Below are 115,343 nucleotides of genomic sequence, written 5' to 3'. Positions count from 1 at the left end.
TAATTGGCGAGTCTATCAGTGCCTCAAGCGGTATCATTGGTCAAGGAGAAATACAGCAGCGCCCCATGCTCAGAAGCGCCGAAATGTTAGAGCTTATTCCAGGCATGGCGGTTACACAACATAGTGGCTCGGGTAAGGCTAATCAATACTTTATTAGAGGCTTTAATTTAGATCATGGCACCGACTTTGCCACCAGCATTGAGGGCATGCCCATAAATATGCGAAGCCATGGACACGGGCAAGGTTATACCGATCTTAATTTTATTATTCCAGAAGCTATTTCAACTATTAATTACCAAAAAGGATCATACAGCGCTACACAAGGGGACTTTTCAAGTGCGGGGAGTGCGCAATTTAATTTAGCTAATAACTTAAAGCACAAGCAAATAGAGCTAAGCATTGGTGAAGATAACTATAAACGTGCAGTAGTGCTTAGTGCAGTTGATGTATCTAATGCCAAGTTAATAGCAGCAGCTGAGTGGCAAGGCTACGATGGCCCATGGGATGATATAAACGAAAACGTAAATAAAAAAAATGCCCTACTTCGTTATGTTGGCAAAGCTTTAAATGGAGATTTATCTATTACAGCAATGGCCTACGACAACACATGGCAATCAGCCGATCAAATTCCACAGCGCGCAGTGTCACAAAATATAACGTCACCCTTAGGGTCGGTTGATACCACCCTTGGGGGGAGTTCGAGTCGCTATAGCCTATCAAGTGTTTGGCAAGGCAAGCATATAAAAACCAGTATTTATGCCATAAATTACGATTTAACACTGTTTTCTAACTTTAGCTATTTTTTAAACGACCCTATAAATGGCGATCAGTTTAACCAACAAGATAGCCGCACTATTTATGGTGGTGCGCTAAGTTATCAATTTGACTCCCTTACTGCGGGTTTAAATATGCAGCACACTGCTGGGCTTGAGGTTCGCCATGACGATATAGACAAGGTAGGACTTTATAACACTAAAGCGCGAGAGAGACTCAATACAATAAGACAAGATGCCATAAAACAAACAAGCTATTCGAGTTATTGGCAAACAAAAATACTTTTCACACCTAAATTAGAGGCAACAGCAGGCGTGCGGTACGATTATTTTGATACCGATGTTAGCAGTATTACACGGGTAAACTCGGGTAAAGCAAACGATGACTTAGTAAGCTTTAAAGGCAGTTTAAATTATAAACTTACCGATTTGTTAGTCGCTTATGCAAACTGGGGGCAGTCGTTTCATTCAAACGATGCCCGCGGCACTACCATTAATATTGACCCTGTTAGCCAACAAAATGCCGAAAAAGTAGATTTACTGGTAAAAAGTGAAGGTGCTGAACTAGGCCTGCGTTTTGCCGATGATAAAAACGTTAATTTATCCGCCGCTTTATGGTGGCTTACACTCGACTCAGAGCTTTTATTTGTAGGTGATGCGGGTAATACAGAGCCCAGTGATGCATCAAAACGTTATGGTCTAGAGCTAAGTGCGTATTATTGGATTAATGAACGCTTTAGCCTAGACATGGAAGCCTCGTTTACTCATTCAAGATTAAATATAAACTCTGACAAAAACTATATAGAAGGCGCAGTACCTGTTGTTGCAAGTGCAGGTTTAAATTGGCATATGAGTAAAATGTGGCAATCATCATTTAGAGTACGCCACATAGGTAAACGTACGCTTTCTGACTCTGGTGATATTCGCTCTGAACCATTAACGGTAGTTAATAGTGCTATTAGCTATAAACAAACTCACTGGAAAGTCGATTTTGAATTACTAAATTTATTTGATAGTACCGATCACGATATAGATTACTACTACGCTTCGCGTTTACCGGGCGAGCCTGCACAAGGTGTAGAAGATAACCACTTTCATCCTATTGAGCCTCGCACAGCCCGCTTATCAATTAGCTTATTATTTTAACCGAACAAAATGCTGTATATATAAACAGTATACATATAAAAGCGCACCTTAATACATTTTTTAAGGTGCATTTCGCTGAGATGGCGCTGTTTTAAAACTTTTTAACATAGCGTGGGGATCTACGTTTTTACTATGTTGGCTGCTCGCCTGTGCCCACCACATCAGTTGGCTAAAAGTACGCGAATAATAATTAAACCACGATTTTTCTTCTTCACCCTCTTGCATTGAACCATCGCTATTTAGCACCTCTTGCGCCTTTGGTACATGAACCATTGCAGAGACTGGCAAACACCCAAGTTCAGATAAAAAGGTACGTAAACTAATTGCCGCACGTAATCCTCCCCATTGCCCTGCCGAATAGGTGACAATAGCGCTTGGCTTATACGAGAACAACGAGCTGCCAAAATGGTTTAGCAAATCAGCTAATGCCGGGCTCATACTATGATTGTACTCTGGGCTTACCATTATATAGCCATCGGCTTGGGTAATTTTATCTGCTAAGGCTGTTAAATGTGCTGGAGCTTGGCTTTTTGCATAGGCAAAATGAGGTTTAAATACATCCTCTGAAGGAAAGTCGAGCGCGTCTATAAGTTCAAACTCGTGCTCGCTGTAGCGCTCGTTTAAACAATTGAGGCATGACTCAGCCACTCGCTCTCCTAATCGTGCTGGGTTAGGGGGTGTGCTATCTCTAACGGTGCCTAAAAAAACTAAAAATTTCATAAAAGCCTCTTTAATTGAGTGTTGTACCCACTATACCTTAAACCAAAAACATATTAAAAATGCGAGGCTTTTATTTGTTTACACAATTTTTAGCACTCTAAACAAAAATTAATAAGGGTGGCACCCATCACTTACGCTTTAACGCTAACGCCAAGCCTACCCTCAATTAAATTGATAACTAACACCAAACCCTGCCCAAAATAAGGAGCGTAAATGTTCATCACCGCTATAGTGTGCAGCATCTTTGTTTATTGCAACGCTGTAACTGGCATAGCCAGATAGCATGACATTATTTAATAGTTGATAAGATAAATTAGCAGCAAGTTTTACGTTATTAAGGCCATTGTGGCCATCGCTTACATAACCACTATTAAAACCCGCCGCAGTTTGCAGCTCCAATCGCATTAAATCACTAAATGCATACTCTTTTGTAATTCCCATCTCTATAAAAGAGCCGCTTAGCGATAACGAGTGGTAGATACTCGCTATTGCATGTATATCCCAATCATATGCATAGCTTATATCGAGGCTAAGCTCATTATCATGGGAACTTACTCCTTCCTCGCGTGCTTTTATATGGTTGTAACCTGCATACAAAGTTAGGTGTTCTGCAAGCTCAGTTGAATAAATAGCATTTAAATTTAGCTCATCGTAGTCATTATCAGTGCCTGTTGCTAACCAGGGAATAAACGTAAAGTCATTGTAATTTATTTCGCCCGCAATAGACGCTAAGGCGCTACTAGGCAAGTTATCGCGCCCTTCTGTCACATAATGGCTTTCCCATAAAGGATGAATATGAATATTTAATTTTTCATTTTCGTGGTCAGTGTGTGCAACGCTTTTTATATTCCCGCCTACACCTACCTCAAGCTCGTGTAGCGATTCATTCGCAGCGCTTTTACTCGTACCTAAAGCCAGCGAGATAATGCAGATAAAGTGACAGAATTTTAAATTAGTTTTCATTAAAAGGTCCAAAACCAAAAAGTTGCGCATAATAGTGCTATTTAACGAAGCTCAGCAATAAAAAGATGCCTTTTTAAACAATTTATTTAAAAAATGGCTCACATCATTAAAAAACTAAGTAACTTGCTCATTTTACAATCTATAAGGTAGGATAAAAATGAGAAACCAACAACGCACATGGCTGATTTATAAATATAACTCGCGCATATTGTGCAATTAACAAGCAGGTAATCGTTTGGCTCTTTAAATCTATATATAAGTTGGTATCCTACGCGGCTTTTTGATAGTCATATTAAAATAATTACCCAGAGTTTAAGGTTAATTAGCCAAGGTGGGGCTCTCGCTGCATGGCACGTAAAGTGGCAGCAATCTAGGTTCAACGTAATAAAACGTTGTTCTAAATTTAAAAGCAAATATTAAGGTAACAGTATGCGATTTGGCCCAGGATTACTTGTAACAGCCGCATTTATTGGCCCCGGAACAATCACAACGGCAAGTGTTGCCGGTGCAAACTTTGGGTTTGCATTAATTTGGACATTACTTTTTTCGGTTATTGCCACTATTTTGTTGCAGTCTATGGCTGCTCGATTAGGAGTAGCAACAGGGCAAGATTTAGCACAAGCGTTACGTGCACACATTAAAACCCCTTATCTTAAAGCGCTTGCTAGTTTTTTAGTAATAAGTGCTATTGGTGTAGGTAGCGCTGCATATGAAGCCGGAAACCTCAGTGGTGCAAGTATGGGGTTGGTTGGTATTTTCCCAGGGGTAAGTGCACAAATATGGACGCCGTTAATTGCCGTATGTAGCGCTATTCTTTTATACAGTGGTAAGCACAAAGTGGTAGAAAATGCATTAATACTGCTGGTGATCCTTATGAGCCTGGTATTTATATCTACCCTAATTATGGCTGCGCCACCAATGGCTAAAGTCCTCGCTGGGTTTATACCTACAATGCCAAGTGGCTCAATTACAACGGTATTGGCCCTCATTGGCACAACCATTGTACCGTATAACTTATTTTTGCACTCTGGTGTTTTAGCAGCGCAAGATCATTCTAAAAGTGATAAAGATACTGTTATTAAACAAACTAACTTAGATACAGGTTTATCAATTACGCTCGGTGGGGTGATCACCCTTGCCATTTTATCAACCGCGTCTGTTGCCTTTTATGGCACCGATGCCGGTAAAATTAGTGCAGCAAATATGGCCGTGCAACTTGAGCCATTACTTGGCGAAGCAGCGCATTACTTTTTTGCTATTGGCTTATTTGCCGCAGGATTAACCAGCGCAATAACAGCCCCATTAGCAGGCGCGTATGCGGTATGTGGCATGCTTGGTTGGTCAAGCGAAATGAGTAACACCCGTTTTAAAACAGTCGCCATTACTATTTTAGCTTTTGGTGCATTTGTGGCCTCACTGGGGCTTGACCCTGTTGCGGTAATAATATTTGCACAAGCTGCAAATGGATTACTACTGCCCATTATTACCGCATATTTGGTGTGGTTAGTGAATCAAAAATCAGTCATGGGAAAATACACCAACTCAACACTTTTAAATGTAGTTATATTACCCGTGCTACTACTCATTTTTTCGTTAAGTTGTTACAAGCTATCAGGGTTAATTTTTTAAAACCAATTAACGTTTAACCATGGGCATGCCCATGGTTAAACATACAACCTGCGCTGCCTTGGCTGCTTTCAACTTGAATGGTGGCGTGTTCAATGTCAAAGTGGTCATGTAAATGGTGCTGTACTTCAATTAAAAAGTCGTTATTTAATGCGTTGTTGTCAGTTACTAAGTGAACAATAAGCGCAGACTCTGTGGTACTTAGTGGCCACACACGTAGCCCATGCACTCCTGTTACATGCTCAATACTTAAAAAATACTGCTTTAGTTTTTCTATACTAATATTTTTGGGTACGGCGTCTGTGGCGTAATTAAGCGAGTCTTTAAATAATCCCCACGTGCCAATAAACACAATCACGACAATACTCAAACTTACAACAGGGTCTACCCACTGCCAGTTTTTAAATAAAATAACAATGCCGGCAATTACCACACCTAAAGACACCGCTGCATCGGCCGCCATATGTAAAAAGGCACCTCTAATATTTAAATCGTGCTTTTGCCCTTGCACAAACAACAACGCAGTTAAGGTGTTAATTACCACACCAATAAGCGAAACCACTATAACCGTCATGCCTGTAACCGGCTGAGGGTTTTCAAAACGCTCTATGGCATGCCAAGCTATGCTAGCAAGGGCAGCCATAAGTAAAACAGAGCTCATTAAAGACGCTAACACCGTTGATTTTTTATAGCCAAAGGTGCGCTTGTCGGTAGCTGCTTTACTTGCCAAAACATTTGCCCCCCACGCAAGTAATAAACTAACCACGTCGCTTAGGTTATGTCCTGCATCGGCTAAAAGCGCGAGGGAGTTGGCAAAAAAACCGTACCCGGCTTCTATCACGACAAATATAAGATTGAGTAAAACGCCTATAGCAAACGCGCGATTATAGTGACTAATATGATGGCTGTGATCGTGACTCATGTTGCTCCTTACATAGTAAATAACTTGATTAACCTGAGCTGTGAAAAATCTATTTTTAGCGCTCGCTGTGTTTAATTTATAAGGTTAATGAGGTATGTGTTCTAAAAAGTTTAAGTGTACCTAATAAATAAAACAGCCCATAAATACTGCATACAATTGAGCTTACAATCCAAAATACAATTGAGTTGTGATGAATTAACTGACTGGTTGTTACAAAAGGAGCTATTAATCCTGCTATCCCCCTTAGTAAATAAACACCTGTTATTAATACCAAAGCCGTTTTTAAAAAAGGCAGCTTTAAAATAACACCTGCGTCAGAGAGCGCATACATGCCCCAAATAGCAAGTATGGCTGATATAATTAAAGTAACAAAGGTAGGATACGTACTTCCCTGCTCAGCCAACTGCGCCATGTGCTCACCAGCACCAAAAAAGCGATACCAATCAGGGCCGCCAAAAATACAGGCAATATGTAAAAGTGACGCTATAAAACTTAAAACCCCTGCTATAACCAATAGCTTATTAAACTTCATATACTTATAAACCTAAGTTATTGGCTTATGTAAGCAACAAAACCAATTAACGCTGCGTAAAAGCTAAAGCCAAGTAAACATATTAGGTAAACGTTTTTAGCTTTATTTGCCTTAAAGCTCACATAATCTTTAATGTCAGCTTTAAACTTACCAAAGGTGAATACGTTTAAAATTGCACAGCCGGTAGAGTACAAAATAAACCCTAAAATGGTTTCTATCATTAGCCACATAACTATATCTAAAGCAATGCTCATAACACTCATCCATTAAGTAATGTAAAAACAGCGTATCAAATCTCTAGTTGATTATCAGCGTATTTATAGCGTTAAGGTGTAACAATAAATTTCGTAAGCCCTATTAATTGCCCCGACTCAGTTACCACTTTTACTTGCCACTTGCCTTTAGCATCATGCGGAAAATTTACTTTATGAGTCCATGCTCTGTAGCCTTGTTTTCGCCCGCCATTAATATTGAGCGTAATTCTGTCGACCTCTTTTTTATTGTGTATCCATACATGAAATATTTTTTCGTTTAGACCTCTTGGCGCTTTTACTGCGGTCCATGTGTATAACCCTTCATGATGAAGTGTATATAAATCAAGAGTATCTATACTTCCTAGTGGTTTTTTATGCTCAACATCTACTTTGTGTGCCAAGGTAATATTGGTTAAACGCAGGGCTGCTGGCGGTACAAAACTGCGAAGCTGCCAAACCCCGGCGCTTATTACGCATAAAATTAAAACTAAAATAGGAAAACGCCACCAGCGCGCATCAGGCATTAAGTTTGTTAAGCTAGGTAAAGTAATAAGCACTGAGGTTACAAGCGCAATTGCTAAGCTTTGGCTCGTAGTTAGGTTTAATAAAATAGGTAACGTAACAAGCAAAACCACAAATAATGCAAAGTTATGAAATACTGTAAACAGCGTGCGGTTTTTAGCTAACTTTTTATAATAAAATGGATCTATTACCGATATGAAGGCACATATAATAATCAGCGATGTGAATAGTGCTTGTGGGTGATCCCACTGGGTAACCGCTAAAAAAAACGGTAACGCAAAAAATAGGCTTTCTTGCTGCACCATTTGCAGTGCAAAGCGCATTACATTGGGAGATACGGCTACCCCAAAGCGCTCTTGTACTTTATCGCGTAGCCAATTGTCGATGATCAACCAAAACCAGCTCACCAGTAAAACAATGGCAATAACCTGCGAGAACGACTCTTTTCTATCGACCATTACATAGCTTGCAACACCTGAGCAAAACGCCAATACAGCCAATAGCCCTGGTCGCTTTTGCATTGCCACTATAAATTGAGTAATGAGATTTTTTAGTTTGTTCATTTATTTTAGTGTCCGTACATAATGTACTTTATTATTATCAAGTTAGTTAAAACAGTGTAACTAAGCCTAGATGAACAACACATAGATGCCTGCTGGTATAATTGTTAGTTGTTGCATTAAAAACCACTCCCTTTTAACCGCTATTTTAATAAATAAGTGCCTATAACTCGCCGTAAAACTACAGTAATTTTTAAAACTGTAACTTTAAGCGTTAATTAAAATAAGGGTTACAGCCGTGACTGAATTTTATTAATGCGCAACGTGAAATTACCACAACAAACACATCTAGACGTCTAAACACCTGTAAATTATACGCTGCACTATTTTTTTACATGCCTAAACACAGGTTTATATTCTCTCAGTAACACATTTAATTTATATAAATGAATCAAACTCATGTTTTATGTGAAATTAAACCGTTTTTATTAAAGCACCAATTAACGTATAAATTATCCATCGGCCAGCGCTTATAAGCATTAAGCCTGTTTATTACAAAACCACCCTTTGGGCACGCTAAAAGCTCAGGTTTTAAATATACAATATGGATAGAGTTACCATGAGTAAAAACATTACATTTAATATTAAAAGTCAGCGCCTTGATGAAAACTACCAACCCGCTGAAAACACCCGTATTACCACTAATTTTGCAAACTTAGCACGAGGCGAACACCGCCAACAAAACTTACGAAAAGCGCTAAATATGATCAACAACCGCTTTAACACCCTTGCTAATTGGGATAACCCAACCGCTGAGCGCTACAGTGTAGAGCTTGAGATTATTTCTGTAGATATTGGTTTAGATGAAAACAGCCAAAGCTTTCCTTCTATAGAAATATTAAAAACGAATATTATTGATACCAAAACAAACAAGCGCATAGAAGGTATTGTTGGTAATAACTTTTCATCGTACGTTCGCGACTACGACTTTAGCGTGTTACTTCAGCAACATAATAAAAATAAACCACAATTTAGTATTCCCGATAATTTTGGTGAGCTGCATGGTAAGTTATTTCAATCGTTTGTAAGCTCCAACACCTATAAGCAACACTTTAAAAAGCCACCGGTAATATGCCTCAGTGTGTCAGATAACAAAACCTATCATCGCACTGCCAACCAGCACCCTATTTTAGGTATTGAATATCAACCAAACGAGTCTTCGTTAACAGAGCAATACTTTAAAAAGATGGGCCTACAGGTGCGTTACTTTATGCCTGCAAATAGTGCCGCACCCTTTGCCTTGTTTTTCTTTGGTGACTTACTAAACGATTACACCAACCTTGAGCTAATAAGCACCATTAGCACAATGGAAACCTTTCAAAAAATTTATCGTCCAGAAATTTATAACGCCAATGCCAAAGCGGGTAACGCCTTTAAGCCTAATTTAAAAAATGCCGACCACTCGCTCACACAAATTATTTACGACAGAGATGAGCGCAGTAAATTAGCCGCCGAGCAAGGCAAGTTTGCTGAAGAGCATTTTATAAAACCGTATAAATCAGTGCTTGAGCAATTTACAACAGCAAACGTTTAACCTTATTTTAATAAAGGGTCACTCTTATTATGAAAACTTTATTACCTACATCTACAGCTGGCAGTTTACCAAAGCCCTTATGGCTTGCAGAGCCAGAAACCCTTTGGTCGCCGTGGAAGCTTCAAAACAACGAACTTATTGAAGGCAAAAAAGACGCCCTGCGCATTGCACTTCACTCACAACAACTCGCTGGTATTGGCATAGTGAGCGATGGCGAGCAAACACGCCAACATTTTGTAACTACATTTATAGAGCACCTAAACGGTGTTGATTTTGAAAAACGAAAAACCGTAAAAATACGCGACCGTTACGATGCAAGTGTTCCAAGCGTAGTGGGCTCTGTTAGCCGACAAAAACCTGTATTTGTAGAAGACGCTAAGTTTTTGCGCTCGCAAACAAAACAACCTATAAAGTGGGCACTACCCGGCCCAATGACCATGATAGATACACTTTATGACGACCACTACAAAAGCCGCGAAAAACTAGCCTGGGAATTTGCCAAAATACTCAACCAAGAGGCCAAAGAACTAGAAGCCGCAGGTGTTGATATTATCCAATTTGATGAGCCCGCGTTTAATGTTTTTTTTGATGAAGTAAACGATTGGGGCATTGCCTGTTTAGAGCGCGCAATTGAAGGGTTAAAATGCGAAACTGCTGTGCATATTTGTTATGGCTACGGCATTAAAGCCAACACCGATTGGAAAAAAACACTTGGCAATGAATGGCGTCAGTACGAAGAAGCTTTTCCTAAATTACAGCAATCAAATATTGATATTATCTCACTTGAGTGTCACAACTCACACGTACCTATGGACTTACTTGAACTGCTCAGAGGTAAAAAAGTAATGGTAGGCGCTATTGATGTTGCCACCAATGAAATAGAAACACCCGAAGAAGTAGCCGCTACTTTACGCAAAGCCCTACAGTTTGTAGATGCCGACAAACTCTACCCCTGCACAAACTGCGGCATGGCCCCGCTTTCGCGTGAAGTTGCAAACGGTAAGCTTAACGCATTGAGTAAAGGCGCGGAAATAGTAAGAAAAGAGCTATTAGAGAAGTAAAGGTTTATCTAAAAGTGACTATCATTAAATTGGCCCACTAGTATATTTTTACTAATGGGCCATTAAATATAAAAAGCACGAGGAAAAAATCGCTTAACCTATAAATATACAAATTAAGACAACACTTTCTTAACCTTTTTCTTAATCTTTTTTATAAGTTCAGGTTTTTGTTCAGGAATTAATTTACTTGATAAGTTAAACTCTGAGCAAAAACGTTCTTCCCATTCTTTGTTTAGCTTATTACTTTGTTTACTCGTAACTTGTTCAGTAGGTATATCTTCAACATTTACTGAAACACCCATAAATTTAGCTATATCAGAAATAGTCTTATCCAAATTATTTTTGACATTATCAAAATTCATTTCCATATAATTACAGTCACTCGCCGCGAGAGAATATCGCCAAGACGAGTTATTTTTAATAATACTTTTAAGACTTTTATCAATACTCGAGTAATCATATTCAGGGTTTTCGTTTACAGGCTCTTGCCCCGCAATCCATACCCCAGTTTGGCTTGCTATTGATAAAGACACAGCTTGATTAAGCACATTTTCTCTTGATAACAAAACATAATAAGCATCAGGAAAATAATTAACTAATTGTTCAAATCCACCAAATTCTTCAATGTGCTGATAATGTAACTTTATTCCAAATACCCCATTGGGTGATGTTCTGCGTTTTTGTATCTCATCTAAAACCTCATAAAAATCATCGGTTTTAAATTTTTCTTTCCATTTTTTTAAATTAGCAGGATTGGCATATTCTAGGGGAAAACCGAACGCATGCGTATTATGTAAAGCATGACCAAGCATATGACTACCACAACGTTCAGTTGATGCGATAATAAGCACTTTTGTAGGTTTAGAAACTCGTGGGTAATCATGCTCTTCTAAAAACTGTTCCTCATATAAGTGCATAAACAGATCCTTGTTGTTTAGTGAAAATAATAATAAATCATTAAAAATACTACACCTATAGAATAGGCTTGTAAATATTGTATATTTTCATTAAGCAACATATATAGTGCAATAGATTGATAATAAAGGGATTAAAAAGTTCAAATATTGTACACACGCATTATTCTTCAGAATAATCTACATTGTATAATTTTGTTAAAAAAACGATAAATCCTATCGTATTGAAAATATATTAGATCCGTATTTTAAATAAACAGAGAATTTTAAATAACAATCCAATTTTCTAAAAACCTCTAGAGCCTTATAAGTTAAGGGTACAAATAGCAAAATCGATAACTGTTTTGTACTGACTAAAAAAAGGCGAGCTAATAAACCATGAGTCACTTGTTTAGCATTCCCAAACCTGAATTACACGCATAAAAAAAACTGCAAGATTGCAGTTTTAACATTTACTGAATGGTTTTTAATTTATGCGAGTAGTTTTCGCAGTTGCTAATATTTGAAAGCCGTTTGCGCTTTAAATTTTCTCAGTCACTTATTTGTGAAGTGAGATTGCCTAATGCACCATGAAAGAATTAACCTGTGCAGTTATCTTCTTTACAAGCTCTGCGACCAATGTCTTCATTTTTGGTTTCGGATAATTCACGCATAAACCAGCGCACTTATTTTAAAAATAAGTGCGCTGGTTAAGTTAATTATTTTAGGATTTAAGTAACTCGCAAAAGTCATCCCACGGTAATGGCCGCGATAAATAGTAGCCTTGTGCCCAATCACAACCAAGTTCTTTGAGGTAAGTCATTTGTGCTTCGGTTTCAACACCTTCAGCAATCACTCTAAGATCGTAAAGCTTGGCCAAACTTTGGATGATCATCACCATTTTGTTACGTGCCTCGCGCTCTGAAAAAAGATCATTTACAAATGAGCGATCTATTTTTAAGCAATGAGCTGGGTAGTGTATTAATTGATTAAATGCCGTGTAACCTGTACCAAAATCATCTAATGCTAAGGATACGCCAAGTTCATTTAGCGCATTGAGCGTTTTAAGGCAGGTAACATCACCAGCAACAAATGCCGTCTCTGTAACTTCTAGCTCAACACAGTTAGGTTTAATTTGGTGATGTTCTAATAAATTTTTTACCTGTTCAGAAAATAGCTCGTTGTGTAGCTCAACACCCGAAATATTAATACAAATTTTGCCACTAAAACTGTGTTCTTTTTGTAAAACGCCTTGTGCTTCTAAAGCGTTGTCTATAACCCATAAATCAATATCTTTAATAAGGCCTGTTGCCTCAGCCACAGGGATGAATTGATCAGGCCCATAACCTTTCAATGCGGGGCTGTGACACCTAAGCAGCACTTCAACGGCTACAATAGAGCTATCTTTACAAGCAAAAATAGGCATATAAACTAAACTAAAATGCGCTTCATTTAAGGCAAGTCTAAGCCCTTTTTCAATGAGTTGGCGTTCACGAAGCTTGTCAGCAATGTCTTGGGTAAAAAATTTAAAGCAATTACGTCCATTATTTTTAGCGTCATACATTGCTGCATCAGCATGATGGAGTAAATTTTTGGAGTCAGCAGAATCATCGGGGTAAACAGCAATACCAATACTTGCGTATATCATGTGATCTACATCATCAACACTAAAACCCCCTTTAAAAATATTTAAAATTCTTGCGGCCACAGTACTTGCATCAAGGGGGTCTTTAATATTAGGTAACAGTACAACAAACTCATCGCCAGCAAGCCTTGCTAAACTTTCTGTTTGTGGCTTATATAGTTGATCATTTGGGCGTATAACATCTAAAAGCCGCTCACTAAATTTAAGTAAAACTCTGTCCCCAGCTTCATGGCCATGCTGATCATTAACCTGCTTAAAGTTATCCAAATCTATATAAAGCAAACCAATGCGCTGTTTATCTCGCTCAGCACGGTTTAGCATACGCTCAAGGTTAGTTTTAAAGCTCCATCGATTAGGTAACCCCGTAAGCTTATCGTAATAAGCCATTTGGCGAATATCATCTGCATGCAGTTGCATAATAGTTTCGTAGGCTTGCTCTTCTGAACGTAAAGCAGCTAAACAAATAGAATTTAAAGCCAGCATTGTAAGCATGAAGCGAACGGATTCGGTGAGTGAGTAACTAGTCATTAATAAAGCACTTAATGGCGTAAATAAAAGCAAAGCACTTGCAATACTAAAAATACTAAATACAAAAACAGCAGGCCAAAAGCGGTTTATAAAAAGATTTATAGCAACAATAGGATAAATCCACAGCATTCCGGTATTGTTCTCACCGCCAGTGATTAATAAGCTCATCGATAAAACAAACAAAATACCGCTAAGAATTTTTGCCGCTCGCTCAACATTACCACTTCGCTTTAAAAGATAAAGATTGATTAACCCCACAAGTGCATTAATTAATAATATGGTACCTAAAACATGCGAACCACTAACTAAGCTCAAACCTCCAAATGCAGTAAGAAAAAGCACACCTAAAAAGGTCAAAACATGGCAAAGTGTATAGCGCCTGCGTTGGCGCACCGCCAGCATTTCTTGCTGGCCAATTATATTTTCTGGTGTAGAAGACATGTGAATAAATTATTCCTTAAAGCACTTACTAAAATCACTTCACGACATCTGTAGCTGTGATAATAAAAAAACTTATTACTAAATGTTAAAAGAATAAACGAGATAGCTACTCTGTCAAATAAGTTATTGTTTTTTAACGTTGTTAATTATGGAATAATTTACATTAGTGACTTAATTTTGCTGATAATGATTATAAATAAAGCTCACTTTGGCTAAATAATAAAGACTCTGCCTTTCTCTCGAATTTATATTTCAAGTATATAACCTTTAAAGCTGACCAACTAAGTAATAACGCTTAATAGAAACCAAACTTGACACCCACTTTTATTTACAAATAAAATGTACCAACAAATTTACCAATCAGATTAAGAATTTATCTTTTATTTCTGGGTCACTTTTCATTTCATCTAATAAATAAGTCATTAGCATTCTTAGATCTAAATTTCATACATGAAAATAACGGCAGGATTGCAGTTTTAACTTTTACTTAGTGGTTTCTGATTTATGCGAGTAGCTTTTCGCAGTTGCTAATATTTGAACGCCGTTTGCGCTTCAAATTTTCACAGTAACGTGCTTGAGAAGCGGGTCTGCCTAATGCACCATGAAATACGCGTGTAAATTGGGTTGCAAGCTTGAACCAGTTTTCTGGTGATATATTAAGGCTTACTAGCAAAGGAAGGGTTATATTATCAATGTGCCCGCGTTTATCCTCTCGCATTATTAGCCCTGTTAGCTCAACGAGCTCTAGACTTGTTTTTTATACTAAATAAAAGCTACTATCTAATTGCGTGAAGTGCAAAATTTAATATGGGTGTCTCGTTAATAATTCCTAGGTGCGTGCATTTTTAAACCACAACCCTAGGTGGTTTACCATGAAAGTCCAAGTACAATTTTTTGAGATTATCTGGCACGAGAGGCCAGCCACGTTCAATACCTTCTTTCGTTCCTTTCCAGAATAAGTGCTCTGTATAATATACATCTATGTACTCGAATTCCGCCTTGGTTGCAGTATCTAGTTTCTCGCTCATGTACTGCAACTGTTCTAGTGCTTCTTCTAAATCGCCTTGGTTTAACAAAATAGTTGTCAAATTTGCGAACTCTTCCATTAGAAATGTGAGTGCCCAACTCTCATGTTTTTCCATAAGAGGACCAACATTAGGAAATTTAGTGCGGATCTCTTTTAAGAACTGTCTTATTTCTGATTTAGCCATTGATTTTCCAGAAGCACCTAACGCTTTGCTAAGCGGCAATAAAATAGCTGGCTAAAATTAGCGAGGAACGAGCAAAAGCCAGCTGTTTTTGTCCATTTAAGCAACTTTTTAGCAATTTTTACATCGTTCTCTGAAACTCTTTTGCATCCTCGCCAAAAGAGAGCATTTTCAATGCTACGGCTTCTTTATCTTTATATATTGCTTGCAACCGTGCTTCAGTAAACGCTTTAAAAATAATAGTTCCTTTATCAAGTAGCTCTATTTCAAAAGCTGGATCATCTAAATATTGATAAAAAAGTTTGCCATTTTCTTGAAAAACTTTGCGCTTACCATACTTACCTATAATTTGATTGAAATCACTCTGACTTGGCTGGTACTGGCTGGATTTTGCTTTAACCAATGGATAGACCCATTGATGCAAACTAAGGTTGCTACTATTACTTTTGATTAAGGAATTAAGCACCTCAGCATAAGCTACATTAAGTGCATTGTCGCTGTTCGTTTCTATATTTGGTTTTACACCTTTTCTTTCCCAATTATCTTTTGTTCGAGGGTCAACAGGTCGTGTAGATGGTAAAGTGAGAATATAATCGTTATTGACTATTTCTACACTTCTACCATGAGCGGCACCAGCAGTTACTTCTCCAACAATGGTTGCTCTAGTCAAACTTTGCATAGCATAGCTAAAGGCTTCTGCAGCGGATGCAGAATTTCTGCTGGTGAGAATATAAAGTGGTGTATCTTTAAACCTAGGACCCGGAACATATGGAGACGTCCAATCTTGCGTTTGAGTTAACACACCGTTTTCACGTTGTTCAAAGGTTGATAAGTGGACGGTATCTAAGTCAAAAAAGTAACTCGCTAAGGAAGTTACCATAAATGGGCTACCACCAAAATTGTTCCTTAAATCAATAATGATACCATCGGCATACTGTAAAAATTTCATCCCATTTTCAAGCGTCTCACCACCTAAATGACTGTCAGAGAACATTCTTATATCGAGGTAACCAATGTTTCCATCAAGCATTTCAACTTTTTTAAAACCATAGTTATCTGTCGGAGTCTCCATGGCTCGACTATCCGAAAACGCTTTAGTTTGTGCTGATGGACGGTATGTTTTCAGTTCATTTACCCATTGTGGGTCATAAACGACAGAGAGGTGTTTATCATTAGCAATTTTGTTTAATTCTAAAGTCATAAAATCAGCTATATCTTCAGCTGATTCTAGGCGACTGCAATCAGAGAGAAATAGCTTGGAGCGCATTAACTTAGATAGCTTTGTTGCCCGATTTTGAATTACGTAGTTATCTTCAAGCTGCTTAGCAATAATTTCTGACACATCACGACAATCTGCCGCAGCAACTGAATTACATAAAACTAATGAGCCAATGGCGAGGGATTTTAGTATTTTATTATTCATATTCTTCCTGAAATTTTATTATTATTTTTTAATAACGTCCGAACACACCAAAAGGGGTTAAAAAAATTTGCACATGCTAAATTAAATTGCTAACACTTTACATAAGCGGTTTTGGCCGCTCTTGCCAAAATCCGGTTTATGTAAAGTGTTAGTTGCGATATCAACTACATAGCTCATAAACTTCTCTTAATTTTGACCATCTTTCATCAGTTTCTACCTGCATTTCTATAGGAAGTTTCGCAAACTTGGACAAAGCCGAGTTAATTCTTTCACCTACTGAGCTGATATCATTAGTATAAAAATGCCACTCTCTAGTACCATTAAAAGTGTAAGTAAAAACAAATATGGCGAGTCTATCGTCATCAAGAACTGGTACTATTGCGTCTTCAAATTGCCGCATTTCTTCAATCTGAGCGTCGGATGGTAAACCACTCGAATTAGACTGTTCAAAATCCCAAAAAATTGTGAGCTTTTTAGGGTAATTAGTATGACCTAATAAAAAGTGAAGGTCAGGACGGTATCGAATTAACCCAACCGTTCCATTAACTTTTTTATCTGCAATATTCCAAGACGCAATGTCGGCAGATTCAATGTCCATATTCATTCCTTTTAGCAACTAGCTTTTAAATAAGGGGCGCAGACATGTGGGCTATAATGCGAAGCAGCCCACGTGTAGCGTCCCAGCAAACGAAGTGAGTGACTTAATTTTTTTGTTATGTGTAAACATTCAAAACAACCTTGCCATTACTAATACTGACATTACCAAAGCATGCCGAGATGAAAAAACCTGACTCTGTTTTAATGAAGCTATCTATGTAGCTATAGTCAATCGAACCGTCAATGTCGGTTGTCGGTTCGATTGCCGATTGCCCATTAACACAAGATATTGATGAAAAGTTAGAAAAGGTTAAAACGGCTTTCTTGTAACAAGTGTATTCATTTGGTTTGGGTTCAACATAATGAACTGATGAAGGCCAAATACTTGCTTCAAGTTGTATGGAAAACTGATTTTCTGAAACTTCCCATCCCAATACGAAAGAATCTTGAAGATCAATTCCATCCATAGAATCCAAAATTTTCTCCTTGCACATAACAATTTAATAGTGCGCTCATCGCGCATACTTATGCCAACGATACGCTCATGTATTTTATAAATCATTTTTACCAAATAACTTAACACATTGCTATATATAATTTTTTACTAGCACTCAAACTCTCAATAAAAGACAAAATGCGCTCGTCGCTCATTTTCTTGAATATTGGAGTAGCACAACTATACTGTATGTAAATACAGTGCTATTATTGGTGGTAATATGAAAACACGTTCTCCATTTTTAAATTATATAGCCGATTATATGCTGGTACGTCAGTATTCATTTCGCACCGTAGATACGTACCTAAGATGGATTGCATCTTATATCCATTTTCATAATAAACACCACCCCGCCTCAATGGGAGACAATGAAGTCGAGCGCTACTTAGAGCATTTAGTGTTAAAGCAAAACGTTGCACCACGTACGCAAGCCACTGACTCAATTCATTGTCATTTTTATACAAACATATAATAAATAAAGAACTTTCATTAAATTCAAACTTTGCCCGTAGTAAAAAACAAGCAAAGCTCCCTGTCGTGATAACCCCAGAGGAAGTTAAAATGTTGATGGCTGCGATTAAATAAGCGCTATTATTTAATCGCAGCCCTTATGTATGGAAGTGGTTTAAGAGTAATGGAAGCGGTGCAATTAAGGGTGAAAAATATTGATTTTGATTATAAATGTATTCAAGTATGGAATGGCAAAGGAAATAAACATCGTATTGTAACGCTCGCTACAGAGCTGTTCCCTATGCTGAAAACTCAAACTTTGAACGTTGATGACTACCTAAAGCTTGATTTAAATAACACTAAATATGCCGGCGCGTGGATGCCATATGCCTTAACAAAAAAATATCCTTCAGCCGCAAAAACACTAGCATGGCAGTATTTATTTCCTTCTCATATATTAAGTTCAGACTCTCAAAGTGGTGAAATAAGGCGACATCATTTTCATCACTCTTGTATTCGAAAAGTGGTTAAAAAAGCCGTCAAAAATCAGGGTTAACAAAATAATGACTCCTCATACATTGAGGCACTCTTTTGCTACTCATCTACTGCAAAATGGCGCCGATATACGCTCAGTACAAACACAACTAGGTCACAACGATGTGCGTACAACACAAATAATACCCGCTGTATTGAATTAGTGAGCAATTATAGCGGCAGATAAATAGCTCAGTAACAAGGCAAAAACTTAGTTATATAGTTTATCTACATGAGAAGTTTTTAACGCAGTTAATGAGTTATTTAGAGCGCTAAAATGATCAACGTTTTAATACAGCGGGTATCCTACTCATGTAGTACAACAAAGTGCCAACGGGGTTATGAGCCCTTTTTCAAGATTATCAATCTCCCCGATTTAAAACAAAAAAGCACAGCCCACAAGCGCCATGCTTTTTAAATTTAAGCGTAAAAAACTTACTTTACAAACGAATACCGCCGTCTATTTCAACCACGCGACCGGTGAAAAAGTCGTTTTCGATTATGTATTGTGCGGTATGGGCTATTTCGTCGCTTTCGCCTAAACGCCCTACGGGTGTTACTGCAAGCATACGCTGTTTGGCTTCGGGTTTCATGGCGTCGGTCATGGCGGTGCTTATTACACCTGGTGCAATAGCGCCTACGCGTATACCAAAGCGGCCAAGCTCTTTAGCCCACGTGGTGGTAAGTGCCACTACGCCTGCTTTTGATGCCGCGTAGTTTGTTTGGCCTATGTTACCTGCGCGCGCTACGCTCGACATATTAACTATTACGCCGCCTTTGCCTGATTCAATCATGTGGCTTGCAGCTTCACGCCCTGCTAAAAATACGCCAGTGAGATTTACATCAATCACTGATTGAAATTGCTCAAGGGACATTTTTTTAACCACTTTGCCGTCTTTAGCTTTTATAAACATGCCGTCGCGTAAAATACCGGCGTTGTTTATAAGCACACCAATGTGGCCAAAATCGCTATTAATGGTATTAAATACGTTTTCTACTTCGCTCTCAACAGTTACGTTTGCGGCGTAGCCTTTAATAGTGCCAGATACACCTTCAAGCTGTGTTAGTTTCTCGCACGCAGTGTTTAATAACTCTTGCGCCATATCTATAAGTGCGATGTTAGCGCCCATAAGGGCAAATTTTTGCGCCATTGCAAAGCCTAAACCTTGTGCGCCACCGGTTATTACTACCGTGTTATTTTTAATTTCCACGCCTTGCTCCTACTTAGAAAACAGTTTAAAAATGGCGCTAAAATCATCACTGCCAGCACCTTGGTGCTGTAGCATAGTGTATAAATTTTTAGCCATTGAACCCATTGGGGTTGAAGAATTACTTTGCTGCGCGGCTTCCATGGCAAGCCCTAAATCTTTAGCCATTAAATCGACCATAAAGCCCGGTTTGTAATCGTTACTTGCAGGGGCTGTATCCATTACGCCTGGGCATGGGTTGTAAAGTTCAAGGGTCCAGTTACGGCCAGAGCTTGCAGTCATAATGTCGCTGAGTACTTTTGCATCTAGCCCATTATTAATACCCATTTGCAGGGCTTCGCTCGTACCTGCCATTAAAATACTTAACAGCATGTTGTTACATATTTTTGCAACTTGTCCTGCGCCAATATCACCTGAATGAAATATGTTTTTACCCATATCATTAAGCACAGGTTGTGCGGTATTAAACGCGGCTTTACTACCACCAACAATAAACGTAAGCGTGCCTGCGGTTGCTCCAGCAACACCGCCCGATACCGGTGCATCTACAAAGCTAATACCCTGCTCGCCAAGTGCGCTGCCAACCACACGGGCCGACTCTGCATCTATTGTTGAGCAATCTATCACTAAGGTGTTTTTGCTAAGCACATTAATTAAGCCGCTATCATCGTTATTGCCTAAATAAAGTGATTTAACATGTTTGCCCGCAGGTAACATACTAATAAGTATATCGGCATTGGTAGCACATGCATTTGCATTATCAGCTGCGTGTGCGCCTTTACTTGTAAGTTCATTTAAGACCGACTGGTTTAAATCAAATGCTGTAACATTATGGCCGGCTTTAATTAAATTAGCCGCCATAGGGCCGCCCATATTACCTAAGCCGATAAAACCAATATTGAGTTTAGTCATCGTCTTTCCTTTATGTGTGTGATGGCGTGTGTAAGCCATTGAGTGGGTGGTTTTCGCCAAAACGATTAGCAAAAAAGCTCTCTATTACGGCTTGTGGTACATTACTCAGTGTTTTGTATTGCCAATTTGGCGCACCGTCTTTATCAATTAGTAGCGCTCTTACGCCTTCTTGAAATTCACCAACTTCGCCAGCGCGAACCGACATACCCAGCTCCATTTTAAAACACGCTAATAAGCTTTTGCCTTTACTGGCTTTTAATTGCTCACTAACCAGAGCACAACTTAATGGGCAGCCATGCTTAAGTGACTTTTGGGCGCGTTGCAGCCATTTATCGTCAGTAGCTAGGCCTAAAATATAATCAACTTGTTCTTGTAGCGTATTAAATTCAGCTAATTTTTGAATGGTTGCTAAGTTAGCTTTAATATTGCCTTTGGGCATACGCGCAGATTGGTTATCTAAATCGGTTAATAATTTAGTCAAACGCTCATGATTTAAACTTGCGGTTTTGCCCCACTTAGCCGCTAAAATTTGCGCTAGCATGGCATCATATTTAGTGCTGTCGATAAAGTGATCGGCAAGCGATACAAAGCGTGCATCTTCACAATTAATAGAGGCCGATGTTAGCCCTAAAAATAGCCCCACACCTTGTGGCATTTTATGTAAAAAGTAACTACCGCCTACATCTGGGTATAAGCCTATGGTTTGCTCTGGCATAGCAATGCGCGATGTTTCGGTTACTACGCGGTGGCTAGCACCGGCCATTAGGCCTAAACCACCGCCCATAACAATGCCATTACCCCATACTAAAAGTGGTTTTTCGTAGCAATGAATAAGGTAGTCAAGCTGGTACTCTAGGGTAAAAAAGTCTTCCACTAAGCTTGTTGGTTTACCTTGCGCCATTGCATGATGAAGACTCACTACATCGCCACCGGCGCAAAATGCTTTATCCCCTGCGCCTTTTAACAATACCATTGCAATTGCATCATCGCTTTGCCAAGCGCGCAGCTGCGGCTCGAGTAGTTTGATCATGTCAAAATTAAGAGCGTTTAATGCTTTAGGTACGTTGAGTGTAATAAGCCCAATTAAGCTGCCGTTTGCTGCACTTGCCGTTTTAAATAGCACGGGGTCGTCGGCATTATTTAATAACGTTAAATTACTCATTAGCCATTTACCCAATTTGCGCGGCGTTTTTCTAAAAAGGCATTAACGCCCTCTTGTTGATCTTGTGTATCAAACAGCCCAACAAACAATTCACGCTCAAGAGGCAATACGCTTGCCATAGGTTGATGGCGCCCTTTTTGTATAAGCGTTTTACATGCAGCTACCGAGCTTGGGCTTTGCTCGCTTACTTGATTGGCAAGTTTTAACGCCGCTGCAAAGCTTTCGCCTTGTGGGACTACTTCCTCTACTAAGCCAATTTGCAGGGCTTTATCGGCTTTTAAGCGCTCGCCACATAAAATCATGCGTTTTGCCCAGCCTTCACCTACAAGCCATGCTAAATTTTGCGTACCGCCCGCACACGGTAATAAACCCACTTTTGCCTCTGGCAGTGCCATTTGTGCTTGCTCTTCTGCTATACGAATATCACACGCAAGCGCTACTTCTAGCCCGCCGCCCATGGCATAACCGTTAATGGCCGCAACCGACACCCCTGTAAAATTAGTCAGTGCTTCAAAGGCTTCACCAAATACACGCGACATATCAGCGGCAACGCCTTTATCGCCACTAGCAAATACGTTTAAATCGGCCCCGGCGCTAAAAAACTTCTCGCCTTCGCCAGTAAGCACTAAGGCATAAATGTTTTTGTTGTTATTAAGCTCGTTAACTTTGTTTTTTAAATCAATTAAGGTGTCTTTTGTCCAGGTATTAGCTGGTGGGTTAGACATAGTTAAAATAGCAACATGGCCTTCGGTAGTCAGTTCAATACTCGGGTTAGATTGTGACATAACTTGCTCCTTATAAAACGTCGCTTGCAGACTCGGCTAAAATACGGCGCGCTATAATTACACGCATAATTTCGTTAGTGCCTTCTAAAATTTGATGAACGCGCACATCACGTACATGGCGCTCAAGCGGGTATTCTTTTATGTAACCGTAACCACCATGTACTTGCAGTGCCTCGTTACACACGTTAAAGCCAACATCGGTGGCAAAACGTTTAGCCATGGCGCAATAAGTAGTTTTTTCACTATCGCCGGTATCAAGTTTAAATGCCGCAAGCCTTACCATTTGGCGCGCAGCTACAAGCTCAGTGTTCATATCGGCAATTTTAAATTGCAAAGCCTGAAACGCAGCCAAGGGCTTACCAAATTGAGTGCGCTCTTTTAAGTACTCTTTTGCCGTGTTTAGCGCAGCTTGTGCAGTACCAATTGAGCATGTGGCAATATTAATACGCCCGCCATCTAAGCCTTGCATGGCAAATTTAAAGCCTTCGCCCTCTTTACCTAATAAGTTATGCGCCGGAATACGCACATCTTCAAAACTAATTAAGCGTGTTGGTTGTGCGTTCCAACCCATTTTTTCTTCTGCTTTACCGTACTCAACGCCTTGTGCGTCACCAGGAACTACAAATGCCGAAATACCCGCAGCGCCTTCGCCACCGGTACGTGCCATAACCACTAAAACTTCAGTTTCACCCGCACCCGATATAAACATTTTTGAGCCGTTAATAACGTACTCATCACCTTCAAGCACAGCTTTTGTTTTTAGTGATGCTGCATCTGAGCCTGAGCCAGGCTCAGTTAAACAATAAGAGGCAAGTAGCTCGCCCATTACTAGTTGTTCTACGTATTTGTCTTTAACTGCATCTGTACCAAAACTTGCTACCATCCACGTAGCCATATTATGAATAGTTAGCATGGCAGTTGTAGCTGTACAGCCCATCGCAAGCTGCTCAAATATGATGCTTGAATCTAAGCGTGATAAACCAAGGCCGCCGGCTTCCTCTGGCGTATATAAACCGCAAAAGCCAAGCTCGCCCGCCGCTTTAATCGTATCTTTAGGAAAAATATGCTCGCGATCCCACTTTGCTGCATGTGGAGCAAGTTCTGATTCTGCAAATTGGCGTGCAGTTTCTGCAAAGGCTTGTTGATCTTCTGATAAGTTAAAGTCCATGGTAGACCTCTTTAATTGTGTTGTTAGTGTGTCCCATTAGGGTAAATGAGTGAAGAGCGGCAAAGGCTGATGTGTGTGTTCTAGTTGCTTGTCAGCGGATTTAGCCTTTGCGCCCTTCTTTATTATTATTTTTGAGTGTGTTTATTTTAAATTAATGCTCATGTTTGGACCTGAAGCGATGTCGTCTTCAAACCAACGTGAGGTAATAGTTTTAGTTTCTGTGTAAAAACGTATACCTTGCTTACCATAGGTGTGTGTATCGCCGTAAAACGAGCCTTTCCAACCCGTAAACGAGAAAAACGGCAGCGGCACCGGAATAGGCACATTAATACCCACTTGGCCTACTTCAATTTCATGTTGAAATTTACGAGCCGCAGCACCACTTGAGGTAAATAACGAGGTACCGTTGCCGTACGGGCTTTCGTTAATAAGGGCAATTGCCTCATCAAGCGTATCTACAAACATACAGGCAAGCACAGGACCAAAAATTTCTTCTTTGTATAAATCCATGTCTTTTGTCACATCGGTAAATAGTGTTGGGCCAACCCAGTTACCTTGATCAAAGCCCTCTACTGTGTAGTTTGAACCATCAATTAAACAGGTGGCGCCTTGCTCCTTACCGCTTGCTATAAGCGATAAAATACGCTCTTTTGCGGCTTTTGATGTTTGCGGGCCGTAGGCTGCGTCTTTGTCATCCCACACGCCTGGGCGTACGTTTTCAAAACCTGCTTTTATTTCATCTACCCACTCACTTGCTTGGCCTACAAACACAGCCACCGAAATACCCATACAACGCTGGCCTGCTGCACCAACCGATGCGCCAACTAGGTTATTTACCACGTGTGATTTACTCGCATCTGGCATAATAACCATGTGATTTTTAGCACCCACACACGCTTGTACGCGCTTAAGGTTTTGTGTGCCTTTAGAATAAATGTATGCACCTACACCACACGAGCCCACAAACGAAATTGCACGTACGGCTTTATCTTCTAGTAGGCGGTCTACTTGCGGTTTTGTACCATGAACCACTTGTAATACGCCTTTTGGTGCGCCGGCTTCAATAAATAGCTCAGCTAAACGCATTGGTGTGAGTGGGTCTTGCTCAGAGGGTTTTAAAATAAAGGTGTTACCACATACAATAGCTAGCGGAAACATCCAAAGTGGGATCATCGCCGGAAAGTTAAACGGCGTAATGCCTGCACATACGCCAAGGGGCTGCATGTAAGAATAGGTATCGATTTTACGGGCAACATTTTCCATTGTTTCGCCCATCATTAGTGATGGTGCGTTAGCTGCTTGTTCTACTACTTCAATACCGCGCCATACATCGCCTTTTGCATCTTCAAACGTTTTACCTAGTTCGTGGCAAATAATGGTCGCAAGCTCATCGTGGTGCTCTTTTAACAGCGCCGCGTATTTCATCATAATGCGGGCACGCTCGGTAATGGGCACATCTTTCCATGTTTTAAATGTTTCTGAGGCCGAGGCAATCGCTGCATCCATTTCTGAGTCGGTAGTGCATGGAACTTGCGCAAGTACTTCTTGGTTTGCTGGGTTAATTACATCAATAAGCTCGTTTGAAGCCGACTGAACAAATTCGCCATTTATGAGTAGTGGAACTTGGTGCATGGGTAAATCCTGTTGTTAGTGTGTTCTTTTAAAAAATGGCACCGTTTTGTTATTAGTATGAGTACGGTGCATTTTAGTTGCTGTTAGTTAATTAACTTTTTTGTTAGTAAGCCTCTACAGCCATGGCTACAGCTTCGCCGCCGCCAATACATAAAGACGCAATTCCTTTTTTAAGGCCACGGTTTTTAAGTGCGTGAATAAGCGTGACTAAAATTCTCGCGCCGCTGGCACCAATTGGGTGGCCAAGTGCACACGCCCCACCGTTTACGTTTACTTTGCTCTCATCAAGTTTTAATTCGTTAATAGCAAGCATGGTCACCATGGCAAAGGCTTCGTTAATTTCCCACAGGTCAACATCAGCGGTTGTCCAGCCTGCTTTTTCAAGCACGCTGTTCATTGCGCCTACAGGTGCTACTGTAAATTCGCTTGGTTTTTGAGAGTGCGTGCTGTGCGCTACAATTTTACAAAGCGGTGTTAAGCCTTGCTCTTTAGCTTTTGATTCGCTCATTAATATAAGCGCTGCGCCACCATCAGAAATTGACGATGAATTAGCCGCAGTGATAGTGCCGTCTTTTTTAAAGGCAGCACGCAGGCTTGGTATTTTTTCTGGGCGGGCATTACCGGGTTGCTCATCAACCGATACGGTTACATCGCCTTTGCGAGTTTTTATGGTGTGCGGCGCAATTTCGTTTTCAAAGCTGCCGTTTTCAATTGCCGCATTAGCTTTACTTAAAGAGCTAAGTGCAAACTCATCCATTTGCGCACGGCCAATGCCGTACTCATCGGCAGTATCTTGTGCAAAACAGCCCATTGCTTTGTTATCGTAAGCATCTTCTAGGCCATCGCTCATCATATGATCTTTAATTTCGCCGTGGCCCATACGCATACCGCCACGTGCTTTAGGTATAAAATACGGTGCGTTACTCATGCTTTCCATGCCGCCAGCAATTGCACTGCTAATTGAGCCCGCTTTAATTAAATCGTTTGCGAGCATAGTGGCTTTTAAACCTGAGCCACATACTTTATTAATGGTGGTAGCACCCGTGCCCAGAGCAAGGCCTGCTTTTAACATTGCTTGGCGTGCTGGCGCTTGGCCAAGGCCCGCTGGCAATACACAGCCCATAATTACTTCATCTATTGCATCATTTGCTAAACCAGTTTGTGCAAGCGCACTTGCAATGGCAGTTGCGCCAAGCTCGGTAGATTGTGCATCGGTCAATGCGCCCATAAACCCACCCATTGGCGTACGCTTTGCTGCTACAATTACCACTGATTCTAAAGTCATAATTAACTCCGTTGTATTTATATGCAAATAGTTGTTAGAATATTTGCTCTATTAATTTAGTATTCATTTATTGTTTAACACCCTTACACAATACTAACGTTTACGCTAACGTCAACTAAAAAGCGTTTAATTTTTAGTTTTAAAAGTGTAAGCATTATTTTCCAGTAACGGCGAAGTGAACAATTAATAAAAATAAACTATTGAATATTAATAATATAATTTAACATTTCACATCAACACTCCTTTATAAATAGTTTCATACCACACCAAGCTTTACCTTTACGTAAACTTCACTTATATTGGAGTTATTCGAATGAGGTAAACACAACTATGAAACCAGATAACCAAACAAACTTTGCAAGTTCTGCAAAAGCGCCAAGCAGTAACGATCAAACCTTTAGTATTAGCGATTTAGCTAAAGAGTTTGATATTACCACCCGCTCTATTCGTTTTTACGAAGACCAAGGTTTAGTAAGCCCAGAGCGCAATGGCCAAACCCGTATTTATTCAAAACGCGACAAAGTTCGCTTAAAACTAATACTGCGTGGCAAACGCTTAGGCTTTACGTTGGCTGAAACAGGCCGTTTGTTTGAACTGTACGACGCTGATAAATCAAGCGCTAAACAGCTGGTGACTATGCTCGATTTAATTGCAGAGAAAAAAGCCGACCTTTCTCAGCAAATGGACGACATAAAAGTTGTGCTTATGGAACTAGTGACAGCGGAGCGCCGCTGCAGAGACACACTTAATAAAATAGACGAGTAGCCTATTTTAATAATAAAAACACACTGACAACACACACAGGAATGAATCATGAGCACTATTTCACTTTATAAAGAGATGAACTTTGGCCTTGGCGAAACCGCCGATATGATCCGCGACCACGTAAATAGCTTTGCAAGCCAAGAAATTGCGCCACTGGCTGAACAAACCGATATGGACAACGCGTTTCCTAATCAGCTTTGGCCGCAAATGGGCGAAATGGGTGTACTAGGCATGACCGTATCTGAAGATTTTGGCGGTGCAGGCTTAGGTTACTTAGAGCATGTAATAGCCATGGAAGAAATTAGCCGTGCGAGTGCATCAATTGGCTTAAGCTATGGTGCGCATTCAAACTTGTGTGTAAATCAAATTAACCGTAACGGTAACCAAGCACAAAAAGAAAAATACTTACCAAAGCTTATTAGCGGCGAACACATTGGTGCCCTTGCCATGAGCGAACCAAATGCAGGCTCTGACGTGGTATCAATGAAACTTAAAGCTGAAAAAAAAGGCGATAAATACATTTTAAATGGCAATAAAATGTGGATCACCAACGGCCCCGATGCACACACATTTGTTATTTATGCAAAAACAGATTTAGAAGCCGGCGCTAAAGGCATTACCGCATTTATTGTTGAAAAAGACTTCCCTGGTTTTTCTACCGCGCAAAAGCTAGACAAGCTTGGTATGCGTGGCTCAAACACGTGTGAACTGGTGTTTGAAAACTGCGAAGTACCCGAAGAGAACATTTTAGGTAACCTAAACGAAGGCGTTAAGGTACTAATGAGCGGCCTAGATTACGAACGTGTAGTACTTGCTGCAGGCCCCCTTGGCATAATGCAAGCCTGTATGGATATTGTTGTACCGTACATTCATGAACGTAAACAGTTCGACACCCCTATTGGCCAATTTCAGTTAATTCAAGGCAAAGTAGCCGACATGTATACGCAAATGAACGCAGCGCGCTCATACGTTTATACCGTTGCAAAAGCGTGTGACCGCGGCGAAACCACCCGTAAAGATGCCGCCGGCGCCATTTTATATGCTGCTGAGCTTGCCACTAAAATGGCGCTCGATGCTATTCAGATTTTAGGGGGGAACGGCTACATAAACGAATACGCCACAGGGCGCTTATTGCGTGATGCCAAACTATACGAAATTGGTGCTGGCACATCAGAAATACGCCGCATGCTTATTGGCCGCGAACTCTTTACCGAAAGCCGTTAAGGATTAAATTATGACGATATTAAAATCGAGCGTTAATCCTCACGATCCTACTTTTGTGCAAAATCACAAAAACATGGCAGCTTTGGTTGATGATTTACACAGTAAAGTAGCCACCATTAGCTTAGGTGGCGGCGCTGCGTTAAAAGAGCGTCACGAAGGCCGAGGTAAGTTATTTGTACGCGACCGTATTAGTACTTTATTAGATGAAGGCTCACCGTTTTTAGAAATTTCGCAATTTGCAGCCTTTGGTGTGTACGAGCAGGAAATTGCCTGTGCGGGTGTAGTTGCCGGTATTGGCCGTGTTAAAGGCATTGAATGCATGATCATTGCAAACGATGCCACGGTAAAAGGCGGTACGTACTTTCCGCTTACCGTTAAAAAGCATTTACGCGCACAAGATATAGCCGAGCGCTGCCACTTACCGTGTATTTATTTGGTTGATTCGGGCGGTGCTAACCTGCCTGAGCAAGACGATGTATTCCCTGATAAATTACATTTTGGCCGTATTTTTTATAACCAAGCCCGTATGTCGGGTAAAGGTATTCCTCAAATTGCTGTGGTAATGGGGTTATGTACTGCCGGTGGCGCATACGTACCCGCTATGGCCGATGAAAGCATAATAGTAAAAGAGCAAGGCACTATATTTTTAGCAGGCCCGCCGCTTGTAAAAGCAGCGACCGGTGAAGTAGTCAGCGCCGAAGAATTAGGCGGCGCCGATGTACATTGTAAAACATCGGGTGTGGCCGATCACTTTGCAGAAAATGACGAGCATGCGCTGTCTATTGCCCGCCAATGTATTGAGCGTATTAATTACACGCGCCCTACAGCCCCTCTTTTAGAGGATGTAAAACCGCCACGTTACGATATAAACGAGCTTTACGGCATTGTAGGCACTGACCTTAAAAAGCCGTTTGATGTGCGTGAAGTTATTGCCCGTACGGTGGATGATTCATCGTTTGATGAATTTAAACGCTACTTTGGTGAAACGCTGGTCACAGGTTTTGCCAGCATTTACGGTAACCCTGTAGGCATAGTGGCTAATAACGGCATTTTATTTAGTGAGTCGGCACAAAAAGGCGCGCACTTTATTCAGCTATGTGCACAGCGCAATATTCCTTTAGTATTTTTGCAAAATATTACCGGCTTTATGGTAGGTAAAAAATACGAAGCTGAAGGTATAGCAAAGCACGGCGCTAAAATGGTAATGGCGGTTTCGTGTGCCGATGTGCCAAAATTTACGGTACTAATTGGTGGCTCTTACGGCGCGGGTAACTACGGTATGTGTGGCCGCGCATTTGAACCCACCATGATGTGGATGTGGCCCAATGCCCGAATTTCAGTAATGGGCGGTGAACAAGCCGCAGGTGTAATGGCGCAAGTTAAACAAGATGGTTTAGCCCGTAAAGGCCATAGCATGAGCGAGCAAGAAGTTAGCGATTTTAAAAAGCCAATTATTGATCAGTACGAAGAGCAAGGCCATCCGTATTACGCAAGCGCACGCTTGTGGGACGACGGCATTATTGACCCTGCCGATACCCGTAACGTATTAGGCCTTGCCTTAAGTGCAGCTCAAAATGCACCACAGCAAGACTCTAAGTTTGGCGTATTTAGAATGTAACCGGAGCGCAAAAATGTCAGTAACACTACAAATAACAAAATCTAATGTGGCTGTACTTGTTTTAAGCCGAGTTGAAAAACGTAACGCATTTAATAGTGAAGTGATACATGAGCTAATTCAGTGCATAGAGCATGCAAATACGCTCGATATTCGCGCTTTGGTTTTAAAAACTGAAGGCAAGCACTTTTCTGCCGGTGCCGATTTAGCCTGGATGAAATCAATGGCTGATAACAACTACGCCGATAATCTGGCCGATTCTATGCAGCTCGCTAAATTAATGCAGGTACTAGCCGCCTCTCCTCACCCAACCATATGTGCTGTACAAGGCGCTGCGTTTGGCGGCGCTCTGGGCTTAATTGCATGTTGCGATATTGCCCTAAGTAAAGACGATGCGCAGTTTTGTTTAAGCGAAGTAAAGCTAGGGCTTATCCCTGCGGTAATCAGCCCGTATGTAATTAAAGCCATTGGTGAGCGCGCTGCGCGCCGCTACTTTTTAACTGCCGAGGTGTTTGATGCCCACACAGCAAAACAACTTGGTTTGGTTCATCAGGTGACCGGTAATTTAGACTGTGCCCTTGATAACATGCTGCAAACATTAATCGATAACGGCCCAGTCGCTGTAAAAGCCGCTAAATCATTAATTAACAATGTAGCAAATAAGCCTATTAATGATGATCTTATTGAACTCACGGCCGAACGTATTGCAAATATTCGGGTATCGGACGAAGGCCAAGAAGGACTAAGCGCCTTTTTTGATAAACGCCCTCCCGCTTGGCAACTGTAGGACTAATTATGAACACACACACATTAAAAAAGATACTCATTGCCAACCGTGGTGAAATTGCATGCCGTATAATGCGAAGTGCAAAGCAAATGGGCCTAACAACGGTCGCTGTTTACTCTGACGCCGACAAACACGCACAACATGTAAAAATGGCTGATGAGGCCTACCACATTGGCCCTGCACCAAGTAAAGACTCATACCTTGTAACAGATAAAATTTTACAGGTTGCAAAAACAAGCGGTGCCGATTGTATACACCCTGGGTACGGTTTTTTATCTGAAAACAGTGAGTTTGCTAAAGCCTGTGAAGCTAACAACATTGCGTTTATTGGCCCTCTTGCAAGCAGCATAGAAGCCATGGGCTCTAAAACCCGCGCCAAAGAAATTATGGCCGCGGCAAATGTACCATTAGTGCCAGGCTATTACGGTGAAAACCAAGATCTTGCTTTTTTACAATCTGAGGCTGAAAAAATTGGCTACCCCGTGCTCATTAAAGCGGCCTTTGGTGGTGGCGGTAAAGGCATGCGCGTTGTTGAGCAAGCCAAAGACTTTATAAGTGCGCTTGAAGGCGCACAGCGTGAAGCAATTGCGGGCTTTGGTAATGACTTAGTACTGCTTGAGCGCTATGTTAACCAGCCTCGCCATGTTGAAGTACAAGTTTTTGCCGATAACCACGGTAACTGTGTTTATTTAGGGGATCGTGATTGCTCATTACAGCGCCGTCATCAAAAAGTCATTGAAGAAGCCCCAGCGCCTGGTTTGTCTGATGAACTGCGTAAAGAAATGGGTGAAGCCGCAGTACGCTGTGCCCTTGCAATAAACTACAGAGGTGCAGGTACGGTTGAGTTTTTACTGTGTGGCGATGAGTTTTTCTTTATGGAAATGAACACGCGCCTACAAGTAGAGCACCCTGTAACCGAAATGGTAACCGGCGTAGATTTAGTTAATTGGCAAATTAATATTGCCGCTGGGCAAACACTGCCGTTAACGCAATCAGATATACAACTCCAAGGCCACAGCTTTGAAGCGCGTATTTACGCAGAAGATCCAAGTAACGACTTTATTCCCTGCTCGGGCACAATAGAAGCGTTAAGCACACCACTTAACAGTGAGTTTGTACGTATTGATACCGGTATTGCACAAGGCGATGAAATAAGCCCGTTTTACGACCCTATGATTGCAAAACTGATTGTGCATGATGATAACCGAGAGCAAGCATTATCGCGTTTACGCCAAGCACTTGAGCAATTTCACTTAGCGGGTTTTAGCACTAACATTGGCTTTTTACACAACTTAGCTAGCCACCCTACATTTGCTCAAGGTGCGCCAAGCACCCACTTTATTGCCGAGCAAGGCGATGCATTGGTAAGTGTTGATAGCGCCGCGCTTGAAAAAGCACAACTAATTGCAGCCTTTGCCTACCTTGAATCGTTTGGTGCTAAAAAGGCAACTCAGCAAAGCGCAAGCCCGTGGCAACAACTCAGTGGTTTTACGCTTAACGCACCCCAAAAAGTGGATGTACCATTTACAGACTTAGCTATAAGCGCCGTTAAAACTAAAACGGGTTATGTTGTAACGCATAATGATAAGTCGTTCGATATAGCAGGCTCTGTAAACCAAAACGTATGTAATGTGTTTATTAATGGGGAAAAATTTACCGCCCATGTTAGCCACTTTGATAACAGCATTAGCGTGATGTTTGCTGCGCTGCAAATTAAGCTTGCCTTAAACACTAAACATTACATTAGCAGCCATGAAAGTGACGCTCTGCCCCTTGCGGCGCCACTTAATGGCACTGTGGTTAAGCATTTAGTTGATGTAGGCAGCACCATTACCAAAGGCGATGCCGTAGTGATTATTGAAGCCATGAAAATGGAATACACGCTCAACGCACCGCACGATGGTATTTTACAAAGCTACTGCTTTGATGAAGGCGAATTAGTTTCGCACGGCGCTTTATTAGCAATTGTAGAAGACACCACGGCGCAGGAGGCATCGTGATGGCTGCTTTCCCAACTAAAGTTAAAATTGTTGAAGTAGGCGCGCGTGATGGCCTACAAAACGAAAAATCAGTCATTGCAGCTGATAAAATTTCATTAATAAATGCACTCAGTGACGCGGGCTTAAAAAATATTGAAGCCGGTGCTTTTGTATCGCCTAAATGGGTGCCACAAATGGCCGATTCAGCCGAGGTGATAACAGCGCTTAATTTACTCCATGTAAATTTAAGTGCGCTTACACCCAACTTAAAAGGCGCCCAAGCAGCCCATGCCGTTGACATAAAAGAATTTGCCATATTTACCGCGGCAAGCGAATCGTTCTGTCAAAAAAATATAAATTGCAGTATTGATGAGAGTATTGAGCGTTTTAGCGACGTTATGGCATTTGCAAAAGCCAATAACATACGTGTACGCGGTTATGTAAGTTGTGTACTCGGTTGCCCTTATGAGGGAGAAATAGACCCCCATAAAGTACTTAGCGTTTCGCAAAAGCTTTTAGATTTAGGCTGCTACGAAATAAGCCTTGGCGATACCATAGGTGTTGGCACTGCAAATAAAGTTACCCAGCTTTTAACACTTTTGCTTGAACATATTGATAAATCAAAACTGGCAGTGCATTTTCATGATACCTACGGGCAAGCGCTCACAAATATTTACGCAGCGTTAAGCTTAGGTATAGCAACGGTTGATGCCGCTGTTGCAGGCCTTGGCGGCTGCCCTTATGCCAAAGGCGCGTCAGGAAATGTTGCCACCGAAGATGTGGTTTACTTACTCAATGGGCTTGGCATAGAGCATGGAATTGATTTACAAAGGTTAAGTAGCGCTGGTTGGAAAATTACACAAGCACTTGGCAAAACGCCTGTAAGCAAAGTTTCAATTGCATTAGGCAACACACAAAAATAATAGCTTAACTTGCCAAATGGCAGTTAACACAATGAGGAGAGTCTCATGGCCGGTTTTGATAAAGTGGTTTCTAGTTACGAAGCTGCAATGGCAGGGTTGAAAGACGGCGATACCGTTATTGCTGGCGGCTTTGGCTTATGCGGTATTCCTGAGGGCTTAATTAAACAAATTAAGGCAATGAACACCAAAGAGCTAACCGTGGTTTCTAACAACTGTGGTGTAGATGACTTTGGATTAGGAATTTTACTTAAAGATAAACAAATCAAAAAAGTAATTGCCTCCTATGTGGGCGAAAACGCCTTATTTGAGCAGCAATTACTAAGCGGTGAAATAGATGTAGAGCTTACCCCGCAAGGGACCTTGGCTGAAAAAATGCGTGCTGGTGGCGCGGGTATTCCTGCATTTTATACCGCTACAGGTTACGGTACGCCCGTTGCAGAGGGTAAAGATGTAAAAGAGTTTGACGGTCGCCCTTATATTTTAGAAGAGTCGATCACCGGTGAGTTTGCCATTGTAAAAGCGTGGAAAGCCGACCGATACGGTAATTTAGTATTTAGGCACACTGCCATGAACTTTAACCCAATGGCCGCAACAGCAGGCAAAATTACCGTTGCCGAAGTAGAAGAAATAGTAGAGCCCGGTGAACTTGAGCCAAGCCAAATTCATACCCCAGGCATTTTTGTAAATCGCGTTATTAAAGGCGACTTTGAAAAACGCATTGAACGTGTAACAACACGAGATTAAGCAGGAGCATAGGTTATGGCATTATCACGTGAACAAGTTGCAATGCGCGTTGCACAAGAACTACAAGACGGCTTTTACGTTAATTTGGGCATAGGAATTCCGACACTCGTCGCAAACTATGTACCTGATGGTATTGAAGTTATGTTACAGTCAGAAAATGGGCTTTTAGGTATGGGTCCCTACCCTACAAAAGCCGAGCTAGACGCAGATATGATAAACGCGGGTAAAGAAACCGTGACAGCTGCCACAGGCGCAGCCATATTTAATAGTGCAGATAGTTTTGCCATGATACGGGGTGGTCATGTAGACTTAACCGTTCTGGGTGCATTTGAAGTAGACCAAAGCGGCAACATTGCCTCGTGGATGATCCCCAAAAAGCTGATAAAAGGCATGGGGGGCGCAATGGATTTAGTCGCTGGGGCAAAGAATATTATTGTTACTATGACCCATGCCAGTAAGCATGGTGATTCTAAATTATTAGAGTCGTGCACATTACCGCTAACGGGCGTTAATTGCGTTAAAAAAATAGTAACAGATTTGGCCGTACTTGAAGTTAAAGACGGCGCATTTCATTTACTCGAGCGCGCTCCGGGCGTATCGGTTGATGAAATCATTAGTAAAACAGCAGGTAAATTACTTGTTGACGGTGAAGTACCAGAAATGGTTTTTTAACGCTTTACCATGTACCGACCTCATTCCCAGTGCCAATGGCGCTGAGTTACCCAAAATCCCTCGAAAGAGGGATTTTTTTTGCCTGCCATAAACTTTTTTTCAGTTTTAATACAGTTGTAGTAAATATTATCTATAATACAAATAGCTTTTAATGTAAGCGCTTAGATTATTTGCACTAATTTGTGGATTGTCTGCACCTTTTTTGTGAACTAGTGCTATATTTAAAATTAAACTATTGATATTATTATATTAAATTATTGGTTCGATTATTGCCTATTAAAGGCGTCTTAAATTAATTAAACAATTCTGGAAAACATGCAAACTCCTATTCGAGGCCTCCGCTCTTTTTGCTTTGCAGCAAAAAGCTTAAGTTTTAAACATGCAGCTAAAGAGCTGTACTTAACGCCCTCTGCGGTAAGCCATCAGATAAAACAACTTGAAGAACAACTGGGCATTGAACTCTTTCAACGCCAAACCCGATCCATTAGTTTAACGGCTGCGGGTAAAAACTTTTTTGATGCCATTTCGCCTATTATCTATACGCTTGAAAACACCATCAATGAGTTCAGTCAATTGCAGCAAAATACTAATATAACTATTACGCTGCCTGAATTTTTTGCCAGTGAATTACTTATGCCTAAATTAAGTGAGTGGACATCTGAGCACCCTAATATAAATTTACAAATGGATACGCTCAAAACCCGTAAAGAGCTAACCCGCCACAGTGATTTATCGATTGTTTTATCCTCAAGTAAACCCACTGAGGGCCTTACTACAGAGCTATTTAATCTTGAATATATACCGGCGTGTAACGAAAAACTGTTAAAACAGTGGAAAGACGATCACTGCCAAGCATTAAACCAAGTACCATTAATCCTTCACAAAGCAAGGCCGTGGGCATGGCACCAATGGGCTGAAAAAGCGGGTATAGATGACTTTTCGCCTACGCAAATTATACAAATTGATAGTATGTTTGGGGTCGCTCGTGCAGCGCAACAGGGCATTGGCATTTCACTTATACCGCTGCCTATTAGCCAAAGCTGGTTTGATGAAAAATGGCTTTATAAATTATTTCAACAGCCCCTTACCACCAAAGATAAATACTATTTAGTACAGCATGAAGCTAATTCGCCAAATCCCGCGCTAGATTTATTTGCTAAATGGGTTGTATCTACATTTAGCAACATTCAAGGTTAGTGTTGCCTTAGTAAATGCAATTTACATTTTGGTTTAATAACGGCAATTTTAATGTGTGCAGCACGTAGCAAGTGCCAAAGCTGCACGCATTAAACTGTAAAGCTCCTTCTTTTTTACTTTCCTGAAGCTTAACAACACCGTTTAGTGATTTATTATTAATTAAATATTTTTATTTAATCATTCGTTTTTGCCCTACAAGCTAACCTATAAAAATTTATCATTTAAAATCAATGAAATAACACAACACGTTAGACTAAAGTCTATAGCTTAATTTTTTTCACTTATTGGTTTTATTTTTATCGTTTGTCTGACTTTTACGATTATTTTAAAGTTAATCCATCGCAAGCAAACAGCTAAACGTTTTTACTAATTAGACATTATTTACTGTTTTGCACCAAATAAATGCAACCTTTTTAGATGTGATAGCTCTAACAAGGTAAGAAAAGAATCTTATATTGTGTGTGTAAGATGTTGTCAGTGTGAAAAGGCAGTTCAAGTCAGGTGGTGACTTGGTTTGGACTGTTTTTTATTCCACCAACAGTACGCAGCAATAACTAAATTAGCTACTTTGTAGCAAACCAAATCTTATATTGTGTGTGTAAGATGTTGTCAGTGTGAAAAAGCAGTTCAAGTTAGGTGGTGACTTGGTTTGAACTGTTTTTTATTCCACCAGCAACACGCAGCAATAACGTAATTAGCTACTATGTAGCAAACCAAATCTTATATTGTGTGTGTAAGATGTTGTCAGTGTGAAAAAGCAGTTCAAGTTAGGTGGTGACTTGGTTTGAACTGTTTTTTATTCCACCAGCAACACGCAGCAATAACGTAATTAGCTACTATGTAGCAAACCAAATCTTATATTGTGTGTGTAAGATGTTGTCAGTGTGAAAAGCGGTTCATGTGAGGTGGTGACCTTATATGGGCCGTTTTTGTTTTATAAACACAATTACCTGCCCCACCGTTTTATACCAACTCGCTTAAATTAAGTATTATTCAACTATAAAGTTATGCTTTTGTTTAAGCTCTTCAATGGCATTTTCATTGTCTTTTAAAAATACATTAAACTTTTTAACGAGCTGTGGGTGTTTAATGCTCGATAACATAAACGCTTGGTGATCAACAGGCAACTGATGCTGAAAAAACACAGGGACGGGGGTATCAAAAAACTCTTCTATATTGTATTTAAGTACATCGTGTGAAATATATATACAATCAACTCGCTCTTTATGCAGCAAATAAATCATCTCTATAACGTTATCATTTTCGAGTACTTGCAAGCCTGGCATTGAGGTTAACTTTTCAAGCCCTTGCAATGTAAAGCCACGCACTTTTGCAAGTGATTTACAATCTTCAAGTTTAATTTTGTCCTTTAAGCTCGCTATACCTGTATGTGTAACTAATGAAGGCGCAGAATAATTAATATTTTGTTGATGCTGATTTTTATAACTTACTTGCCAATTAGGGTTGTCGGGGTATTTAAAGTCAACATGGTGATGCTCTATAAATTCTTTATAAAGGCGCGGAATAGGCAAAGTGTAAAATTCAAATTTAATATTTTGTTGTTTTGCAAATAGCTCCAGTAACTCTTTACTAAAACCAAAATAATCACGCTTATTAGTGCCACTACCGTCGTAATAAGGCAGGTATTCTATATTCTCTACCCCTATTACATATTTTTCGGTTGGCTGTGCTAATACAGGGCTTATAGTTATAAGCCCTGATACAAGTGCTAACGTGTTAATCAATTTGATAGTAAAATGCCGTTTATATCGTTTGGATTATTAATTTATATATCATAATCACAGTTAATTAAAGTTTAGATTTATTAAATATAAAAGAGCGAATTAATCGCTCTTATAAATTAGCTTTTGTCACGAGGTATAAACTCTAACACAGTAGCATTAATACAGTATCTATCTGTGCCTCTTGGTCCCTCACCTTTAAATAAATGCCCTAAATGTATACCGGTGCTTTTTGATTTGAGCTCTATTCGAGTCATCCCCCAGCTGGTATCTTTATGCTTAGTAACACTATTTTTAACCGGATGTTTAAACGACAGCCACCCCGTGCCCGAATTAAATCTATCGCGGGTATCAAATAATGGCTCACCACTTAATTTATCAACAAATACGCCATCGGGAGTGTTTTTAAATTCTTTATACTCTTTACAGTAAGGTCTGTCGGTGCGCTCATTAAATGCGACTTCGTAGGCATCACTATCGCCTAGCTTAAAGGCGCCAAGCGCTTTGTAAAATTCAGCGGGGCTTGCATAGCCTTGACGCGCGTACACCTCTTTTCCATTTTCTAAAAACAAAATGGTGGGGGTTGCCCAAGTTGCCGATTTTATAGTTAGGCCATTAAGCTCATCAGCATGGCGAAATGTCAGTGGGATTGAACCTTTGTAATTGTTAGCGACTGTTTTTTTAAATTTTTCACAGTAAGGGCAGTATTCGCGCGAATCAAGTACCACAATCTGCTTGCCCGTGAGTAAAACACTATTGTCTACATCTGCTTTTTTAGTTTTATTAAATACCACACCCGTGGCGTGATCTGGGCAATAGCCATTTGGGTTCTTTTGTAAATAATTTTGATGATACTCCTCAGCAGATACAAACCCCTCAAGCGGTTTTATTACTGTTTTAATTGCCCCATAACCGGCTGCACTTAATAACGGCTGATACTCGGCTTTAACTTGCTCTGCAAGCTGCGCTTGCTCTTTAGTGGTAGTAAGAATAATTGATCGATACTGCGTGCCAATATCATTACCTTGGCGATTCGATTGTGTAGGATCATGGCTTTCAAAGTAATTTTGTAATAGCGCTTTAGAAGAAATAATATTGCTGTTGTACATCACTTGCACTACTTCTGCGTAGTTGTTTTCGTCAAACCGGCGAGATTGGTCGGTGATATTTTTATAGGTTGCTTTAAAGCCGTACCCGTCTGCATACCCCGACTCTGCATCAATAACCCCTTCTAGTGCTTCGTAGCGCTTTTCGGCTCCCCAAAAACAGCCAGAACCTAACACAATGGTTTTTATATGCATTGTGGCCTCTACGTTACTGTGCTCTATTTTTTCGGTTGATAAAGCAAAGCAGCCAGCGCTAAATGTAATAGCGGCGCCTAATAAATAAACTGAGCGAGAATATGTCATAAATACCTCTTAATACCTACGTGTTTTAATTAAGACCCAACATCCCTTGTTTTAATTTCAGTAAATAAATACGTGCTAAATTTGAATACAGTTTGAGTCTGCATTTCTTTTTCGTTTATTTTTCTTATGGCTAGGTACTGAATAAATTGACAAAACTATGTTAGCTTTGCTGCACGTTGTATAAAAAGATTAAATTATGACTGCATTTTTACAGGTATTTACTTTAACAAATAACAGTTTGCTATTAGATGCCACACAGCATAAACAAAACAATGTGTTAGACACTCAAAAAAAAATTTGGGCACTCACTAAGCAGCTAAAGCAAAGTAACGAATTTATTGATTTAGTCCCAGGCATGAACTCTTTAACGCTTTATTTAAAATCGGCAAGTAATTTAGAAAAATGGCAAAACGCCTTGCCTGATTTATGGGACAAAGTACAAGCAACAACATTTAAAGGCACTCACCATAAAATACACACTACTTATGAAGGAGAAGATTTAGATTTTGTTGCCAAACAAACTAATTTAACACCCCAGCAAATTATTCAAATACATAGCCAAGCCACTTACCACGTTTTATTTTTAGGATTTCAGCCCGGGTTTGCCTACCTGCATGGATTAGATTCACGCTTGCATATCCCACGCAGAGACACGCCGCGTACTAAAGTACCTAAAGGTGCCATTGCTTTAGGCGCAGAGCAAACTGCCATTTACCCCGCAGAAACACCTGGCGGTTGGCATATCATTGGCCACACAAACACGCCCCTTTTTGATAGCACACACTCAGATCCTTGCTTATTTAAACCCGGCGACACGCTATCGTTCGTTTCAATAAACACAATGCAAGGAGCATAAAGTGATAAAAGTTCTTAAACCCGGCGTACAACTTACAATTCAAGATGGCGGGCGCTGCGGTTATCGTCATTTAGGTGTAAGCAAAGCGGGTTGTTTAGACCCTTACGCACAAATAATTGCCAATAAATTAGTGGGTAACAAAGATAATGAAGCTGTGCTTGAAGTTACGTTAGGCCTGTGCGAGTTACAGTTTGAAACCGATACTGTTATTGCCCTACAAGGTGCTGATTTAAACGCTGCGCTTGATGAAACGCCATTGTATCCTGGCTGGAGTTACCAAGTAAGAGCCAAACAAACTTTAAGCTTTGATACTGGCCGCGCTGGTTTGCGTGCCTATGTAGCCGTACAAGGTGGTATTGATGTTAAAGATATCATGGGCTCAAAATCCACCGATTTAAACGCGCTCTTTGGTGGTTTAGCAGGTAAAGCACTTAGCGAGGGCGATATTATTCCTATTAAAACATCGCCCGTGCCAATAACGCGTTTTATACAGCGCGGCGCTATTACTCCGCCTAAACTAAAGGTGATTAGGGTACATGCAAGCCCACATGCGCAACTATTAGGTGATTCGCTACTTAAACAGTTTTTTTCAACGGCGTTTAAAGTAAGCCATAACAGCAACAGAATGGGCCTTAGGCTAACAAACGAAAGCCCCCTAACTCATAGTCACTCACTTGCCTCTCTTGGTACAAGCCCGGGCTCTATCCAATTACCGCCCAGTGGTGAGCCTATCGTATTACTTAACGACGCACAAACAACCGGTGGCTACCCATTACTTGGCACGGTAATAGAGGCTGATTTACATCAATTTGCGCAATTTAGACCCGGTGACTCAATTGAATTTAAGCAAGTAACCCATGAGCAAGCTAGCTTAGCAAAACAAAAGCTTAAAGGTCACTTACATCAGCTCAGTTTGGCGCTTAAATACAGTTAACTTTAATGTGAGAAATAAAGCTATTACAAGGAGCTAATAAAAGTACAAGCGGCGCTCTACTTAACTTGCAATAAGTAAGTGTAGATTGGTTAATTAAGCGCATAAAATAAAAACACGCTAACGCAAAAAATTATAATAAGGCAATTTAAGCTCTGCTTTAATTTTCGCACACACTTGGTGCATTTGTGCAGTGTGCTTTTTTGCAAACACTGCACTAAATGCCTTATTAACGCCACTTTACACACCAAAGGGGTTGTAAATATAGCCACGCTTGTGCGTGGCGCACCAATTTGGTGCGCGCACTTTTCAGTTGGTGCATAAATTATTCTTAATTAATTGTAAAAGCAGTGTGACTTGAGTAATTATTTCTGATAAAACAAGGTTTCGCAGCACAGCAAAGTTGCCCTGCTGCACACATAATAGGAATGAGGAGTTACTATGTGTTCAATTTTCGGTGTATTAGATATTAAATCTAACGCCACTCAGTTGCGTACCCAAGCAATTGAAATGTCAAAACTACTAAGGCACCGTGGCCCAGATTGGTCTGGTGTGTATTCATCTGAAAAAGCGATTTTAGTGCATGAACGCTTAGCCATTGTTGGTGTATCAAGCGGCGCACAACCATTATATAACCCTGAAAAAACAAATATTTTAGCGGTTAACGGCGAAATTTATAACCACAAAGAGCTGGCAGCAGAGCTAGAGGTAGATTTTGAATTTCAGACTCAATCAGACTGTGAAGTTATATTAGCGTTATACAAACAAAAAGGGCCTGAGTTTTTAGATGACTTAAATGGTATTTTTGCATTTTGTTTATACGATGAAGAAAACGATGCGTACTTAATTGGCCGCGATCACATTGGTATTATTCCGCTTTATACTGGCCACGATGAGCATGGTAATTTTTATGTTGCCTCAGAGCTTAAAGCGCTTTCACCAATTTGTAAGCACATTGAAGAGTTTCCACCTGGGCACTACCTATACAGCAAAAATGGTGAACTAACGCCTTATTACAAGCGCGATTGGGAAACCTTTGATGCAGTTAAAGATAACAGCGCGCAAGCGCAAGACGTAAAAGAAGCGCTAGAAAGCGCTGTAAAACGCCAGCTAATGTGTGATGTACCGTATGGCGTATTGCTATCGGGCGGTTTAGACTCGTCGGTTATTTCGGCTATTACGCAACGTTTTGCCGCTAAACGTATTGAAGATAACGATGAAAGTGACGCATGGTGGCCTAAGCTACATTCTTTTTCTGTTGGGCTTGAGGGTTCACCTGATTTAGCCGCTGCGCAAAAAGTAGCGGATATGATTGGCACAGTACATCACCCTATTCACTTTACCATTCAAGAAGGTATTGATGCGCTTCGTGAGGTTATTTACCACATTGAGACGTACGATGTAACCACCATCCGTGCTTCAACGCCAATGTATTTAATGGCGCGCCAAATTAAAGCTATGGGTATTAAAATGGTATTATCAGGCGAAGGCGCTGATGAACTATTTGGTGGCTATTTATACTTCCATAAAGCGCCAAACGCACAAGAGTTTCATGAAGAGCTAAACCGTAAAGTGTCAAAGCTGCATATGTTTGACTGTTTACGTGCCAATAAGTCAATGGCTGCATGGGGCGTAGAAGCGCGCGTACCGTTTCTTGATAAAGAGTTTGTTGATGTGGCTATGCGTATCAACCCTGAAGCAAAAATGTGTAAAGATGACAAAATTGAAAAGCACATTTTACGCGAAGGCTTCGATGGCTACCTGCCTGAAGAAGTACTGTGGCGTCAAAAAGAGCAATTCTCAGACGGTGTTGGCTACAGCTGGATAGACACGTTAAAAGAGTTTGTAAACGAGCAAGTAAGCGACCAAGAGCTTGCTAACGCTAAGTTTAAGTACCCTATTAACACGCCTGATTCTAAAGAAGCGTATTACTATCGCTCTATTTTTGAATCACACTTCCCAGGTGATGCATCCGCTAAATGTGTACCACATGGTAAGTCGGTTGCGTGTTCAACCCCTGAAGCACTTGCATGGGATGCATCATTTCAAAATAATGCTGATCCTTCAGGCCGTGCTGCTGGCGTTCACAACGACGCGTATGCAAGCAAAGGCTAAACGCACCCTTTTATCGCAACGTAGGCTACAACAGCCTAGGTTGCGATATATAAAGCACCTTTATTCAGTTCCTGTATTTTCTAGTTCACAACATAACTTAGCCGGTTCAAGTGCGTTAATTGTTATTTATACGCAAGGGTTAAGTACGCGTGTAATGCAAAAAATTGCATCAAATTCGCAGCACCCTGCTAGCGTTTTTTTAAATGAAAATGAAATTTCTCACCGTGTATGTAACATTCGCTGGTTTAACCAAACATCAGAAATTAAGCGCTGCGGCCATGGCACCCTTGCTGCTGCAAAATGTTTATTAGCACACTTTGGTTTTTGCCCTTCACACTTTATTTCAAACGATAAAGAACGGTTTAAAATCAAGCTAGCTACAGGCCGGGTACAGCTTCAACTAGCGGCTATTAATTTAAAAAAGAGTGATGAGGTTAACAGCCTTAGTGATGTGTTTTCGCACTCTATAAAAGCAACTTACTCAACAGCTTATAAAAATGGCTATACCGTTGTACTGTTTAAAAACATAGCTGATTTGAAGCATTTAGAGGTTAATTTTACACATTTAGTAAATGTGCATAACAATGCGGTAATTGCATTGCAAATACATAGTATTAATAAAAACAGCGCAAGTGCGTATTTTAGGTATTTTGCGCCGCAATTTGGGGTAAATGAAGATACTGCTACAGGCTCTGCCGTGTCGGTTATTGCGCCACTTATTTTTAGACTATATGGTTTAAATAAAGTAACCCTTTTGCAGCAATCACCAAAAGGGGCGCTGCTAAACTATACGTTTAGCAGCAATCAGGTAGTTGTAAGTTAAGCTATTACATTGGCCTTAGTAGGCAAAGTGCAAAGTAGCTTTTCTCGTCTTGCCATGTTTGTTCAAGCGATAAATTAGCTTGAGCAGCAAGATTTTTAAACGACTCAAGCGTATATTTGTGCGAGTTTTCAGTGTGAATGCTCTCTCCCGCTACAAAGTCTATTTGCTTATCGTTAATGACCACGCTTTGATCACACTTGCTCACTAAATGCATTTCAATGCGGCTGTGCACTTCGTTAAATCGCGATTCGTGTTTAAAATTATCTAAAATAAACGTGCTATTTAATTCGTTATTTATACGCTGGAGCAAGTTTTTATTAAAGGCGGCGGTAATGCCGGCTTTGTCATCGTAAGCATCAAGTAACACTTGTCGCTCTTTTACTAAATCAATACCTATTAATACATAGCCATCAACACCGCATAAACGGTGAAAATTATTCATTATTTCAATGGCTTTTACTGGCGCAAAGTTACCCAGTGTAGAGCCTGGAAAATAAACTAAATTTGTTTGGCTGTCTAAGGCGGTGTCTTTTGTTAACTGCTTAACCATTTGGCTATGGGTAAAATCACCTAGCAATGGTGTAATGGCCAGCTCCGGAAATAACGGTGATAAATGCGCTAACGAGTAATTAAGCATCTCTGATGATATTTCAAAAGGAACAAAGGTTTTTACATTGCTCATATGGGCAAGTAAATACGCGACCTTTTTACCCGAGCCACAGCCAGGCTCAATAATTGATAGGTTCTCGGGCAGTCTATTAGCGATTGCTTTTGAGTAATCTTCTAATATGGCAAGTTCAGTGCGGGTAACATAGTACTCTTGCAATGAGGTTATTTGCTCGAATAAAGCCGCCCCTTTATCATCGTAAAAATACTTACACGGCAGCGACTTTTGCTGTTGAGCAAGTCCATGTAATACATCATTTAAAAAGTTTAGATCGGTGATTGATTGCTGATTAATTGCTGTTACTTGGCTCATAGTATGTCCTTTGCTAGTCTAATGCCGCTGCACATCCACGCTTGGTGCGGATAAAAAAAGTTACGGTAGGTCTGTCTTAAATGATCTTTTGGGGTAAACACGCATCCGCCACGCAAAACCATTTGGTTATTCATAAATTTACCATTGTATTCCCCTGCGGCTCCGCAAAAAGGTTTAAAGCCTGGGTAAGGTAAATAGGCGCTATTAGTCCACTGCCAGCATGTATCGCTTAACTGCGAGATAACATCTGGGTTTTTACATACACTTGGCGTAAGCAAATCATTTTGCTGTTGCTTAAGTGCTTGCTGCTGCGCTACATACTCCCATTCAAACTCAGTAGGTAGGCGCGCATTCACAAAGTTAGCATAGGCTGCCGCTTCAAAATAACTTACATGGCTCACTGGCGCATCTAAACTTAAAGGCTGCAGTCCGTAGAGAGTAAATTCAAACCACTGCCCGTCAATATACTGCCAGTATAAAGGGTGACTAAGTTGCTCGGTGTTTATATTAGCCCAGCCATCACTTAACCAAAATGAAGGGTTTTTATACCCGCCCGCCTCTATAAATTGTAAGTACTCTCTATTAGTCACTAATCGATTAGCAAAACTAAACGCATGGATAAGGGCTTGATGTTTAGGTTGTTCGTTATCGTACGAAAAGCCGTTTTTATCATCAGCCCCTATATTGGTTATGCTTTGGCTAAATTCGGTATATTTTAAAGTGCCTAACGAATCACTCACCTTTATTAAGTCATTTGGAGTTTTGCTGTAGGCAGGAAAGCTTGGATTAACCGAAAAATTATATTTAATATCCATTAGCATGAGCTCTTGATGTTGCTGCTCATGATTCAGCCCAAGTTCTATAATATTGCACAGCGTTTGGTTAGTGCCTAATTGAAGCAGCTCGTTTAGCGCATTATCAACATAGGCTCTGTAGCGCAACACCACCTCTAAACTTGGCCGAGATAAACATCCTCTATTAGCGCGCTTAAACTGCTCACCTATGCCATTATAGTAGGAGTTAAAAAGCACTTTAAATTGTTCATCAAAGAGCGTGTAGTTAGGCAGATACTTAGCAAGTAAAAATGTTTCAAAAAACCACGTGGTGTGAGCTAAGTGCCATTTCATTGGGCTTGCATCATCCATTGCTTGTAGTTGGCAATCTTCTGCGCTGAGGTTTTTTATAAGTGTGAGACTATGTTGGCGAATTGACTGAAATTGAGCGTGTATTTTTTCAGTACTGTGCGCTTCATTCGTTTTCGTGTTTAGCATATTAAAGTTAGTCCTTTTCACTCTTTGCGATTAAATAAAGCCTACCCCAGATTTTACCTTTATGCATGTTACATAATGATTAAATCGAACCCTCTACCCATTTAAAACGTAGACTAATGTATTAACGACTTAACGAGTTTGGTGGCGCTGCTTTAATTTTAGTTTAATAACAAACTAATTTTTAACACTCACTGAATTAACAATAGCTTATCTTTTTAGTGATAAATAGCTTTTAGCGCTAAGGAATCAGGCATATATAACCAAATAGTTTTACATTTACGATTTAACTCATACACTATTAAGGGTATGATCAGCGATTAATTTAGTTAGTCCTCAAATAAGTTTTATTGTAAATAATGCAACTTACTTTGTGGCTAATTAACTTAGTGTTATGCCGGAACTCTCTGGCTTGTTAGGACAACATAAGAGGTATTCATGAGCGAAAATCATGACAAGTATAGTATTGATAATACGGACTACACCATAGGTCAAGATAACGTGCAAAAATGGGGATTTGATATACATAATCCTGTTTTTGGTATTAGTGCCGGTTTGATTGTCATCTTTTTAGTCGCCATTCTCGTTTCGGATGCGCAAACAGCCAAAGCAACGCTTGATGGTATTAAGCTCGATATAATAAATAACTTTGATGCGTTTTTTATGTGGGCAGCAAACTTCTTTGTTATATTTTGTTTGGCATTAATTGTATCGCCATATGGTAATATTCGTTTAGGCGGAGAAGGAGCTAAACCAACGCACTCGCGTATGTCATGGCTTGCCATGTTATTTGCCGCAGGTATGGGTATTGGGTTAATGTTTTGGGGTGTTGCAGAGCCTGTAGCTTACTTTACTGGCTGGTACGAAACCCCACTTAATGTAACCGCAAATACGCCAGAGGCTGCAAAAGTAGCAATGGGTGCAACCATGTTTCACTGGGGGCTTCACCCGTGGGCTATTTATGCCGTTGTAGCGCTCTCACTTGCGTTTTTTACTTATAATAAAGGTCTTCCTTTATCAATTCGTTCAATTTTTTATCCACTATTAGGCGACAGAGCTTGGGGCTGGCCTGGTCATATTATTGATATTCTTGCCGTGCTTGCCACTTTGTTTGGCCTTGCAACCTCATTAGGTTTAGGCGCACAGCAGGCTTCTGCAGGTATTAATCATGTATTTGGAACTGATGGCGGCGTAGGCGCACAATTATTGGTTATTATTGGCGTTACCTTACTAGCTATTATCTCAGTAGTACGCGGCATTGATGGCGGCGTAAAGGTCCTTAGTAATATAAACATGCTCATTGCATTTGCCCTACTCCTGTTTGTTGGTTTAGTTGGCTTTGCTGTGGCAATCGGTAACGTACCAAATACGGTTATGGGTTATGTTGAAAATATTATTCCACTGAGCAACCCACATGGCCGAGAAGACGAAACATGGATGCACGGTTGGACTGTATTTTACTGGGCATGGTGGATTTCGTGGTCACCGTTTGTAGGTATGTTTATTGCGCGTGTTTCTCGTGGTCGTACAATTAGAGAGTTTTTAATCGCTGTATTATTAATTCCTACTGCGGTTACTATTTTATGGATGTCTATTTACGGCGGCATTGCAATAGACCAAGTTGTTCAAGGTATAGGTAGCTTAGGCGTAAACGGTTTAACCGATGTACCTATGGCGATGTTCCAAATGCTAGACGAACTGCCTATGTCGAGCGTGCTTTCGTTCCTAGCTGTGGTTTTAGTATTAGTGTTTTTCATTACCTCTTCTGACTCGGGTTCATTAGTTATCGACTCAATTACAGCAGGCGGTAAAGTGGATGCACCAGTACCACAACGCATCTTTTGGGCTACGGTTGAGGGCTCTATTGCTGCTGCTTTATTATGGATTGGCGGTACAGAGGCGATTCAAGCATTACAAGCGGGTGCTGTTTCAACAGGTCTTCCGTTTACTTTAGTGTTACTACTAATGTGTGTAAGCCTATTATTAGGATTACGTACTGAGCCTCGCGCTGTTAAATAATTAGTCGCTTGCCAGTAAACTAAAAAACGCCGCATAATATGCGGCGTTTTTATTGGCTAAGCTAAACTTTGGTTAATAAGTTTAAACCTGTATTACCCTCGCTAGAATTTAAAATAAATTTAACTTAGTAATTCAGCCAGTGGCGTATCATCGCGGTAATGGTATTGCAGCTGCGCAATCAACAGCTCTGCTGTGGCTAATGCATCAGTTAGCGCATTGTGATTATGATAGGCAGGTAAAGAGTATCGACTGCGGCAATCTGTGAGTCTAAGTGAGCCTACCTTTTGATTAAACAAACGCCCTATTAAGCCTTGGCGGGCGCGCAACGCTCGTTGCTCAATTTCCATGGTATCGACTAATGCAAACTGGATCCCTTCGTTAATTCTCGCAAGTAATGCATTATTTAAAAAGTGCCGCTCTATCGCTGCATAATGCACCACCACGACTTTACCACTAAGTGCATTAAGTAGCGGCCCTAGTCGAGAGGTTAAATCGGGAGCATCATCCACTTCTGAATGCGTAATACCATGAATAACAATCGACTCCTCACTTAAGCTTTTACGAGGCTGTACTACCCAATGCTTAGCATGTGTGCAATATACTCTTTGCATTGTAAAAGGGACTAAGCCAATACTGACTATATCGTCCACCTCACTATTTAGACCGGTTGTCTCAAAATCAAGAGCCACAAAAGAAATGTCTTTTATGGGCGTGTGCGTATCACCATAAGCGTGCTGATAAAACGCTTTTAAATGCTCATTTTTAGCGTTGTTAGCCAGTGTTTTATAATGAGCCTGCCAGTCAAAATACGATTGCTTAGCCATTCGCTACTTAACACCCGCATTGGCTGAGTAGCTAAACTTTAAGTAGCTTTGTGCTTTTTCGAGTATGGCAAACGCTTCTTTTAAATTGCGTTGCTCAAACGGCGAAAGTAAATGCGGGTCTATGTCGTTATCGGGCTCTTCTTCTTGCTCTATTTGCCATGCTTGATGGCGAATTCGCATCATGGCAATGTATTCTAACGCGTCACGTAAATCCTGTGCTTTACCCTCAGGTAACAGGCGCGATTCAATAATATCTTCAAGGCGTTCAAACGAATTTTGCTTACGAGAGCCTATCGCCAGTGCATGCACTCTTATCACATCAGAAAGCGGCGCGGTGCCTCTGCGTTTTAAGTTCATTGAGCGCTTATGCTGGCCGTTATGCTCAAGCACAAAGCCTTTAAAAAACCCAAGTGGCGGTGTGCGGTTTCGGGCATTGGCGGCCATATTTGCTAAAAACACCCGGTTTTGTTTACTTTGCTTAGCAATAAAAATTTTAAGCTCGTCGGCCCACTTTGTTTTCCCCCAGACCCCATCTAAATCAAAAAATATTGAGCTGTTAAGTAGGGCTTGTGGTTTAGGTAAGGCTATCCACTGTGAGAATTGATCAAACCATTGCGAGCGTGTTTTACGCCATTTTTTAAATGAGGCCATAATTTCGCCGCTGCAATAGGTATAACCACATTGCGCTAAGCCATCACACACAAAATCAGAAATATTTTGAAAGTACTCGTTGTGTTTTTCATCATCGTAATTGTCATCCAAAATAAGCGCGTTATCTTGATCTGTTACAATAAGTTGTTCGTCTCGCGCCATAGAGCCTAACGCTATAAAACAGTAAGGTACTGGCGGCGGTCCATATTTTTCTTCAGCCAGTACTAATAAGCGCTGTTTAAAAGTACGCCCTATTACCGCCATTGCCGTACCAATCATATGTGAATTAGCATCTTCGTTTACCATACGTACAAATACATTGGGCAGCTGGCGCGCGTAATGTGCTAAATCTTCAATGGTTTGCTGCGCTAAAATACCGCGTACCAAGAGTAAACTACTTTGCGACTCGTACCTTAAAATATCGGATAGTGAAATAACCCCAATAGGTCGGCGCTTTTGTACCACAGGTAAGTGGTGCAAGTTGTCGCGCAGCATGGCAAGGACGGCTTCAAATACATAGGCATTTGAATCAAGCAGTACAAGATTAGTCGACATAATTTTATCTGCGGTAACATCAAGCCCAAGGCCTTCGGCTACCACTTTTGTGCGTATATCGCGGTCGGTAATAATGCCTACAATTTGCCCATCGTCTTCTTCTGGGTCGTCGCTTATTGGTTTGTCTAAATCGGTAACTAACACAGAAGATACCGCTTCTTCTGTCATTACTTTAGCAACATCTTGTATGGTGGTTTGCGTACTTAGCGTTACCACATCGCGATGAATGAGCGACTTAACTTTGGCGGTTGTTAAATCGTTGCTGTCGGCTTGCTCAACTAACGCTTGGCGAAGGCGTACATTGCCATCGGCTTCAAAATAATCAGCAAAGCCGTCAAACTCGTCACAAAAACGGTTAAACAGCGTAAAGTTAATACAGTACACTAGGGTGTCTTCGAGCGCCTTTGCAGGAAAGCGCACTTTACGATTCATCAACAAGCCCATTTGGCCAAAAATACCGCCCACATCTAAGCGATTATAAAGCTCGTTATTACGACGATAAATTTCTACAGAGCCACTGCGAATTATAAATAAATCAGCGATGTCTTGGCCTAACGTTAAAATATCAGTTTGCGAGCGGTAGTAAGCTACTTCAACTTGTTGCGCAAGCTCGTTTAAAGCGTTTGTCGGTAAGTCATCAAATGGCGGGTGCTGCGCTAAAAATTGCGCAATTTCAACTTGTTCGGCTTGCATTGGAATTCCTTGTGGCCACACAAAAAGGCATGTATATGCTTAAGTGGCTATCTTAACAAACAAGTAGTGCCAATCAAGCCATAACCATGCCCAGTACACTTTTAATTTAAAAACGTTGCTGGGCATGGCTTTAAGGTTAGATTTTTTCAAGCTCTTGTGCGAGCTGCTTAGATTCATCCCCCCTTGGCGTGGTAAAGCGTGCTAAGCCTAAGTAAATTACCGGAGTAAGATAAAGCGTAAACAACACCGCAAGTGCTAATCCGCCAAACACCACCCAGCCAATTGCATTTCGGGCCTCAGCCCCTGCGCCTGTAGAGAGAATTAACGGCAATGCTCCAAGTAGAGTAGATATAAGGGTCATCGTAATTGGGCGTAAACGTACCAGCGCAGCTTGCTCGACGGCTTTTCTGACCGTTAAACCTTGATCGCGTAATTGGTCTGCAAATTCAACAAGCAAAATTGCGTTTTTAGCGATTAAGCCTATCAGCATCACTAAACCAATTTGAGAGTAAATATTTAACGACGTGCCGGTTAAATAAAGCGCTAATATGGCCGAGGTAATACCAAAGGGAACGGTTATCATAACCACAATGGCACTATTTACATTTTCAAATTGAGCAGCCAATACTAAAAATACAATTAAAAAAGCAAGTACATAAGTTACAAGTACTTCGCTAGATGTTTCTTCATACGTAAGCGCTTCGCCTTTAAACGCTAGTGCAATACCTGGCTCTAACGATTGCTCAGACACCGTTTTTATTTGCTCTACTAAAGCAGCAATGGTTAACGATTCTGGCAACTCCATACTGAGCTCTATTGAGCGGCGCTGGGCATGACGTTCAAGCTCTGCAGCCACCCCCTCTTCAGAAATATAGGCCACACTACTTAATGGTACTAAACTGCCATTACCCGCTCTGATATATAAATTAGCCAAATCACTTGGACTGTTTATGGTTTGGTTTTGCGCTTGGAGCATAATTGGCACAGACTGATCGCCAATGTTTAAATCTTCTACGTCGTCGCCATTTATTGCTGCGCGCAAGGTTATGGCAATGTCGTCTAGCGATACACCGAGCTCTTGTGCACGGCGTCTGTCTATATTTACTCTTAGTTGTGGTTGCGATGGCTGATAAGAAATACGCACAGGTGCCACCTCAGGAACGGCTTTTTCTAATGCCGCAGAAAACTGCTGAGCCGCTTTAAATATTTGCAAATAATCTTGCCCAAGCAGCGCGATTTCAACGCCTCCCCCTTGACCACGTAGATTTAAACTATTAGCCCCACCTGGGTAAGCTGGTGCTCCTGGAATATCGCCAAGTGGCTGGCGTATCTTATTAATAATTTCTTGTTGGCTAAAATGGCGCTCATCCCAATGCTTTAATGGCACAGTAATAAACACAATATTAGGGTCCCATTGGCCTACCACAGTATAAATTGACTCAATTTCGCCGCTATCGACAAACGGAAGTAAAATATCTTCCATTTTTATCGCTTGCCTATCCATAAAGTTTAGTCCTACACCATCTGGGCCACGTGCAAATATACGAATTTTTCCTCGGTCTTCTGTTGGCAAAAGCTCGCTGTCTAAACTGGCGTACAACGCCCCTGAGCCTGCTGCAACCAATAAACAGAGCGCAAATGTAAGCCATGCATGGTTAAGCACTTTATGAATTGTTTTTGTATAAATACCACCCAACCAATGGCCTAGTTTAGCAAATGGGTGAAAACCGCCCTGCTTTAACTTTAATTTGGAGGTAAGAGCAGGCACTAATGAAAGTGCCACAAAGCTTGATATAATTACCGCACCGGCAAGTACTCCACCAAACTCTCTAAATAAGCGACCGGCAGTAGAGGGTAAAAACGCAATAGGTATAAATACAGCAGCAAGTACAGCCGTGGTTGCTACAACAGCAAAAAATACCTCGCGCGTGCCTATTACAGCAGCTGCCCGACGCCCTAAACCTAGCCCCCGCTGGCGCTGAATATTTTCACTTACTACTATGGCATCATCAACAATTAAGCCTGTGGCTAATACAAGCGCCAACAAGGTTAAAATATTTATTGAAAAACCCAGTGCCCATATAAGTGCTAAAGACCCTATTAAGGCAACAGGAATAGCAAAAGCAGGCACTAAAGTGGCGCGCCAAGAGCCAATAAATACCCACAAAGTGACAACCACTAACAATACTGTAAGTAATAAAGAGTAAATTACTTCATCTACTGAGCTTCTTATAAATTGTGCGTCATCGGAGGTAAGTGTAAATTCCATTTCTGGAAAGCGTGTTTGCATACTTGTAATAAGCTTTAGCACTTCATCTGATATTTCAATTGTATTTGATTGTGCTTGTCGAATAATTTCCATACCAATAACGGGCTTACCGTTTAGCCTTACCATAGAGCGCGGATCGGCAGGGCCAAAATACACAGCTGCAATATCACTAATTCGGGTATCGCCTTGTATTATAATATCGCCAACTTGTTCTGGAGTAATAGAGGTTGCATCGGCACGTACAATAATTTGCTGATCGTTTGACTTTAAACTCCCTGCTGGCACATCAAACGGCGCTTGGCTAAGCACTTGTGCTACATCGGGCACTGTTAAATTAAAGCTACTTAGTTTTAGCGGGTCTATCCGTACTCTTAATACTCGTTCTCTATCACCGTTTAAGCGTACATCTGCGACACCCGGAATAGTTAAAAATTGCGGCGCTAAGTCAACATTTACGCGCTCGGTAAGTGCTTCAAGCGATAAACTTTCACTTGAAACAGTGAGAGACACAACTGCCTCGGCGTCGTTGTCGGCTTTAATAATAGAAACACGTTCTACTTCCTCTGGAAGGTCTCGCTCTACACGTGCAACAGACTCACGCGTTTCATTCGCGGCGTCATCTAAATTTATGCCTGGTCTAAATTCGACCACAATACGTGCATTTCCCTCTTCACTTTGTGCGCGTATTGATTTAACGCCACTTACACGCGCTACTGCGCCTTCTAATTTGCTGGTTACTTCGGTATCAACGGTCTCAGGCGAGCCGCCAGGAAATGGCGCCGAAACCGTGATACGTGGTCTATCTACATCAGGAAGCTCTCTTACTTCAACACCCGCAATAGCGGCAATACCTGCAATAATAATTAATAAGTTAAGCACCACAATAAGTACTGGGCGGCGAATCGCCATTGAGGGTAAGTCTTGCATCATAGGTTGCTGTTTCATACCTACTCCTGCGTATCTTGCGCGGGTAAATTAAAGCTTAGCTCTTGGCCTGCACGTAAGCGTTGTACCCCTTCAATTACTAAAGTATCGCCTTTATTTAACGGCCCAGAAACCAATAATCGCCCCGCCAAGCGCTGCTCTATTTTTACATCAACACGTGTGGCTTTTTTATCAATGCTGGTCCATACATACGGGCCTGTTGCCCCCCACAGTAATGCAGCCTCAGGAACTGCAGCAAAACGCTCGCCTAACACTTCAATATGTACTCTAAAGCTCATACCAGGTAAAAATTGTTGTTTTTCATTATTTAGCTTGGCTTTAACACGTAAAGTACGAGTTTGTGGGTCTACGCGTGAGTCTAAATAGGCAATATCAGCCTTAATGGCAGTGTCTGATTGCCAAGGAAACACCGTTAAACTGCTTTTATTACGCAGCATACTGATAGCCGACTCCGGTGCGTTAAAATTTATGTACAAGCTTGTTGTGTCATCTATTGTGGCAATGGGGGTTAGCTCGGTTATTCTATCGCCTACCTCAACATCTGTTAAACCCATAATGCCATTTATTGGCGCAATTACTTTTCTGTCTTCAAGCTCAGTTTGGGCCTGTATGAGGGTGACTTTGGCAAGCTCTACAACGGTTTTAGCATCATCAACATCGCTTTTAGGCACTGCGCCTTTGGCCTGACTTTGTTCTAATCGTTTTAGTATTCGCTGGGTGTCGGCAAGTTTAATTTTAGCCTCATCAAGCGCTGCTTTTTGCCTACGAGAATCAAGTTCGAGTAAAGTATCGCCTTTTTTTACTTTATCACCTGGCTTAAAAAAAACGCCTGTTACTCTATCGCCTACTGCAGGGTACATTACAACCGAATGTATTGCCTCTGTATTTCCTACCGCTTGCACTTGTTGTTTAGCACTTTCGAGGGCAATTTTTTGTACAACAACGTTCGCGCTCATTGCAGGAAGGCTGAAAAACAGCAGCGAACTAAGCACACCGATTAAAAAGTTTTGCGATTTCAAAGTAACACCTTAATTAATTATTATTTCCATTACCTTACGAAGTCTAACAGCTGATTGATCAATAGGTAGGATAGAACGATAAATTAGCAAAACTATAAGATGAAATTAATTTGGTAATACCAATTACTTTTTGAAAAAGGCGCCTAAAGACTAAGCATTTATACAAATACAGGCAGGATTAAACTAAAAAGTGGCTATATAAATAAAAAAGCCCAGTATAAACTGGGCTATGTAGATAATAGGTAGTTAAAGATTATTTACCGCGCTGGGCTTCTTTTTGTGCTTTTTTAGCTTCTTTACGTTGTTGTAAAACCGCTTGCGCTTCATTACCAATGTGCCCTTCACCACGTGCTTGTGCTAATTCTATTTGCTTTTGACGCTCAGCAAAACGAGCACGTTGCTCATCGGTTACATTATCAATACAGTGATGACACGAAACACCTTCCATGTATTCTGGCTTTTGCTTTTCTTCTTCTGTAATCGGCATACGACACGCATGACATTGATCGTAAGAGCCTTTTTGTAAATCATGATTTACTGCTACACGATTATCAAAAACAAAACACTCGCCTTCCCACATTGTTTCTTCTTTTGGCACTTCTTCTAGGTATTTTAAAATACCGCCTTCAAGGTGGTAAACTTCATCAAACCCTTGCTCTTTCATGTAAGCCGTTGATTTTTCGCAGCGAATACCACCGGTACAAAACATGGCTACTTTTTTGTGTTTTTCTGGGTCTAAATTTTCTTTAGCCCACTGAGGGAACTCTCGGAAAGTTTTGGTATTAGGATCGACTGCATTTTGAAAAGTGCCAATTTCAATTTCGTAATCGTTACGTGTATCAATCAAAATTACTTCAGGGTCTGATATTAATGCATTCCACTCTTTAGGCTTAACATAGCTTCCCACTACTTTTAGTGGGTCAACCCCTTCAACGCCCATAGTAACAATTTCGTTTTTTAGCTTTACTTTAGTGCGGTAAAACGGGCATTCATCATCGTATGATTCTTTAGTCACTATGTCTTTTAGGTTTTCTTGTGTGTCTAACCACGCAAGTAAGTTATCTATTCCTTCGCGCTTAGCCGATACAGTACCGTTAATACCTTCAGCAGCAAGCAATAAAGTACCGCGTACTTCGTTTGCTTCCATCACTTCTAAAAGGGGTTTACGTAGTGCTTCAAAATTTGGCAAACCTACAAATTTGTACATTGCACACACTACAAAGTGCTCGTTTGTTACATCATCTTTATGAACAGCAGTCATTTTACTTCCTATTTTGCTTTGATAGCCTTAAGTGGCGTTTACCGAATCGTAAATCCGGCGCATATGGGGCGCGTATTTTACGCTTTTTATGATTAATTGCAAAAAATAGCGCGTTAGAATGGTTTTTACTGTCGGCATAACCCTTGTGTAAGCTATAATGCGGCCATTAATTTAAGTTGCACATTGGAGAACACGACTTTGCACTTTACTGATCTTGGGATTGATACTCGCCTTGAAACACAATTAGCACATCAAGGGATCACCCAGCCCACAGATATTCAAGCACATGCAGTGCCTACCGCACTTGCAGGGCATGACATTTTTGCTCAGTCTAAAACTGGGTCGGGCAAAACATTAGCGTTTTTATTACCTGCTGTTCAGCGAGTTATGAAACAAAAAGCGCTCAGTAAACGCGATCCACGTGTCCTCATTGTTGCACCAACCCGTGAGCTTGCAACGCAAGTATTTACGCAATTGCGTTTATTAATTGCGGGCACAAACATTAAAGCTGTAAAAATACTAGGTGGCGAGAACTTTAACGATCAAATTAAAGCCCTTCGTAACGACCCGCACTTTGTTGTGGCAACCCCAGGGCGTTTGGCCGATCACATCACAAAACGCTCATTACAATTAAGTGGGTTAGAGCTATTAATTTTTGATGAAGCCGACCGTATTTTAGACTTAGGTTTTACTGAACAGCTGAAAATGATTAACGAGCAAGCTAATCACCGCTTGCGCCAAACATTGTTGTTTTCAGCGACACTAGATCACGCTCAAGTAGATGCCCTATCGCGTAATTTATTAAAAAAGCCAAAACAAATTACACTGAGCGCCGCTAACGAGCAACACAGTGATATTAAACAAACACTCTATTTAGCCGATCACCTTGATCATAAAGAAGCGTTACTTGAGCATTTTTTAAAACAAGATGATGTTGGCCAATGTATTATATTTACAGCAACCCGTGCCGATACCAGCCGTTTAAGTGAAGCATTAAATGCAAAAGGTTTTAAATCGGTGGCTTTAGCTGGCGATTTAACACAGAGCAAACGCCTAGAGATCATGGACTCGTTTAGCCGCGAAAACTTTAAAATTTTGATCACCACTGATGTCGCTTCGCGAGGATTGGACTTATTAAGTGTAACGCACGTAATCAATTTTGATTTACCAAAACACGCTGAAGAGTATGTACACCGTATAGGTCGTACAGGCCGCGCCGGATTTAAAGGTAATGCATTATCGCTAGTAGGCCCTAAAGACTGGGCAAGCTACTTAGCAATTAAGTCGTTTTTGAACGACGAGCTGGTTTTTGCAAGCGTTGATGGCCTTAAAGCTAAATTTAAAGGTATAAAAGAGAAAAAGCCTGCAACAGCCGCTGTAAAAACTAAAAAAGTTGCACAGGTGAAAAAGCCGCAAGTTAAACGCAAGGCAAAACCTAAAAAACCAGCTGCACCTATAAAAGCCCCGATGAACATTGATGGCAATTCACCAATGCGCCGTAAAAAAAAGCCTGAGCAGGAATAATTATGAGTTACCTAGGAACAACACAAACCTTATTTGTAAAAGAAGTGAGCAATGAAGGTGCTTACCTTGATGGCCACGATTTAGGGGAAGTGTTTTTACCAAAACACGAAATTAAAGATGAACTTGAAGCTGGCGATAGCATAAGCGTTTTTATCTTTTTAGATAACGCCAATTTACCTACAGCAACAGTAAAAAAACCCCATGCCCAAGTTGGTGAATACGCACTGCTTCGTGTTAAAGAAATAAATAGCATTGGCGCTTTTTTAGATTGGGGACTAGAGAAAGATGTTTTAGCTCCATTTAACGAGCAAAAACCACGTATGCAAGAAGGTCATTCTTATTTAGTTCGCTTATATTTAGATAATGCGAGCCAACGTATTTGTGCATCAAGCAACTTTAATCGCTTTTTATCAAAAGATGAGCCTGAGTACACACATCTTCAAGAAGTTGATTTAATTGTTGCTGGTAAAACAGATATTGGCTACAAAGTGCTTATTGAAGAGTCTCACTTTGGGGTTGTGTTTTACAACATGGTATTTAAAAACTTATTTGTAGGGCAAAAGCTTAAAGGGTTTGTTCAAAAAGTACGAGAAGACGGAAAAATCGACGTTATACTTGAAAAGCCAGGCATGGGTAAAGTAAGTGAACTTGGCGATAAAATAATGGAAAAGCTTAAAAACGAAGGCGGCATACTAGCCATTGGTGATAAATCTGATCCTGAGCTTATCAAAAAAGTATTTTCAACCAGTAAAGCTAACTACAAAAAAGCCATTGGTGGTTTATTTAAGCAAGGCTTGATAGACATAGAAGCCAAATCTATCCGCTTAAAATAGTCGTAAACCTATTTATAAGCGCTAATATTATGTTGGCGCTTATAGTTAAATTTTTTCTAAATAGTCTAATTAAATGATTGTTCAAAGATGATAAAACGTTTTGATGAATAAAAAACGTTATTTAGCTATTATCACTAACGGCACTTATATTGCCCTATTTTCTGCCCTCACCTTCGCGTAAATAAAATTTTTTAAACAAAGCTAACACTTGGTTTTCCCTTCAAAAATAATTAGGGAATTGCTAATAGGCATTAGCCCATAATACGCTTATACGGCAACGTACATTCTGTATATTGCTTTGAATAATCAAGTATCTCAGCTTTGGTTTCTAAACTTAGTGGCGCCAACCTAAATACTTTATTTTCACATTCACTTTGTTTGTCGTCGTGATTTGAAATGCAATCTGACGTAGTTACGTTTTGGCGCGTTAAGCGCTCTTCATTTTTATAGCATAAGTGGTGTGCGTAGCCATGCATGGTTTGCTTAAATTCAAATAAATCGACAGGGTAATTTGCGACTAAGTCAGTAATCGTCGCTACTCCATCATAAGCTTTACTAGAAAAAACATATTTATTTACTGAAAAACCTGCAACAACAATTAAAATAGATCCAAAAATTAACTTCAAAATAAACCCCTTACTGCATTCTTAGTACTAATGTAGCATAAAAATGTATTCATAAAAGGGGTTTAGCACTAAATAATTGCTTTTTGTTAACTTAAACCAGCGACTTATTAACATCGGATAAAGTTTGTACCGGATCTGACGATTGTGTAATTGGTCTTCCAATCACTAAGTAATCGCTACCCGCTTCAATAGCTTGCTTAGGTGTCATAATGCGTTTTTGGTCGCCCACATCACTACCAGCCGGACGAATGCCAGGAGTAACTAGCTTAAACTCGCTACCTAATTGTGCTTTTAGCGCTTTCGCTTCTTGGGCAGAACATACTACGCCATCAAGCCCTGCATCTTTTGTTAATTTAGCTAAATGAATAACTTGATCTTGCGCTGATTTTTCAACACCCAAACGCTTTAGTTCAGCTTCGTCCATGCTGGTTAGCACTGTCACTGCAATTAATAAAGGTGCTTTATCACCAAACTTTTCAAGTGCAAGCTTTGCCTTATTCATCATTTCAAAACCACCTGATGCATGAACGTTTACCATCCAAACGCCCATATTAGCCGCTGCGGTGACCGCTTTTGCCACTGTGTTAGGGATATCATGGAATTTTAAATCTAAAAATACGTCAAAGCCTAAATCGATTAACAGTTTAACGAATGCAGGGCCAAAATAAGTAAACATTTCTTTGCCTACTTTTAAGCGACACGTATCTGGTGAGAGTTTTTTTACAAAATTAAGAGCCGCGTCTTGTGAATCGTAATCTAGGGCAATAAGAACTTTTTTTGTATCTTCTAAAGACATAACTATCCTAATGAATGGCAGTAAAGTTATAAATAGTTGGGGGTTATTAAAATCCGTCTAGGCCTCTACTTGGCACAATGGTTTCCCAATGTTTACAAGATGGGCAGTTCCAATAAATAGTGTGGCTTGTAAAACCACAATGTTGGCATTGAAAGTCTGGTTTTGTAGCTATATACGACGTAACTAGCTTATCAATTTCATCAAGTACTTCTTTGGTATTTGGATTTTTATCACCCATTAGCTGTAGTAAAAAGCTAAAACCTCGAATTGTAGGCTGACGTTTTAAGCTGTCAGTTAAAAAATCAAATGCCTGTTTAGTATTTCCCTGCTCTAACAGTGCTTGGCAATGTTTTATTTTTATTAGCACCCCACCTTTATCGAGCAAGTCACATAATAAATCATGAAACTGATGTGTTAAATTTAACTGCTTATAACTATGTGCAAGCTGATCAATAAACAAAGGCGCAAATAACGTAAATTGGCAAACGAGTTCACGCCAATAGTAAATTGCTTTTACGTAGTCTTCACTTGTGTACGCCGATAACCCTAATTCGTATAAAGGGCGAACCGCTTTGTAATTTAAGCTAATGGCTTTGTTCATTAATTGCGGTTTATTTTCGCTTAGAGCAGCTTCGCTGTAAAAATTAGCAATTGCTTTAAAATGCTGCTCTTTAACAAATAACTCACTGTGGGCTTCGAACATATTAATGCCCTTTTCCCACTCTCGAGTTTGCGAGTATAAAGTAATAATTGGGTCAAGTGCTTGTTCATGCCCAGCTTTAACAAGCCACACTAAATGCTCTTCTGCACCGTCTAATAAGCCGGCCATAATATAATCTTCGGCTAATTCTAGACGGCTAGCTGCGGCTTGTTGTTCATTTAAACTTGGGTGTTTTAAAAGGAGTTCATGAATTTTTATTGCGCGGTCAAGCTCGCCTCTTCGGCGAAACATAGTAGCAAGGGTTGAGTAGTGGTCAACAGAGTCAGCAGCCACTTCTAATAGGTTTATTAGATGCTCTAAGCCCTGATCTTCTTCTCTGTCTAGTAAAAACTTTAAGCCTTTACTGTATTCTGAAGTGATTTGGCGATTGAGTTGATGAGCTTGGTTTTTTGCACTATTTTTGCCCATAATCCAGCCATAACCGGCAGCAACAGGCAGTAGTAAAAACAAAAGCTCAATCATGATTAGGTGTCTTTATTAGCAATAAGCTTACTATTATTTTTTTCTGGCGCTAATTGTTTTTTTAAGCGGTAATTTTGCCACTTTAATTTAGAAAACAATTTAAAGCTAATAAAACACCCTATTATTACACCCAGTATAAAGCAGATACTTATTATTACAGCGAGTGGCAAGGTATTACTGGCAATAATATAATTGATTTGTACTAATTGTGGATTTTGAGAACCCAATAAAAATGCGCAAAATAGGCATAGTACAACCAGAATAATTTTTAATACCTTAAACAAGTAACTACTCCAACTGGTTAACTAGGCAATACTCTCGTTTACGCGGTCGCGTAATTCTTTGCCTGGTTTAAAATGAGGTACATGCTTACCATCGAGCTCTACTGTATCGCCAGTCTTAGGATTACGACCTGTGCGAGGAGCGCGGTAATGCAAAGAGAAACTACCAAAACCTCTGATCTCAATACGATCTGAAGTAGATAATGAGCCGGCCATTTGTTCAAGAATTTCTTTTACTGCATTTTCAACATCTTTCACTGGAACGTGTGCGTGCTGTTCGGCAAGTGTTTCTATCAGTTCTGACTTAGTCATAGCGTTTCCTTAAAGAGAATAGTGGAAGGGCAAAACTGCCCTTCCAATTAAAAACTAATTAGTAATTAGTCTTTTTGTGCATTTGCGAAAGCAGCTGCCATTGCGTTTTCAAACACTGGCTCTTCTTTCTTAAGCTTCTCTAGTACTTCTTTCTCTTCTGCTTCGAAAAGAGCTTTAACAGATAAGCTTAAAGTGCGGTTCTTACGATCAACGCCAACGTATTTAGCTTCGATTTCGTCGCCTACAGAAGCAACAGTAGTTGCATCTTCAACGCGCTCTTGAGCGATATCAGCTACACGGATGTAACCTTCAACGCCTTCGATAAGCTCTACAGTTGCGCCTTTCGCATCAACTTCAGTCACTTTACCTTTAACAATAGCACCTTTTTTGTTTGCATCAAGGTAGTTATTGAACGGGTCAGCTTCGATTTGCTTAACACCTAAAGAGATACGTTCACGCTCTGGGTCAACTTGCAATACGATAGCAGTGATTTCGTCGCCTTTCTTGAATTCACGTACAGCTTCTTCGCCAGGCGTGTTCCAAGAAATGTCTGAAAGGTGTACAAGACCATCAATACCACCGTCAAGACCGATAAAGATACCGAAGTCAGTGATTGATTTGATCTTACCAGTAACTTGGTCGCCTTTGTTTTGTAGACGAGCAAATTCCTGCCAAGGATTAGCAATACATTGCTTAAGACCAAGAGAAATACGACGACGTTCTTCGTCGATTTCAAGAACCATAACTTCAACAGTGTCACCTAGTGAAACAACTTTTGAAGGGTGGATGTTCTTGTTAGTCCAATCCATTTCAGAAACGTGAACTAGACCTTCAACGCCTTCTTCGATTTCTACGAAGCAACCGTAATCAGTAAGGTTAGTTACACGACCAGAAAGCTTAGAACCTTCTGGGTAACGACCAGCGATAGCTGCCCATGGATCTTCGCCAAGCTGTTTAAGGCCTAGAGATACACGAGTTTTATCTTTGTCGAATTTAAGAACTTTAACTGCGATTTCGTCGCCAACATTAACGATTTCTGAAGGGTGCTTAACACGCTTCCACGCCATATCAGTGATGTGTAGTAGACCATCAACACCACCAAGGTCAACGAATGCACCGTAGTCAGTAAGGTTCTTAACGATACCTTTAACTTCTTGACCTTCAACAAGGTTAGCAAGAAGCTCTTCACGTTCTTGTGAGTTTTCAGATTCGATAACTGCACGACGTGAAACAACAACGTTGTTACGTTTTTGGTCAAGCTTGATTACTTTAAATTCAAGCTCTTTGCCTTCAAGGTGAGTTGTGTCACGTACTGGACGAACATCAACAAGTGAACCAGGTAGGAAAGCACGGATTGAATCAACTTCAACTGTGAAACCGCCTTTAACTTTACCGTTGATAACACCAGTAACAGTCTCTTGCTCTTCACATGCTTTCTCAAGACGGATCCACGCTTCGTGACGCTTCGCTTTCTCACGAGAAAGGATAGTTTCACCGAAACCGTCTTCGATTGCATCTAGTGCAACATCTACTTCGTCGCCTACAGCAACTTCTAGTTCACCAGCAGCATTTTTGAACTGCTCTGCAGGGATAGCACTTTCTGATTTAAGACCAGCATCTACAAGTACAATGTTATTCTCGATTGAGATTACTGTACCTTTAACAATAGAGCCTTGCTCTGCTTCAAAACCCTTTAAGCTTTCTTCAAATAACTGCGCAAAATTTTCTGACATACGAATATACGTCTCATATATTAATACCAATAAGCAACCATGCTGCATGGGGTTGTTAAAATAGCACTGGCGTCCTGCTGGTGCATAAAATGTGTTTAGCTTCGTTTAGGAAGCTTGCCTTGTGAGATAGCAATATCTACTAAAGTTATAACTTTATCAAACACTTGCTGAGCGTTAAGCTCGCTTGTGTCTATTTCAATTGCATCATCAGCAGGAACAAGCGGCGCAACGGTGCGATTCATATCGCGCTCATCACGAGCTTGAATGTCCTGTAATAGACCACTTAGTGTAACATCAAGGCCGCGCTCATTCAACTCAACATAACGTCTGCGCGCGCGTTCTTGTGCACTAGCGGTTAAATATATTTTTAATGGTGCGTCTTGAAAAACCACGGTGCCCATATCTCGGCCATCAGCAATTAAGCCCCGTTCGGTTTTAAACGCACGCTGGCGTCGAAGTAACGCTTCACGTACACGCGGTAATGCAGCCACTTTTGAAGCAGCTGCCCCAACCTCTTCATTACGAATTGTCGAGGTTACATCTTCGCCTTCTAAAATAACTTTTCCAGCATTAGTTTGGCTATCAACCAAAAACTGCACATCTAAGTTTGCAGCAAGCGGGACAAGCGCTTCTTCGTTGTCTAATGCTATTTGGTGATGAAGTGCGGCAAGGGATAATACACGGTAAATTGCGCCGCTATCCAATACATCCCACCCCAATTTGTCGGCTAACAAGCGACAAACAGTTCCTTTACCTGAACCACTTGGGCCATCAACGGTGATTACGGGCATTAATAACGCCTGCATTTAAAACCTCCTGCAATGCACACCTAAATAAAACCGCGATATTATACGTCACTTCTGCAAATAGATCCGCTTTAGTGTGTAACTTTTTATAATTATTTATAAAAAGCCTACTCACTCACTGATGCTAAAACCTTGAAAAAGGTTGGAAAAGTTTTATATGTACACTTAGGATCGTTGATTGTAATAGGCTTTCCGCCTACGGCAACCATTGCAAAACACATCGCTATACGGTGATCGTCATACGTATCTATAGCCACATCATTGAATGCACTCGGTGGTGTAATTTCGATAAAATCTTCACCCTCTACAACCTCGGCACCCACTTTACGAAGCTCAGTTGCCATTGCATATAAACGGTCAGTTTCTTTTACACGCCAGTTATAAATATTGCGAATAGCCGTAGGCCCTTTAGCAAATAAAGCAACCGTAGCAAGTGTCATTGCCGCATCAGGGATAGCGTTAGCGTCAATATCTACACCTTTTAATTCACCTTTACGAACAACTAAACGCTCGTCACACCATTTTATTTCAGCGCCAACTTGTTCCATCACTTTAGCAAAACCAATATCACCTTGAACTGATTTAGCGCCCACGCCTTTAATTTCAATTTCGCCACCGGCAATGGCCGCTGCCGCAACAAAGTAAGACGCTGATGATGCATCACCCTCCACCATAATTCGCTCTAGTGATTGGTATTGTTGGCCGCCTTTAACTTTAAATGTTGTATAGTCGCTGTGCTCAACTGTCACCCCAAAACGCGCCATTACATCTAACGTAATATCAATGTAAGGCTTAGATACCAAAGTACCCTTAATGGTAATTTGCGTATCACCACTAAATAAAGGGGCAGCCATTAGCAATGCTGTTAAAAACTGGCTAGAAATACTGCCATCAATTTCAACAGTACCGCCTTTAATTTGCCCACCAATTATTTTTAGCGGTGGGTAGTCTTTATGTTTTGTGTAGGTAATATCGCCGCCAAGTGCTTGTAGCGCATCGACCAAGTGCCCTATTGGGCGCTCTTCCATGCGCGGCTCACCTATAAGCTCATATTCCCCAGCTACAGCAGCGAGTACCGCGGTTAAAGGACGATAAGCAGTACCTGCATTGCCTAAAAATAAAGGGTCACTTGGGGTTTTAAATACACCGCCAACCCCTTCTACGGTTGCCACAGTGCGATCATCATTAAGCGTTACGTTAACACCTAGTAGTTTTAATGCACCCAACATATGGCGAATATCATCGCTATCTAGCAGGTTTTCAACAACGGTAGTCCCTTGAGCCAGCGCTGCTAATAATAAAATACGGTTTGATAGGCTTTTAGACCCTGGTAAGGTAACACTGCCATTTACACGAGAAATAGGCTCTAAACGAAGTTGTTCCATTAGCTGTGCTCCTGTGCAAATGCCGCCATAAAGTCAACCAAGGCTTGCACACCTGCAAGTGGCATTGCGTTATAAATACTTGCGCGCATACCGCCTACAATTCTGTGTCCTTCTAGGGCAAGTAAGCCGGCTTCTTTAGATTGCGTTACAAACTTTTCGTTTAAGCTTTCATCGTTTAGCCAAAACGGTACATTCATACGCGAACGACAATGCGTCGCTACTTTATTAGTATAAAAAGGCGATTCATCAATAAAGTCATAAAGCAGCTTAGCTTTAGCAATATTTTGTGCTTCCATTGCCTTAACGCCACCGTTTTGCTCTAGCCATTCAAATACTTCTGCCGCTAAATACCATGCAAAAGTAGGCGGTGTATTAAACATGCTGCCTTGTTTTGCTTCAAGTGCGTAATCTAAAATGCCTGGTTTAGCTAAACCTTCACGCTCAAGTAATGTTTTGCGCACAATAACAATAGCTATACCTGATGGACCTATATTTTTTTGTGCACCGGCATAAATTAAATCAAATTTATTTACGTCAATTTCGCGCGACAAAATAGTCGACGACATATCAGCAATAATAGGCGCTGTTGGGTGACTAGGCACATCAAAAATCTCTAATCCGTCTACCGTTTCATTTGGACAGTAGTGAATGTAAGATGCATCTGCAGGTAACTCCCACTGCGCCACTTCTTTTATAGAAAACAGCCCGTTTGCGTCATTTCTAACGTTGATTGAGTGGGTTTGAGTAAATTTATTTGCTTCATCAGTGGCACTTTTAGACCAAACGCCGTTCTCGCAGTAAACCGCTGTTTTACCATTTTGATGTAAATTTAAAGGCACAGCGCTAAATTGACCGCGGCCACCACCATGCATAAATAACACTTCAAATTCATCGCTAATGTTCATTAAACGACGAAGGCTGGCTTCGCATTTTGCAGTAAGCGCTAAAAAATCTTTACTACGATGGCTTATTTCCATCACAGATACGCCTAAGTCTTGCCAGTCTAAAAATTCTTTTTGTGCTTTTTGCATAACAGCTTGTGGAAGCATAGCTGGCCCCGCACAAAAATTATATTTACTCATTACCTTTGCCTCATTCCAGTAATTTAAACTCTTTTGATAAACAAAAAAGGATTATTAATTTTTTTCAACATGATTAAAAAAAGCGGCCTTAGCCGCTTTTTCAATTTCAGTTATTCAGAAGGTGGATTATCATCCGTTGCTTCTTCATTTACTGTATCAACCGTTTCAACGTCTTCAATATCAACTAAGTCACTGTCTGTAACTTCAATCTCTTCGATACGTTGTAAACCAACTACTTGCTCTTCGTCAATAGTTCTGATCAAAATAACACCTTGGGTGTTACGTCCAACCGTCGATACTTCATTAACGCGGGTACGTACTAGCGTACCACGGTTTGAAATAATCATTATTTCGTCGTTGTCGTCAACTTGTACAGCGCCAACTACTGCGCCATTACGCTCACTCACCTTAATAGATACAACACCTTGTGTTGCACGGCTCTTAGATGGGTAATCTTCAAGTTGAGTACGTTTACCGTAACCATTTTCAGTCACAGTTAAAATAGCACCGTCAGACTTAGGCACAATTAACGACACTACGCGTTGGTCGTCGGCCATTTTAATACCACGAACACCGGTAGCAGTACGACCCATAGGGCGAACACCTTTGAAACGAATTTCAGGGTTGCCTTCTTCGTCGAGCACCGGGTTGCCGTTTTCATCAACAACAGCAGACTCTTCCGCTTCTTTAAAGCGTACAACTTTACCTGCATCAGTAAACAACATAATTTCGTTGCTACCGTCGGTAATATCAACCCCAATTAGGCTATCGCCTTCGTTAAGGTTTACCGCAATAATACCGCTTGCACGTTGACGGCTGTATGCCGTTAGTGGTGTTTTCTTCACAGTACCAAATGCAGTTGCCATGAAAATGTATTTATCTTCTTCGTACTCGCGTACAGGTAAGATAGCAGTAATGCGCTCATCATCTTCAAGTGGCAGTAAGTTAACAATTGGCTTACCGCGAGCGGCGCGACTAGCCAGTGGTAACTGGTATACTTTAAGCCAATACAAACGACCCGCAGTAGAGAAACATAAAATGGTATCATGGGTATTAGCCACTAAAAGACGCTCAATGAAATCTTCATCTTTCATCTTCGTTGCTGACTTACCTTTACCACCACGGCGCTGTGCTTCGTAATCAGACAATGCCTGATACTTAACGTAACCTTCGTGCGACAGGGTCACAACAACATCTTCTTCGTTAATTAAATCTTCAAGGCTAATATCGTGTGCTGCCGCGTTAATTTCTGTACGACGCTCATCACCATATTGCTCTTTAATTTCAACTAACTCATCACGAATAACTTCCATTAAACGCTCAGGGCTACCTAAAATGTGTAATAGCTCAGCAATTAAATCTAACAGCGATTGGTACTCTGCTAAGATTTTTTCATGCTCAAGACCGGTTAGTTTGTGTAAACGTAAATCAAGAATTGCTTGTGCTTGCTGCTCAGAAATATAGTACTGACCATCGCGAATACCCAGCTCACTTGCCAGCCAATCTGGGCGTGCTACGTTGTCTTCGCCTGCTTTTTCAAGCATAGCTTGTACGTTACCTAAATCCCATGGGCGAGCTGTTAAGGCCACTTTAGCCTCTGCTGGGGTTGGCGATTTACGAATTAACTCAATAATTGGGTCGATGTTGGCAAGCGCAATTGCTAAACCTTCAAGGGTATGAGCACGGTCGCGCGCTTTACGTAAATCAAATACGGTACGGCGTGTAACCACTTCACGGCGGTGAATAACAAACTCTTCAAGCATTTCTTTTAAGTTGAAACACTTAGGTTGGTTGTTAATTAATGCAACCATATTCATACCAAACACAGTTTGTAACTGAGTTTGTGAATATAAGTTGTTGAGGATAACTTCACCTACATCACCACGTTTGATCTCAATAACGATACGCATACCGTCTTTATCTGATTCATCACGTAGTGCGCTAATGCCTTCAATTTTTTTATCTTTAACAAGCTCAGCAATTTTTTCAATTAAGCGTGCTTTGTTAACCTGATAAGGAATTTCGTGCACGATAATGGTTTCGCGGCCTGTTTTTTCATCGGTTTCGATGTCGGCGCGTGCACGCATGTACACTTTACCACGGCCGGTTAAATAAGCATCTTCAATGCCTTTTTTACCATTGATAATGGCAGCCGTTGGGAAATCAGGACCCGGAATGTAATCCATTAATTCATGAATCGTTAAATCAGGGTTTTGAATAAGCGCTAAACAACCATTAACCACTTCAGTTAAGTTATGAGGTGGAATGTTTGTTGCCATACCTACCGCAATACCCGATGAACCGTTAACGAGCAAGTTAGGCACTTTGGTTGGTAAAACGTCAGGAATTTGTTCGGTACCGTCGTAGTTAGGAACGAAATCAACCGTTTCTTTTTCAAGATCGGCTAATAACTCATGCGACATTTTTGCCATACGTACTTCTGTATAACGCATTGCCGCTGCTGAATCACCATCAACCGAACCGAAGTTACCTTGGCCATCTACAAGCATATAACGTAGTGAGAATGGCTGTGCCATACGCACGATGGTGTCATAAACTGCACTGTCGCCGTGTGGGTGGTATTTACCGATTACGTCACCGACCACACGGGCCGATTTTTTGTAAGGCTTATTCCAGTCATTACTAAGCTCGTTCATTGCAAACAAAACGCGGCGGTGAACAGGTTTTAAACCATCACGTACGTCTGGTAATGCACGTCCTACAATTACGCTCATTGCGTAATCAAGGTAGGAGTTTTTTAACTCGTCTTCAATATTGACTGGCAGAATTTCATTGGCGAGATCAGTCATTTGATATCACATTCCTTCAGTATCAGCTCTTAGCAACCCGGTATTAGGCGCCAAGAGTATTTGTTATTATTTCTAAGCGACCATGCTATCACAATTAATTTAAATTTACAGGCGCAAAACTTTGCGATTTATCAATTTAGCCCTATATAATGGCCTCAGATTGACGAGGAAGTATTTTATGACCGAACATCAAAATGTAGATAACGCAGAAATAGCAAAATTTGAAGCCATTGCAGAGCGATGGTGGGACCAAGACGGAGAGTTTAAACCTCTTCACGAAATTAACCCATTACGATTAGACTTTGTGGCTAACAAAACCCAAGGTTTATTTGATAAAGAAACACTCGATGTAGGCTGTGGTGGCGGCATTCTTAGCGAAAGCATGGCACGCATGGGCGCACACGTAACCGGTATAGACATGGGCCAAGAGCCACTCACCGTAGCAAAGCTTCATAGCCTAGAAACCGGTGTAAATGTTGACTATATAAAAGTACCTGCAGAAGAATTTGCAACCCAGCACCCTGCTCGCTTTGATGTAATAACCTGTATGGAAATGCTAGAGCATGTACCTGACCCTGCTTCTATTATTCATGCAGTCGCAGAGCTTGCCAAGCCGGGGGCTGATGTGTTTTTCTCAACCCTAAATAAAACGCCTAAAGCTTACTTGTTTGCTATTGTAGGTGCTGAAAAGCTGTTAAAAATGGTGCCTGAGGGCACACACGATCACAACAAATTTATCAAACCTGCACAACTTATTGCATGGGCTGAACAAGCCGGTTTAAAAGTACGTGCCAGTGCTGGCCTGGGCTACAACCCGCTTTCTAAGCAGTATTCATTAAATACAGATGTGAGTGTTAATTACATTCTTCATTTTGAGAAGTTAGCATAATGGCTAGCTCTCATACCCCCTTAACTCCTTTTGAGTACGACGCTTTCTTATTTGATTTAGATGGCACCTTGCTTGATACAGCAGACGATTTAGGTGCTGCTTTAAATGCTGTACTTAAAAGTGAAGGTGTTGCGCAAGTTACGCCTGAGGCGTATAGAAAAGTAGCGTCTAATGGCGCCGGCGCACTACTTGAACTTGGCTTTAAAGCGCAATGGGCATCGCAACCACAAACTGAACGTATAAAACAATTAGTCAGCCACTACAGCCAAAACCTAGCGACACACACCCGCTGCTTTGAAGGCATAGAATCATTACTCATAACCCTTGATAACCAAGGTATAAAATGGGGAATAATGACTAATAAGCCCGGGTTTTTAACCGATCCATTAGTGGCTGCTATACCCGCTTTAAAAAATGCACACGTTGTGATCAGTGGCGATACCCTCACCGAGGCTAAACCATCACCTTTACCCTTACTACACTGTACAAAACTGATGAACGTAGATCCTAAACGTTGCTTATACATAGGTGATGCTCAACGTGATATAGAAGCAGGTAAAGCCGCAGGTATGCACACAGCAACAGCGCTTTGGGGCTATATACCAAGTATTGATGAGGCCAAGGGCTGGGAAGCCGATTTTAACTGGCACAGCCCTATTGATGCTTTTAACCATATATAGTGCCATGTAAATTTTTAAACACTATATATTGTGATTGTGTTAGTTTTTATGCAAAGCTTGATGATAAAAAAAGCAGTCGAAATTTATTTTCAAAATGCATAAATTTAGCAGATCATTAGTTGATTTTTAGCTATTTCAACTTAAATGATTGTTCGAAGGTGAGTGACTACTAACACAAATACGTTATCCCAAAGTTATCCACAAATAGGGGCAATTATGTCCCTTGCAAATCAGCTCAGACCACACTATCTTGTGATCTCTAAATTGAACAACACCAGATATTGTGGCCAAATGTTATTCAATTAAATTCGCCAATACGGTGAAACTTATAATAAATGAATACGTACCTTGCTTTAGCGAGGTATAAAGCATTGGTCAAAATACACAATTCCCAAGGAATACAGGCAAAGCTATGAACCAACAGTTATCTGTAAGCAAGCGTGACGGGCGTAAAGAGCCTTTAGATCTTGATAAGATCCATCGCGTTATTGAATGGGCCGCCGAAGGTTTAAACAACGTATCGGTTTCACAGGTTGAATTAAAGTCACACATTCAATTTTACGACGGTATTCGTACAAAAGACATTCACGAAACCATCATTAAAGCAGCAGCCGATCAAATTTCAAAAGAGTCGCCTGACTACCAGTACTTAGCTGCCCGCTTAGCTGTATTCCACTTACGTAAAAAAGCGTATGGCCAGTTTGAGCCACCACGTTTATTTGACCATGTTACAAAAATGGTTGAAGACAAACGCTACGACGCTCACTTACTTGTTGATTACACAGAGCAAGAGCTTGACGAGCTAGATGCTTATCTTGATCATTCGCGCGATCTTAACTTTAGCTACGCAGCAGTAAAGCAGCTTGAAGGTAAATACCTAGTACAAAACCGCGTAACGGGTGAGATTTACGAAAGCGCCCAGTTTTTATATATCTTAGTGGCTGCGAGTTTATTTTCTGACTACCCGCGCGAAACACGTACTGACTACATCAAACGTTTTTACGATGCAGTATCAACGTTTAAAATCTCTTTACCTACGCCAATTATGTCGGGTGTGCGTACCCCTACGCGTCAGTTTAGCTCGTGTGTACTTATTGAATGTGGAGACAGCCTTGATTCAATTAACGCCACATCATCTGCCATTGTTAAGTACGTTTCACAACGTGCAGGTATTGGTATTAACGCCGGCCGTATTCGTGCTTTAGGTAGCCATATCCGTAATGGCGAGGCGTACCACACAGGTTGTATTCCTTTTTATAAGCACTTTCAAACAGCAGTTAAAAGCTGCTCGCAAGGTGGTGTACGTGGCGGTGCTGCAACGTTATTCTACCCGCTTTGGCATTTAGAAGTAGAAAACCTACTAGTACTTAAAAATAACCGTGGTGTTGATGATAACCGTGTTCGTCATTTAGATTACGGCGTACAGTTTAATAAACTAATGTATTCTCGTTTAATTAAAGACGACTACATTACATTATTTAGCCCATCAGATGTGCCTGGCCTTTACGATGCATTCTTTGAAGACCAAGACGAGTTTGACGCGTTATACGTAAAATACGAGCAAGACGAGTCTATTCGTAAAAAGCGTATTAAAGCGATTGAGCTTTTCTCAATGTTCGCACAAGAGCGTGCCAGCACAGGTCGTATTTATTTACAAAACGTGGATCACTGTAATACGCACAGCCCGTTTATTTCTAAAGTTGCGCCAATTCGCCAATCTAACTTATGTTTAGAAATTGCATTGCCAACTAAGCCGTTAAATAACGTAAACGATGAAGAAGGCGAAATTGCACTTTGTACGCTATCTGCATTTAACCTAGGCGCTATTGAGTCACTTGATGAACTTGAAGAGCTTGCAGAGCTTGCAGTACGTGCACTTGATAACCTACTTGATTTCCAAGACTACCCAGTACCGGCTGCACGTAATGCCACTATGGGCCGTCGTACGTTAGGAATAGGCGTAATTAACTACGCTTACTACCTTGCTAAAAATGGTAAGCGTTACTCAGATGGCAGTGCTAATGCACTGACTCACAAAACGTTTGAAGCAATTCAATACTACCTAATGAAAGCATCAAACGAGCTGGCTAAAGAGCGTGGCGCGTGTCCTAAGTTTAACGAAACAACGTACTCTCAAGGTATTATGCCAACTGATACGTACAAACGTGACTTAGATAAAATTTGTGATGAGCCACTGCACTTAGATTGGGATTCATTACGTGCCAGCATTAAAGAGCACGGCATGCGTAACTCAACACTTAGCGCATTAATGCCTTCAGAAACATCGTCGCAAATCTCTAACGCAACTAACGGTATTGAGCCACCACGTGGTCACATTAGCGTTAAAGCAAGTAAAGACGGTATTTTAAAACAAGTAGTTCCTGAGTACGAACGCTTAAAAGATAACTACGAGCTGCTGTGGGATATTCCATCAAACGATGGTTACTTACAGTTAGTGGGCATAATGCAAAAGTTTATTGACCAAACTATTTCGGCCAATACTAATTATGATCCAAACAAATACGAAGGCGGTAAAGTACCTATGAAAGTCTTATTAAAAGACTTACTAGGTGCATACAAGCTTGGTGTTAAAACACTTTACTACCATAACACCCGCGATGGCGCATCAGATGCACAAGACGACACTCCAGAAGTGGAAGATGATGATTGTGCAGGCGGCGCGTGTAAAATTTAATAGTTAAACTTAAAGCGGGCTCTTTGCCCGCTTTGTCCTGATAGTTTTAGTGATAGTTTTTTGAGTGATAGACATGTCTTATACTACTTTTAGTCGTAACCATAATGATCAAATGCAAGAGCCAATGTTTTTTGGCCAAACCGTTAACGTTTCGCGTTACGATCAACAAAAATACCCTATTTTTGAAAAATTGATTGAAAAGCAACTTTCGTTTTTTTGGCGTCCAGAAGAAGTAGACGTAAGTAAAGACCGTTTAGACTTTCAAGCATTACCAGAGCACGAAAAGCACATATTTTTAAGTAACTTAAAATATCAAACGCTGCTTGATAGTGTACAAGGCCGCTCGCCAAACGTTGCCCTACTCCCTATTGTGTCTATTCCTGAGCTAGAAACATGGATAGAAACGTGGGCATTTAGTGAAACTATTCACAGTCGCTCTTACACCCACATTATTCGTAACGTTACACAGTCACCAGAACTTATTTTTGATGACATAGTAAGTAACGAAAAAATTAGCGAACGTGCTGATGCGGTAACCACCTACTACGATGATTTAATCAATGGCGTGTCGCTCTATAACCTGTATGGCGAAGGCAAGCACGAAATTAACGGTCAAACCGTTGTGATTAGCTTATTTGATCTTAAAAAGAAACTTTACCTTGCCATGATGTCGGTAAATATTCTTGAAGCCATTCGTTTTTATGTCAGCTTTGCGTGTTCTTTTGCCTTTGCTGAGCGTGAATTAATGGAAGGTAACGCTAAAATCATCAAGCTAATCGCACGTGATGAAGCGCTTCACCTGTCCGGTACGCAGCATATTTTAAACATTATGCAAGATGGTAAAGACGACCCTGAAATGGCGATTGTTGCCGCGCAGTGCCGTGAAGAAGCCATTAAAATGTTTGTTGAAGCCGCAGAGCAAGAAAAAGAATGGGCAGAATACTTATTCAAAGATGGCTCTATGATTGGCTTAAACAAACACATTTTATGTCAGTATGTTGAATACATCACCAACGCACGTATGACCGCCATTGGCCTGCCTGCGCAGTTTGAAAACAACAGTAACCCAATTCCATGGATCAACTCATGGCTTGTGTCTGACAACGTGCAAGTTGCACCGCAAGAAGCAGAAATTAGCTCATACCTTGTAGGTCAAATTGACTCACAAGTAGATGCCTCAGAATTTGGTGACTTTGATTTATAATGAGTGACAAACCCACTGCAAGTATAACGCTTGCAGATAACAGCCAGTGTATAGAATTTAGCACTGGCTGCCCTTCTGTTTTACATTGCTTAGAAAACCAAAAAATAGACGTAGCGTATCAATGCCGCGAAGGCTATTGTGGCGCGTGCAGAGCCACGTTAGTTTCAGGCCAAGTGCACTATAACGAAGAGCCTTTAGCGTTTGTACGCGAGGGAGAAATACTGCTGTGCTGTTGTAAGCCAAACGGTAATATAAGTATTAATTTAAAATAAATTTACTGCGTTTTATTCAAATACTGTGGTTCAAACCGGTAGTGCCCCGTGATTTTATAATCAAAAAGCATATCGGTTTTTTCTGCCCCGCGGCCAATGTTATGTACAATTAATGGATTGCCAGTTTGTACTGAACGCTCATTAACTACCATACCTATATGTGGCAGGTTACCCGGTAACATCCAAGTCACTATATCACCTGTTTTATAATCTTCAGGGCTATCAGATAACACTAACGCACGACCCTGTCTTTTAAAGTAGGTTTGTAAGTTAGGCACTCTTCGGTGGTCTATATTTTTATCAGGCTTATTTAAACCCCAAATACGTTTAGATGGATACAGTGTAAAGTTATTTTGCATGTCTTCATGCACGAGTTTCTGTAAATCGATGCCTAACTTTCTGTAACTTCTAATTATTACATCGGTGCACACACCTACATTCTCAGGTACATCACCACCAGGATAGCCAATAGAGCGATAAGACCCATCGTAGGTAACGTTATGTGTTGTTCTTTCAAGTAATGCAGCCACAATATCGTCATCAAACGATGCCGCATAGGCATTTACACTAAGTAAGCTCAGTAAAAAAACAGTAAAGCGTGTCATATGCAATCCTTTGAAAATGTTAATTAACTACAACGCTTGAACCACGTGTTCAGGCACGTTTATTTTATTGCCATTATTTGTAAAGTGCTTATCAAGACCATACGCCATTACTTCAAGTGGCGCAGCTGCATAACCAACCTGCTGAATTTCGGTTAAGTAACGTAACATAAAAGCCTCGGCGCCAAGTTCACTCCATTGGGCTACGTGAACAAGTTCATGAAAATGTACAGCTAAATTATCAGCTACGTAAGGAAGCATGTAATAAGTGTTTTTGTATGTAGTACCTGCGGCATCCATGTCAATAAAATCGTCTAATCCCATTTCACGCAAAAAAGGAAAGTTAGGTTTGGGTATTTCATCGACAATAACGTAAAAGGCATTTTTTAAAAATTCGACAGGATAAAACCCTGCAAACTCACTAGCAAATTTCTCACAACTAATTCTTTGGGTTTTATATTTAATATTTGTTGCATCAATCCATTGTTCTATTTGTTCGAGCACGTCCTTTCTCCAAAATACTAACTTAACATTGTATAAGTGTTGTAAGCCAACAACTCAATTGTAACAAAAGTAAATTAACGAATCTCTTTTTTAAAATTTAAAAATGTTAATCACTCTTCGGTTTAATTTAAAGACAGCGCGTATTTGCCATGTACAGGGAGTAAGCACATAAAATAGGCGTGGTTTACCTTAAAACCAAACTCTATGCTAATAATTTCAACATAGAAAAATAAACAGTTCCTAGATAGTTAGACGTCTTCTTTATACTTAAAAAACTGTTATTATTTGTAACTAAAATCGTAGCTAAAACACTTATGTATAAATTTAACCTTACATACGTGAATTTGAGTATTAACACAATGCGTTTATGTGCAAGCCTTTTACTAATTTTACTTTCTGGTACAGCTAATGCTGAAAATATAAAACCCTTTACATCAGATGGGTGTAGCTCATTCCCTGATGGGACCATACAGCATAAAAAGCTCTGGTTAGCGTGCTGCACAGCGCATGACTATGCCTATTGGCAAGGTGGTACGTACGAGGAACGTTTAAAAGCAGATAAAGTATTACAGCAGTGTGTTGCTGATGTAGGCGAGATACATATAGCTAATCTCATGCTTGCTGGGGTACGTATTGGTGGAAGCCCTTTTATACCAACCACGTTTAGGTGGGGCTATGGCTGGTCTTATCCTAGGTTATATCAAGCATTAACAGCAGATGAGGTTGAGCAAATCACTGCTTTAAAAACTGAGTTAACTAAATCTGACTAAGGTCTTGTTGTAAAAAACTGACTATAAAAATAATATCAAAAGGAATTGAATCACTGTGCTTATACTTATACTACTGAACGTCGTTTTAATTTTATTTCCAACAGTAATATCTTACTTTATTGCGCGTAATTACGCTAAAACCGCGAAATCAACAAATAAAGGAGCCTATATTAGAGCAGTGCTTTGGCCTAGTGTTTTTTCGTGGACAATTTTTGCTGCTTTTGGGCACGGTGCAATCATCTTTCCCCTACCCTCAATACTCGCCGCAGTATTATATTTTTGTTTTTATGACGAACGAGACGTCTATTATAACCCCCATGTTTTACTAAGCCCAACTATTCCAATAGCGGTTTATTTAATAAGTTATTTCAAATGCAAAAAAGCTGCCAATAAAGAGCTGACGCCCTAACCTACTGCATACTTGATAGTACGTTCTAAAATCACACATACTATTACTGTATTCCTATTAGTTATAATAACGTGAACACTATTAACTGAATATAATTGTGTAAATAACAGGTCTGGTAAATTAATAAAGCGACATTACCAAAAATAACGAGTTTACTTATGCACCCAGATATACAAAAAAACTTTAAAATAAAACCTGCTCACATCATTTCATTCATTGTGTTTTTACTAGTTTCTATGTCTACACTAACCGCCAAAGTGTATGCCGCTGATGCTGTATGGCCTTCAAAAACCACTTACAAATATGCAAATGTAAATGGTAAAAAAAATCGTCTATCGAGAAGCTGGTACACAACATAAACAAACTATTATTTTATTACATGGTTATCCATCATCGTCACATAGCTACCGTGAACTAATTCCTCTTTGTCTGGGCGCTACCAAGTAATAGCGCCTGATTATTTAGGTTCTGGTTATAACGCACGCTCAAACCCAGAAACTCAAAAATATACTTTTGATTTTCTGGCTCAATACTTGAAGAGTTACTAACAACGCTTAAAGTAAGGCGCTACGGCCTATATATACAAGACTTTGGAGCACCTGTGGGCTTTAGCATGTTGTTAAGTAACCCAATTAGACTTGATGCACTTATTGTACAAAATGGCAATGCGTATTTAGAAGGGCTAACCCTACCGAGGCAAGCGTTTTTTAAAGCCGCGAATGAGCAGAAAACACAAGCTCAGAGGGATAAATTTATTCATTCACGTCTAATAAAGCCATTATAAATAAGCAATATTTATGATACGTACAAAGTAACCCAGAAGTGACGAGCCCAGATAGCTGGACTCACGTTCTTCACTTTTTACAAACCAAATCCGATAGAGTAATTCAAGTACAATTGCTACAAGATTACTACAACAACCTTCTCGACTATCCAAAATGGCAAGCTTATTTACGCAATTACCAACCCCCAACGTTAATTGTATGAGGTAAAAACGACCCTGCGTTTATAGCCGCAGGCGCTAAAGCATACTTAAAAGATGTACCGAACGCTGAACTACATTTACTCGATTCAGGACACTTTAGTGTTAAAGAAAAACCAGTAGAAATTGCAAAGTACATTGTCGATTTTATGAATAAGCTAGCTCAATAGTAAGCCTTTTCTTTTGGTTTAGTATTTATAGCGAACATAAAAAAGCACTGAGGGTATAAACCATCAGCGCTTTATTAAGCTTAAGCCAAATCCACAAGAATCACATTTAATATGGATAAGTTATGTATTTAGCCTTCTTCTTCAATAAGTGACTCTAGTAGGTCGTGTATTTCGGCTTTAAGCGCTTTATCTTCAATTTTATTAGCGCTAACCTTGGCATTTTTTAGGCTTTTAATCGCTTCGTTTGTTTGTCCAAGCTCTATTTGTAGAGTTGCCATTGAATAAGCAACCGACGACATATGATCTTTATTATTGATTGTAACCGACTTCTGTAGCGCTTTTTCATATGCGGTAATTGCCTCTTCAAGTTCTTCGGTAAAGTCAGCTAAGGTTTCCCACTGTACAGGGTGATCTTTTGAAGTATTCTCGTTTTCTTCACAAATAGCTTTGAGCCTAGAAAATAATAATTCAAACCTTTTACGGTCGTTTCTACTTGCAGCTTCCATCAGTTGCTCTGCTAAATCATGTACTGCTTTATATACTTTGGTGTTCATCATCAGGAACTATCCTTAACTGGCCACTAAACTAACTATTTAATTTAGCAAAACTACTATTTAGAGCCGTCCTAACCTTATTAGAACGGCTAATTATTTAGGTGTAATAATACATTAATAATAGATAGCGGGTTGGAATTAAAAGTGTGGTTTTAAAATTATATATAAAAAAGTAATCCACGTTAGTTACAGTGATACACTGAAAAACTAATTGATACCTAATATACTGGCTAATAATGAAAGAGTGCAACCAATGCGGTAAATGCTGTATTAAATATGGTGGGGGCGATTTAAGTGCAACCTTACAAGAAATTGAAATGTGGGCACTGTTTAACCCAGAGATTTATCAATATGTTAAAGATGATGAAATTTGGTTTGATCCAAATACACAATTGCGACTCTCCACTTGCCCCTTTTTAGAAATAGCGCCCAAAAAAGAGCCCTCCCATAAAACAATGTATACCTGCAGCATTTACCTAGATAGGCCAGAAGATTGCCGCCATTATCCAAGCCTAGTGTCAGAAATGATACGTGATGAATGCGAAATGATAGAACCTATCGATGTAAAAAACCAAACTAGAGCACAACATAAGCTTAATATAATTATGCTTGATAGCCGCTCTTAATCAGCTTATCTTATTTGCGTGGTTATTCATCGAAAAACATTAAGCTATAATATAACATTGTTGATAAGTCAAAAATGCGGTGTTATATTATATCACAACATAGTAACCGCGAACCTTTAAGATAATGACAAAGTTAACATTAATTTCCTCTGCAGTTTTTTCTGTTTTATGTTCTCATTCAGCACTTGCTGCTACCGTTACCGGTAAAATAACAGACGATAAAAACCAACCTATTGAAAACGCAGCTGTACACGTACATGGTAAAGACCAAGGTGTAAAAACCAACGCACAGGGCGAATTTTCTATTGATGTAGACTCTCAAAGTCAATTGCATGTAAGTAAAGACAACTTTATAGACTCGCGTATTGCGGTAAATGAAAACTCAAACAATGTGACGATGTCGCTTACCCCTACCTCGGTAGAAACCGTCGTTGTATATGCCTCTGCACTGCATAAAAATAGCTTAGAAATGATTTCGCCGGTGAGCGTTTTATCAGGTGATGAGCTTAAAAACAAATCAAAAGCGACCCTTGGCGAAACACTAAAGGGCTTACCAGGTGTTAATGCCAGTTACTTTGGTCCGGTGTCATCAAGCCCTATTATCCGTGGTTTAGATGGCCCTCGCGTTAAAATTACCCAAAACGGTTTAGATGCCAGCGATGCATCACGCATTGGCCCTGACCATGCAACATCAAGTGACAGCTTAGCAGCGGAACAAATTGAAGTATTGCGCGGACCAAGCACCCTACTTTATGGCTCAGGTGCAATTGGTGGTGTGGTAAATGTGGTTGATAACCGTATTCCAACGAGCAATTTAGATGATTTAACCGGTGCTGCTGAATACAGCCATGACACGGTTTCTAACTCAAATACCGTGGCTGCAAAACTAGAAACAGGAAATGACGGGTTTAACTTTCATTTTGATGGGACTAAACGCAGCGGTGATGACTATGAAACGCCTACATTTAGCATTACAGATGAAGATGGTGATGTTGAAACTCATAACTCTGTAGAAAACACTTTTATTGATAGCGACACATTTAATGTGGGTACGAGTTATGTGGGCGATCATTTAACGGTTGGCTTTTCTTACGGTAGCATTGAAACCGATTACGGTATTCCTGGGCATGAGCATCATGATCATGACCATGAAGGTGAAACCGAAGAAGAACACGACGAGCACGCAGATGAAGAGGAAGAAGAGTCTGTTTATGCACATCTAGAGCAAGATCGTTGGCAAGGCCTTATAAGCTATGCGCTCGATAACAACTGGATTGAAAATATTAATCTTCGTGTTGGCTACACTGATTACAAACACAGTGAAATTGAAGACGGTGAAATTGGCACCACCTTTAAAAATGAAACAACCGAAGCACGCTTAAATGTAGAGCACAAGTTAGCGCAGTGGCACGGTATGATGGGCTATCATTATAGCGAATCGGACTACGACGCAATTGGCGAAGAAGCATTTACTCCTGCAAGTGTAACCACTACACATGCGTTATACCTACTTGAAGAACGTGAATTTGGTGATGTTACACTCGAGCTTGGTGCGCGTATTGAAGATTACGAAATAACAAGCACAATTACCGACAGCGAGCACGCACATGATCACGATGAAGAAGAAGATCATGACGAAGGCGAAGAAGAAAGCATTGCATACAGCGAAAGCTTTACTAATGTAAGCGCCTCTGCCGGTGCTATTTGGCAATACACACCAGGGCAAAGCGTAGCACTTAGCTTATCTCACTCTGAGCGTGCGCCCCTTTCTGCTGAGCTTTTATCAAACGGATTACACATTGCTACAGGTACTTACGAGCTAGGCCTTGGCTATCATATTGAAGATAACGAGGTTCACTTTGAGCCAGAAGACATTAAACAAGAAAAATCGACCAATTTAGATTTTAGCTTTAGACGTTTTAGCGGTGACTTTGGTTACACAGTTAATTTTTTCTATAACGATATTAAAAACTTTTATTATCAACAAAACACTGGATTAGTTTACGACGAAGAAGATGGTTTAGAGTCTGCAATTGGCGCTCACGATGATGCGGTTGCCGTATATCAGTTTGCCAGTAAAGATGCTGAACTCTATGGTGTAGAATTTGATGTACACTATCAAATTGACCCTAATGCCATGGTTAAAGTATTTGGTGATTCAACACGCGCCAAGCTAAAAGACGACGAAGGTAACTTGCCGCGCATACCAGCAAATAAATTAGGATCTGAATTACAATACAATGTAGGCGATTTACAACTAACGCTCACAGGTACGCACTACTTTGAGCAAGATAATATTAGCGCCTATGAAACTAAAACCGATGGCTACACAATTGTTGATGCTCAAGCTAATTATCAGTTAAGTTTAGGCGCTATAGATACGCAGTTATACTTAAATGTTGATAACATTACAGACGAACTTGGCTTTGTTCACAGCTCGTTTATAAAAAATAAAGCCCCACTACCAGGTAGAAACTTCCGCTTTGGTATTAGAGGTTATTTTTAATAACGCTTTGGCATTTATTTAGTTACTTTTAAAGCCGCATTTTATATGCGGTTTTTTTATGCCTACTCATTTAATTAACTAGGTTATTTATTTGTTGTAATAGCGTTTGTAGCGCAGGTAGCAAGTTTATCTTTCCCCCAAAATAACTCACTTAATTATGCGGATTGGCCTAAATTATTAACGTTTTTAAAGCTTGCTATAAAACCACAAGACACAAAAAAGCCGCGGTCAAGACCACGGCTTTTTAAATACTGACTTAATAACTAAATTAAGAAAGGATTTCGTGTAGCTCAACGTCAAATACAAGCGTTGAGAAAGGTGCAATTGCAGCACCTGCGCCACGTTCACCATAAGCAAGCTCATGAGGAACGTAAATACGCCATTTAGTGCCTACTGGCATCATTTGTAAAGCTTCAGTCCAGCCTTTGATCACGCCACCTACTGGGAATTCAGCTGGTTGACCGCGCTCGTAAGAGCTATCAAATACTGTACCGTTAATTAATGTACCGTGGTAATCAACACGTACTGTAGACTCAGCAGTTGGCTTTTCGCCTTCGCCTGTAGCTAGTACTTCGTATTGTAAACCAGACTCGGTAACAGTGATTTCAGGACGCTTAGCGTTTTCTTCTAAGAATGCAATACCTTCAGCAGAAAGTACTTTTGCTTCTTCTTCACGACGCGCTTGGATCTCTTCGTTAATTTTTTCAAATGCAGCTTGGATCTCAGGGATCTCAACTTGAAAAGCGCTACCAGCGTACGCATCTTTCATGCCTTCAAATACTGAATTTAGGTTTAAGCCTTCAAAAGGGTTAGACTTAAGTTGCTCACCCATTTGTAAGCCAATACCGTAACTTGCTTTTTCAGCATCTGTAGTAAAATTATCTGACATAATGTGTTTTTCACGTTTTGTTAGTTAAAAGACGCGTACATGCTAACATAAAATAAAACCGGTTTGGGGCTAGTTTTTACTGTGTTTTACCTTAATTTTGCCAACTATGTAGCTACAAAGGGGTAAACTGAATAAAAATCCAACAAGCAATGGCCACGCTAGTAAACCGCCACTGCCAAACAGCACTAATGGCACTAATACTAAACCAACTAAAGCAATAAAAGCTGCGCCAATGACAGGCCAATGCGTATCGTATTTAGTAATAAGATGCGCAGTTAATACGTTAAAGCCAATACCATACACAAAGGCGGTGATAAGCGTTGCGTCTGGTTGTGCATCTGCTGCCATTTTTATTAATAAATTAATCGCGCTTTGATAACAGTAGCCAAATACAATCCACAGTAGTACATGCTTTACTAAGCGTTGCGATGTTGTAAGGTTTGCTTCTTTTGACATTTATTAAACTCCACAAAGCAAAAAACCGCCCATAAGGCGGTTTTTTTAAATAATGGTGGAGAGATAGGGATTTGAACCCTAGATAGGCTACAAACCTATGCCGGTTTTCAAGACCGGTGCATTCGACCACTCTGCCATCTCTCCGTACGGCGCGAATAATAGGGGGTATTGAGCAACTTGTAAAGACATAAATGTAAATAATTAGCTAAAAACAGCATTTGGTTCAAAAAATCACCACAAATAGCTAAAAACCTAGGTTGCGCGTTACCCTATTAATAATATTGCTTTGGTCTGCGTGCAATCCACGAACAAATTAAGCACAGTAATAAACTAAGTGCTAAAAATGTAACGCTTTGAAATATTAAATCAAAACGGTTTAAATCATCACTTGGTACAACCACAAATAAAAATGCAGGTAATACACTAAGCAATAACACATAAAAACAAATTTTAAAGGCCCGACCAAAATCAAACCTTTTAGACTGCTGCATCCACCAGGTTAATAAAACAAGCATTCCCATAGCAGAGCCAGCTATAAAATGTGCAGTATTCGTGCTCATTGCCACATAAAGTGTAATAAAAGCACCCACTATTCCCCAAATTGACCATGCCAGCCAATTCTCTTTTTCTTGTAAAAATAAATTTCCCATCGTTTTCGTCTTCTTTATCGTTATTTTTATTAAGACTTTCCATACTTTAACAAAAAACAACCGATTAAAAAACAAACTGAAGAAGAAAAAGTTAACCTATATTGCTTCCGTGCGCTTCTCACAGCTAAATCAAAAAAGGACGAGCCTAACAGCAGCAACCTTAATGCTATATGACTGCGCAGAACTGCAATAGTTCATTATTTATTATAAATAAGTGAAGTAATCATCTGGTTTATGCTTAGCTGCCTTTTTGCACTCAATCTCTGGGGTGCCTAAATATAAATACCCAACAATTTCATCTTGTTCGTCTAAATTAAGGGCATTTTTGACTGCTGTGCTTTGTGCAAAATACCCTGTACGCCATACACCACCTAAACCTTGTGCAAATGCGGCTTGTTGCATGGCAAGTACACTGCAACCGGCGCTTTGTACTTGCTCAATACGCGGCACTTTTGGATGGGCTTGATATTTAGCAATAGCAATAATGATCATCGGTGCGCGCAGCACAAGCTCTTTTGCGCGTTTAATCACTTTTTCTTCTTGCTGCTCAGCAACGGCGCTTTGATGGTATATCTCACCTAATTTATGGCGGGCATCACCTTGAACGACAATAAACTGCCAAGGCGCAATGCATCCGTGATCAGGCACCCGTAACGCGGCTTGCTTTATTATATCGAGCTGCTCTGAATTTGGCCCTGGGGCGGTTAATTTAGCGTCAGATTGGCGGGTTAGTAAAAGCTCAATAGCATCCATAGCGTACTCTCATAATTCAAAACGTTAGAGTACCATTTATGCCTTTAAAAAATAAACTCTGCGTAATTATCAATTTTATTAAAACCCTCATTATTCTCTCGTATTAAAGCGCCCTTACTGCGTAAACAATATTCATATACCACTGTATAAATCCGAGAGAGGCGCTATGCGTTTAACACACGTTACAAACAAAAAGGGCGTATAAAAAATATTTATACGCCCTTTTTAAACCAATTTGTTTGCTACTCTTTTACTACTGCACGCCTTAACCAATAATCAACACTAACATAGCGACCGCCACCTACAAAAAACAAGCTAAGTAACATGGCAAAATAAATAGCAGAAAATTCAATACCGTTATTTATTATGGAAGGTTTACCTTTTTCATATAAGTAATCAGTAAATCCGTGCTCTTCAACTATGCCCCTAATTTTACCTATACGTTCTTGTACTTCTAGTGAGTTTTCTAGGCTTTCTTTAGCCCCTGGAATTGATAACCAATCAAGTACTTGAGCTGAACTGGTTGTAGGGTTTGATGGCGCTATAGCAAACCAACCATTATGCCAATGCACAGTTGTTGCTGCCACCACCATTGTAAACATCAGCGGAATGCTTACTAAGCGGGTAAATAGCCCAAAGAGTAAAAACCACCCACCTAAAAATTCACTCCAGCCTGCTAAAAAGGCAAGTAAGTCTGGAAATGGTAAACCTAAACCCCATTCACTATTGCCAAACCATTGCACAACGCTTGCATCAGCAAGAAAATAGCTAAAAAAGCCGTCGGTTTCTCCACTTAGGGCTAATTTATTAAAGCCCGCAATAATCATTACGGGGGCTAAAATTAAGCGAAAAAGTAACGCAGGTAATCCGTCGGCATACGATAGATTACCCATGATTTTATTATACAAACGAAATAATTTACTCATGTGTGGCCTGCTTTGTCAGTGTTTTAAGTTATGGACTCTATACACACAAGACCTGAGGGCACTGTAAATTATTTCATTTTATTAACACTGTTAAATGGCTCTGGCCACTTGAAGCGCTTCAAAAATTGCACGCTTTGCATCAATTGCTGCTGCTAATTTAGCACCACCAATAACATGTACCTTTGCATTTTCGCGGTGTTGCTCAAGCACTTCATTATTAGAAACCTGCCCTATACACGCAATAACCGTATCAACCGGCAGTACTTGTTTTTCTCCGGCAACAGTAACTGTAAGGCCATTTTTATCAAAACTGTGGTACTGGCAATCAGCAATTTGTTTAACACCATGTTGCTTAGCAACTTGACGATGTATCCAGCCTGTGGTTTTTCCAAGCCCGCTACCAAAGCGCCCTGCACTGCGTTTTAGCATGTATAATTGTCGCTCATCTTTGTGCGGCTCTGCCTCGCACTCAATACCCCACTGCTTTTTAAACTCAGGAATAGATTGCGATTTATGCTCACTTAAAAAAGCAACCATATCAAAGCCAATACCGCCGGCACCTAAAATGGCTATTGATTTGCCCAGTTCGACCTCACCGCGTATAACTTCATCATAAGCAAATACACGCTTAGAGTCTGCACATTCAATTGCAGCTTCACGCGGGCGTACACCTGTGGCAAATACGATGTCATCGTATTTTTGTAACATTGCATCATCGTAGGCTTTACCAAGCTCTACATTTACGTTGAGCCTTTCAAGTTCATTAGTAAAGTAGCTAAGCGTATGATTAAAGTCTTCTTTACCTGGAATTTGCATGGCTAGATTAAATTGGCCACCCATTTGTGTTTTTTGATCGATAAGCGTTACTGTGTGCCCTTTTTCAGCCAAATAACAACTTGCCGAGAGCCCAGCAGGGCCCGCGCCAACAACTAATACATTTTTAGCTTTAGAAGCTTTATCTAATGGGTAATCAAGTTCAAAGGCGGCTTGTGGATTAACTAAACAAGTTGCACGTTTATTTTTAAAAACGTGGTCTAAACAGCCTTGGTTACAGCCAATACAAATATTTATTTGTTTAGTTTGCTGATTTTGATATTTGTTAAAAAACTCCGGATCGGCTAATAAAGGGCGCGCCATTGAAATTAAATCGGCTTCATTATCATTAAGGATTTGGTTGGCTATATCCGGCGTATTAATACGGTTTACAGCTATAACAGGTACATTCACCACTGACTTTAATCGTTTTGAAGCTTCTTTAAATGCTCCAGGAGGCACCATACTGGCGATTGTTGGCACGCGTGCTTCATGCCACCCAATGCCAGTATTAAAAATATCAACACCGGCCTGCTCAAGTGCTTTTGCCTGAATAGTGACTTCATCAGGGGTTGAGCCATTCGGGATTAGGTCCATGACAGATAATCTAAAAATAATTAAAAACGTATCAGATACTTTAGCTCTAACGGCTTTAACTATTTCAAGCGCTAATCGCATTCTATTTTCTAGGCTGCCACCAAATTCATCATCGCGCTTATTGGTGTGTGGCGCCATAAATTCATTAATTAAGTAACCTTCAGAGCCCATTATTTCAACACCATCGTAACCTGCTTTTTCTGCCATATAGGCAGAGTGCGCAAAGTCTTTAATGGTTTTTTTAATCGAGCCTAACGACATTTGTTTAGGTTTGTATGGATTTATAGGCGCTTGAATAGCGCTCGGGGCTTGGTTAAACGGATGATAAGCGTATCGACCAGCATGTAAAAGCTGCAAACATATTTTTCCGCCATGTTTATGAACGGCGCCTGTATATGCACGGTGTTTAAATACATCATAATAACTGTTAAATGATGAAGAAATAGGCGTTAATTTACCGCGCAAGTTAGGGCTGTATCCCCCGGTAATGATCATGGCCGTGCCGCCTTTAGCGCGCGCCTCGTAAAAAGCACTTAACCTTTTGCGGTTGTGCCAGCCCTCTTCAAGGCCTGTATGCATTGAGCCCATTACCAAGCGGTTTCGTAATTGTGTGTGTTTTAATTGTAATTGTTGTTCTAACATCCTGTGCCCCGTTAACTGGTCTAACCTGTATACATTAGCTAATTCTGCTTTAATGGCAAGTAATAAGCAATATGTGCCTGCATTTAATTAAAAATACTATTAAAAACGTATATTTATGTAACCTCATAAACACTTCGTTACGATTTAGCAGTTAAAATTATTTTTATTCTAGGCTAAGATGGAACTAATGTATTAGCTGTACCAAATTAAGGAGCTATTTTGATAGCAAAGGTATTTAAAGGTATTTGGGCTGGAATAAACTTTTCTCGTCGTTTAATACTCAACATTTTGTTTCTATTACTGGTTGTTGTATTTTTTATGTCGCTATCAAGCGATGACGATACAATAATAATAGAAGATGGCTCTGTACTTAGGCTTAATCTTAATGGGCCTATTGTGGAAGAAAAAACATATATAGACCCTGTCGAAGCAGCCATTAACGATGCTACGTCTAATTCAGAAGCACCTAGTGAAATTTTACTTGATGATGTAGTCAAAGTGATTGATGAAGCCACTAATGACGAGCGCATCAGCGTTATCTTACTAGATTTGCAAGAAATGCCGAAAGCCCACCTAAATAAATTAAAGCGTATTACTAAATCGTTAGATGCCTTTAAGCAAGCGGGTAAAAAAGTGATTGCATCGGGCTACTATTACACTCAATCGCAATATTATATTGCTTCGCATGCCGATGAAATTGCAATGCATCCTTATGGTTCGGTAGCCATTGAAGGCTATGGAATGTATCCACTTTACTTTAAAGAAGCACTAGAAAAACTTAAAGTAACGCAGCATATTTTCCGTGTTGGTACGTTTAAGTCGGCGGTAGAGCCGTTTATTCGTAACGATATGTCTGATGCTGCTAAAGAAGCTAACCGCGTTTGGCTTGGTGCATTATGGAGCGAATATAAGCAAGATGTTGCTGCGGTACGCCCTTTTGATGAATCTAACTTTGACGAAACCATGGATGCTTACCTTGCTAAAATGAAGGCTGCAAATGGCGATTCAGGTAAATATGCACTTGACCATCAATGGGTCGACTCGCTTAAAACAACTCAGCAAATTCGCCAACAACTCATTGATTTAGTTGGCGCACAAGAAGACGGTAAAACATTTAAGCAAGTGTCTTTTCGTGAATACTTAAGCTTAGTTAAGCCCCCTATCGAATTTGATAACCCAATTACAGAAAAAGTTGCTGTAGTTGTTGCTAAAGGTACGATTGTTGATGGTGAGCGCAAAGCAGGTGAAATTGGCGGCGATTCTACCGCAGCATTACTTCGCAAAGCACGCCTTGATGATAAAGTAAAAGCGGTTGTTTTACGTATTGATTCAGGTGGCGGCAGCATGTTTGCCTCTGAGGTTATTCGCGCTGAAGTATTAGCACTTAAAGCCGCAGGCAAACCTGTAATCGCATCAATGAGCTCAGTTGCCGCATCTGGCGGTTATTGGATTGCCTCAGCAGCTAACGAAATTTGGGCAGCACCAAGTACTATCACCGGCTCTATTGGTGTGTTTGGTACATTTATGACTTTTGAAGATACTTTATCTGAAATTGGTGTGTACTCAGATGGTGTTGCAACGTCAGAAATGGCTGGATTTTCTATTACTCGCCCGCTTAATGAAAAAATGGCGCAAGTTATTCAAATGAGTGTTGAAGAAGCTTATAGCCGCTTTATAGATGTGGTTGCTGATGCGCGCAATATGACACCAGAGCAAGTTGATAAAATTGCACAAGGGCGTGTGTGGATTGCTTCACAAGCACAAGAGCTTGGACTAGTTGATAAGCTTGGTGATAAACAAGATGCAATTGATGCCGCAGCGGCGCTTGCCAAACTTAATCACTACGAAGTGAAAACAATTAAGCAAGATCTAAGCCCGCAAGAAAAAATGCTACAAGATATTTTTGGTAGTGCATCCGTTAAATCTATGCTTGGCTTAAATACAGATACAGCCTCTGTTTTAGCCACTCAAGCTAATATTAATACGGTGATAAAGCGCCTAAGTAGTGAAGTCGCTGATCTAAAAGATTATAACGATCCGCAGGGTGTATACGCACGTTGTTTAGAGTGTAGCGTTGCACAATAAAAGTGCACGTATTTACTCAAGCAGCTGTATTTAAAACAACTTAACGTTATACTAAGCCCAGTTTTTTTACTGGGCTTTTTTTATGAAACGTAAACGCATTTATATCGCATACACTGGCGGTACCATAGGTATGAAAAAATCGAGCCGTGGCTACATTCCGGCTGAAGGTTTTTTAACAGAAACAGTGGTTAATAACGCAGAATTTAACCGTGAAGAAATGCCCCTTTTTGATATTCACGAGTACTGCCCTTTAATCGATTCATCAGATATGTCGCCAGCGCATTGGCAACTAATAGCTGATGACATTAAAAGCAAATACCACGATTACGATGGTTTTGTGGTCCTTCATGGCACCGATACAATGGCTTACACAGCCTCTGCCCTGTCGTTCATGTTCGAAAACTTAACTAAACCCGTTATTGTTACTGGCTCACAAATTCCTTTATCGCAATTACGCTCTGACGGTCAAGTTAACTTATTAAACGCCATGTTTTTAGCGGCTAATTACCCCATTGCTGAAGTGAGCTTATTTTTTAATAACCAATTATTTAGAGGTAACCGAGCCACTAAAGCACATGCCGATGGTTTTAATGCTTTTGCATCTCCTAACCTAGAGCCTTTAGCATTATCTGGTATTAATATTCAGCTAATTAAAGGCCAGCTAAGCCCTTATGTAGAAAACGAACTACAGGTAACCACCATTACACCTCAGCCAATTGGTGTACTTTATTTATACCCAGGCATTAGTAAAGACGTGGTTAAAAGTTTGGTGAATGACAATATAAAAGCACTGGTATTGCTTAGCTTTGGCGTAGGTAATGCCCCACAAGACCCCGACTTTTTAGACGTGCTAAGTGAGGCAAGTAAACGCGGCATGGTTATTGTTAATTTAACGCAGTGTTTAAAAGGCCATGTAAATATGGGCGGCTATGCTACGGGTAACGCGTTATTAAATATTGGTGTAATAAGTGGCTACGATATGACACTAGAGGCGTGTTTAACAAAGCTGCATTATTTGTTTAGCCAAAACCTAGAAATTGAAACGATTCGCCATTTAATGCAAGACAATTTACGCGGTGAATTAAGCCGCTAATTTTAGTGACCAAAACGAAAAAGGCACGCTAAATAGCGTGCCTTTATTAATTTATAAACGCGTTAATTATCTTACTTTCGCGTCTATACCCACTAAGTCAGTTAAGTGACACACTTCACCTGAGTGAGTTTTAATACCATGCTCACCAAAGTAATCACGCTGAGCTTGTACTAAATGCCCATTACTTGGTGTGGTTAATGTGGCTAAATACGTTTGTGTTGATGCAAGTACAGGGAACGCTAAGCCAGTCATTACAGCTTGCCCAGTTACTTTGCGAAGCGCATTAGATTCATTTTCAAGCGTATCAATGTATTCTACGCCTTGCGCTACGCTATCTAGGTAGTCAGCACGAATAATACAACCGGCACGCCATGTTTGCAGCGTTTTAGACAAGTCTACTTTCCACTGATGGGTACGAGAAGCCCCTTTAATTAACGCTAAACCTTGGCGATACGCTAATAAGCTCGCCAATGTAAATGCATCTTTTAGCTCTTCAAGGTCAATATCAACCTTGTTTGTAGCTTTAGCGGCATACGTCATTTCTTGTGCAGCGGTGGTGTCACATACATTGGTTAAGTGGCGAGCTTGCACCGCGGCAACCAGTGAAGGAACAGCAATACCCAGTTCAAGTGCATTTTGCGCAGTCCACAGGCCTGTGCCTTTTGCGCCTACTTTATTATCAATTAAATCAACAAGCGGTTCTTGCTTGGTGTTTTCAAGAGATAAAATATGGCTAGAAATAGCAAGTAAGTAGCTATTTAAATGACCGGTAGACCAGTCATCAAAAATTTCAGCCACTTCTTTTGGTGAGCGACCTGTACCAATACGAAGTAGTTGATACACTTCAGCAATAAGCTGCATAATTGCGTATTCGATGCCGTTGTGAACCATTTTTACAAAATGGCCACTGGCCGATTGACCAACGCGTGCAAAACACGACTCGCCATTGTAGCTAGCGGCTACTTTTTCAAACCACGGTTCGATACGCTCCCAACCGCCTTCTGAGCCACTTGCCATCATTGCAGGACCATGACGAGCGCCTTCGGCACCGCCAGAAATACCCATGGTGGCAAATTCAAATTTGTTTTGATACTTAAGTTTACGATTAATACCGTCTTTGTAGTTACTGTTACCACAATCTACAATCATATCGTTACACTGTACGCCAGCTTCAACAAGCTCATTACACACAGCATCAACCAGTTCGCCTGCAGGCACTAATAATAAAATAGAGCGAGGTGCTTCTAAACGCCTTACCATGTCTCCTAAATCAGAAACAATATGAAGTCTATCGGCCATGCCTTGCGATTTAGCACAACTTAATAACTCTTCACCCGCATGTGGGTTTTTATCATATGCGACTAACGTTATGCCTTTTTCAATCATGTTTAAGGCAATATTTTTGCCCATAACGCCTAACCCGACTAATGCAACTTGCATTTAGTGTCCTCCTCGGTAACAACTATTTGGTTAGTAAACTAAGTAATTCATTAAATAATACCGCGTGCATTATACTCATACCGTCATAAAATGCGAACGTTGAGCTAATACAGCATGCTTTTTTATTACGCTATTAAAAAGCACTGCAATTGTATCAAATATAAGGGCTGTGCGGTTACAAATACTCTGCGTATTTTGAATTTAAGATCATTGACGGATTTTGACACCGGTGTCATAATGATGACATATTCGTTTTGTATAAAATAGTGGCAATACTAACTAGTTTGCCTATAACTAAAAATGTTTATACATAAGTTATAAGTATTTTGAAGTCACAAAATAACCGTCAACCTGCTTACACATCTAAGCACACAGGAGAATTTGATGCTAAGACGCACAAAAATAGTCGCTACACTTGGGCCTGCAACAGATCGAGATAACAATCTAGAAAAAATTATTCGCGCTGGCGCTAATGTAGTACGTTTAAACTTCTCACATGGTGTTGCACAAGATCATAAAGACCGTGCACAAGCTGTACGCGAGATAGCCACAAAATTAGGTAAACATGTTGCTATCCTTGCAGACCTTCAAGGTCCTAAAATTCGTGTTTCAACGTTTAAAGAAGGTAAAGTAAACCTTGAAGTAGGCGCTAAATTCACCCTAGATGCAAAAATGGAAAAAGGTGAAGGCGACGTAAACGCGGTAGGTATTGATTACAAAGAATTACCACAAGATGTAAGCCCTGGCGATTTATTACTATTAAACGATGGCCTTATTCAACTAACCGTTGAGCAAGTAGAAGGTCACTTAGTGCACTGCTCGGTTACCGTAGGTGGTGTATTATCAAATAATAAAGGCATTAACCGTTTAGGCGGTGGTTTAACAGCCCCTGCGTTTACAGAAAAAGACAAAGAAGATTTAATCACTGCAGCTGAAATAGATGTTGATTACATTGCAGTATCGTTCCCACGCAGTGGCGATGATATGCGTTATGTACGCTCTTTAGCAGAAGCTGCTGGCTCTAAAGCACAACTACTTGCAAAAATTGAACGTGCAGAAGCCGTAGAAACACAAGAAGCCGTAGATGACATTGTTTTAGCATCAGACGCTGTAATGGTTGCTCGTGGCGATTTAGGTGTTGAAATTGGTGATGCTGCGCTAATGGGTAAACAAAAACTCATTATTCGTCGCGCTCGTTCATTAAACCGTACTGTTGTAACTGCAACACAAATGATGGAATCGATGATCGATAACCCAATGCCAACACGCGCAGAAGTTATGGATGTGGCAAATGCAGTACTTGATGGTACTGATGCAGTTATGCTTTCAGCAGAAACCGCTGCCGGTGATTACCCTGAAGAAACGGTCGCTACAATGGCACGTGTTTGTTTAGGTGCAGAATCGCAAAAAGAAACCCACGTATCTAAGCACCGTTTAGACAGCCGTTTTTCTAACAATGCAGAATCTATCGCGCTTTCAGCTATGTACGCTGCTAATCACTTAGATTCGGTTAAAGCCATTGTTACCTTAACTGAGTCAGGTAGCACCGCTAAACTTATGTCGCGTATCAGCTCTGGTTTACCTATTTACTCGCTTTCACGCCATGCAAGCACGCTAGGCCAAACAGCGCTTTATCGTGGTGTTTACCCTGTGTTTTTTGATTCTACAAAAACTGAAAAAGACGGAATGGTTAAAGCCGCACTTGATACCCTTGTAGCACAAGGTTCATTACACTCTGGCGATACAGTAATTATTACTCACGGTGACTCTATGGAAACTGTGGGCGCAACGAACACAATGAAAATTGTAACTGTAGCGTAATTTCTGCCTTATATAAAAAATGCGAGCTAAGCTCGCATTTTTTATGCCTGTAAAACATCAAACTAGCTGGCTAGCGCTGCTTTTACTTTATCGCGGTAGCTTCGGCTTACTTTAAGCTCTTGTCCGTTTTCAAGCACTAATAAATACTCACCGCTTACTTGTGTAACCAGCTTGCTTATTTGTTTTGTATTTACAATTGCACTGCGGTGAACGCGCACAAACAAATGTGGGTCGAGCTCTTGCTCAAGCTCTTTCATTGTTTTGCGCAAAATATGTGTTTGCCCATCTTGGCAATGTAAACACATATAATCGCCGGCGGCATCAACCCACTGAATTGTCGCAACCGGGACACGAATAATTTCACCCTGCTCTTTTACCGCCAGTGATTCTGGGTAACGTTTGTCGGTTAGGGTATCGCCTGTGGCTAATTTTTTAAGTATTTCTTCACAGTTATTACCTGTAATACCGGCAACAAAACTCGCTAGTTTTTTCTTATGGGCGTTGTCTTGCTGTGTTTTTAAGTAACTATGCACTTTTTCTACCGCCTGTTTTAGTCTGTTATCGTCAACGGGTTTTAAAATGTAATCCAAAGCATGTATTTCAAATGCCTTTACTGCAAATTGATCAAATGCAGTAACAAACACAATCGCGGGTAACGCTTTAGTGCTTTCGCTTAAGGCACGGGCAACTTCAAAGCCATTCATTCCTGGCATTTGTATATCTAAAAAAACTAAGTCTATTGGGTGCTCTTTACATGCTTCTATTGCATCAGAGCCTGAACTACACAGTTTAACTACTTCTATATCAGTATATTCTTCAAGTCTTACTGCTAAGCCCTTTCTTGCTAATGGTTCATCATCAACAATGATGGTTTTAATTTTAGTCATTTCTTCACAGCCTTCTCAAACGGTACTCGCAGATTAACTTTCAATCCACTTGGCGTATTATGTGATAATACAAACGAATAATTATTTTCATAGAGCGTTTTTAATCTGTCTTTGGTATTTGCCACCCCTACCCCTTGTGCATTTACAAGTTGTCCGTCTATTAGCTCGGTACCGGGGCCGTTATCACCTACTTCAAGTAGTAGCTCGTTGGCAAAAACCTGTGCTTTTATGTCTATCACACCGCCTTGTGACATATGCGCAATGGCGTATTTAATTGCGTTCTCAATTATCGGTTGCAAAATTAAGCTTGGCACAAGTGCCTCTTTTGCTTGCTCGCTTACATCTACATTTACTTTTAAGCGCTCATCAAATCTTACCCGCTCTATTTCTAAATACAGCATTAATGCGTGTAGCTCTTGCTCTAAAGGCACTTTTTTAATGGGATCGGTATTTAGTGTATAACGCAAAAAGTCGCTTAACCTTGCCACCATTAAGTTAGCATCTTTGTTTTCTTTTACCAAAACTAATGTAGAAATAGCATTAAGCGTATTAAATAAAAAATGCGGGTTAAGTTGATATCTGAGCATTTTTAATTGCGCTTCATGGGCCATTGTAGTTGCTTTAAGCGCTTTTTGTCGCTCACTTTGTAATAGCTGGTAATACTTTATGCCAAAGTATAAGCCACTCCAACATAAAATTATGTAAACAGAGTCTAAGCCATGCTGTAAATAGTAAAACCAATCTTCTGGGCGATAACCATGGCGGTATATTTCCCATAAATTAAATTTTTGTACAATTGCCCACAACGTACCTGTAATGTACGAGGCACCAAATACAACCACCATTAATATCCACGGCGATGCATTCCAGGTTTTTCTGTAAATATAACGAAGTGGGACTGTCATTAAACAGCCCGCATAGGCATTTAATAATATAACAAACACGTAAATATCACGCATTTCAAATACTTTAGAGCCGATATAATTTACAAGCGCATAACCAATCCAGCCTGCAATTTGCAATAGCCAAAAAAAGCGTTGCCTGTTATCAACTAAAGATTGCCAATTCAAAATAAAATACAACTCCGTATAAGTTAGCCAATAAGTTAAAATTACGTTAGCTAATTTAACCACTGGTTTGGTTATTATATCGATTATTACAAAGTGTTAGCAGTACCAACTGTCTTAATTTTTAAGAGCCTTACCGCAAAGTTACGCCAATAAAAAAGCGAAAGGCTTTAACCTTTCGCTTTTAAAATGCCGATTCAATCAGCTCGTATGGGCAAAGCCACCTTATAAACTAGGCAAGTTTATCTGACGCCACTTTATAAGTTGGGTCTTCAATTACGTTTACCTCAACTAAGTCACGCGCTTTGTGTAACAGCTGCTTACAGTCTTTACTTAAATGACGTAAGTGAAGCTGTTTACCTGCTTTAGTGTACTTATCAGCTAAGCTGTCGATGGCTTCTATGGCACTGTGATCCGCAACACGGCTGTGTTCAAATTCGATAATTACATCTTTAGGGTCGTTTTTAACATCGAATAACTCAGAAAAGTTTTTAACTGAGCCAAAAAATAACGGGCCGTGAAGCTCGTAAACTTTAGCACCTTGCTCATCAATGTAATTAGTTGTGTAGATATGTTTTGCATGATTCCAAGCAAATACCAAGGCAGAAACAATAACACCAACACACACGGCAATCGCTAAATCGGTTACTACGGTTACGCCAGATACCAATACAATTACAAAGGCATCAGACAGTGGTACGCGCTTCATCATTTTAAAGCTTGCCCATTCAAACGTACCAAGAACAACCATAAACATAACACCTACAAGCGCAGCCAGTGGGATCATTTCAATTAAACTTGAAGCAAATATAATAAATGCAAGCAGCATTAGTGCAGCACTTATACCCGACAAGCGCGAGCGCCCGCCCGAATTAATGTTGATCATTGATTGCCCAATCATGGCACAGCCACCCATTGCGCCAAAAAAGCCACAGGTTACATTAGCAGCACCTTGGCCAATACACTCTTTATTTGAGTGGCCACGGGTTTCGGTAATTTCATCAATCAAGCTAAGCGTTAATAACGACTCAATTAAACCAATAGCCGCTAAAATTAATGCATACGGAAAAATTATATAAAAAGTTTCCAGGGTAAATGGAACCATAGGAATGTGAAATTCAGGTAAGCCGCCAGCAATGGTAGCCGCTTCATTACCTGTCATCCCTTTTAGGAAATCAAGTACAGTGCGCGAGTCTAAATCAAGGCCTATTACTAGCGCGGTTACCGTTACAATAGCCACTAAAGAAGAAGGCACTGCAGTGGTGAGCTTAGGTAAAAAGTGAATGATAGCCATGGTTAATGCAACTAAACCTAACATGATGTAAAGCGGGTTGCCCGTCATCCATTGCTGGCCGCCTGCGCCATCTGGCACTTTAAACTGCCCAAGTTGCGCTAGAAATATTACTATCGCTAATCCATTTACAAAGCCGAGCATAACAGGATGAGGGACCATGCGAATAAACTTACCGAGCTTAAATATCCCCGCGAGTATTTGCAGTATTCCCATCAGCAACACCGTGGCAAATAAATACTCAACACCATGATCAAGTACCAAACTTACCATTACAACAGCTAATGCACCGGTTGCGCCCGAAATCATACCAGGGCGACCACCAAAAATAGCCGTAATTAAACCAACGATAAACGCGGCGTAGAGACCAACTAAAGGTTCGACATTTGCAACAAAAGCAAACGCAACAGCTTCTGGAACTAAAGCAAGTGCTACAGTTAAGCCAGATAAAATATCGTTTTTAGCAGAGCTAGGCGCTTTGCTGAGTAAGTTAAACATTGAGTTCCTCTGGGGGTTATTAGGTTAGGATCGAAAAAGCGCTAAATGTTACCAAATTAGCGCTCATTTAACAATTCGCACACACCGTTATTAGCTTTCTTAGTATAGCTTAACTTTGTGTCGTTTATTTTATAGAGGAAGAGATGTACTGCGTTTTACACATGTCATGGTTACGTTAGAGTGTACCTCTTGAACGTATTCTAAGCTGAGTAAATTGTCACGTACAAAGTGCTCATAGCCTTCTATACCTTGTGAGATTATACGCAGCATAAAGTCCATGGTGCCGGCCATTGTGTAACATTCTGTCACTTCGTCATAGCTCATAATTAGCTTTTCAAATTCAGCTAAGTTTTTCTTGCCATGATTTGATAAGCGCACATGTGCGTATACAAGCATGTCAAAACCAAGCTTTTTCTCATCTAAAAGCGCAACTTTACTTTTGATATAGCCATCTTGTTCAAGCTTTGCAATGCGTCGCCAACAAGGTGATTGAGATAAGCCTACTTTGTCTGCAATTTCAGCAGTTGAAAGACTTGCGTCCTGTTGTAAAAGTGCCAAAATTTGGCGATCTACGTGATTTAGAGACATTTTATTTCTTATTTATCTAATAAACTGGTTAAATTATACAGCCAATTTAAAATTCCGTCTGCAATAATTTTGCATTTTCATGGATTTTAATTAACCAAATTGGCCACTTACAAATGGATTAGTGCGTTTTTCGTGGCCTACAGTGGTATCTTCACCATGGCCAGCTAAAATACGCGTGTTGTCATCAAGTGTTAAAATATGGCTTTTAATAGACTCAATGAGCTGCTCTGTATTGCCTTTAGGGAAATCTGTACGCCCTACAGCACCTTTAAAAATAACATCGCCAACAATAACGCATTGCTGATCAGGCTCATAAAACACAATATGACCAGGTGTGTGCCCAGGGCAATGCTTAACACTAAAGCTAAGTTTGCCAAGCGTTAATACATCATTATGATTAAGCCAAATGTCAGGGTAAAAGCATCAATAGCTGAAAAACCAAACATTTGTGCTTGCATAGGCAGGTTATCAAACCAAAATGACTCATCTTTTTGCGGGCCAATAATTTGCACATTGTAGTGTGAGCGTAATTCATCTGCCGCACCTACGTGGTCTAAATGCCCGTGTGTAAGCCAAATAGCGCTCAGTACTAATTTGTGCTCACTAAGCGTGGCTATAATTTTTTGTGCGTCACCACCTGGGTCTATCACCACAGCTTGCTTTGTTTCTGTACAACTAATTATTCTGCAATTTTGAGAAAAAGCAGTCACGGGTATCGTAATAACGTGCATATTAAATTTCTTTATCTTTTTGATCGGGAATAACGGCTACTTGCTCATACGACATTAAAATTGGGTATTTCAAATACGCTTCGTCATAAAATGGCGTGTGTGAATATAACCAGTGCAAACGTGCATTGGCATCTTGCGCAAATGCTTTATCTTGAAGTTTTTTATCAAACTCGAGAGCAAGTTTTGGGTTGTCTTTAAGCATTTTCCTTGCGTAAGGGATTAACGCGTAGTTTTCCATGTACTCTGTTCGTTGAAATATTGTATTAAACTCACCCCACGCAAAAAATGAATCAGGAGCCTCTGGGTGTAATAAATGAACCGCTAACTCCCCTGCTTTTTGCTGCGTATTTACTTGATACCATCCGTCTAAATCTACATTTATTGCTGGTACATAATCAAAACTTGCAGAGACTCTAAAGCGGCCTTCAAATGGGGCTTTATCAAACGAGTAATCAAGTACTTTGGCAAGCTTTAAAGGTTGCGTATTCGCGCCTTTAAGTTTGTTTACTGACACCCCATGTAACTTAAGCTTTTCTATTATATCGCTATACACAGGCGGAACAAAAAACGCTTGGGGCACATCAACAACTCGCTCAACCTCTTTTTGCCAATAAATCGGTAAGTCAGTGTAGGTATAGGCTTTACCTAAATATTTAACCTCAGTTTGCCCCGAAAGCGCACTTACACTTGATGTGTATTCGACCCCTTTAAACTCACTGATTGTGTCTGCTTGTTTAGCATAACCTCGTTTAACAATTAGTTTCTCAGGTACAAATTCTTGCTCTTTTTTAACGGCGTTCGAAAGCTCATGACTGTACTGAGAAAGCGCGTTTATTGCCCCATCTAAAAATACATAGGTGCCTAATACGCGTTGTTGATAAGGTTTTAAAGAATGGTTTTCGACTAAAATTGTTGGTAATGATTTTAAATCCCCCCACCCGTTTGAAAAACGCGGTGTAGCCACCCAACCTGCAAGGCCTTTTTTAAAGTCGCGTTTATCCATAACAAATACCAATGGCCCAGGTATATGCCCTTGCTTTTGTAATGTTTCGTCAATAACCGGCTTTATATACTGATCTAACGCATCAGATATAGCAGGCGATTCGCTTGCAAATACAGGGTTATAACCATAGGTCACATCGTACTGATAATCGGCGCCATCGGTAACATGCACATCAATGTATAAGTTTGGGTTGTAATCATTAATAACCTTTAAAACACTTCTCACCTCTGGTGTATCTAACTTAGTAAAATCGCGGTTAAGGTTTAGATTATTTGCATTGGTTCTAAAGCCCATTTTTTCAGGGCCGCGCTGATTTATGCGATTAAATGCGCTGCTGCGTTCATGCCCATCTACGTTTAAAATAGGAATAAAAAGTATGTTTACCTTTTTTAAAATATCACGGCGCTTACCGGTTGCAATATCGCGCAGCAACATAAACATGGCGTCTTTACCATCTATCTCACCTGCATGAATACCGGCTTGGATAAAAACGGTTGGCTTAGTGCTGTTGGCCATTTGCCCCGCTTCAAAAAAACCTTGTTCACTGGCAACCACCATTTTAATAGCACGATTACTATTACTGTAGCCTATTATTTGAGACTGAAACTGCGTGGGATTTGCCGCTACAAGCCTATCTACAAACGCCATAGTATCGGCATAGTTTGGCGAGGCTTTGCCCTGTGATAACTCAAAATCAGTGGTTAACGGGCCTTGCTGCTGTAATAACGAATCGCTATAACCTTGCCAAGGAATAAGAGGCGGTAAATGACTGTTATCTGGCACAATTGCAGATAAAAATAACAGGCTTGCAAACATAGTTTTCTCTAACAAACGCTTTAATAAAATAAATTATACCAAGTAAACATAGCGATATTATAAAAGTGCGGTGATTCAACAAAAAAGAAAGCCCGTTTATACCCATGGACTTAATAAAGTGATTATTAAAGTAGTTAATTTTAAGGCTGGGGAAAAGTGTCAATAGCTTAGCAAGCAATTCGTTGTTTATACCAATCCGCTTAATTAAGTGATCTATTTTGAGAATGGATAAACGTGTTAATAGTAGTAAAAACTTCGCTATTTAGTAGTTCTTAATGAGAGTTTTTTAACGCAGATAACGACACATTTAGCCCCACAAAATAATAAAGTATTATTGCGGGAGAATATTAGTAGGCGAGTCTTAAATTACAGGCACAAAAAAAGGAGCCTAGGGCTCCTCTTTATTACTTATTTAAAAAAGCTTAAGCTGCCGCTAGGCCTTCTTTTGCTTTTTCAACAAGCGCTGCAAATGCAACTTGGTCGTAAACAGCGATATCTGCAAGGATCTTACGATCGATTTCTACAGAAGTCTTTTTAAGACCATTGATAAAACGGCTGTAAGACAGACCATTTTGACGTGAAGCTGCATTGATACGTGCAATCCATAATTGACGGAAAGTACGTTTCTTAGCACGACGGTCACGGTAAGCGTATTGACCCGCTTTAGTAACTGCCTGGAAAGCTACGCGGTAAACACGTGAACGTGCTCCGTAGTAACCTTTAGCTTGCTTTAAAACTTTTTTGTGACGTGCACGTGCGACAACGCCGCGTTTAACTCTTGCCATTTCTAAAAACCCCTATTAAGCGAATGGTAACATACGTGAAACTAGACCATGGTCATTTTTATGAACCATCATCTTAGGACGTAGGTGTAACTTACGCTTAGAAGTTTTCTTAGTCAGAATGTGACGAAGATGCGCTTGTTTACGCTTGAAACCGCCAGAAGCAGTTTTCTTGAAACGCTTAGCAGCGCCTCTGTGACTTTTTAGCTTATAAGCCATTGCAATAACTCCAAATGTATTGCTTAAAAATTAGTAAGCAGGCGTGAGATATATTTCTATAGCTCCACTTTTAGGCCTAACTTACTGCCATATTCCGGTGAAAACCCAGCAAAAATGCCGCAATTTTACTTTAAAACCGGTTAGCACAGGTGAATATTTGCATATTACTTGGGTACCTGAGCTAAATTCGGTGCGTATTATCGCTTAAAAATTATTTTTTAGCAACAGGCGCCATCATCATAACCATTTGGCGGCCTTCAACACGATTTGGGAAAGACTCAACTACTGCAAGTTCTTCTAAATCAGCCTTAACACGGTTTAATAATTCGATACCAATTTCTTGGTGAGCCATTTCGCGGCCACGGAAGCGGATAGTAATCTTAGCTTTATCGCCAGCTTCTAAGAACTTACGTAAGTTGCGCAGCTTAACCTGATAGTCACCTTCATCCGTGCCAGGACGGAATTTGATTTCTTTAATCTGGATTTGCTTTTGCTTCTTCTTCTGCTCTTTTAGTTCTTTGCTTTTTTCAAAGATGAACTTACCGTAGTCCATAACCTTACAAACAGGCGGCTCAGCGTTTGGGCTAATCTCTACAAGATCAACACCCGCTGCATCAGCCATAGCTTGTGCGTCTTTTAATGACTGAATTCCAGCTTGTTCGCCTTCGATGTCGATTAAACGAACTTCTTGAGCTGTAATTTCTTCGTTAATACGATTTTTTTGAGCTGTTTGTTGCCCTTTCTTGCCGCCTCTAATGGTACGTTCCTCCAAGAATATCAATAATATAAGCGTGTAGTTGGCTGTTTGTGATTGCCCTACACGCTCGATTTTTACTGTCGATTTTTAATTTCTTCGCTAATTTTAGCTACAAAATCATCAACATTAAATTTGCCTAGGTCTTCACCTGTGCGGGTACGTACTGCTACTTCCTGTTGTTCAACTTCTTTATCGCCAACAACGAGTAAGTAAGGAATACGCTTAAGTGTATGTTCTCGGATTTTAAAGCCAATCTTCTCATTTCTCAAGTCAGCAGCGGCTCTAATTCCAAGTTTATTTAATTTTTGTACAATTTCGTGCACGTAATCTGCTTGTTTATCAGTAATGTTCATAATTACCACTTGCTTTGGAGCAAGCCACGTAGGGAATAAACCAGCGTATTCTTCAGTTAAAATACCGATAAAGCGCTCAATTGAGCCTAAAATAGCACGGTGTATCATAACTGGAGTACGTCGTTCGTTGTTTTCTGCTACATAAGTAGCGCCTAAACGACCCGGTAATGCAAAGTCGAGTTGCACTGTACCACATTGCCACGCTCTGTCTAAACAATCGTACAAAGTAAATTCAATTTTAGGTCCGTAAAAGGCACCTTCACCTGGTAGGTAATCAAATTCAATGTCGTTTGCTTTAAGTGCATCGGCTAATGCAACCTCTGCTTTGTCCCAAATTTCATCATCGCCGATGCGTTTTTCAGGACGCGTAGAAAGCTTAACTACAATTTTGTCAAAACCGAATGTCTCATATGTATCATAAACCATCTTAATACACGCTGAAACTTCGTCCATTACTTGCTCTTCTGTACAGAACACGTGAGCATCATCTTGTGTAAAGCCACGTACACGCATTAAGCCGTGTAAAGCGCCTGATGGTTCGTTACGGTGACAACAACCAAACTCAGCCATACGCAGTGGTAAATCACGGTACGATTTTAAACCTTGGTTAAAAATTTGCACGTGACCTGGGCAGTTCATTGGTTTTATAGCGTATTCACGTTTTTCTGACTCTGTGGTAAACATGGCGTCTGAGTATTTTTCCCAGTGACCTGATTTTTCCCACAAAGAGCGGTCCATCATCATTGGACCTTTAACTTCTTCGTAGCTGTACTCACGCAGTTTTTCACGAACAAATTCTTCAAGCTCGCGGTAAATGCTCCAACCATCGTTGTGCCAAAATACCATACCTGGCGCTTCTTCTTGCCAGTGCCATAAATCAAGCGCTTTACCAATACGGCGGTGATCGCGTTTTTCAGCCTCTTCTAAGCGTTTAAGGTACGCTTTAAGTTGCTTTTTATCGCCCCACGCTGTGCCGTAAATACGCTGTAGCATTTTGTTTTCAGAGTCGCCACGCCAATAAGCGCCAGCTACTTTCATTATTTTGAAGTTTTGGCAGAATTTCATGTTTGGTACGTGCGGGCCACGACACATGTCTACGTATTCTTCGTGGTGGTATAATCCTGGGCGATCATCTTTTGCGATGTTTTCGTCCAAAATTTCCATTTTATATGTTTCGCCACGCGCTTCAAACGTATCGCGTGCTTCTTGCCAGCTTACATTTTTTTTCACTACGTCGTAGTTTGTTTTTGCAAGTTGCAACATACGCTTTTCAATGGCGTCTAAGTCTTCTTGAGACAAAGAGTGTTCCATATCAATATCGTAGTAAAAACCGTTATCAATAGTTGGACCAATAGCCATTTTAGCGTCTGGGAAAAGCTGCTTCACTGCATGACCGATTAAGTGAGCACACGAGTGACGAATAATTTCTAGGCCGTCGTCATCTTTTGCGGTGATGATCTCAAGGCGCGAATCTTCGTTGATCATATCGCACGCATCAACACGCTCGCCATTAACGCGACCAGCAATGGTTGCTTTAGCAAGACCAGGGCCAATGTCGTTAGCTACATCAAGAGTACTTACAGGGTTTTCAAAACTACGCTGACTGCCGTCAGGAAGAGTAATAACTGGCATTATAAATCCTTACATACAGTGGTGACACCTACAATGTATCACGTGTATTTTTAAATAAATTAAATGAGAATGACTCGACAACGCTTTTACGAATAAGCATTGACTATTTTTCGCCATAAATGACTAATGTAGATGCTGAGTCTGCTCAACTACAAAAAAGATATTGTCGCGTGATAGAGTATCAATTACAAGTTTAAAGCGCGCTCATTACTTGAAATTTTACCTAAAATTGTCATTTTTTTGTTTTTCGTTCGCTAATTTAAATTAAGCATGTGACAACTTGAGTTTATTGATTATTAAAATGCACCTGCACCGCCTTGCTCTCGCAATTTATTAGATGTTGGGTATAATACCAAGCAATTAAGTTATATTAGAGAACAGCAATGAGAACATGTGGTGTAGAAATTACCGGTAGTGATGTACTACTTTGTATTTTAAGTAAAGATAACGACGTATTTGATATTCGCGATGTGCGCCAAACACGCTTTACCTTAGGTAACGGTAACGACACTGAAATAATGCGTAAATTTCAATTTGATTTTGCAAAACTAATGCAAGATTACCAAATTGATTCTGTTGCCATTCGTGAGCGCCAACCTAAAGGTAAATTTGCAGGCAGTGCAAAGGGCTTTAAAATGGAAACAGCGATTCAATTAATTGAAGAGTTAGACGTTCGCGTGTTCTCAACGACCGAAATTAAAGAGCAGCTTAAACGCAACCCTATACCTATTGCGTTTGAAGACACAGGCCTTAAAAAGTACCAAGAAAACGCTTTTGTTAATGCCTATGTATACATTATGAAAAAAACCTACCGCAGTGACGAGCTATAAGTCACAAAGCGATTAAAACAAACTATAAAAACGCCATTTAGTGGCGTTTTTTTTATGCCTTTATAAAAGTTAGTTTTTATTGCCCCTCTGTAAAACGTTCCATTTAACTTTTCTTTATGCTTAGTACATTAGTCTAACCACCCTTTCTTTGTCGACAATTTGTGTTTATTTTAACTACAGCCTATAACAATTCGCTTAACTATTTTTTATTTTGCTACACAGCTATTCGTGGCTAAGCAAATGAATACTGACTTATCAGCACGGATTGATATAAGTAACTGACACACATTAATACGGAGAAGCACATGCACACACCATCGCGCTCGGTAAAAGAAGTAGAACAAATAAACACATTACCGCTCACAAAAAGCTATTTTAAAGGTGCGCAAAGCACGCCGCTAACGGATAAAACAATTGGCGAGTACTTTGATTTTATTGTCGACAAACACCCTGATTCGCTCGCTGTCGTTGTTAGCCATCAAAATGTACGCTTAACGTATAAAGCATTTCAAAATGAAGTTAATCAACTCGCTATGGGGCTACTAGCAATCGGCGTTAAACCAGGAGATAGAGTAGGAATATGGTCACCCAATAACATTGAGTGGTGTTTAACCCAATTTGCGAGCGCCAAAATAGGTGCCATTATGGTGTGCATTAACCCTGCCTACAGGCCAAACGAGTTAGCCTATGCTTTGAACTCGGTAGAATGCAGCACATTAATTACCGCGTCACATTTTAAAGGCAGCAATTATATAGACATGCTTAACAGCTTAGCGCCAGAGCTTACCCAATGTGAACCCGGTGAGCTAAATGCACATGCCCTACCTAGCCTTAAAAATGTAATACGCATTGGCAATGAAAAAAGCCCTGGTATGTTTACGTTTGCTGATGTGATGAATTTTGCCACCCCAGCCCACAAGCTTGAATTAAATGCGATTGCAGCAAATTTAAACGCGGATCAAGACATAAATATACAGTTTACCTCTGGCACAACGGGCAACCCTAAAGGCGCTACACTCACCCATAAGAACATACTTAATAATGCGCTATTTGTTGCAGAGGCTATGCATTTTACAGCGCAAGATAAACTGTGCATACCTGTGCCTTTGTATCATTGTTTTGCGATGGTGCTTGGCAGCCTGCTATGTGTAAGTAAAGGTGCCGCAGCTATATACCCAAGCGATGCGTTTGATGCAAAAACCACACTTGATGTTGTGCAGCAAGAGGGCTGTACCGCGCTGCATGGTGTGCCTACTATGTTTATTAGCCAACTAGAGCTGCCTAATTTTACCAATTATAACCTCAGCACTTTACGCACTGGTGTAATGGCGGGCTCAACGTGCCCTGAGCAAGTCATGCGTAAAGTCCAAACACAAATGAACATGCATCAAGTATTAATTGCGTATGGGCAAACTGAGTGCAGCCCAATCAACAATATAACCGAAACCGACTCATCAATAGAGCGCCAAGTAACAACCGTTGGCCGTGCCCTTGCTCACACTGAAGTTAAAATTATTGACGAACTGGGTAACATTCAAAAAATAGGTGTACCTGGTGAGGTCTGCAGTAAGGGCGCCGGTATAATGCGCTGCTATTGGAATGACGAAGAAAAAACAAAAGCCACTATAGATGACGAAGGCTGGTTACACTCTGGTGATTTAGGGGTAATGGACAGCGAAGGGTTTGTGAGTATTGTTGGCCGCATTAAAGACATGATCATTCGAGGTGGCGAAAACATTTACCCACGCGAAATTGAAGAGGTTCTTTACACTTACCCAGGTATTCAAGATGCCGCTATATTTGGTATTAGTGATGAGAAGTATGGCGAAGAAGTGTGTGCGTGGATCCAGCCAAAAGAAGATGCAGTACTTGATGAGCAAGCAATACGTGCATTCTTAAAAGACAAACTCGCCTATTTTAAAATACCCCGTTATATTCGCTTTGTAGAGAGTTACCCAATGACAGTAACAGGCAAACTGCAAAAGTTTAAAATGCGAGAGCAAATGCAGCAATCTCTTACTGATAAGGCCTTTTCTTAACCGCAAACATTAACTACAAAAAAGCTCAGCAATTGCTGAGCTTTTAGCGTTAAATAATTTATTTACTCTGCAGGGCGATACTGCTGCTGAACACCTGTTAAAAACAAACGCAAAACCTGGTCGTTACACACACGGTAATGTTTATTTTCTACTTTGCGAGAAAACGCACTGAGCTCATGTTTACTTAATTCAAAGTCAACTTTTGCAAGTGTTGCTATTACATCTTCTGCTTTCATGTTTAAAGCAATACGTAGCTTCATAAAAATAATATTATTATTTAACTTAGCCTCTGGTACAGGCTGTGGGCCTTCGCGCTTGCCACGCTTTGTATTTATAAAGCCATTTAAAAACGTAGCAAACTCAGTGTCTGACATTTTAACAAACCCTTGCTCACCCTCTTTTGTTAACCATGCAACGACTTGCTCAGTGGTAACTGTAGCCTCTGCGGCGGCAAAAATACCGACCATGGCAGTATCGGTTAAATTAAAGGTATAGCGAACACGGCGTAAAATATCGTTATTTGTCAAAGTAATTTCCTGAGTAGAGAGCGAGGCTAAATTAGAGCGCCCACGTTAAATGAGCGCGCAGTTTAGCAGCTTAAGGCACGCTGCCCTATTGATATTTACACTATTAAGAGTTGTTAATTACCCAGCACCTTGGCAGGGTCGACTCGAGTTGCTTGCCACGCCGGGTAAATAGTAGCAAGTACAGCTAAAACAAAGGTAACAATAACTGTTATTCCAATATCACTGAGTACTAATTTACTGGGTAAAAACTCAATAAAATAAACACCTTCAAGCGGATTAGCTGCAAATAACTGGCTAACCCATGTAAACAGCTCACTAATGTTAAGCGCTAATATAACCCCAACTAGTGTGCCAAGTAACACGCCAACAAAGGCTTGCGTTAAACCTTGCATGACAAAGGTAGCTAAAATAGTACTGTCTTTAGCGCCCATGGTTTTTAAAATAGCTATGTTGCCTTGTTTGTCGCGCACTTCCATTACAAGCGACGATACAATGTTAAAACTAGCTACCGCTATAATTAAAAACACCACAATGTACACAATTGTGCGCACCATTTGAATATCTTGATACAGGCTACCTTGCGTTCTAAACCAGCTAGAGACATACACATAATCATTAATAGTTTGCCCTACTCGCAGTGCAATTTGATGCGCAGCAAACACATCATCTACGCTCAATCGCAAACCTGTCACTTGGCTGGCGTCGTAGCCTAAAACTGACTGTGCTTTATTTAAGTGAATAAACGCAGCGCTACTGTCAATTGGCCCACCCATTTCTATAATGCCCGCAAGTGTTAACGTTACGCGTTTAGGGGCTAATAGAGACTTGCCTTGCTCGCTAATTTTAGGAATCAGTAAAGTAATGTTATCGCCTATATTAGCGCCTAATTGCTTTACAATTTGCTTGCCTAAAATAACGTCATCCGTGCGCAGCTGACTAACCAATGTGCCTTTGGTAAATTGATTTATGGCCGACACATTCCCTTCATAGCTAGGTTCAACGCCGCGTATTTCTACCGCTTTAAGCTGGCTTTTAAATTGCGCCATACCATTTACCGCTATAAATGGCGCAGCACCTGTAACATGAGGCTCTGCTTTAAGTTTTTCTACTTTGTTAGGCCAATCAGCAATGGGGCGGCTAGGCGCTACGTATTCAACTTGCGGTACCACACTTAATAAACGATGCACTAATTGCTGCTCAAAGCCATTAATAACCGAAAGCGCAACAATTAACACCGCCACCCCTAATAAAATACCAACAGTAGAGGCTTTGGCAATAAAGCTTACAAATGCGTTTTTTTCGTCTTTATGACCAGAATACGCTCTAAAGCGTTCACTTAAAAATAAACTAAGCAACATGGTGCGGCTCTTTTATAGCAAGTTTCCCATCATCTAAATACGCAATTTTGCCTAATTTGTCTGCAAGCTCTAAGTCGTGAGTAACCACCACAAAACTAGTATTTAAGCTTTTATTTAGCTCATTAATTAAATCGTAAATTTTAATCGCGTTTTGCTTATCAAGGTTACCGGTAGGTTCGTCGGCTAGCACTAATGCGGGTTTAGTCACTAAAGCACGAGCAATAGCAACACGCTGGCGCTCTCCACCAGACAGTGCCGAAGGTTTATGCTCACTGCGATGCGCAAGGCCTACTTTATCTAGCATTTGCAAGGCTTGCTCTTTCGCCTCTTTTGCGTTGAGCCCTTTAATTAACAGCGGCATAGCCACGTTTTCAACCGCACTAAATTCCATTAATAAATGGTGAAACTGATAAATAAAGCCCAAGTTTTTATTTCTAAACGCCGCTTGCTCTGTTCGCGATAATTTAGCAACGTCTTGATTTTTTATTTTAGCGCTACCCGATGTAGCCGTATCAAGGGTTCCTAAAATATGCAATAAGGTACTTTTCCCTGAGCCTGAGCTGCCTACTATAGCCAGCATATCCCCTTGGTTAAGAGATAAGTCCACCCCTTTTAATACTTCTACTTGGTTTTGTCCATCTTGATAAACTTTACTTAAGTTTTGACAGCTAATAACTAAATCATTCATAACGCAATACCTCTGCTGGTTTTACTTTTGCGGCTTTGCGCGCAGGATATAAAGTGGCTAAAAAGCTCATTGCAATACTGCTAAGCGCAATAATAACGAGGCTTAACACATCAAATTTTACCGGAAGCTCTACACCTGCTAGTAGGTTTAGCCCCACAGCAGCGAGTAGTTCATTAATATATAAGCTAAACAATACACCTAAAAGTGCCCCTATCGCGGTGCCAATAACCCCGTTATACAAGCCTTGCACCATAAACACTTTTTGTACTTGTGAAGGCGTTAAACCTAAGGTTTGTAATATCGCTACTTCGCCTTGTTTTTCACTCACCATCATAGTCAGTGCCGAAACAATATTAAATACAGCCACTAATACAATCAGCCCTAACAACATAGACATAATACGTTTTTCCATGGCAACCGCGGCAAATAAAGTACCTTGGCTACTGCGCCAGTCACTTACTTGGTAATCGCGTAAAATGTGCTGGCTGTCCTTTGTAAATTGCGCTAATTCAAAGGGTTCATGTAACGACACACTTAAGTTAGGCGCGGTATTTTTGTTAAGCTTTAATACCCGCTGTAAAGATGCGCCGCTGGTAAATGCAAGGCTCATATCTATCTCTGAGCCGGTTTCGTATATTGCGGCTATTTTAAATAAACGCTGACTAGGTACGCGCCCAAGCGGCGTGTAAGTAGAGGCATTAGGCATAATTACGCGCAGCTTCTCTCCCATACCTACACCAAGCTTACGGCTTAAATAACGGCTAATAGCTATGTTGTAGCTATTATTTAAAACGTTTTGCCAATTGCCCTGCACAACTTTATCGGTAATTTTATATAGCGAGCCGTTATTGCCATACAAGCCTTGCAGTAATACGCCGTGTAAATCTTTATTGGTTTGCAAAATGGCTTCGCCGTGGCGGTAAAGGCTTACGTGATCTACATAATCAGAGCGCTCTAAATCGGCTTTTAACGCAGTCATTTGTGCGCTGGTGTGTTTATTGGCTTGTACTTCTACGTGGGGAATGAGCCCTAACATATTTGTTTTTAAACTGTTTTCAAAGCCATTCATTACACTGCTTACAGTGAACAAGGCCATTAGCCCTATGGCTATTCCGGCAATAGAAAAAAACGAGATAAACGATATAAACGCATTTCCTTTGGAGGAGCGGCTATATCTGAGCCCTATAAATAAGCTAACCGGTTGAAACATATTATTTAAAACATTTATGCTAAAAGTGTGCGGCTATAGTAGCACGAACTAAGATGAATTGAATATGACCATAAATGTAAGAAATAATTTATAAATCTTATACTTGGCTATATTTTAAGCGCGCTTTATTCAAGCCCAGCCACTAAATAATCGAGTAATACTCTTACGTTGGTGGCAACAAACTGACGCGGTGGGTAAATTCCCCACACGCCTTCTTGATCCGGCTGATAAGAAGTTAATACTGGCACAAGCTCGCCCGTTCTTAGCTCATTTTCAATGTAATAATTTGGCAGCTGCACTATTCCTAAGCCTTTTTTTGCACCATCAACCAATGCCCAACCACTATTACAGCGCAAGCGACCCGCAATTTTAATGTGTTTATCGCGGCCATTTTCGTTTACTCGCCAGTAACTGCTGTTACCAATTAAACATTGATGTTGGTTTAGCTCGCCTAGGGTATGAGGCTCACCTACTCGGGATAAATAATCTGGGGAGGCACACATTATAAAGCGCCTAGCACTTAAACGCCGTGCTCTGTGGCTTGAATCTTTTAAATGCCCTAACCGAATGGCTAAATCAAACCCGCCTTCGAGTAAATTTTCTTGCTCGTTAGAAAGCGTAGCAATTACTTCGACCTCAGGATGAGCGTGCATAAAATTGTGCACAATGGGCATAATAAAAGTTTCACCATACATAACCGGTGCTGTTAATTTAATTTTACCTTTAGGCGTTGTTTGCTGCGTTGCTAAGCTTTGCGTGGCATCGTCCATAGCATGTTGTAATTGCTTAGTTTGATGTAAAAAGGCTTCACCTTCTTTAGTTAATACCACTTTGCGGGTTGTACGGGTGAGTAACTGGGTGTTTAAACGCTGCTCCAGCGCCGTTACATGGCGACTTATATGAGCAACCGACAACCCCAGTACATTAGCCGCTGCTGTAAAACTACCCTCTTCACCCACTGCTATAAATTCGTCTATGCCATCCCAACGCGCCATTATTACCATACTGTAAAAGTGTTTTAATAAATCGGAGATTATCATTATTTGAGAAACAAATACAATAGAGCCATCACCCAAACAAATTGGGTCTACAATTGTTATTTAAAACCACTACAAAGGATAAACACATGTCTGAATTTATAAAATCAAAAGCAGCTATTGCGTGGGGTCCAAACCAACCATTAAGCGTTGAAGAAGTTGATGTGATGATGCCTAAAAAAGGCGAAGTAATGGTAAAAATTACTGCTACTGGTGTTTGTCACACTGATGCATTTACTTTATCAGGTGAAGATCCTGAAGGTATTTTCCCAGCAATTTTAGGCCACGAAGGTGCAGGCGTTGTGTATGCAGTGGGCGAAGGCGTAACCAGTGTTGAAGTAGGCGATCACGTAATTCCACTTTACACCGCTGAATGTGGCGTATGTAAAATGTGTACTTCAGGCAAAACTAACCTGTGTTCAGCAGTGCGCGAAACACAAGGTAAAGGCCTAATGCCAGATGGCACTACACGCTTTTTTAAAGACGGCCAACCAATTTATCACTACATGGGTACGTCTACTTTTTCTGAGTACACAGTACTTCCAGAAATTTCACTCGCAAAAGTAAACAAAGAAGCGTCGCTTGAAGAAATTTGTTTATTAGGCTGTGGTGTAACCACAGGTATGGGCGCGGTAACAAACACTGCAAACGTAAAACCTGGCGATACCGTGGCTATTTTTGGCTTAGGTGGCATTGGTTTATCGGCTATTATTGGTGCAAAAATGGCAGGCGCGGGTCGCATTATTGGTGTTGATATTAATACCAGCAAATTTGACCTTGCAACAAAACTTGGCGCAACCGATTTAGTAAACCCTAAAGATTTCGACAAGCCAATTCAAGAAGTGATTGTTGATATGACCGATGGCGGTGTTGATTACTCGTTTGAGTGTATTGGTAACGTTGATGTAATGCGCTCAGCACTTGAGTGTTGTCATAAAGGTTGGGGTGAGTCGGTAATTATTGGTGTAGCCGGTGCTGGCCAAGAAATTTCAACCCGTCCATTCCAACTAGTAACAGGGCGTGTATGGCGTGGTAGCGCATTTGGTGGCGTTAAAGGCCGTTCACAGTTACCTGAAATTGTTGAGCGTTACATGGCAGGCGAATTTGCTCTTAACGACTTTATTACGCATACCATGAGCCTTGAAGAAATTAACGATGCGTTTGATTTAATGCACGAAGGTAAAAGTATTCGTACAGTAATTCACTACTAATACGCTATTGGTAACCTATGTATTAAAAAGCCGTAATACTTAATTGTTTGCGGCTTTTAAGGATTTTTATGTTAGAAAATATCTCAAGTACAAAAGTAGCAGGTGGTTGGCACAAACAATATACCCACACTGCAACAAGTACCCATTGCACAATGCGTTTTGCGGTATTTTTACC

99 protein-coding genes, 1 tRNA gene and 3 pseudogenes (2 of these 103 cut by a window edge) are annotated in these 115,343 nt (G+C 40.5%); 38 read left to right on the top strand and 65 right to left on the bottom strand.

Features of this window, described 5'->3' with window-relative positions:
- On the top strand, positions 1–1,919 hold the 3' portion of the coding sequence (locus tag MTF68_RS01685; protein WP_248461455.1) for a TonB-dependent receptor. Its footprint begins 97 nt before the window's first position; 1,919 of the gene's 2,016 nt are visible here — the last part of the coding sequence; its start codon lies beyond the left edge, outside the window; the stop codon is at positions 1,917–1,919.
- A gap of 60 nt (positions 1,920–1,979) precedes the next feature.
- Here MTF68_RS01685 and MTF68_RS01680 read toward each other — a convergent pair whose 3' ends face one another.
- Together MTF68_RS01680 and MTF68_RS01675 are read right to left on the bottom strand one after the other, a co-directional pair.
- Positions 1,980–2,639 carry an NAD(P)H-dependent oxidoreductase gene (locus tag MTF68_RS01680; RefSeq protein ID WP_248461454.1) on the bottom strand — a complete coding sequence of 220 codons (660 nt, stop codon included), beginning with the start codon at positions 2,637–2,639 and terminating at the stop codon, positions 1,980–1,982.
- A 162-nt stretch (positions 2,640–2,801) separates the two neighbouring features.
- Positions 2,802–3,602: a hypothetical protein gene (locus tag MTF68_RS01675; protein WP_248461453.1), complete on the bottom strand. Its 801-nt coding sequence runs from the start codon at positions 3,600–3,602 to the stop codon at positions 2,802–2,804.
- Between the two features lie 429 nt (positions 3,603–4,031).
- Here MTF68_RS01675 and MTF68_RS01670 point away from each other — a divergent pair, with 429 nt between their 5' ends.
- The gene (locus MTF68_RS01670; protein ID WP_024032231.1) at positions 4,032–5,231 is read left to right on the top strand and encodes an Nramp family divalent metal transporter; all 1,200 of its coding nucleotides are present in this window, start codon (positions 4,032–4,034) and stop codon (positions 5,229–5,231) included.
- Positions 5,232–5,244: 13 nt separating this feature from the next.
- On the opposite strand, the gene MTF68_RS01665 is transcribed toward MTF68_RS01670, so the two are convergent.
- The 4 genes from MTF68_RS01665 to MTF68_RS01650 form a co-directional block, all read right to left on the bottom strand.
- A complete protein-coding gene (locus MTF68_RS01665) occupies positions 5,245–6,150 on the bottom strand; it encodes a cation diffusion facilitator family transporter (protein WP_004586510.1) in 906 nt (301 codons plus the stop codon).
- A gap of 76 nt (positions 6,151–6,226) precedes the next feature.
- Positions 6,227–6,682 (bottom strand): hypothetical protein, encoded by a 456-nt coding sequence (locus MTF68_RS01660; protein ID WP_248461452.1) that lies wholly within the window; start codon positions 6,680–6,682, stop codon positions 6,227–6,229.
- A gap of 17 nt (positions 6,683–6,699) precedes the next feature.
- On the bottom strand, positions 6,700–6,936 hold the full coding sequence (locus tag MTF68_RS01655; RefSeq protein ID WP_029772273.1) for a hypothetical protein: 237 nt from the start codon (positions 6,934–6,936) through the stop codon (positions 6,700–6,702).
- 71 nt (positions 6,937–7,007) lie between these two features.
- On the bottom strand, positions 7,008–8,021 hold the full coding sequence (locus tag MTF68_RS01650) for a DUF5924 family protein (protein ID WP_248461451.1): 1,014 nt from the start codon (positions 8,019–8,021) through the stop codon (positions 7,008–7,010).
- A gap of 556 nt (positions 8,022–8,577) precedes the next feature.
- On the opposite strand from MTF68_RS01650, the gene MTF68_RS01645 reads away from it, so the two are divergent.
- Both MTF68_RS01645 and MTF68_RS01640 read left to right on the top strand, forming a co-directional pair.
- Positions 8,578–9,552 carry a DUF1852 domain-containing protein gene (locus MTF68_RS01645; RefSeq protein WP_024032226.1) on the top strand — a complete coding sequence of 325 codons (975 nt, stop codon included), beginning with the start codon at positions 8,578–8,580 and terminating at the stop codon, positions 9,550–9,552.
- Between the two features lie 29 nt (positions 9,553–9,581).
- Positions 9,582–10,613 carry a methionine synthase gene (locus MTF68_RS01640; protein ID WP_248461450.1) on the top strand — a complete coding sequence of 344 codons (1,032 nt, stop codon included), beginning with the start codon at positions 9,582–9,584 and terminating at the stop codon, positions 10,611–10,613.
- A gap of 113 nt (positions 10,614–10,726) precedes the next feature.
- Here the strand turns inward: MTF68_RS01640 and MTF68_RS01635 are convergent, their stop codons facing one another.
- The 7 genes and pseudogenes from MTF68_RS01635 to MTF68_RS01605 all read right to left on the bottom strand — a co-directional run bounded on the left by MTF68_RS01635 (position 10,727) and on the right by MTF68_RS01605 (position 17,824).
- Entirely contained in the window at positions 10,727–11,530 is an 804-nt protein-coding gene (locus tag MTF68_RS01635; protein ID WP_138576292.1) for a Stf0 family sulfotransferase, read from the bottom strand.
- Between the two features lie 700 nt (positions 11,531–12,230).
- The gene (locus tag MTF68_RS01630; protein WP_248461448.1) at positions 12,231–14,120 is read right to left on the bottom strand and encodes an EAL domain-containing protein; all 1,890 of its coding nucleotides are present in this window, start codon (positions 14,118–14,120) and stop codon (positions 12,231–12,233) included.
- A 502-nt stretch (positions 14,121–14,622) separates the two neighbouring features.
- Positions 14,623–14,877: pseudogene (locus MTF68_RS01625) on the bottom strand (transposase); the annotation flags it as partial.
- 88 nt (positions 14,878–14,965) lie between these two features.
- The gene (locus tag MTF68_RS01620; RefSeq protein ID WP_096041775.1) at positions 14,966–15,331 is read right to left on the bottom strand and encodes a hypothetical protein; all 366 of its coding nucleotides are present in this window, start codon (positions 15,329–15,331) and stop codon (positions 14,966–14,968) included.
- 118 nt (positions 15,332–15,449) lie between these two features.
- Positions 15,450–16,751: a S41 family peptidase gene (locus MTF68_RS01615; protein ID WP_248461447.1), complete on the bottom strand. Its 1,302-nt coding sequence runs from the start codon at positions 16,749–16,751 to the stop codon at positions 15,450–15,452.
- 160 nt (positions 16,752–16,911) lie between these two features.
- On the bottom strand, positions 16,912–17,349 hold the full coding sequence (locus tag MTF68_RS01610; protein WP_171036119.1) for a DUF695 domain-containing protein: 438 nt from the start codon (positions 17,347–17,349) through the stop codon (positions 16,912–16,914).
- Positions 17,350–17,464: 115 nt separating this feature from the next.
- Positions 17,465–17,824, bottom strand: coding sequence for a hypothetical protein (locus tag MTF68_RS01605; protein ID WP_248461446.1), 360 nt, complete (start codon positions 17,822–17,824; stop codon positions 17,465–17,467).
- Positions 17,825–18,064: 240 nt separating this feature from the next.
- On the opposite strand from MTF68_RS01605, the pseudogene MTF68_RS01600 reads away from it, so the two are divergent.
- A pseudogene (locus tag MTF68_RS01600) lies at positions 18,065–18,992 on the top strand (integron integrase).
- A gap of 276 nt (positions 18,993–19,268) precedes the next feature.
- On the opposite strand, the gene MTF68_RS01595 reads toward MTF68_RS01600, so the two are convergent.
- The 7 genes from MTF68_RS01595 to MTF68_RS01565 form a co-directional block, all read right to left on the bottom strand.
- Positions 19,269–20,039, bottom strand: coding sequence for an SDR family oxidoreductase (locus tag MTF68_RS01595; protein ID WP_024034127.1), 771 nt, complete (start codon positions 20,037–20,039; stop codon positions 19,269–19,271).
- Between the two features lie 9 nt (positions 20,040–20,048).
- Positions 20,049–20,948 (bottom strand): 3-hydroxyisobutyrate dehydrogenase, encoded by a 900-nt coding sequence (gene mmsB / locus MTF68_RS01590; protein ID WP_248461445.1) that lies wholly within the window; start codon positions 20,946–20,948, stop codon positions 20,049–20,051.
- A gap of 10 nt (positions 20,949–20,958) precedes the next feature.
- Positions 20,959–22,110, bottom strand: a complete 1,152-nt coding sequence (locus tag MTF68_RS01585) for an enoyl-CoA hydratase/isomerase family protein (protein WP_248461444.1) — start codon at positions 22,108–22,110, stop codon at positions 20,959–20,961.
- Positions 22,110–22,895 (bottom strand): enoyl-CoA hydratase, encoded by a 786-nt coding sequence (locus MTF68_RS01580; RefSeq protein ID WP_055253520.1) that lies wholly within the window; start codon positions 22,893–22,895, stop codon positions 22,110–22,112. The genes MTF68_RS01585 and MTF68_RS01580 overlap by 1 nt, the downstream gene beginning before the upstream one ends.
- A 10-nt stretch (positions 22,896–22,905) precedes the next feature.
- Complete coding sequence (locus tag MTF68_RS01575) at positions 22,906–24,063, bottom strand: acyl-CoA dehydrogenase family protein (RefSeq protein WP_248461443.1); 1,158 nt, start codon at positions 24,061–24,063, stop codon at positions 22,906–22,908.
- Between the two features lie 141 nt (positions 24,064–24,204).
- Positions 24,205–25,695, bottom strand: a complete 1,491-nt coding sequence (locus MTF68_RS01570; protein WP_248451401.1) for a CoA-acylating methylmalonate-semialdehyde dehydrogenase — start codon at positions 25,693–25,695, stop codon at positions 24,205–24,207.
- A 103-nt stretch (positions 25,696–25,798) separates the two neighbouring features.
- Positions 25,799–26,980, bottom strand: a complete 1,182-nt coding sequence (locus tag MTF68_RS01565) for an acetyl-CoA C-acyltransferase (protein ID WP_248461442.1) — start codon at positions 26,978–26,980, stop codon at positions 25,799–25,801.
- Between the two features lie 330 nt (positions 26,981–27,310).
- Here MTF68_RS01565 and MTF68_RS01560 point away from each other — a divergent pair, with 330 nt between their 5' ends.
- The 9 genes from MTF68_RS01560 (at position 27,311) to MTF68_RS01520 (ending at position 36,886) form a co-directional block, all read left to right on the top strand.
- Positions 27,311–27,745, top strand: a complete 435-nt coding sequence (locus tag MTF68_RS01560) for a MerR family DNA-binding transcriptional regulator (RefSeq protein ID WP_004587901.1) — start codon at positions 27,311–27,313, stop codon at positions 27,743–27,745.
- 48 nt (positions 27,746–27,793) lie between these two features.
- Positions 27,794–28,969, top strand: a complete 1,176-nt coding sequence (locus MTF68_RS01555; protein ID WP_024034119.1) for an isovaleryl-CoA dehydrogenase — start codon at positions 27,794–27,796, stop codon at positions 28,967–28,969.
- 10 nt (positions 28,970–28,979) lie between these two features.
- Positions 28,980–30,587 (top strand): carboxyl transferase domain-containing protein, encoded by a 1,608-nt coding sequence (locus MTF68_RS01550; protein WP_248461441.1) that lies wholly within the window; start codon positions 28,980–28,982, stop codon positions 30,585–30,587.
- A gap of 13 nt (positions 30,588–30,600) precedes the next feature.
- Positions 30,601–31,371, top strand: coding sequence for an enoyl-CoA hydratase/isomerase family protein (locus MTF68_RS01545; RefSeq protein WP_248461439.1), 771 nt, complete (start codon positions 30,601–30,603; stop codon positions 31,369–31,371).
- Positions 31,372–31,379: 8 nt separating this feature from the next.
- Positions 31,380–33,371 (top strand): acetyl/propionyl/methylcrotonyl-CoA carboxylase subunit alpha, encoded by a 1,992-nt coding sequence (locus MTF68_RS01540; RefSeq protein ID WP_248461438.1) that lies wholly within the window; start codon positions 31,380–31,382, stop codon positions 33,369–33,371.
- The gene (locus MTF68_RS01535; protein WP_248461437.1) at positions 33,371–34,273 is read left to right on the top strand and encodes a hydroxymethylglutaryl-CoA lyase; all 903 of its coding nucleotides are present in this window, start codon (positions 33,371–33,373) and stop codon (positions 34,271–34,273) included. Before MTF68_RS01540 ends, MTF68_RS01535 begins: the two co-directional genes overlap by 1 nt.
- Before the next feature lie 45 nt (positions 34,274–34,318).
- On the top strand, positions 34,319–35,017 hold the full coding sequence (locus MTF68_RS01530) for a CoA transferase subunit A (RefSeq protein WP_004587895.1): 699 nt from the start codon (positions 34,319–34,321) through the stop codon (positions 35,015–35,017).
- Positions 35,018–35,032: 15 nt separating this feature from the next.
- Positions 35,033–35,689: a 3-oxoacid CoA-transferase subunit B gene (locus MTF68_RS01525; RefSeq protein WP_004587894.1), complete on the top strand. Its 657-nt coding sequence runs from the start codon at positions 35,033–35,035 to the stop codon at positions 35,687–35,689.
- Between the two features lie 315 nt (positions 35,690–36,004).
- The gene (locus MTF68_RS01520) at positions 36,005–36,886 is read left to right on the top strand and encodes a LysR family transcriptional regulator (protein ID WP_004587893.1); all 882 of its coding nucleotides are present in this window, start codon (positions 36,005–36,007) and stop codon (positions 36,884–36,886) included.
- Positions 36,887–37,875: 989 nt separating this feature from the next.
- Here the strand turns inward: MTF68_RS01520 and MTF68_RS01515 are convergent.
- Together MTF68_RS01515 and msrA are read right to left on the bottom strand one after the other, a co-directional pair.
- Positions 37,876–38,631, bottom strand: a complete 756-nt coding sequence (locus tag MTF68_RS01515; RefSeq protein WP_248461435.1) for a transporter substrate-binding domain-containing protein — start codon at positions 38,629–38,631, stop codon at positions 37,876–37,878.
- Positions 38,632–38,747: 116 nt separating this feature from the next.
- The gene (msrA, locus tag MTF68_RS01510; RefSeq protein WP_248461434.1) at positions 38,748–40,037 is read right to left on the bottom strand and encodes a peptide-methionine (S)-S-oxide reductase MsrA; all 1,290 of its coding nucleotides are present in this window, start codon (positions 40,035–40,037) and stop codon (positions 38,748–38,750) included.
- 196 nt (positions 40,038–40,233) lie between these two features.
- On the opposite strand from msrA, the gene pxpB reads away from it, so the two are divergent.
- The 4 genes from pxpB to MTF68_RS01490 all read left to right on the top strand — a co-directional run bounded on the left by pxpB (position 40,234) and on the right by MTF68_RS01490 (position 44,762).
- The gene (pxpB, locus tag MTF68_RS01505) at positions 40,234–40,893 is read left to right on the top strand and encodes a 5-oxoprolinase subunit PxpB (RefSeq protein WP_248461433.1); all 660 of its coding nucleotides are present in this window, start codon (positions 40,234–40,236) and stop codon (positions 40,891–40,893) included.
- Position 40,894: 1 nt separating this feature from the next.
- Complete coding sequence (locus MTF68_RS01500; RefSeq protein ID WP_248461432.1) at positions 40,895–41,827, top strand: biotin-dependent carboxyltransferase family protein; 933 nt, start codon at positions 40,895–40,897, stop codon at positions 41,825–41,827.
- 438 nt (positions 41,828–42,265) lie between these two features.
- A complete protein-coding gene (gene asnB, locus MTF68_RS01495; protein WP_064385433.1) occupies positions 42,266–43,939 on the top strand; it encodes an asparagine synthase B in 1,674 nt (557 codons plus the stop codon).
- On the top strand, positions 43,923–44,762 hold the full coding sequence (locus MTF68_RS01490) for a PhzF family phenazine biosynthesis protein (RefSeq protein ID WP_248461431.1): 840 nt from the start codon (positions 43,923–43,925) through the stop codon (positions 44,760–44,762). Before asnB ends, MTF68_RS01490 begins: the two co-directional genes overlap by 17 nt.
- Before the next feature lie 4 nt (positions 44,763–44,766).
- On the opposite strand, the gene egtD is transcribed toward MTF68_RS01490, so the two are convergent.
- Positions 44,767–45,741: an L-histidine N(alpha)-methyltransferase gene (egtD, locus tag MTF68_RS01485; protein ID WP_248461430.1), complete on the bottom strand. Its 975-nt coding sequence runs from the start codon at positions 45,739–45,741 to the stop codon at positions 44,767–44,769.
- Positions 45,738–47,012, bottom strand: a complete 1,275-nt coding sequence (gene egtB, locus MTF68_RS01480; RefSeq protein WP_248461429.1) for an ergothioneine biosynthesis protein EgtB — start codon at positions 47,010–47,012, stop codon at positions 45,738–45,740. The genes egtD and egtB overlap by 4 nt, the downstream gene beginning before the upstream one ends.
- 435 nt (positions 47,013–47,447) lie before the next feature.
- On the opposite strand from egtB, the gene MTF68_RS01475 reads away from it, so the two are divergent.
- The gene (locus MTF68_RS01475; RefSeq protein ID WP_248461428.1) at positions 47,448–49,028 is read left to right on the top strand and encodes a BCCT family transporter; all 1,581 of its coding nucleotides are present in this window, start codon (positions 47,448–47,450) and stop codon (positions 49,026–49,028) included.
- A gap of 119 nt (positions 49,029–49,147) precedes the next feature.
- Here the strand turns inward: MTF68_RS01475 and MTF68_RS01470 are convergent, their stop codons facing one another.
- The 5 genes from MTF68_RS01470 to MTF68_RS01450 all read right to left on the bottom strand — a co-directional run bounded on the left by MTF68_RS01470 (position 49,148) and on the right by MTF68_RS01450 (position 57,245).
- The gene (locus MTF68_RS01470) at positions 49,148–49,852 is read right to left on the bottom strand and encodes a 3'-5' exonuclease (RefSeq protein ID WP_064385440.1); all 705 of its coding nucleotides are present in this window, start codon (positions 49,850–49,852) and stop codon (positions 49,148–49,150) included.
- Between the two features lie 3 nt (positions 49,853–49,855).
- A complete protein-coding gene (locus MTF68_RS01465) occupies positions 49,856–51,751 on the bottom strand; it encodes a DUF294 nucleotidyltransferase-like domain-containing protein (protein ID WP_004587882.1) in 1,896 nt (631 codons plus the stop codon).
- A 136-nt stretch (positions 51,752–51,887) separates the two neighbouring features.
- The gene (locus MTF68_RS01460; RefSeq protein WP_248461427.1) at positions 51,888–54,965 is read right to left on the bottom strand and encodes an efflux RND transporter permease subunit; all 3,078 of its coding nucleotides are present in this window, start codon (positions 54,963–54,965) and stop codon (positions 51,888–51,890) included.
- Positions 54,966–54,967: 2 nt separating this feature from the next.
- Positions 54,968–55,984 carry an efflux RND transporter periplasmic adaptor subunit gene (locus MTF68_RS01455; protein ID WP_248461426.1) on the bottom strand — a complete coding sequence of 339 codons (1,017 nt, stop codon included), beginning with the start codon at positions 55,982–55,984 and terminating at the stop codon, positions 54,968–54,970.
- Positions 55,985–56,237: 253 nt separating this feature from the next.
- Positions 56,238–57,245: a rhodanese-related sulfurtransferase gene (locus MTF68_RS01450; protein ID WP_024034100.1), complete on the bottom strand. Its 1,008-nt coding sequence runs from the start codon at positions 57,243–57,245 to the stop codon at positions 56,238–56,240.
- A gap of 198 nt (positions 57,246–57,443) precedes the next feature.
- Here MTF68_RS01450 and MTF68_RS01445 point away from each other — a divergent pair, with 198 nt between their 5' ends.
- Positions 57,444–58,769, top strand: coding sequence for a DEAD/DEAH box helicase (locus MTF68_RS01445; RefSeq protein WP_029774003.1), 1,326 nt, complete (start codon positions 57,444–57,446; stop codon positions 58,767–58,769).
- A gap of 2 nt (positions 58,770–58,771) precedes the next feature.
- Positions 58,772–59,602, top strand: a complete 831-nt coding sequence (locus MTF68_RS01440; protein ID WP_054982457.1) for a S1-like domain-containing RNA-binding protein — start codon at positions 58,772–58,774, stop codon at positions 59,600–59,602.
- Positions 59,603–59,853: 251 nt separating this feature from the next.
- Here MTF68_RS01440 and MTF68_RS01435 read toward each other — a convergent pair whose 3' ends face one another.
- The 10 genes from MTF68_RS01435 to gyrA all read right to left on the bottom strand — a co-directional run bounded on the left by MTF68_RS01435 (position 59,854) and on the right by gyrA (position 70,616).
- Positions 59,854–60,228, bottom strand: a complete 375-nt coding sequence (locus MTF68_RS01435; RefSeq protein WP_004587876.1) for a hypothetical protein — start codon at positions 60,226–60,228, stop codon at positions 59,854–59,856.
- A 91-nt stretch (positions 60,229–60,319) separates the two neighbouring features.
- Complete coding sequence (gene pyrF, locus MTF68_RS01430; protein ID WP_248461425.1) at positions 60,320–61,024, bottom strand: orotidine-5'-phosphate decarboxylase; 705 nt, start codon at positions 61,022–61,024, stop codon at positions 60,320–60,322.
- Between the two features lie 46 nt (positions 61,025–61,070).
- Entirely contained in the window at positions 61,071–62,207 is a 1,137-nt protein-coding gene (gene lapB / locus MTF68_RS01425) for a lipopolysaccharide assembly protein LapB (RefSeq protein WP_054982456.1), read from the bottom strand.
- Between the two features lie 2 nt (positions 62,208–62,209).
- Complete coding sequence (locus MTF68_RS01420; RefSeq protein ID WP_004587873.1) at positions 62,210–62,491, bottom strand: LapA family protein; 282 nt, start codon at positions 62,489–62,491, stop codon at positions 62,210–62,212.
- A gap of 21 nt (positions 62,492–62,512) precedes the next feature.
- Entirely contained in the window at positions 62,513–62,800 is a 288-nt protein-coding gene (gene ihfB, locus MTF68_RS01415) for an integration host factor subunit beta (protein WP_004587872.1), read from the bottom strand.
- Between the two features lie 65 nt (positions 62,801–62,865).
- Complete coding sequence (rpsA, locus tag MTF68_RS01410) at positions 62,866–64,533, bottom strand: 30S ribosomal protein S1 (RefSeq protein ID WP_004587871.1); 1,668 nt, start codon at positions 64,531–64,533, stop codon at positions 62,866–62,868.
- 95 nt (positions 64,534–64,628) lie between these two features.
- A complete protein-coding gene (gene cmk / locus MTF68_RS01405; protein ID WP_004587870.1) occupies positions 64,629–65,339 on the bottom strand; it encodes a (d)CMP kinase in 711 nt (236 codons plus the stop codon).
- A 107-nt stretch (positions 65,340–65,446) separates the two neighbouring features.
- Positions 65,447–66,724, bottom strand: a complete 1,278-nt coding sequence (gene aroA / locus MTF68_RS01400) for a 3-phosphoshikimate 1-carboxyvinyltransferase (RefSeq protein ID WP_248461424.1) — start codon at positions 66,722–66,724, stop codon at positions 65,447–65,449.
- A complete protein-coding gene (gene serC / locus MTF68_RS01395; protein ID WP_024034095.1) occupies positions 66,724–67,806 on the bottom strand; it encodes a 3-phosphoserine/phosphohydroxythreonine transaminase in 1,083 nt (360 codons plus the stop codon). The genes aroA and serC overlap by 1 nt, the downstream gene beginning before the upstream one ends.
- 110 nt (positions 67,807–67,916) lie before the next feature.
- Positions 67,917–70,616, bottom strand: coding sequence for a DNA topoisomerase (ATP-hydrolyzing) subunit A (gene gyrA / locus MTF68_RS01390; RefSeq protein WP_024034094.1), 2,700 nt, complete (start codon positions 70,614–70,616; stop codon positions 67,917–67,919).
- Between the two features lie 178 nt (positions 70,617–70,794).
- Here gyrA and ubiG point away from each other — a divergent pair, with 178 nt between their 5' ends.
- The 5 genes from ubiG (at position 70,795) to yfaE (ending at position 76,356) form a co-directional block, all read left to right on the top strand.
- Positions 70,795–71,505 (top strand): bifunctional 2-polyprenyl-6-hydroxyphenol methylase/3-demethylubiquinol 3-O-methyltransferase UbiG, encoded by a 711-nt coding sequence (gene ubiG, locus MTF68_RS01385; RefSeq protein WP_004587866.1) that lies wholly within the window; start codon positions 70,795–70,797, stop codon positions 71,503–71,505.
- Positions 71,505–72,185, top strand: a complete 681-nt coding sequence (locus MTF68_RS01380) for an HAD-IA family hydrolase (RefSeq protein ID WP_248461423.1) — start codon at positions 71,505–71,507, stop codon at positions 72,183–72,185. Before ubiG ends, MTF68_RS01380 begins: the two co-directional genes overlap by 1 nt.
- 412 nt (positions 72,186–72,597) lie before the next feature.
- Positions 72,598–74,880: a class 1a ribonucleoside-diphosphate reductase subunit alpha gene (gene nrdA / locus MTF68_RS01375; protein WP_054982452.1), complete on the top strand. Its 2,283-nt coding sequence runs from the start codon at positions 72,598–72,600 to the stop codon at positions 74,878–74,880.
- Positions 74,881–74,953: 73 nt separating this feature from the next.
- Positions 74,954–76,084 (top strand): class Ia ribonucleoside-diphosphate reductase subunit beta, encoded by a 1,131-nt coding sequence (gene nrdB, locus MTF68_RS01370; protein WP_004587863.1) that lies wholly within the window; start codon positions 74,954–74,956, stop codon positions 76,082–76,084.
- Complete coding sequence (gene yfaE, locus MTF68_RS01365) at positions 76,084–76,356, top strand: class I ribonucleotide reductase maintenance protein YfaE (RefSeq protein ID WP_004587862.1); 273 nt, start codon at positions 76,084–76,086, stop codon at positions 76,354–76,356. Before nrdB ends, yfaE begins: the two co-directional genes overlap by 1 nt.
- Positions 76,357–76,358: 2 nt before the next feature.
- Here the strand turns inward: yfaE and MTF68_RS01360 are convergent, their stop codons facing one another.
- Together MTF68_RS01360 and MTF68_RS01355 are read right to left on the bottom strand one after the other, a co-directional pair.
- Entirely contained in the window at positions 76,359–76,961 is a 603-nt protein-coding gene (locus tag MTF68_RS01360; RefSeq protein WP_248461422.1) for a DUF1287 domain-containing protein, read from the bottom strand.
- A gap of 27 nt (positions 76,962–76,988) precedes the next feature.
- Positions 76,989–77,462, bottom strand: a complete 474-nt coding sequence (locus MTF68_RS01355) for a hypothetical protein (protein ID WP_096041805.1) — start codon at positions 77,460–77,462, stop codon at positions 76,989–76,991.
- A gap of 359 nt (positions 77,463–77,821) precedes the next feature.
- Between MTF68_RS01355 and MTF68_RS01350 the strand changes: the two genes are divergently transcribed.
- From MTF68_RS01350 to MTF68_RS01345, 3 genes are all read left to right on the top strand, one after another.
- Entirely contained in the window at positions 77,822–78,232 is a 411-nt protein-coding gene (locus MTF68_RS01350; RefSeq protein WP_096042564.1) for a hypothetical protein, read from the top strand.
- A gap of 645 nt (positions 78,233–78,877) precedes the next feature.
- Entirely contained in the window at positions 78,878–79,000 is a 123-nt protein-coding gene (locus tag MTF68_RS19665) for a hypothetical protein (protein WP_282448175.1), read from the top strand.
- 254 nt (positions 79,001–79,254) lie between these two features.
- A complete protein-coding gene (locus MTF68_RS01345; RefSeq protein ID WP_248461421.1) occupies positions 79,255–79,425 on the top strand; it encodes a hypothetical protein in 171 nt (56 codons plus the stop codon).
- Positions 79,426–79,921: 496 nt separating this feature from the next.
- On the opposite strand, the gene MTF68_RS01340 is transcribed toward MTF68_RS01345, so the two are convergent.
- Positions 79,922–80,350: a tetratricopeptide repeat protein gene (locus MTF68_RS01340; RefSeq protein ID WP_248461419.1), complete on the bottom strand. Its 429-nt coding sequence runs from the start codon at positions 80,348–80,350 to the stop codon at positions 79,922–79,924.
- 233 nt (positions 80,351–80,583) lie between these two features.
- On the opposite strand from MTF68_RS01340, the gene MTF68_RS01335 reads away from it, so the two are divergent.
- On the top strand, positions 80,584–80,973 hold the full coding sequence (locus tag MTF68_RS01335; protein ID WP_096041808.1) for a YkgJ family cysteine cluster protein: 390 nt from the start codon (positions 80,584–80,586) through the stop codon (positions 80,971–80,973).
- Positions 80,974–81,097: 124 nt separating this feature from the next.
- Positions 81,098–83,479, top strand: coding sequence for a TonB-dependent receptor (locus tag MTF68_RS01330; RefSeq protein WP_248461417.1), 2,382 nt, complete (start codon positions 81,098–81,100; stop codon positions 83,477–83,479).
- Between the two features lie 268 nt (positions 83,480–83,747).
- Here MTF68_RS01330 and MTF68_RS01325 read toward each other — a convergent pair whose 3' ends face one another.
- The 7 genes from MTF68_RS01325 to MTF68_RS01295 form a co-directional block, all read right to left on the bottom strand.
- Positions 83,748–84,368, bottom strand: a complete 621-nt coding sequence (locus MTF68_RS01325; RefSeq protein ID WP_004587856.1) for an FKBP-type peptidyl-prolyl cis-trans isomerase — start codon at positions 84,366–84,368, stop codon at positions 83,748–83,750.
- Between the two features lie 69 nt (positions 84,369–84,437).
- Positions 84,438–84,824, bottom strand: a complete 387-nt coding sequence (locus MTF68_RS01320; protein ID WP_029772511.1) for a hypothetical protein — start codon at positions 84,822–84,824, stop codon at positions 84,438–84,440.
- 53 nt (positions 84,825–84,877) lie between these two features.
- A tRNA-Ser gene (locus MTF68_RS01315) sits at positions 84,878–84,968 on the bottom strand.
- A gap of 128 nt (positions 84,969–85,096) precedes the next feature.
- Positions 85,097–85,474: a hypothetical protein gene (locus MTF68_RS01310; RefSeq protein ID WP_024034084.1), complete on the bottom strand. Its 378-nt coding sequence runs from the start codon at positions 85,472–85,474 to the stop codon at positions 85,097–85,099.
- Positions 85,475–85,678: 204 nt separating this feature from the next.
- Entirely contained in the window at positions 85,679–86,227 is a 549-nt protein-coding gene (locus MTF68_RS01305) for an NAD(P)H nitroreductase (RefSeq protein WP_004587853.1), read from the bottom strand.
- Positions 86,228–86,469: 242 nt separating this feature from the next.
- On the bottom strand, positions 86,470–87,153 hold the full coding sequence (locus tag MTF68_RS01300; protein ID WP_054982447.1) for a DoxX family protein: 684 nt from the start codon (positions 87,151–87,153) through the stop codon (positions 86,470–86,472).
- A gap of 90 nt (positions 87,154–87,243) precedes the next feature.
- Entirely contained in the window at positions 87,244–89,205 is a 1,962-nt protein-coding gene (locus MTF68_RS01295) for an NADPH-dependent 2,4-dienoyl-CoA reductase (protein WP_248461416.1), read from the bottom strand.
- Between the two features lie 219 nt (positions 89,206–89,424).
- Here MTF68_RS01295 and sppA point away from each other — a divergent pair, with 219 nt between their 5' ends.
- Both sppA and ansA read left to right on the top strand, forming a co-directional pair.
- Positions 89,425–91,290, top strand: coding sequence for a signal peptide peptidase SppA (gene sppA / locus MTF68_RS01290; RefSeq protein ID WP_248461415.1), 1,866 nt, complete (start codon positions 89,425–89,427; stop codon positions 91,288–91,290).
- Positions 91,291–91,372: 82 nt separating this feature from the next.
- Entirely contained in the window at positions 91,373–92,383 is a 1,011-nt protein-coding gene (gene ansA / locus MTF68_RS01285) for an asparaginase (protein ID WP_024034079.1), read from the top strand.
- Between the two features lie 66 nt (positions 92,384–92,449).
- Here the strand turns inward: ansA and gndA are convergent, their stop codons facing one another.
- Positions 92,450–93,823 (bottom strand): NADP-dependent phosphogluconate dehydrogenase, encoded by a 1,374-nt coding sequence (gene gndA / locus MTF68_RS01280; protein WP_024034078.1) that lies wholly within the window; start codon positions 93,821–93,823, stop codon positions 92,450–92,452.
- A gap of 384 nt (positions 93,824–94,207) precedes the next feature.
- Between gndA and pyk the strand changes: the two genes are divergently transcribed.
- The gene (gene pyk / locus MTF68_RS01275) at positions 94,208–95,644 is read left to right on the top strand and encodes a pyruvate kinase (protein WP_004587847.1); all 1,437 of its coding nucleotides are present in this window, start codon (positions 94,208–94,210) and stop codon (positions 95,642–95,644) included.
- Positions 95,645–95,706: 62 nt separating this feature from the next.
- Here pyk and MTF68_RS01270 read toward each other — a convergent pair whose 3' ends face one another.
- The 10 genes and pseudogenes from MTF68_RS01270 to thrS form a co-directional block, all read right to left on the bottom strand.
- The gene (locus MTF68_RS01270) at positions 95,707–96,531 is read right to left on the bottom strand and encodes a LytTR family DNA-binding domain-containing protein (RefSeq protein WP_004587846.1); all 825 of its coding nucleotides are present in this window, start codon (positions 96,529–96,531) and stop codon (positions 95,707–95,709) included.
- A complete protein-coding gene (locus MTF68_RS01265; protein ID WP_024034075.1) occupies positions 96,528–97,601 on the bottom strand; it encodes a histidine kinase in 1,074 nt (357 codons plus the stop codon). The genes MTF68_RS01270 and MTF68_RS01265 overlap by 4 nt, the downstream gene beginning before the upstream one ends.
- A 229-nt stretch (positions 97,602–97,830) precedes the next feature.
- Entirely contained in the window at positions 97,831–99,387 is a 1,557-nt protein-coding gene (locus MTF68_RS01260; protein WP_004587844.1) for a SulP family inorganic anion transporter, read from the bottom strand.
- 129 nt (positions 99,388–99,516) lie between these two features.
- Positions 99,517–99,975 carry an Lrp/AsnC family transcriptional regulator gene (locus MTF68_RS01255; RefSeq protein WP_002960703.1) on the bottom strand — a complete coding sequence of 153 codons (459 nt, stop codon included), beginning with the start codon at positions 99,973–99,975 and terminating at the stop codon, positions 99,517–99,519.
- A gap of 90 nt (positions 99,976–100,065) precedes the next feature.
- A pseudogene (locus MTF68_RS01250) lies at positions 100,066–100,706 on the bottom strand (MBL fold metallo-hydrolase).
- Position 100,707: 1 nt separating this feature from the next.
- Positions 100,708–102,525: a M14 family metallopeptidase gene (locus MTF68_RS01245; RefSeq protein ID WP_248461414.1), complete on the bottom strand. Its 1,818-nt coding sequence runs from the start codon at positions 102,523–102,525 to the stop codon at positions 100,708–100,710.
- A gap of 422 nt (positions 102,526–102,947) precedes the next feature.
- Entirely contained in the window at positions 102,948–103,310 is a 363-nt protein-coding gene (gene rplT, locus MTF68_RS01240) for a 50S ribosomal protein L20 (protein WP_004587841.1), read from the bottom strand.
- Between the two features lie 15 nt (positions 103,311–103,325).
- Complete coding sequence (gene rpmI, locus MTF68_RS01235; RefSeq protein WP_004587840.1) at positions 103,326–103,526, bottom strand: 50S ribosomal protein L35; 201 nt, start codon at positions 103,524–103,526, stop codon at positions 103,326–103,328.
- Positions 103,527–103,737: 211 nt separating this feature from the next.
- Positions 103,738–104,298 carry a translation initiation factor IF-3 gene (gene infC / locus MTF68_RS01230; RefSeq protein ID WP_024034072.1) on the bottom strand — a complete coding sequence of 187 codons (561 nt, stop codon included), beginning with the start codon at positions 104,296–104,298 and terminating at the stop codon, positions 103,738–103,740.
- A gap of 59 nt (positions 104,299–104,357) precedes the next feature.
- On the bottom strand, positions 104,358–106,268 hold the full coding sequence (gene thrS, locus MTF68_RS01225; RefSeq protein WP_004587838.1) for a threonine--tRNA ligase: 1,911 nt from the start codon (positions 106,266–106,268) through the stop codon (positions 104,358–104,360).
- A gap of 383 nt (positions 106,269–106,651) precedes the next feature.
- On the opposite strand from thrS, the gene MTF68_RS01220 reads away from it, so the two are divergent.
- Both MTF68_RS01220 and MTF68_RS01215 read left to right on the top strand, forming a co-directional pair.
- A complete protein-coding gene (locus MTF68_RS01220) occupies positions 106,652–107,098 on the top strand; it encodes a DUF3010 family protein (RefSeq protein WP_004587837.1) in 447 nt (148 codons plus the stop codon).
- A 305-nt stretch (positions 107,099–107,403) separates the two neighbouring features.
- Complete coding sequence (locus MTF68_RS01215; RefSeq protein ID WP_248461413.1) at positions 107,404–109,137, top strand: AMP-binding protein; 1,734 nt, start codon at positions 107,404–107,406, stop codon at positions 109,135–109,137.
- Between the two features lie 62 nt (positions 109,138–109,199).
- On the opposite strand, the gene MTF68_RS01210 is transcribed toward MTF68_RS01215, so the two are convergent.
- The 5 genes from MTF68_RS01210 to MTF68_RS01190 form a co-directional block, all read right to left on the bottom strand.
- Positions 109,200–109,664 (bottom strand): DUF1456 family protein, encoded by a 465-nt coding sequence (locus tag MTF68_RS01210; protein ID WP_055253445.1) that lies wholly within the window; start codon positions 109,662–109,664, stop codon positions 109,200–109,202.
- A 113-nt stretch (positions 109,665–109,777) separates the two neighbouring features.
- Complete coding sequence (locus MTF68_RS01205; RefSeq protein ID WP_248461412.1) at positions 109,778–111,022, bottom strand: lipoprotein-releasing ABC transporter permease subunit; 1,245 nt, start codon at positions 111,020–111,022, stop codon at positions 109,778–109,780.
- On the bottom strand, positions 111,012–111,710 hold the full coding sequence (gene lolD / locus MTF68_RS01200; RefSeq protein WP_055253440.1) for a lipoprotein-releasing ABC transporter ATP-binding protein LolD: 699 nt from the start codon (positions 111,708–111,710) through the stop codon (positions 111,012–111,014). The genes MTF68_RS01205 and lolD overlap by 11 nt, the downstream gene beginning before the upstream one ends.
- A complete protein-coding gene (locus MTF68_RS01195) occupies positions 111,703–112,920 on the bottom strand; it encodes a lipoprotein-releasing ABC transporter permease subunit (RefSeq protein ID WP_248461411.1) in 1,218 nt (405 codons plus the stop codon). The genes lolD and MTF68_RS01195 overlap by 8 nt, the downstream gene beginning before the upstream one ends.
- Before the next feature lie 125 nt (positions 112,921–113,045).
- Complete coding sequence (locus tag MTF68_RS01190; RefSeq protein ID WP_029774426.1) at positions 113,046–113,915, bottom strand: LysR family transcriptional regulator; 870 nt, start codon at positions 113,913–113,915, stop codon at positions 113,046–113,048.
- Positions 113,916–114,046: 131 nt separating this feature from the next.
- Between MTF68_RS01190 and MTF68_RS01185 the strand changes: the two genes are divergently transcribed.
- The gene (locus MTF68_RS01185) at positions 114,047–115,168 is read left to right on the top strand and encodes an S-(hydroxymethyl)glutathione dehydrogenase/class III alcohol dehydrogenase (protein ID WP_004587830.1); all 1,122 of its coding nucleotides are present in this window, start codon (positions 114,047–114,049) and stop codon (positions 115,166–115,168) included.
- A 68-nt stretch (positions 115,169–115,236) separates the two neighbouring features.
- On the top strand, positions 115,237–115,343 hold the start of the coding sequence (gene fghA / locus MTF68_RS01180; protein WP_248461410.1) for an S-formylglutathione hydrolase. 736 nt of this gene lie beyond the right edge of the window; the window shows 107 of its 843 coding nt (coding positions 1–107); it begins with the start codon at positions 115,237–115,239; its stop codon lies beyond the right edge, outside the window.

Source organism: Pseudoalteromonas sp. 2CM37A (assembly GCF_023161885.1).
GTDB classification, from domain to species: domain Bacteria; phylum Pseudomonadota; class Gammaproteobacteria; order Enterobacterales; family Alteromonadaceae; genus Pseudoalteromonas; species Pseudoalteromonas atlantica.
Note: the sequence above shows the minus strand (reverse complement) of the source record. Positions and strands in the feature narration are given on the sequence as shown.

Excerpts from the sequence above, each read along its gene's own strand:
- cmk (WP_004587870.1), bottom strand. The coding sequence starts at position 65,339 with ATGCAGGCGTTATTAATGCCCGTAATCACCGTTGATGGCCCAAGTGGT.
- MTF68_RS01320 (WP_029772511.1), bottom strand. The coding sequence starts at position 84,824 with ATGTCAAAAGAAGCAAACCTTACAACATCGCAACGCTTAGTAAAGCAT.
- pxpB (WP_248461433.1), top strand. The coding sequence starts at position 40,234 with ATGACTGCATTTTTACAGGTATTTACTTTAACAAATAACAGTTTGCTA.
- msrA (WP_248461434.1), bottom strand. The coding sequence starts at position 40,037 with ATGACATATTCTCGCTCAGTTTATTTATTAGGCGCCGCTATTACATTT.
- rpmI (WP_004587840.1), bottom strand. The coding sequence starts at position 103,526 with ATGGCTTATAAGCTAAAAAGTCACAGAGGCGCTGCTAAGCGTTTCAAG.
- MTF68_RS01650 (WP_248461451.1), bottom strand. The coding sequence starts at position 8,021 with ATGAACAAACTAAAAAATCTCATTACTCAATTTATAGTGGCAATGCAA.
- MTF68_RS01295 (WP_248461416.1), bottom strand. The coding sequence starts at position 89,205 with ATGTTAGAACAACAATTACAATTAAAACACACACAATTACGAAACCGC.
- egtB (WP_248461429.1), bottom strand. The coding sequence starts at position 47,012 with ATGCTAAACACGAAAACGAATGAAGCGCACAGTACTGAAAAAATACAC.
- aroA (WP_248461424.1), bottom strand. The coding sequence starts at position 66,724 with ATGGAACAACTTCGTTTAGAGCCTATTTCTCGTGTAAATGGCAGTGTT.
- nrdB (WP_004587863.1), top strand. The coding sequence starts at position 74,954 with ATGTCTTATACTACTTTTAGTCGTAACCATAATGATCAAATGCAAGAG.
- MTF68_RS01360 (WP_248461422.1), bottom strand. The coding sequence starts at position 76,961 with ATGACACGCTTTACTGTTTTTTTACTGAGCTTACTTAGTGTAAATGCC.
- MTF68_RS01325 (WP_004587856.1), bottom strand. The coding sequence starts at position 84,368 with ATGTCAGATAATTTTACTACAGATGCTGAAAAAGCAAGTTACGGTATT.
- MTF68_RS01550 (WP_248461441.1), top strand. The coding sequence starts at position 28,980 with ATGACGATATTAAAATCGAGCGTTAATCCTCACGATCCTACTTTTGTG.
- MTF68_RS01300 (WP_054982447.1), bottom strand. The coding sequence starts at position 87,153 with ATGAGTAAATTATTTCGTTTGTATAATAAAATCATGGGTAATCTATCG.
- pyk (WP_004587847.1), top strand. The coding sequence starts at position 94,208 with ATGCTAAGACGCACAAAAATAGTCGCTACACTTGGGCCTGCAACAGAT.
- MTF68_RS01260 (WP_004587844.1), bottom strand. The coding sequence starts at position 99,387 with ATGTTTAACTTACTCAGCAAAGCGCCTAGCTCTGCTAAAAACGATATT.
- egtD (WP_248461430.1), bottom strand. The coding sequence starts at position 45,741 with ATGAGCCAAGTAACAGCAATTAATCAGCAATCAATCACCGATCTAAAC.
- MTF68_RS01460 (WP_248461427.1), bottom strand. The coding sequence starts at position 54,965 with ATGAAACAGCAACCTATGATGCAAGACTTACCCTCAATGGCGATTCGC.
- MTF68_RS01620 (WP_096041775.1), bottom strand. The coding sequence starts at position 15,331 with ATGGCTAAATCAGAAATAAGACAGTTCTTAAAAGAGATCCGCACTAAA.
- gndA (WP_024034078.1), bottom strand. The coding sequence starts at position 93,823 with ATGCAAGTTGCATTAGTCGGGTTAGGCGTTATGGGCAAAAATATTGCC.
- nrdA (WP_054982452.1), top strand. The coding sequence starts at position 72,598 with ATGAACCAACAGTTATCTGTAAGCAAGCGTGACGGGCGTAAAGAGCCT.
- ansA (WP_024034079.1), top strand. The coding sequence starts at position 91,373 with ATGAAACGTAAACGCATTTATATCGCATACACTGGCGGTACCATAGGT.
- MTF68_RS01645 (WP_024032226.1), top strand. The coding sequence starts at position 8,578 with ATGAGTAAAAACATTACATTTAATATTAAAAGTCAGCGCCTTGATGAA.
- MTF68_RS01185 (WP_004587830.1), top strand. The coding sequence starts at position 114,047 with ATGTCTGAATTTATAAAATCAAAAGCAGCTATTGCGTGGGGTCCAAAC.
- MTF68_RS01520 (WP_004587893.1), top strand. The coding sequence starts at position 36,005 with ATGCAAACTCCTATTCGAGGCCTCCGCTCTTTTTGCTTTGCAGCAAAA.
- MTF68_RS01610 (WP_171036119.1), bottom strand. The coding sequence starts at position 17,349 with ATGGACATTGAATCTGCCGACATTGCGTCTTGGAATATTGCAGATAAA.
- MTF68_RS01555 (WP_024034119.1), top strand. The coding sequence starts at position 27,794 with ATGAGCACTATTTCACTTTATAAAGAGATGAACTTTGGCCTTGGCGAA.
- thrS (WP_004587838.1), bottom strand. The coding sequence starts at position 106,268 with ATGCCAGTTATTACTCTTCCTGACGGCAGTCAGCGTAGTTTTGAAAAC.
- MTF68_RS01305 (WP_004587853.1), bottom strand. The coding sequence starts at position 86,227 with ATGGATGCTATTGAGCTTTTACTAACCCGCCAATCTGACGCTAAATTA.
- MTF68_RS01670 (WP_024032231.1), top strand. The coding sequence starts at position 4,032 with ATGCGATTTGGCCCAGGATTACTTGTAACAGCCGCATTTATTGGCCCC.
- MTF68_RS01665 (WP_004586510.1), bottom strand. The coding sequence starts at position 6,150 with ATGAGTCACGATCACAGCCATCATATTAGTCACTATAATCGCGCGTTT.
- serC (WP_024034095.1), bottom strand. The coding sequence starts at position 67,806 with ATGAGTAAATATAATTTTTGTGCGGGGCCAGCTATGCTTCCACAAGCT.
- MTF68_RS01565 (WP_248461442.1), bottom strand. The coding sequence starts at position 26,980 with ATGACTTTAGAATCAGTGGTAATTGTAGCAGCAAAGCGTACGCCAATG.
- MTF68_RS01580 (WP_055253520.1), bottom strand. The coding sequence starts at position 22,895 with ATGTCACAATCTAACCCGAGTATTGAACTGACTACCGAAGGCCATGTT.
- lolD (WP_055253440.1), bottom strand. The coding sequence starts at position 111,710 with ATGAATGATTTAGTTATTAGCTGTCAAAACTTAAGTAAAGTTTATCAA.
- MTF68_RS01335 (WP_096041808.1), top strand. The coding sequence starts at position 80,584 with ATGAAAGAGTGCAACCAATGCGGTAAATGCTGTATTAAATATGGTGGG.
- MTF68_RS01340 (WP_248461419.1), bottom strand. The coding sequence starts at position 80,350 with ATGATGAACACCAAAGTATATAAAGCAGTACATGATTTAGCAGAGCAA.
- MTF68_RS01190 (WP_029774426.1), bottom strand. The coding sequence starts at position 113,915 with ATGGCGCGTTGGGATGGCATAGACGAATTTATAGCAGTGGGTGAAGAG.
- MTF68_RS01215 (WP_248461413.1), top strand. The coding sequence starts at position 107,404 with ATGCACACACCATCGCGCTCGGTAAAAGAAGTAGAACAAATAAACACA.
- lapB (WP_054982456.1), bottom strand. The coding sequence starts at position 62,207 with ATGATTGAGCTTTTGTTTTTACTACTGCCTGTTGCTGCCGGTTATGGC.
- MTF68_RS01345 (WP_248461421.1), top strand. The coding sequence starts at position 79,255 with ATGTTGTTAAGTAACCCAATTAGACTTGATGCACTTATTGTACAAAAT.
- MTF68_RS01545 (WP_248461439.1), top strand. The coding sequence starts at position 30,601 with ATGTCAGTAACACTACAAATAACAAAATCTAATGTGGCTGTACTTGTT.
- MTF68_RS01255 (WP_002960703.1), bottom strand. The coding sequence starts at position 99,975 with ATGTCTCTAAATCACGTAGATCGCCAAATTTTGGCACTTTTACAACAG.
- MTF68_RS01330 (WP_248461417.1), top strand. The coding sequence starts at position 81,098 with ATGACAAAGTTAACATTAATTTCCTCTGCAGTTTTTTCTGTTTTATGT.
- MTF68_RS01475 (WP_248461428.1), top strand. The coding sequence starts at position 47,448 with ATGAGCGAAAATCATGACAAGTATAGTATTGATAATACGGACTACACC.
- MTF68_RS01440 (WP_054982457.1), top strand. The coding sequence starts at position 58,772 with ATGAGTTACCTAGGAACAACACAAACCTTATTTGTAAAAGAAGTGAGC.
- MTF68_RS01220 (WP_004587837.1), top strand. The coding sequence starts at position 106,652 with ATGAGAACATGTGGTGTAGAAATTACCGGTAGTGATGTACTACTTTGT.
- MTF68_RS01615 (WP_248461447.1), bottom strand. The coding sequence starts at position 16,751 with ATGAATAATAAAATACTAAAATCCCTCGCCATTGGCTCATTAGTTTTA.
- MTF68_RS01535 (WP_248461437.1), top strand. The coding sequence starts at position 33,371 with ATGGCTGCTTTCCCAACTAAAGTTAAAATTGTTGAAGTAGGCGCGCGT.
- mmsB (WP_248461445.1), bottom strand. The coding sequence starts at position 20,948 with ATGACTAAACTCAATATTGGTTTTATCGGCTTAGGTAATATGGGCGGC.
- yfaE (WP_004587862.1), top strand. The coding sequence starts at position 76,084 with ATGAGTGACAAACCCACTGCAAGTATAACGCTTGCAGATAACAGCCAG.
- ubiG (WP_004587866.1), top strand. The coding sequence starts at position 70,795 with ATGACCGAACATCAAAATGTAGATAACGCAGAAATAGCAAAATTTGAA.
- MTF68_RS01380 (WP_248461423.1), top strand. The coding sequence starts at position 71,505 with ATGGCTAGCTCTCATACCCCCTTAACTCCTTTTGAGTACGACGCTTTC.
- MTF68_RS01465 (WP_004587882.1), bottom strand. The coding sequence starts at position 51,751 with ATGCAAGCCGAACAAGTTGAAATTGCGCAATTTTTAGCGCAGCACCCG.
- MTF68_RS19665 (WP_282448175.1), top strand. The coding sequence starts at position 78,878 with ATGTCTACACTAACCGCCAAAGTGTATGCCGCTGATGCTGTATGGCCT.
- MTF68_RS01530 (WP_004587895.1), top strand. The coding sequence starts at position 34,319 with ATGGCCGGTTTTGATAAAGTGGTTTCTAGTTACGAAGCTGCAATGGCA.
- MTF68_RS01655 (WP_029772273.1), bottom strand. The coding sequence starts at position 6,936 with ATGAGCATTGCTTTAGATATAGTTATGTGGCTAATGATAGAAACCATT.
- rpsA (WP_004587871.1), bottom strand. The coding sequence starts at position 64,533 with ATGTCAGAAAATTTTGCGCAGTTATTTGAAGAAAGCTTAAAGGGTTTT.
- MTF68_RS01490 (WP_248461431.1), top strand. The coding sequence starts at position 43,923 with ATGCAAGCAAAGGCTAAACGCACCCTTTTATCGCAACGTAGGCTACAA.
- MTF68_RS01560 (WP_004587901.1), top strand. The coding sequence starts at position 27,311 with ATGAAACCAGATAACCAAACAAACTTTGCAAGTTCTGCAAAAGCGCCA.
- MTF68_RS01450 (WP_024034100.1), bottom strand. The coding sequence starts at position 57,245 with ATGACTGCTGTTCATAAAGATGATGTAACAAACGAGCACTTTGTAGTG.
- ihfB (WP_004587872.1), bottom strand. The coding sequence starts at position 62,800 with ATGACTAAGTCAGAACTGATAGAAACACTTGCCGAACAGCACGCACAC.
- MTF68_RS01635 (WP_138576292.1), bottom strand. The coding sequence starts at position 11,530 with ATGCACTTATATGAGGAACAGTTTTTAGAAGAGCATGATTACCCACGA.
- MTF68_RS01640 (WP_248461450.1), top strand. The coding sequence starts at position 9,582 with ATGAAAACTTTATTACCTACATCTACAGCTGGCAGTTTACCAAAGCCC.
- MTF68_RS01680 (WP_248461454.1), bottom strand. The coding sequence starts at position 2,639 with ATGAAATTTTTAGTTTTTTTAGGCACCGTTAGAGATAGCACACCCCCT.
- MTF68_RS01270 (WP_004587846.1), bottom strand. The coding sequence starts at position 96,531 with ATGACTAAAATTAAAACCATCATTGTTGATGATGAACCATTAGCAAGA.
- MTF68_RS01205 (WP_248461412.1), bottom strand. The coding sequence starts at position 111,022 with ATGTTGCTTAGTTTATTTTTAAGTGAACGCTTTAGAGCGTATTCTGGT.
- MTF68_RS01470 (WP_064385440.1), bottom strand. The coding sequence starts at position 49,852 with ATGGCTAAGCAATCGTATTTTGACTGGCAGGCTCATTATAAAACACTG.
- MTF68_RS01350 (WP_096042564.1), top strand. The coding sequence starts at position 77,822 with ATGCGTTTATGTGCAAGCCTTTTACTAATTTTACTTTCTGGTACAGCT.
- MTF68_RS01660 (WP_248461452.1), bottom strand. The coding sequence starts at position 6,682 with ATGAAGTTTAATAAGCTATTGGTTATAGCAGGGGTTTTAAGTTTTATA.
- MTF68_RS01575 (WP_248461443.1), bottom strand. The coding sequence starts at position 24,063 with ATGGACTTTAACTTATCAGAAGATCAACAAGCCTTTGCAGAAACTGCA.
- MTF68_RS01245 (WP_248461414.1), bottom strand. The coding sequence starts at position 102,525 with ATGTTTGCAAGCCTGTTATTTTTATCTGCAATTGTGCCAGATAACAGT.
- rplT (WP_004587841.1), bottom strand. The coding sequence starts at position 103,310 with ATGGCAAGAGTTAAACGCGGCGTTGTCGCACGTGCACGTCACAAAAAA.
- asnB (WP_064385433.1), top strand. The coding sequence starts at position 42,266 with ATGTGTTCAATTTTCGGTGTATTAGATATTAAATCTAACGCCACTCAG.
- MTF68_RS01585 (WP_248461444.1), bottom strand. The coding sequence starts at position 22,110 with ATGAGTAATTTAACGTTATTAAATAATGCCGACGACCCCGTGCTATTT.
- MTF68_RS01540 (WP_248461438.1), top strand. The coding sequence starts at position 31,380 with ATGAACACACACACATTAAAAAAGATACTCATTGCCAACCGTGGTGAA.
- gyrA (WP_024034094.1), bottom strand. The coding sequence starts at position 70,616 with ATGACTGATCTCGCCAATGAAATTCTGCCAGTCAATATTGAAGACGAG.
- MTF68_RS01195 (WP_248461411.1), bottom strand. The coding sequence starts at position 112,920 with ATGTTTCAACCGGTTAGCTTATTTATAGGGCTCAGATATAGCCGCTCC.
- pyrF (WP_248461425.1), bottom strand. The coding sequence starts at position 61,024 with ATGTCTTTAGAAGATACAAAAAAAGTTCTTATTGCCCTAGATTACGAT.
- MTF68_RS01570 (WP_248451401.1), bottom strand. The coding sequence starts at position 25,695 with ATGCACCAAGTTCCACTACTCATAAATGGCGAATTTGTTCAGTCGGCT.
- MTF68_RS01675 (WP_248461453.1), bottom strand. The coding sequence starts at position 3,602 with ATGAAAACTAATTTAAAATTCTGTCACTTTATCTGCATTATCTCGCTG.
- MTF68_RS01630 (WP_248461448.1), bottom strand. The coding sequence starts at position 14,120 with ATGTCTTCTACACCAGAAAATATAATTGGCCAGCAAGAAATGCTGGCG.
- MTF68_RS01310 (WP_024034084.1), bottom strand. The coding sequence starts at position 85,474 with ATGGGAAATTTATTTTTACAAGAAAAAGAGAATTGGCTGGCATGGTCA.
- MTF68_RS01525 (WP_004587894.1), top strand. The coding sequence starts at position 35,033 with ATGGCATTATCACGTGAACAAGTTGCAATGCGCGTTGCACAAGAACTA.